This is a genomic window from Kutzneria sp. NPDC052558 (assembly GCF_044547355.1).
In the GTDB taxonomy this organism is placed as follows: Bacteria; Actinomycetota; Actinomycetes; order Mycobacteriales; family Pseudonocardiaceae; genus Kutzneria.
This window is the reverse complement of record NZ_JBIUAG010000031.1, coordinates 1-114283: the sequence shown is the minus strand read 5'-3', so window position 1 is coordinate 114283 and position 114283 is coordinate 1. Positions and strand designations below refer to the sequence as shown.

Sequence of the window (114283 nt, the reverse complement as noted above, 5' to 3'; positions counted from 1 at the left end):
TAACCGAGGAGATCCTCGTGGACCCGCAACGGAACGCAGACCCGGGGCAGCGTGCCCAAGTCGGCGTTCGCCGGGTAGCGAACCGGGCCCGTCGCATTCACGATGTCACGTGACAGCGCGTACGCCATGACCTCCGGAGAGGACCGACGCGCGAGAACGGACTGCACCCGAACGGCGTCGACCGGCTCGAACTGCTCACTGATCGCCAGCGGGCGCAGGTCGCAGTCGTCCACTTCGACCGAACGCCTCAGTTCCTCGGCGAGACCGTCGGTCAGGTGCTGCACCTCGTTCATCACCGGTCCATCTTCGGGGCACCTGGACTCACAGATCCAGCACAAACGTAGGGGTTGACCGCGCAGGGGCGACAACCCTAGCTTGTTCGCAATCAAACGACCGAGGATTCGACGGCGATGATCGTCGACAGGTCTGCGCCCTGGCGTCCTCGACGCCGCGCATCTGTTTCCGCGCAACGTGTCTCGCGGTCGCCTCCACCTCGGTAGTTGCACGACGGACAGTCAGAAGTGAGGAGTCGGGCGTGAGGACAACCCGCAGGGCAGTGCTGGGCGCATTGGCGATGGGAGCGGTGGCGGCGAGCACCACGGCGGTGGCGGGTGCGGCCCCGGCCCCGACCGACGAGCAGGCACTGCTGAACCGGCTCTACGAGCAGGCCTTGGCCGAGGGGGGCGACCTGGTCGTCTACGCCGGCGGCGACAAGCCCGGCCAGGCCGACTACCTGCGTGACGCCTTCGTGCAGCGGTTCCCGAAGATGCGAGCCAACCTCGTGGTCGACTTCAGCAAGAACCACAACGCCCGCGTCGACGACCAGCTCGAGCGGGGCCGGGTTGTCGTCGACGCGGTGCATCTGCAGACTCTCGACGACTTCCCGTACTGGAAGCGCGCGGGCGCGCTGGAGCGGTACTGCCCGGCCGGCTGGGAACAGGTCTACGACCAGCTCAAGGACCGCGACGGCTACCACACCGGCATCTGCTTGTTCACCTTCTCCAACGTCGTGGCCACCAGCCTCGGCGACCGGGCCCCGGTCGATGCGACGGATTTTCTGCGGCCGGAGTTCAAGGACCGGCTGGTCTTCACCTACCCCAACGACGACGACGCGGTCCTGTTCTACTTCAAGCAGCTCACCGACCGGTACGGCTGGGACTTCCTGCGGCGGCTGGTGGCGCAGCGGCCGAAGTTCGTGCGGGGCACCCAGGATTCGGCCGATCTTGTCGGCAGCGGAGACTACGTGGCGAGCTTCGGCACATCCGGCGGGCAGCCGGGTCTGGCGCGGCAGACCAATCCGGTGCGCAGTCCGTGGGTCGGCTGGCCGCAGACCGCGGCGATCCTGCGGCGGGCTCCGCACAAGGCCGCCGCGAAGCTGTACCTGAGCTGGCTGCTGGCCAAACAGACCCAGCAGGAGGTCATTGGCACGTGGAGCGTCCGCCGCGACGTCCCGCCGCCGGCCGGCGCCAAGGGCATTTTCGACTATCCGAACATGGACCCGTTGGCGCTGGGGACGTTCATGGCCGACCGCGCCGCGTTGGACCGCTACAAGGCGCGGCTGACCCAGTACGTGGGCGACGTGCAGGGCGTGAATCCGTCCGATCCGCAGAGCGTGCTCGGGCTGGCCCCGATCGACCAGAACGGAACCCAAGGCGCCTGACCGGCAACGAGTCCCGACGGCGCCGGGATCGCTTGGAGATCTTCCGGCGCCGCTCGGTTCATCCAGTCCACGACGCGCGCCCCCGAAAGCCGAACCTCGAACATTCTGAGGTCCTAACGCTGATACTCGTTGTTTTCAGGTGAAGTCACGTGGCTCACGATGGGCGACATGCCGACGCGGGAGGCCGCATGACGACACTGGACGCGCCGATCGCCCATTCGGCCCGCCGCGAGGATCTCCGGGCGGACTCCTGCCCGTCGACGCGGTCGCGCTGGAGGTGGAGACTGCCGACGGACTGCGCGATCTCGATGCCGAACGGGTCGTGCCGCCGACCCCACAGATCTCCAGGCGGAACGCCGCGTCTGGTTCGATCCGGCGAGCGCTCGCGCGTCGACGATCATCATGCGCCGACAGCCCGGTGACATCTGGCGGCGGTCGCGCGCGACACGGCGTCGCGGGCGCTGTCGGCAACTTACTCGACCGAGCGACGTGCGCCCGGGAGCTGAACACCGCCTCGGCGGAGAAGAGCACTTGGATCAGGTCGCCCCCGCACGCCGGGGAGGTTGTGCCCCGCGACGCGCTGCCGGAAGTCGCTGCGCACGAAACCGGGTTCGGCCCGCTGCTGGACCCGCGCCGGTCCACCGCGGCCGACGTGCACTGCTCCCCACGCCACCTGAGTATCCGTCAACAATGATTGGCTCAACCAATGTCGAATCCGGCCACCGTCGTCACCTCGATGCTCGAAGCGACCGAGCGACGAGATGTGGGACAGATCGTGTCGCACCTGGCGCCTGAGGTGGTGTACCAGAACGTGCCGCTGCCGCCGGCCCGCGGCGTCCACGCGGTGGCCAAGCAGTTCCACGCGTTCCACCGGCTCTACACGGAATGCGAGGTGCGTGTGCACAACATCGCCGTGAACGGACCGGTGGTGCTGACCGAGCGCACCGACATCATTCGGCGCGGAGCGTGGAGCGCGGAGTTCTGGGTGTGCGGCACGTTCGAGGTGCATGAGGACCGGATAACGCTGTGGCGGGACTACTACGACCAGGCCACGTACCTCGCCGCCTGCCTTCGCGGCGTCGGGCGTATGGTCGTCTCGGGACTACGCAAGGCCTTCTGACGGTGTGCCGGCCACGATGCCCGGTGGCAGCCGACGTCGCCGTGGGGCAGTGTCCTCACGGTCCGACCCCAGCCTCGACGAATGAGAAGGCAGAACTATGTGTCGCGCAACTGTGGTTCGGCGGTTGAGTGTCGCCGTGTTGGCCCTGGCGGTGATGTCGACCGGTGCGGCGCATGCGAATTCGAGCCCGCTGTCGACGGCGCCGGTCGTAGCCAGTGACGGCGGCCTGCTTCGCGGTGTGGCGACCGAGACCGGGCGGCAGTTCCTCGGCATCCCTTACGCGGCGCCGCCGATCGGCCCCCTGCGCTGGCAGCCGCCACAACCGGCCGCCCCCTGGCCAGGAGTCCGCGACGCCAGCGAACTCGGTTCGCCCTGCGCCCAACTGGCCGGGTCGCTGAACGAGCTGAGCACCGCTGAGGACTGCCTGTTCCTCAATGTGCACACCCCGCCGGCATCGACGCATGACAACCCTGTGATGGTGTGGTTTCACGGGGGCGGACTGGTGAACGGGTCAGGCGGCTTGTACAACCCGGTCGATCTGGTGCAGCACGGTGTTGTCGTGGTGACCGTCAACTATCGGCTGGGCGCGCTCGGTTTCCTGGCCCACGCGGCACTGGCGGACCGCGAAGGAGGGCCGTCCGGAAACTACGGATTGATGGACCAGCAGGCGGCCTTGCGCTGGGTGGCGCGCAACATCGCCGGATTCGGCGGAAACCCGCGCAATGTGACGATCTCCGGACAGTCCGCCGGCGGACTGAGTGTGCTGGCGCAGCTCGTTTCCCCGGCAGCGCGGGGACTCATGAGCCGCGCCGTCGCGATGAGCGGCGCCTACGCGCTCACCCAGAAGTCCTTGGCCGACGCCGAGACGGACGGCAGGGCCTTCGCCGACAAGGTGGGTTGCGCGGACCAGTCGGCGGCCTGCCTGCGCGCGCTGCCGGTCCGCGAGTTGCTCGACAACCAGGACCAGACCTACGTGCCGAACATCGACGGAAAGGTGCTCGGCCAGTCCATCGACACGGCACTGGCCGCCGGGCGGTTCGCCCGCGTGCCGGTTTTGAACGGTTCCACCGCGGACGAGTGGCGTCTGTTCGTGGCGCAGAGCGAGGCGCACGGCGATGTCGTCACCACCGACAACTACCAAGGCCTGATTGAGAAGTCGCTCAAGGTGTCGCCCGAAACCGCGGCGGCCGTCGCCGCGGAGTACCCGCCGAACGCCTACCCCAGCCCCGCTCTCGCCTTCAGCGCGATGGGCACCGACGCGACCTTCGCCTGCCCGGCGCTGACCGTGACCACCTCGACGTCGCGGTATGTGCCGACGTACGGGTACGAGTTCAACGACGAGAACGCGCCGCCGCTGGTGGTGCCACCGGTCAGCTTCCCCCAGGGCGCGGGACACGCCTACGATTTGCAGTACCTGTTCAAGTTCACGGTCAGCGCCGGCGAACTCTCCCTCGACCAGCAGCGGCTCGCCGCGACGATGGTGCGGTACTGGACCGGTTTCGCGAAGTTCGGCGCACCTCGTGGCGCGCCTTTCTGGCCGTGGTTCGACGAGATCACCCAGGAGATCCAGTCACTGATCCCGCCGCAACCGCGGCCGGAGACCGACTTCGCCGCCAAACACAGGTGCGCCTTCTGGTCCAGTTCGACCGCGACCGGAGCGGCGGCGACCGCGATCGGCTGGTAGGAGCCGACGAGCCGCCGGCTCCTACCAGCCGCCACAATCCGGCGCAGCCCGCGGGCCAGCCGGCCGCGGACCACGACGCTATTGGTGTGTATGCGAAGGACGTGGCGCCTGCGCGGCATCGGCCTTCGGTCCTGCCGGTCGCAGAACCGAGACGACACAGCCGAGCGCCACCCCGAGGACCAACACGCCGACCACACTCAGCGTGAGCGCGTCCGGATGCACCAGTGCCTGGCCACGCTCGGCCTGCCACGCGACGACCAAGGTAAGTCCGAGGTAGCCGGCCGCCGCAGTGCTCACCAATCGGGCGCGCACCGCAGGAGACCGCAGCAACGGCACCGCGGAACCGAGCAGCGACAGCACCAACGCCACAACGGGTAGGACCTGGAGGGCATGCATGCCGACAAAGTGGGGAATGCGCAAGTCGCCCCCGGCGGTGTTCCAGCCCAGGATCGGCATGGCGTTGCTGAGGCTGTCGTCGATCCCCACACTGTGCGCGCCGATGACCCCGGTGGACGTTCCGTTCTCCATCGCGTCGAGTTGACCGGGCGTCGGCACGACCATCAGGGCGCCGAGGCCGATGCCGATCAGGGAGATCACCGAGCCGAGCCGCAAGGCCGACCTCGTCGCCGCGTCGGCGATCGGCGCCCGCAGCACGAGAATGGTCAGGACCAGTGTCCCCGTCCACAGCGCCGCCGTGCAGACACCCATGATCGAGTAGACGAGCCCGTCGAACGCGCTGGTGAAGTTGAAGTGGCTCGCCCGCCCTCGGACGACCTGGGCGACGATGAGCGCGTACTCGACATACATCATCAGCACGATGACCGTGGACGTGTTCCGCGCCAGTCTCACCGGCGCGCGTAACAAGGAGAACAACCACGACCAGGTCACGCTGTAGATGGCGATCGAGATCGCGAACTTGAACGGCTTGAGCCAGATCGGCGCGCCGAGGAGCTCGCGCTGATCGAACACCAGACCCACGGCTGAGGCGGCGGCCATCACCACCATGACCGCCGCCAGTGTGAGCATCGGGCGGTTCCAGCCGGTGACGCGTGTGGACAGTGACTTCATGCTGTTCTCCTTGGCTGAAAAGAGCGAAGGGCGGTTCGAATGCGACACCGGCGCCGCCTCGGGCGACTGGTCCAACCGCGGACGACCGGCGAAGCAGGACTGCGCCCTTGCCGCGAGAACCTGATCATCAGTACGCGAGGAAAGCTCGTCAGTCGCTGCGGATCCCGCCCCATGATGTGCCGGCCCGAATCCGGCCGTCGCCACCGGGCGCGTCACGTGACCGCCGGCTGCTCGTGGCAGGCTAATCGGAAGAGTTCTTCCGTGCAATGCCGCCCGACCCCCATGGTGTCCGAAAGTGCAGGCATCTCGGGTCGGCGCGATCTGCGATCGCGTAGTTGGCGCGCTGTCACGGAAGCTGCCATCCTCTCCGTATGGACCCGTCGAGGCCGCCGTCCTACTCGCTGCGTCAGTTGCGCTACTTCGTCGCAGTGGCGGAGTCGGGCACGATCCGGGCGGCTGCGGCGCGGTTGCGTGTCGCCGAGTCCGCGGTGTCGATGTCGCTCACCGAGCTGGAGCGGGCCCTGCGAGTGCAGCTCGTGCTGCGCCAACGGGCCCGAGGCGTGCAGATCACCTCGTCAGGGCAGGCGATGCTGCGCCTGGCGAAGGCGTTGCTGCATCAGGCCCATCAGCTCGAGGCCGAGGTGTCGGGCGCGGGTGTGGTGCTGTCTGGGCCGCTCTCCATCGGGTGCTACCCCATGCTCGGGCCGACCGTGCTGCCCCGGTTGCTGTCCGGCTTCGCCGAGCTGCATCCGGGAGTCGTGGTCGATTTCCACGAGGACACCCAGGACCGTCTGTATCGCAGGCTCGCGGACGGCGAGCTCGACGTGGCGATCATGTACGACCTCGAGCTCCCGTCCACTCTGCGCCGCGCGGAGCTCGACGACCGGCTGCCCTACGTGCTGCTCGCCGCCGATCACCCGCTGGCCGCGTCGCCGCTGGACCTGCGTGAGATCGAGCACGAGCCGATGGTGCTGCTCGATGCTCCGCCCAGTGGCAACCACGCCCTCAAGCTCTGCGCCGATGCCGGTGTCCGGCCCGCGGTGCGCTATCGCACGGGGACATACGAGACCGCCCGAGCCCTGGTCGGCCGCGGTCTGGGCTGGGCACTGCTCGTCACGCTGCCGCGATCGTCGATCACGTACGAAGGGCTGCCGGTCGTGGCCACGCCGCTGCGGCGCCCACAGCCCGACCCGGTGCGAGTTGTGCTCGTCTGGTCCGATGGGTCGGGACTGGGCCGCCGGGCTCGAGAGTTCATCCGGTTCGCGACAAGCACCCTCGATTCCGAACCTCGACTATTGTGAGTTTCTTGCGCTGATACTTGTGGTTTTCAGTTGATGTCCGGTGGCTCACGATGGGCGACATGCTGACGTGGGAGGCCACATGACGACGCTGGACTCGTCGATCGCGACCAGATTTCCCGGGCGGTCGACCATTCCGAGCTGTGCTCCACTGTCGACGTGCCGGGATGTCTGAGCAGGTGACCGTGGTCTAGCCCGGCAACTGCGTGTCCCGGGGCGGTCGGACCTCCTTGAGCACCGCGCTCCGCACCTAAGTCGAGTTGTGCTCGCAATGCCGTCATGCGGCCCGCCGCAGTCGAAGCCGTCGACTGCCGCGGCGTCAGGCTCTTCCTGGGCGAGTGTTTGCCCCGCAGATTCACCATATGGAGGTTCGATGTCAGACGTCGTCATCCTGGGAGGCAGCTTCACGGGTCTCGCGGCGGCGCTGATGCTCGCCTGTGACGGCCACGAGGTGACCGTCCTCGAACGGGACTCGACGTCACTGTCCCGCACTCACGACGAGTGGAAACGTCCAACCGTCCCGCAGGTGCGCCAGGCACACAGCACGATGGCACTGGGCCGTGCGATCCTCGCGCGGCGCCTGCCGGACGTGTTGTCGGCCCTCCTGGCGAACGGCGCCTTCGGTGGGAGACCGCTCCTGCTCGGTGTGCATGCGGTCGGGGACGCTCTTGCCACAACTGATCCCACGTTCGGTGTTCGACGATGACGACCTCGCCGATCGCATCGCCACACTCGGCATCGAGCCGTCCCCGCCGCCGGCGCGCCGGGCCGACCTGCTGGCGGCGCTCGACCACGGCGCCTGAACGCGACGAGAACAGAAGGATCCTCACATGGTTGACGTCACAATTGTCGGAGCGGGGCCGGTGGGCCTGTGGGCAGCGGGCGAACTGGCGCGGCGCGGCGTCGATGTCGTGGTGCTCGAGAAACTGGACAGGCCCTCGCCCTATTCCAAGGCGCTCACCATCCATCCACGGACGCTTGAGGTGTTCGCTCAACGCGGCATGGCGCAGGAGGCGATCGACGTCGGTGTCCGGGTCCCCGACGGCCACTTCGCCAACCTCGACAACCGGATGGCCTTCGCGGTGCTCGACACGCCGTACGCGTTCACTCTGAAGTATTCCCAGGAAGACACCGAGATCCTGCTCGAACGCGCGGCGCGGGCACTGGGCGCGGACATTCGCCGCGAGCACGAGGCGATCGAGGTGACGGACAAGGGAGATGTCGTTATCACGAAGGTTCGCTCGGGAGACTCGACCTATCTTGTCGAGTCCGAATACCTCATCGGCGCCGACGGGGCGCGTAGTCTCGTGCGCGATGCGGTCGGGATCGCATTCGAAGGCACGAGGTCGACGTACTGGGGAATGCTGGGCGACGTGGTTCTCGACAGCCCGCCCGATCGGCCGGTGTTCAGCGTGTCCACCGAGCAGGGGGGCATCATGCTTTCCCCGCTCGCGCGGGGTGGCCTGACCCGGATCGTCGGCACTTCGGCAGCTCTGCCGGCCGGCAACGAGCTCACCTTCGAGCAGTTCCGGGGTGCGGTGGTGGATATCGCCGGCACAGACTTCGGGATGAGGGATCCGGTCTGGCTGTCGCGTTACGGCAACGCGGCGAAGATCGCGTCGTCCTATCGGGCCGGCCGCGTGTTCCTGGCGGGCGATGCGGCGCACATCCATCTGCCGGCCGGTGGCGTCGGCATGAACGTCGGCATCCAGGACGCGGCGAACCTCGCATGGCGGCTTGCCGACGTTGTCCATGGCCTGGCGCCGGACTCTGTTCTCGACCGCTACGCCGCCGAGCGCCGCCAGGTTGGCTTGGACCTGCTCCTTGCGACACAGGCGCAGTCCGCGCTGATGTCCACGTACACGGCCGACGGCCTTGCGCTCCGCGCCCTGATCTCGGAATTCATCGCGACCATTCCCGAATTCTCCAAGGTTCTCGCCGAGCGCCTGTCGGGCCTGTCTGTGAAGTACGCTCTGCCCGGTCATTCGCTCGCAGGATCACGCGCGCCGGATCTTCCTCTTGTCGGCGTCGTGGCCACGCTGTTCGAAGCGCTGCATGCGGCGCAGCCTGTGGTCGTTGCAGCCCCCGGGGTCGTGAATGACACCACTGCGGCCAAGCTGCGAGAGCGTGGCATATCGACGTATATACGCGCGTACCAGACACGAGCCGAGTGGGCGGACGTCACTGCGGCGTTGATCCGCCCGGACGGATATGTAGCGTGGGCCACCGAGGCCGAAGAACTCCGAGCGCGTGATGAAGTCCTTGGCGCGGCAGCGCAGCTGAGGCCAGGGATCGGGTGACACGTCCACAATGTGGGGAAATATCGCTCCGATATTCAGGTAAGACACGAAACGACGAGGCTGAACGTGCTGGAGAAACTCGAAATCCACTCGGTGCGGCGCTATGTCGGTCACCCCTACGAATGGGTGAGTGCCACCGCGGTCTTCGCGGTGGACCCCATTGCCCCGGGCAACAACCGCATCGTCGATCTCGACATGGCTCCCCGTGACGCCGACGGGCGCGTCCGGTTCGACGCTGATGTGCGTTTGCTGCGCCCCACCTCGGGTGGCAACCGACGTGCGCTGCTGGTGCCGCCCAACCGCGGCATGACCCTCGGCATCCCCTTTGACCGGCCGCTGCCCGAGACCTTCGCGTTCGACCCGGCCGTCATCCCGGCCGCGACCGACGCCTTTCTGCTCCGACGGGGCTGGACCATCGCCTGGTGCGGCTGGCAGTGGGATGTCCAGCGTGCGGCCGGAGCACTCGGCCTCACCGCACCGGTCGCCAGGGTCCGGCCTGGCTGGACACGCGTCGAATTCCGGTCCGACACCGACCAACCCGACCACGCGTTGAGCGACTCCGGACCGCTGTTCCGGCACACCGACTACCCGAGCACCGACCTCGACGACCCGGATGCCGTCCTCACCGTCCGCACCACGCCGATGGGGGCGCGGCAGATCGTTCCCCGTTCCCGATGGCGCTTCACCAGTCCGATCCGAGTCGCGGTCGACGGCGGTTTCCGAGCTTTCCACTACTACGAGTTGAAGTACCGGACGGCGTTGGCGCCGGTGGTCGGCGCCGGCTTGCTCGCGCTGCGTGACTTCGGCGCCCACCTCCGCCGGGAGCACGACCACCTGTTCGCCGGCGGAGCGTCGCAGAGCGGTCGCGTCCTGCGTCAACTCCTGTACGACGGACTCAATGTGGACGAGGCTGGGGCGCGGGTGTTCGACGGCGTGTTCAGCCAGCTCGCCAGCGCTCGACGCGGGGAGTTCAACCAGCGGCACGGACAACCGGCCCTGTCCAACCCGGTGACCGGCGCCTACGGCACGGACCTGGACACCACCGGGCTGTTGCGGCGCCAGCGCGGCATCGGCGGCGTGCCCAAGATCATGTCGGTGAACAGCGCCTGGGAGTACTGGCGCGGCGACGGGGCCCTGGTCCACCAGCACGCCCGCACCGGCGAGGACCTGCCGGAGGACCCCGACGCCCGGGTTCACCTGGTCTCCGGCACCGACCACATCGACCCCGCGCCGTTCGCCCGATTCCTGCCGCTGGCCAACCCCGCCCACAGCCTCGACCCGACGCTCGTCCACCGGGCCCTGTTCGTCCAGCTCGAACAGTGGGTCTGCGATGGCCGGACACCCGAGCCCAGCCAGGTTCCGCGCCATTTCGACGGCACGGCCACGACCCGGGACAAGGTCCTCGCCGCCTTCCCCGATGCCGCGCTGGGCTGCGTCGAGAACCTGCCGTGGACCCCGGACAACTACCCCGACGGCGCCTGGCCGCAGCGGATCGGCAAGCCACTTGTCGCTATCGTGTCCACTGTGGACGAGCACGGCAACGAGCTCGCGGGGATCCGCCTCCCCGAAGTCGCGACGGCCGCGGCCGCCTACACCGGCTGGAATCCCCGCAAGCACGTCGACGGGCTGCCCGACGTGCTCTACGAGATGGCCGGGAGCCGCCTGCCCACGTTGACGACGGTGCCGCAGCCGGACGAGGCCGCCGTACGCGCGGCGGCGCAAGCCCTGGTCGCGCGCCGATTCCTGCTACCGGAGGATGCGGACCACGCGGTCAACCGAGCGATGGATCAGCATAGAACGCACAGCGCGGGATTGCCTGACGGCGCATGACAGGCCCGCTGGCCAGGGCTCCTGCTCGCGGGCCGTCGTGAGGCCGGCCGCGGGCACATCCGTGCTGCCGAGCAGGCGCAGAACGGCTGCCTCGCGGGTCAGCAGGCCAGCCAGCCAGGTGCTGCTAGACATGGACTACCCGTTCGACATGTGCGTGACCAATCCGGTCAACCAGATCGCCGGCGTGGCGGGGCTTTCGCCAGCCGACCTCGACGCGATCCGCAGCGGGGAACGCGGCTCGCCTGCTCGGCCTCGGCTGAACCGAACTCAGCCGCCGAGACGGACGCCCGGCGCGACGTCCGCGATGATCAGGCGCGGCCCGTCCGACGCGGCGAACGCCTTCTGGAACGCCACCGCGAGCTCGTCAGGACGGCCGGTGCGGACCGCCGGGATGCCATAGCCCGCAGCCAGCTTCTCGTAGTCGAGGTAGTCCAGGTCCAGCCCCGGCACCCCACCCATGGCCAGGTACTCACCGAAACCCTTGAGGATGCCGTATTCTCCATTGGCCAGCAACAGAATCGTCAGCGGCAGCCGAAGCGAGGCGGCGGTGTAGAGCGCCTGGACACCGTACTGGGCGGAGCCGTCGCCGGTCACGGCGAGCACGTGCCGGTCCGGCCGCGCCAGCTGGACACCGACCGCACCGGGCAGACTGAAGCCCAGGCCCCCCGCTGCGCAGAAGTAGAACGATCCCGGCCGGCGGAACTTTACCCGGTCCCACATCGCCGCGCCGCCGTTCATCGACTCCGTAACGATCACGCCGTCGTCCGGGAACACCTGGCCGAGGATGTCGTACACCTGTTCTGCGGTAAGGGAATCGACCGCTGCAGGGATCTCGAGTGGGGTTCGGGGCGTTGGCATGGGCCGAGCGGCGCCCGGCGCCGCCTCGACGAGCGCACGCAGGGCCAGTGCGGGGTCGGCGACGATCGCGTCACCGATCGGGGCCCGGGCGGCTGCGTCCGGATCGTCCACAATGGCCACCAGGTCGCAGCCTTCCGGCAGGTAGCTGCCCGGCGCGTACGGATAGTACTGGAACACTGGCGCACCGGCGACCAGCACGAAGTCGTGGCCTGTCAACGCATCGGACACCCATGCGATGCCGCTGGGCAGCACGCCACGGAAGTTCGGATGGTCCGTCGGGAACCCGACCCTGGAGGCGTTCGGCGCTAGCCACACCGGTAGCTGGAGCCTTGTGGCAAGCTCCGCCGCCGCCTCGAAGCCGCCCGGGGCGGCATCCACCCCCGCACCAACCACCAGCACCGGACTGCGCGCCTCCGCCAGCCGCTTTGCCAGCAGGCGCACGGTTTCCGGCTCGGGCATCGCCCGCCCTGCCACCCGGCGGATCACCGGCTCGGCCGCTTCGGCCTCCTGCTCGAAGTCGTCCATCGGCAACGACACGAACACCGGTCCGCGCGGTGCGAGGCACGCCAGGTGGAACGCCCGGGCCAGCACGGCTGGCACGTCCTGCGCCCGTGCCGGCTCGAACGCCGCCTTCACCGCCGGCTTCGGCAACGTGGTGGCGTCCACGTTGGCCAGAAACGGTTCCAGCGACAGCATCGCCCGCACCTGCTGGCCAGCGGTGATCACCAGCGGGCTGTTCGCGGCGGCAGCGTTGATGATCGCGCCCATGGCGTTGCCGAGGCCGGCGGCGGTGTGCAAGTTGACCAGCGTGGGCTCACCGGTGGCCTGCGCATAGGCATCGGCCATGCCGACGACGGCACTCTCGTGCAGACCGAGCACGTACTCCATGTTGGACGGGAAGTCCTTGAGGAACGGCATCTCGGTCGAGCCCGGGTTACCGAACACCTTGCGCACGCCGAGCCTGCGTAGCAGCGTCCAGGTCGCGTCATGGACGGTGGGCATGGCGATCACCTTTTCCTTGGCTGTCTGGGGAATTCGATCGATTCCGACGCTATTGCCGGGCGTTGCCGGTTGACCAGGTCCCGGTGGACACGATGGCCAGCGCCGCATTGTGCATATGCACAATTCGTGACCGCTGTCACTGCTGTTGGGGCGGCCAGGAGGCGGCTAGTATCGTGCACATGCACAAGTTGTCCCTGCTCGCGGCCGAGTTGCGCGATCGGCTGGTCGGCGTGGACGCCCCCGCCGACCCGGCGCTGGTGGACCTGTGTGACCGCTTTACAGCCGACGCGATCCGCGGCATCACCGACGGCGCGGGCGAGGGGCAGGCCGAGGACGCCGCGCGAGAGATCGTCGCGGCGGGCATCAGCCCGGACACGGCACTTGCCGCCTTACGGACCCGAGTGCACGCCGTCTGGAACCTTGCCAGGGAACTGGCCCGCGAACGCGACGCGCCGACCTCTCGTGAACTGCTCGAGCGGGCTGCGGATATCTGGCTCGAACACGAGCACTGGACGTCGGCGATCGGCCGCGCCTGCCGCGAGGCCGGCTGGTGGGGTGGCCACCGCGACGCCCAGGAACGACAGGCACACGTGTCCGCGCTGCTCACCGGCGCCGGCGGTGACCAGGCGTTGCTGCGGCGTAGTGCCGAAGTGTTGGGGTTGCCCAAGAGCGGCCGGTTCTGCGTGGTGGTCATGGAATCCGGTGCCGCTGCCGATACCGAACCCACCCTGCGCGCCCGCGGCGTGGTCTCGGTGTGGCTGGTGGACGTGGCCGAGCAGGTCGGCATCGTCAGCTTGGGCGCCGCCGGCTCGGTGGGCACCGTTCGCGAGGCCATGCGATCGGCCACCGGACGCGTCGGTCTGAGTCCGGTCTACGACCAGCTCAGCCACAGCCCGCTAGCCGTGCGGCTGGCGCACGTTGCACTGACCGCGTCGCCGCCCGGTTCCCCCGGCGTGGTCGGCTACGGCGACCGTCCACTTCAGACCCTGGTGGCGAGCGCGCCGGAAACCGCGCGGGACATGGCCCGCATCGTACTGGGCGGGCTGCTTGAGTTGCCCGAGGAAAGCCGACGGCTGCTGCTGGACACGTTGGACGTGTGGTGTCGGGCGGGTGGCAACGTCAACCGGAGCGCGGAACTGCTCTACTGCCACCGCAACACCGTCCGGCACCGGCTAGCACGGATCGAGGAGCTCACCGGCCGTTCGTTGTCTGACCCGCTCGGTATCGCGGAGACCCTGATGGCCACGCATGCACACCGCCTGCACAGCTAGGGTGGCGCTTTGGCCCCCTACCAGCCGATGCCGTCACACTTGCGGACACTGCGGCTGACGACGATGCGACCGTGGGCGGCGACCAACATGGACGATTACCTGGCGCTCGCCACGGAACGGGGCACCTGCGTGCCGAGCATCGAGGACATCCGCGAGCGGATCGCGACGCGGTGGGGGATCGTGGTCGGTGATGTGCGGTGAAGTGGGGCGCGGTCCGTCGGGCGACCGCGCCCCGGAACTCACTTGGCGTAGCCCGTGACCTGGCCGATCCACTTGATGAAGTCGCCCGCGTCCTGGTTGGCGCCGTGCCCGGCGTCCCAGTGCTTCCCCGCTGGATGACCTCATCAAGGTCCTTGCAGACGTAGCGGGATGCGTGGCACGCGCCTGTCGGTCGGGTGGGGTTGACCCGATTGGACGGACAGGGTCGATATGCGGTCAGGCTGCCGCTGACTGTGGAACGGATGCGTGCGTGGCTTCGTAGGAGGCTGGGCTGAGGTAGCCAGGCTGGAATGCCGTCGGCAGGTGTGTTGTACCAGCCCTCGATGTATTCGGAGATCGCCTTGTGCGCCTGGGCTTTGGACGGCCAGGGCTGGCGGTCGAGCAGCTCGGACTTGATCGTGGCGAAAACGACTCGGCCACCGCGTTGTCCCAGCACTGCGCCCAGCGCCAGTATCGGGCCTTTCCTGGCGATGACGCCGCCCGCCTCGCACCCGCTGTCGTGAAGGGACCGATCCTCTCGTTGAACGTCAGGAAGGGCCCCATCATGACGCTCAGCGTCAGTAAGGGGCCCTTCATGACACCAAAATCGGTCAGCTGACGGTGAGGCCGTGGTAGGTGATCAGGGCCTGCGCGCCGGAGGAGGCGGAGACCACGAACAGGCCGGCGTCCTGGGTGGCGGCCTGGCCCGGCACGGTGACGGTGCCGATGGCGGTCCAGGTCTGGCCGTCCTTGGAGTAGTAGCCGGTGTAGCTGGCCCCGGCGCGGACCAGCCGCAGATGCACCGGCACGGTCGACGGAATGGACCCGTTGTCCGGGGTCACGGAGTCGATGTACGGGTTGCCGTCGCTGTTCCACTCCATCTGGATGCCGCCGGACGGCGAGACGTAGAGGATGATGCCCTCGGGCCCGGAGCCGGCGGCGGTCATGGAGTTGCGGACCATGATGCCGGCCTTGGCGTAGCCGCCGAAGCCGGTGGCGGAGGTGACGGTGGTTTCCACGGTGGCGTTGGTGCCGACGACCCCGGAGCGGTAGATGGCGGAGTAGTTGTCGTTGCTGCTCCACACGTCCTGGCCGGCGCCGTTGACGGCGAAGTCGTCGCCGACCTGGCCGTACTGCGCCGGCGCGTCGGTGGCCGAGGAGTAGGTGGAGTACGGGGCCTGGACCGGCGACACGAGCGCGGCCTGCTGGCTGGTGGTCGCGGTGCCTTGCTGGTTACGCCAGAGGTAGGAAGCCGTGGCGGTCAGGGTGTCGGTCTCGATGGGAGTGGTCGGAGTTGGCGCGGTGACGGTGAATCGAGTCGTCACGGTGCTCCCGGTGCTGACGTTGGTGAAGCGCGTCGGACCGGTGGCGGTGACCGTCCAGCCGGCGGGGGCGGACAGCTTGAGGTCGGCCTGCTTCACCGCGGTGCGGCCGTTGTTGGTGAACGTCTCCGTGACGGTGATGGGCCGGCCCGGGGCCGCGCCGTCGACGCTGCTCTCGTTCAGGGTCACGCTCGGGCCCACGTTGGAGCCGACCTTGCCGGCGGAAACCCGGTACATCACCACGCTGTGCCCGGGAACGGTGGCGTTGATCGCGCCGGCGGTCTCGGTGGTGGTGTGCGCCCACAGGTCCTTGAGCTGGTAGTCGTCGGCCTTGGGCAGGCCGGCCTCGGCGGCGGTGGCCCCGAAGGTGGCGCTGGCGCCGGTGGAGTTGAACAGCACCACGGCCCGGTCGCCGCCGGCCAGCGGCTTGGACAGCACCCACAACCCGTTGTTGCCGGCCGGTTTCCCGCCGGCCGCGACCGGAACGGCCTGTTTGGCCAACGAGTCCTGGTTGACCGCGATGACGTCGGTGTTGGTGTAGATGGCCAGATCGGCGGCGCTGAGGTGGCGCAGGTCGGCCCCGGCGATCAGCGGCGCGTTCATGGCCGCCCACAGGCTGAACTCGGCCTGGTACTCGGCGGTGGTCATGTGCCCGTTGCCGACTTCGAGCATGTCGGGGTCGTTCCACGCGCCTGGCCCGGCGTACGGGTAGAGCCACACGTTGGTCTGGAAGATCGACAGCATGCTGCCGTAGCCGTCGCTGATGTCCCCGGTGGTGCGCCACGAGTTGCCGACCTGCGGGCCCCAGGTCCACGGCTGGAATTCGCCCCACTCGCACAGGCTGTAGAGGATCGGCCGGTTGGTCGCGGCCAGGGCGTCGCGCATGGCGCTGTACCGGTCGATGTTCTGCTGGGTGCCGCTGTTGCCGGCGTTGTTGCAGTTGTCGTACTTCAGGTAGTCCACGCCCCAGCTGGCGAAGCTGGCGGCGTCCTGCTTCTCGTGCCCGAGGCTGCCGGGATAGCCGGCGCAGGTGGCGGTGCCGGCGTCCTCGTAGATGCCGAGCTTGAGCCCCTTGGCGTGCACGTAGTCGGCGACGGCCTTGATGCCGTCGGGGAACTTGACTGGGTCGGGCACCAGGTTGCCGGCGGCGTCGCGGTCGTGGGTCATCCAGCAGTCGTCGATGTTGACGTACTGGTAGCCCGCCTTGCGCATGCCGTTGGCGATCATCGCGTCGGCGGTCTGCTCGACCAGCGCGGCGCTGACGTCGCAGCCGAAGGCGTTCCAGTCGTTCCAGCCCAGCTGCGGGGTCTTGGCCAGGCCGTTGGCCAGGGCCTGGGCCGCCGGCGCGGTGATCAGCGGCAGGGTGCCGGCGACGAGCAGCGCGGCGGCCAGTCCGGCCAGGCCGCGGCGACGCCGGCCCGGTCTCGGCCGGTCGGCTGCCTCTCTGGTGTCCATCGAACGTGCCCTCCATCCAGGAGCAGGGGAAGCCCGGAGCTGTTCGGTCATGGGTGGTCGTGTTCGAACACCACTCGTAACCGAACGGAAACAAGCAGGCGACGTTCTTCTTAGCCTCCCGACCAGGCCGTTCGCAAGGGTCACTTGGGTAGCTGTTGAATATTGTTTGGTTTACCGTCGGCCCGGTGGACATGCGCATGGGCGCCGCCCGGAGGCGACGCCCATGCGGTGTCCGGCCCTCAGTCGGCCCGGCGTCGGGTCCGCCGCCAGGCCAGCGCGACGGAGACGGCGGCGATGAGCACGGCCACGGTGGCCGCGCCCAGGGCCCAGGGCGGACTGGCGGCGCTGGCCTCGGCCGCCGGCGCCACCGCGGGCGCGATGGCGGCCGGGGTGATGGCCAGTACCGGCGCCGGGTGCTCGGCATCCGCGGCAGCCGAGTCGATCCAGCGCACGACCGTGCCGTCGCTGTAGGTCTGCACCGCCTTGAACTCCAGGCGGTCGGCCTTGGGCAGCGGCCCGGCCTCGATCAGGAACTCGTCGTACTCACCGGGTTTCACGGCGGTGTCGGGACCGGTGGCCGTCCAGTCGATCTGGCTGACGGCCTCGGTGACCTTGACGCCGTCGTCGGTGACCAGCGGCGGGTCCACAGTGGACTTGGTGACCTGGTAGGTCCAGCCGGGATGCGGCCGGACCGCGACGGACGCCAGCCGGTGGTCGGCCGGGAACGCCACCTGGAGCGAGGTGGTGGCCGCCGTGTCGCTCTCCGTGGGAACCCGGAAGGCGATCTGCGCGTACCCGTCGGCCACGGCGTCGTCAGAGTGCACGGTGATGTGGGCAGCGGCCGGCGCCGCGGTGGCCAGCAACACCAGCGCCACCGCCGGCAGTGTCCACATCAGACGGAGCATGGTCCCACCTCCTAGAGGGTCGCCGGGCCGGCGCCGGATGTCGGGACAACCCGGAGGATGCCCCACATGCCAGCCTCGGTGAACGGCTGCCGGTTGTCGCCGTACAAATAGTCGCCGGTGTAGTGCTGCGGACCGCCGGCCCCGCCGACCAGCTTGACCTCCATGGTCTCGCCGGCGGTGAGCGACCGCGCCGTCAGCAGCTGGGACCGCCGGTCGGTCGTGCCGTTCCACATCCCCGGCTCCTGCGGGAACTCGTGCCCGCCGACGCCGAAGGTGGAGAACTGGTCCGACGCGCCCAGGCCGACCCGGATCACCACCGGATCGCCGGCCCGCGCGGTCAGCACGGGGGTCGCCGGATCCCCGTAGCCGGCCGAGCTGAAGGCGTTGCCGTAGTTGGCCGACTTGCCCATCCGGGTGGTCAGCGGCGCGCTGGCGTAGTTCACGTTGCTGTGCGCCAGGTCCGCGACCGGTTGGTTGCCGGCGAACACGCTGTTCACGCCGGCCCCGGCCACCACGTCCTGGTACGGCACGATGCTGCGCGCGTACTGCTGGTCCGTGGTGCCCATCGACAGCGCGAACTCCCGGAAGTTGCCGCCGGGCGACCGGATGATCGCCTGGGTGCTGGTCGCCGTCGCGGTGAGCGGGGCGTTGTTGGCGCTGTTGAACCAGGTCGATCCGGACGGCTCGACGATGAGCATGCCGTACGCGCCGTGCCGCAGCGCCGCGACGCTGCCCAGGTCCTGGAAGATCGACGTGCCGAGCTGCTTGTCCGCGTAGTAAATGTAGACGGCGGACTTTCCGGCGGCCACGGTGGTGTCGGGGTTCAGCCCGACCGCGCCGCCGCCGGACAGCTGCGGGTTGCCCAGCAGCTTGCCCAGGTCGAACCCGGCTCGTGTCCCGCCGTAGAGGGAATTGGCCGCGATCTGGTTGCGCAGGGTGATCTGCACGCAGTCACCCTGGTTGGCCCGCAGCACCAGCGGTTCGACTTTCTTCTTGCCCGCCTGGATGTCGGCCATGTCCGTGGTGAGCGAGTAGACCACCCCGTTGGTGTCGGCGGTCGGCGCGGTCGGCAGCGTCGTGCCGAACACCGACACGTCGTAGAACGTGGTCGGAGCGCCCGACGGACAGGGGCTCTTGTTCGTGGTCGCGCCGATCGACGGCGGGTTGGGACCCGGCGCCGCCTGGGTGTTGCCGGTCGCGGCCTTCAACACGGGGAATCCCTGGCCACTGGGCGGAGCAGGGCGGTCCGGCAGCGGTTTGAGACTGGCGTCGACGTGGTCACGGACCCGGAAGATGCCCCAGGCCCCGCTCTCCACGGCGAAATTCCTCGTGCTGTAGTAGAGATAGTCGCCGGGCATGCCGGCCGGTCCGCCCGCGCCGCCGTCGAGCACGTAGTCGAAGCGCTCGGAGATGCCGGTGGTGGCCGCGTCGACGAGCTCGCCGTCGCCGTTGAACCGCTCCCGGCGGAACCGCTCTCCCTGGATTCGCAGTGCCTCGTTGCGGTCGTTGACGCCGATGGTGCGCAGCACCACCGGATCGCCGACATAGGCCTGCAGCAGCGGGGTCGACGGATCGCCGTACTTCACCGAGGAGAACACGTACGGGTCGACCGTGGTCACGGTCGCCGCGGCGGTGTCGGCTCCGGTGCCGTCGTTGACGTTGCTGTAGGCGTTGCGGCAGACGGCGCCGTTGAACTCCTGCCGCTGCTGCGTGGTCGCCGGATTTTCCGGGGTGGCGCCCGGTGGTGTTCGTTCACCGAGCGGCGCCGCTCTCAGGTTGATGGAGCCCTCCTCGCACTCCTGTCCCGCGTTGCGGCTCTGTGGACCGGGAAGGTCCGGATTGGACAGTTCAGGGCGTCCTTGTCGCCCGTTGCCGAGGAACACCGTGAACTCGCGGAACGCGTTCTTCACGCCGACGCCGACCGGGTTGGTGGTGTAGATGTCGGCGATGGTGCCGCTCTGGATCACGGCGCCGGTCTTCGGGTCGTGGTAGGTGGAGCCGGCCGGCTCGATGATGTGCGCGCCGAACAGGCCGTGCGCCCACGACTTGATGCCGTTGACGTGGTCGTGCCAGAACACCGTGCCACTGTCCACATCGGAGTACCACCGGTACTGGGTGAACTCCACGCTCACCGGCTCGCCGGCCGCGTGGGCCTGGCCCAGCGGCACGTCGAAGGTCAGCCGGTTGCCGGCGATCGAGGTGATCTTGCGGATCTCGATGTCGGTGCGGCCCACCCCGACGCCGATGAAGATGCCGGGCCGCAGGTTGGTGGTGTTGGACACGGTGACACCGCTGGCGTTGGTGGCGGACGCGGCCGTGGTGGTGCGGCCCTCGTCCTGGTCGGCGTAGACCGACTGCTCGTAGTTGTAGCCGGTGATCACGCCGTCCGAGCCCTGCGGGTCGAACTGCACGAAGTGCGTGTGCATGTTCACCTTGGACTGCACGGACGGATCCAACTCGCTGGACAGGGTGATCGCCACGCAGTCGCCGACGTTGGACCGGATCACCAGCGGATCGGCCGCCTTGGTGCCGCCCAGCACGGCCGCCTTGTCCTGGTTGAGGACGTAGATCTCGCCGTTCTGGTCGGTCTCCCGCACGGTCTCCTTGATGGGAGTGCTGATCGCCGTCACATTGTACGTCCGCACCGGCGCGTTGGCCGGACACAGCCCGTCGGCCCGGTTCGAGGACACGGTGTTGCCCAGGTACGGCGTGCCCGAGTGCCCGGCCGGCGAGAACGGCGGCCGCTCACCCAGATGCGGCGCCATCAGGGGATACGCCGGCCGCCCGTTGAGCGGATTGAACAGGATTGCCTTGCGCTGCCCCGGACTCGACGACGTGTAGTCCTGCCACACGGCCGTGTCCTCGGGTTCCCCGAGATACAGCGGGGCGGCCGGGGTGCCGGCCTTCTGCCAGTCCCACACCGTCGCGTCGGTGTCGCTCAGGCGCGCGCCCTGCGGCGGGATCTCGTTCTCCACGAGGTCCTCGACGGCGATCTGGGTCGCCGGGTTGTTCAGCCCGGCCCGCGGCACCACGGTCTTGCCGCCGATGGTCAGGCCCAGCAGGAACTGCGAGGTGACCGCGGTCGGCGGGGCGGTGCGGCCGGGCAGCGGCGCCAGGTTGGACTGCCTGGTGTCGAACACCCGCCAGATGCCCCACATGCCGGCGATGTAGTGCTGCGCTATGTGGCAGTGGTAGAGGAAATCGCCCACCGCCTGCTGGCAGCCGCCGGCCCCGCACTCGTGCTCCAGGTTGTAGGTCTCGCCCGGGCCGATGCTCTGCGAGTCGAGGTTGATCGACGCGGTGTCGTTCGGCGGCGTCTTCTCCAGCCCGCCGGCGAAGTTGCTGGCCTGCGCGGTGGGGTTCTGTGGCCACCGGTCGCCGCCGCCGTGCAGGTGGTGCACGTGCAGCTGCTCGAAGCCGGCGTCGATCAGCCGCGTCTTGGTCGGCTCGCCGAGATAGGAGCGCGGCATCGGGGTGGCCGGATCCCCGTTGGTGTAGGAGGAGTACATCAGCGACTCGCTGGCCGGCAGCGTGCTGTCGTCGGCCCCCTTCTGCTGCACCAACAACTCCTGGCGGCGGAAGAACGGCTCGCTGCGGTAGTTCAGCGCCCGGCTGCCCGGCCGGTAGTCGGCCGTGTCGGTGCCGCAGTTGTCGATGCCGCCCTCGTCGAGCATCGGCAGTGGCGCGCCGAGGCCGTCCGGGTCGTCGAAGCAGTTGGTGTCGCCGCCGTCCTCGCGGGCCGGTCGGCGCAGGTTGAACATCTCGTCGCCGATCTCGTGGTACATGATCGCGAACTCGCGGAAGACGGTTCCGCTGCCCGGCTTGATGATCGCGGCGAAACTGTTGAAGGTGGCGTCGGTGGTCCGGTCCACCCCGGTGTCCGGGTCCAGCCAGGTCGAGCCGGCCGGCTCGGCCACCAGCGCGCCGAACAGGCCGTGCGCGGTGAGCTGGGTGGCGTCGCCGCCGCTGTGGAACACCTTCGCGCCCTCGCCGATCAGCGGGTCGAGGTAGAACTGGTAGGTGTGCGAGCCGCCGGGCGGCACCATCACGCTGGTCGGGTTGTTGCCGACCGCCTGCCCGCCGGCCCCGGCCGCGGCGTTGTAGGAGACGCCGGCCATGTCGATCGAGACCGACGGCACGCCGCCGGGCTGGGTCGTCACGAACGGGTCGCCGAAGCCGGGCCCGGTCTTGGGCGCGTCGGTCAGCTTGTTGGTCAACGTGATCTGCACGCACTCGCCGAGCCGGGCCCGCAGCACCAGCGGTTGGATCGGGTCCTCGTCGAGGCCGCTGGAGACCTTGGCCCCGGTGTTGGGATCCGCGCCGACCGCGGCCGCCTTCTGCAACGCCGCTTCCTGCGCGCGCACGGCCCCGAGATCGGCGGCCAGCACGTACATGAAGCCGAACGGGTCGTGGTCGCCGAACCGGTCGACCGTGATGTCGACGTTGATGGCGTAGACGGTGTAGACCCGTTTCGGCGCGGTGTCGCAGCTGCCGGCCGTTTCCTCCGCGGGCGCGGCCGCGCTGGCCGGCGCGATCGGGACGACCAGCTGCAACGCCGCCAGCGCCACGGCCGAGGCGATCGAGATGATCACCACCGGCCAGCCGCGGCTGCGGCGGACCGGCTCCAGCCGGGGTGTCTCGGTGAAGACGTGCACCGCGAGCAGCGCCGCCAGCAAGGCGATCGGCTGTGCGGCCACGGCCTCCCGGGCGGCCGTCGGAACGTCCACAATGGGCGATCCGGCCGAGCCGACCATGAGGTCGAGCGCCGGCAGCGCGAGCGCCAGCGGCAGGAACAGGGGCACGAAACACAGCGAGACCAGGGCCGCGAAGGCGACCCTGGTCCACGCGCGATCGCCGGACAGACCGAGTAGGGGAGCGGTCCGTCCGGCCAGCCACACCGCGGCCGCGGCGGCCGGCACCACGGCCATCGCGTCCAGTGCGAGGGCCGCCGGCGCGAGATCGCCGACATGTCGCCAGATGCTCACCACGATCGCGATCGTCACCGCGAGCGCGGAACGCGACCATCTCATAGGGGATTCCTTTCGCCGAACCTCCGGCCCCTCCGCCAAGATCAAGGGACCGTTCCTCTCGTTGAACGTCATGAAGGGCCCCATCGTGACGTTCAACGTCAGTAAGGGGCCCTTCATGACGTCATTGGTGCTGCATGGTCATGGCGGCGTCGGGGATGGACAGTCGGGCGGAACCCCCGTCCCGGCTCCAGTCGAGCCATGCGCCGGAACTGTCCAACTGGGAGGGTGGCAGGTCGAAGAACAGCGAGCCGCTGACCGCGGCGCCCGGGCCGAGCCGGGGCAGTTCGCCGAAGGTGCCGCCGTAGGCGGTGACCTTGGTCGCGGCCGGGCCGGCGTGCAGGGTGAACTCGTCCACCGGGTGCAGGGTCACGGTGTCCGGCCCGGTGTTCACGAGGGTGACGGCGATCGACAGCCGGTCGTCGCCCGTGGCCGGCATGCCGGGCATCATCGCCGGCGGCATCTGGTATCCGGACGCGGTGGTGGACATGTCGTGGTCCATGCCGAGCCAGCCGGCATCGCTCACGGTGGCCGCCAGCCGGCCGACCTGCCCGGTGGGCGCGGCCGGCGCGGCCCCGGTGCCGGCGGCCATCGCGCCGACGCCGACGGCCGCGGCGGCCAGCGTCGCGAGCGCCAGGAGAAGGCCGGCGATGCGGGCTTTCACGGGAAGTCTGCCAACCATCTGTGCTCCTCCGGCGACACGGAGTAGTGTCGTGCTGCGGTGAAATCTGCCAGCCCTGGTGTGTCGGGTGAAATGAGCGGATGTGACCAAGTAGTCGGTTGTCACCTGGGTAGGACGCGCGATGCGACGAGAAGTCCTGTGGTTGGCCGGGGTCCGCGCACTGTCCACACTGGGCAGTGAGGTCGCCGTGGTGGCCCTTTTGCTGCGGCTGCACGACGAGGGCGCCGGCGGGTGGGCGGTGGCCAGCCTGTTGGCGGCCGGCACGGTCCCGCTCGCGCTCGGCGCGCCGCTGGCCGGCTGGCTGGCCGACAGCGTCGACAGTCGGCGGCTGATCGCCGGAAGCGGCCTGGCGCAGACGATCGCCTGCCTGCTGATGGCCTACACCCACAACCCCGTGGCGTTGCTGGGTTTGGTCGCGTTGACGGCGTTCGGCTCGGCGGTGACCGGCCCGGCGCTGGTCACGCTGCTGGTCCGAATGGTTCCGCCGCAACGGTTCGCCGCCGCGACCAGCCTCCAGCAGGGCGCGAACATGGCAGCCGTGCTGGCCGGGCCGGCGGCGGGTGGCGTGCTCACCGGGCTGACCGGCGGCGCCACCGTCCCGTTGCTGGTCGATGCGGGGACTTTCCTTGTGCTGTCCGGATTCGGCGTGGTGATACGGGTGCGGAAGCCGGTGCGCACCGGGCCGCGTCCGCGTTGGCACGGCGGATTCGCCGTGCTGCTGAAGGACCGGCCGGTCGCGGTGATCGTCGGCCTGCTGACGGTGTTGATCCTGGTCGGCGAGGGTGTGTCGGTGGCCGAGGTCTTCCTGGTGCGGGACACCTTTGCCGCCGGCGCCGCGGCTTTCGGCGCGCTGTCGGCGGTTTTCAGTGGTGGGGCGCTGGTCGGCACGGTGTTGTCGGCCGGCTTGGCGTCGCCGGGGCGGGCGTTGCTGGTCGTCGCCTCGGGGTCGGTCGGCATGGCCGCCGGCCTGGTCGGTGTCGGCCTGGCCGGCAATCTGGCCGAGGTGTTCGTCTGCTACGCCTGCGCCGGCACGTGCGCCGGGGTGGTGAACGTGGCCGCGACGGCGTTGATCCTGTTGCGCACGCCGGAATCGGTGATCGGCCGGGTGCAGGCCGCGCTGAACGGCCTGCTGCGCACGGCCGGCGCGGGCGCGCTCGGGCTCGGCGGCCTGGCCACCGGATTGTTCCCGCCCGCCACCGTGTTCCTGTTGTCCGGCACCGCCATCGCGCTGGCCGTGATCGTCGCGCTGACGGTGCTGCCGGCCCGGTCAGACGCGCCGGGCCCACACCAGTCGGCTCCACTCCCGTGACGGCCCGGACTGGCCGCCGGCCAGCGGGGCGCTGCCCAGCGTGCGGAAACCGGCCATGCCCAACGCCAGGTCGAGCTCGCGGCGCAGGAAGTACCGCAGGCGGTGGGATTCCGTGACGCAGTCCAGCACCCGGTTGCCGCACATCAGCCACAGCTGCATGCCCAGCTCGTACACCTGCTCCTGCGGGAACAGCTTCCCGGTGGTGGCGCGCAGCAGGTGATGATCACCGTCGTCCACCACCGTCACCCCGCCCTTGGGTCCTTCACGCAGAACCACTGTGGCGTCGAGGATGTCGAAGACGAACAGCCCGCCCGGCCGGACGGCCCGGTGCACCACGGCCAGCGTGGCCAGCAGCGACTCGTTGGTGGTCTGGTAGCCCAGCACCGAGAACATCATGATCGCGGCGTCGAACGGGTGGTCCACGGTCAGGTCGAGCAGGTCGGACTGCACCACCGAGGCGCGGCTGCCGTAGCGGGCCAGCCGGGACTTGGCCTGCTCCACCATCACCGGCGACCGGTCCACGCCCAGCACCTCGTGCCCGGCGGCGGCCAGCCGCTCCAGATGCTGGCCGGTGCCGCAGCCCAGGTCCAGCACCGAGGTCGACGGCCCCTCTCGACGGAGGACCTCCTCCAGCTGCCGGACCTCGGCCGGATAGTCCTTGTGCTCGTGCCAGCGGTCGTACCAGCTCGCGTGCAGCGGCCCGAAGATGTCACCGTCCATCGTGGTCTCCTCCGTACTCGATTCGCCGGGCCCACACCAGCCGGAACCAGTCCCGTGACGAGTCCCGCCGGTCCCCGGCCTGCGGCGCCGAGCCGACCGGCTCGAATCCGGCGGCCCGCAGCAGCAGCGCCAGCTCGACCTCGCCGAACAGCCGGATCCGGTGCCGCTCGTCGGCCCGGTCGACGATCTCCTCGCCCCGCAGCAGCCACATCCGCAGCCGCAGGTCCAGCACCTGGTCGTCCAGGTCCACCGCCGTGGAGTGCCCGCACAGCAGGCGGTCCGGGCCCTCGTCGATCACGGCCAGGCCGTCCGGCGGGCACGACGAGCCGAGCACCGCGGCCGCGTCCAGCAGGTCGAACGCGAACAGGCCGCCGGGCCGCAGCTGCCGGCGGGCGGCGGCCAGCGCGGCCAGCGTGTCCACATTGGACACCTGGTAGCCGAGCAGGGAGAACATCATGATCGCGGCGTCGAACCGCCGGGGCGCGGTGAACCGGATGATGTCGGCCCGCGTCACCTCGGCCTGATCACCGTGCCGGGCCAGGCGTTTGGCCGCCTGGTCGGCCATCGCCTCCGACCGGTCCACGCCCAGCACCCGAAAGCCCTCGGCCGCCAACAGGTCCAGGTGGCGGCCGGTGCCGCAGCCGAGGTCGACGACCGACTCGACCGGCCCCTCGCGGTCGAACAGCTCCCGGAGCTGCCCGACCTCGGCCGCGTAGTCCTTGGCCGGGTGCAACAGGTCGTAGTGGTTGGCGTGCAACAGACCGAAGGTCTCCTCGTTCACGGCTGCTCCAGGAGTCGGCACAGGGCCGGCACGACCGCGGCCGGCGAGGGTTGTCCGGCCATCTCGCGCCGCAGCCGGCCGGCCGCGCCCCGATAGGCGGCGTCGGCCAGCATCTTCTCGGCCACTCCGCCGATGAGCCGGCTGGGCGCGGGATCCGCGGCCACTTCCCGGTACGGCAGGTGGACCGCGGCGCCGATGGCGGCCAGCCGGTCGGAGGTCAGGGCCGGATCCGGTTTGCTGGTCACGGTGAGCTGGGGGACGCCGAGCGCCGCCGCGGTGAGCGCGGTGCCGTCGCCGGCCTGATGCACGATCAGGTCGCAGTGGGCCAGCACCAGGTGCAGGGGCGTGGACTCCACCACCCGCACGGCCGGCGGCAGGTCGCCGAGCAGCGTCAGATGTCGAGACGTGGCCAGGAGAACGACCTCGACGTCCAGATCGACGAGGCCGGTGAGCGCGGCCAGGCACGGCATGATCGCCGCCCGGCCGAGGGCGAGCGCCGCGCCCAGCACGCTGTAGCCCCAGGACACGCACACCCGGGGCCGGGTGCGTCGCCCGAGCAGCCAGCGCGGCTGCGACCCGGAACCGTTGTAGGGAACGAATCTCTGCTCCAGGCAGATGCCGTCGACCGGCAGCCGCAGGCTCCGCGGCGACGGGTCGACGCTCAAGGTCGGCGGCAATCGCGGTGGCACGCCCAGACGTTCGAACAGGGCGGCGTACTCGGGCAGCGGCTCGCGGCTGCCGGCCCGCCGTTCCATCGGCCGCAACCCCACCCCGGTGAGGTGGCGCAGGTTGGGCAGCCCGAGCACCGCCGCCGCCAGCGGCCCGGCGAAGCTGGCCGTGTCGTGCACGATCACGTCCGGCCGCCAGGACCGGGCGAACGCGATCAGGTCGCCGGCCATCGCCTCGGCCGAGGCGGCGGAGTTGCGGCCCAGCTGGTCCAGCAGCGCCCGCTGATCGGCGTTGAGCCGGCGCGGATGCAGCGGCCAGTTGGGCGGAAACCGTTCGTGCCCATAGGTCGCGGCCGTCGTGGCCGGCGCGGTCAGCGAGTTCGGCGGGAGGTCCTCGCCGACCGCGGCCACCGGCAGTCCGGTGTGGACGGCCACCGCGGCGATCGCCGGCGCGCCGGCGAACACCACCTCATGCCCGGCCGCGCGGCACGCCCAGGCCAGCGGCACCAGGGGATACAGATGCTGCGGGGCGGCCAGCGAGGTGAACAGAAGGCGCATGACGTGGTCCTTTCCGCCGGGCGTCGATCTCCTTGAGGGCCGTGGTCACGCGGGCGATGTCGGCTTCGGTGAGCCGGCCCCAGAACGGCAGGCAGACCACCCGGTCGGCGATGTCGTGGGTGACCGGCGTCGGGCCGCCGAGGCGGAGGGTGTGCGGCCGGTAGTGGCCGGTGAAGTAGGCGCGGGCGTGGATGCCCCGAGCGTGCAGTTCCTGGCCCAGCGTGGTCGCGTCCACGGGCGCGTCGAGCGCGAGCAGGATCGGCATCGCCGCCACGTTGGGGCCGGCCTCGGCGCGCAACGGCAGGACCCGCAGCCAGTTGATCTGTCTCAGGCCCTCCTCGTACCAGCGGCGGACCCGGATGCGGCGGGTGATCTCCGCGTCCGATTCGGCCAGCACCACCTCGCCGATCGCCGCGTGCAGCTCGCTCATCCGGGCGTTGGTGCCCTGGGCCAGCGCCCCGTCCACGCCGGTGCCGAAGTTGCGCAGCCGCCGGACCCAGTTGGCCACCAGCATCCCGTTGCCCATCACCGCGCCGCCCTCGACCGAGTGGGTCAGCTTCATGGCGTGCAGGCTGAGCGTGGCGACGTCCCCATAGGACAGCAGCGGCCGGCCGTGATAGTCGATGCCCCAACAGGTCGCGCCGTCGAACACCAGCGGCACGTCGATCCGGCGGGTGATCGCCGTCAGCGCGTCGATGTCGGCCGGGCAGCCGAAGGTGTGCACGCCCAACACCGCGCAGGTGTCCGGGGTGATCGCCGCCTCCACGGCTTTCGGGTCCAGGGTCAGGTGTTTGGGCTCGACGTCCACCGCCACCGGCTTGCCCCCGGCCCGCAACACCGCCTGCCAGACGGCCGGGAAGGCCGCCGCCGGCACGATCACCTCGCCGGTCAGCCGCAGCGCGCCGCAGGCCAGTTGGATCGCGGTGGTGCCGCTGGCGCACACCGCCAGGTCGGGAATGCCCAGCCGGCCCGCCAACTGCCGTTCCAGGGCCCGGACCCGCGGCCCGTCGTTGGTGATCACGCCGCTGTCGAACACCCGGGCCACCGCCCGGCGGACCTTGTCGGCGGCCGGCATGATCGGGCGCACCAGCACGATGTCGTCGGCCATGGCCGTCACCCCAGTTTCTCGATCGTCGCGACGAGTTCGGCCGGCGGCGGCATCTCCTCGATCTCGGCCCGCAGCCGCCCGGCCGCCGCGCCGATGCCGGAGTCCGCCAGCAGCGTGGACACCGCGTCGCGGACGACGCGCTCGCACCGCGGATCGGACCGGAGATGTTGGTAGTACAGGTGAATCCCGGCCCCGACCGCGCACAGCCGACCGGGGGCGATCTCCGCGTCGGGCTTGCACGTGATGGCCAGCTGCGGAATCCCGGCGACGGCGGCGGTGAGGGTGGTGCCGTCCCCGCCCTGCTGCACGATGGCGTCGCAGTGCGGCAGCACCAGATGCAGGGGCGCGGACGGCGCGGTGCGGACCCGCGTCGGCAGCGCGCCGAGCTCGTCCAGTTGGGCCGCCGTGGTCACCACCACGATGTCCACGTCCATCGGGGCCAGCGCGTCGATCACCATTCGATACGGGTCCACCGCCGACTCGCCGAGTGCGTCCGGGGCGGTGTGGCCCCAGGTCACGCAGACCCGGGGCCGGGGCGATGGCCCGGCCAGCCAGCGCGGCACCGTGCCGGATCCGTTGTACGGCACGTAACGCATGTCCAGCACCGGTTCCGCCAGGGTCGGGAACCGCATGCTGTGCGGGGTGGGGTCGATGGTGGCGGTCGCGGCGGTGCGGGGGATGGTGTGGTGCCGGTGGAACAGGGCCGCGTACTCGGGCACGGTGTGCAGGCGCGGCTGGGTGGCGGTGCCGAAGTTGTGTTTGACGTTGGGGATGTCCAGCTTCTGGGCCGCCACCTCGCCGGCGTAGGTGATCGCGTCGTGCACGATCACGTCGGGTTTCCACTGGCGGGCAAAGGAGATCAGGCCGTCGGCCATGGCGTCGGCGGCGGTGACCAGGTAGCGCCCGAGCCGGGCCAACAGGTCTCGCTGGCCGTCGTCGAGCCGGGTCACCAAGGCCGGCCAGTCGCGCGGCCACGGCGGCTGGCCGTACACCGAGCGCACGAGGTCGGCCCGGTCCTCGGGGCTCTGCCGGGGGCCGCTGCCGATCACCACCGCCGGGAGTCCGGTGTGGACGATGATCTCCGCCGCCGACGGGGCGCTGGCCAGCCGGACCTCGTGGCCGGCGGCGCGGCAGGCCCAGGCCAGCGGCACCAGCGGGAACAGGTGGGGCCGGCCGGCCACGGCGGTGAACAGGACACGCATGGACTCCTCCGTTTCAGCCGGCCAGCGCCGCGAGCTCGGGTTCGATCGCCGCCGGCGGCGGCTGCCGCTCGATCTCCTCGCGCAGCGCGACGGCGGCGGCCAGGTAGCTCCGGTCGGACAGCAGCTCGGCCACCGCCCGCCGCACCGTCGCCGGCCCCCGCTCGTCCTGGATCTCCTGGTAGCGCAGGTGTTTGCCGATGCCGGCGGCGGCGATGCGGGCCCCGACCAGTTCCGCGTCCGGCTTGCGGGTGAGCGCCAGTTGCGGCACGCCCAGCGAGGCGGCGGTCAGCGTCGTGCCGTCACCGCCCTGGTGCACCAGGAGATCGCAGTGCGGCAGCACCAGTTGCAACGGCGTGTCCGGGGCGGTCCACACCGTCGGCGGCAGGTTACGCACGGCCTTGAGCTGCGCGGCCGTGGTGACCACGACCAGCTGTACGTCGAGGTCGGCCATCGCGTCGAGCGCCAGCCGATACGGTTCGGCCGCCGCCGCACCCAGGGCCCGGGCCGAGGTATGGCCCCAGGTCACGCAGACCCGGGGCCGCGACCGGGCCGGTCGCGGCACCGGCACCGCGCCGGATCCGTTGTAGGGCAGGTATCTCTCGCTGATCGGCGTCCGCTCGGTCGAGGGCAGGCGCATGGTTGGCGGGGTGGGGTCGATGGTGGCGGTGGGATGGGCCCGGGGAGCGGTGTGGTGGCGGTGGAAGAGGTGGTGGTACTCGGGGGTCGTGGTGTGCAGGGGCGGCTGGGTGGCGGTGCCGAAGTTGTGTTTGACGTTGGGGATGTCCAGCTTCTGGGCGGTGACCTCGCCGGCGTAGGTGATCGCGTCGTGCACGACGATGTCCGGTTTCCAGTGCCTGGCAAAGGAGAGCAGGTCGTCGAGCATGCCGTCCGCGCCCAGCGCCAGGGCCGCGCCCAGCAGCCGCAGGTACTCGCGCTTGGTGTCGTTGAGCGACTCGGGATGGATGGCCCAGTCCGACGGCCAGGCCGGCTGCGAGTGGATCAGCGGCACCAGCCGGGCCCGGACCTCCGAGAGTCGGGAATCGGTGGCCGTGGCCAGAACCACGGCCGGTAGTCCGGTCCGGACCAGTTGGTCGGCCACGGCCGCGGTGCTGGCCAGCCGCACCTCGTGGCCGGCGGCGCGGCAGGCCCAGGCCAGCGGGACCAGCGGAAACAGGTGGGGGAGCGCGCCGGTGGCGACGAACAGCACACGCATGGCCCTCACCAGCCGGCCGCTTCGCGTTCCCGGACGCGGGGCAGGATCTCCTGGCAGAAATGGGGCAGGCTCTCGATGTCCGGCCGCCCGTGGAACAGGAACTGGGTGACGCCGATGTCCCGGTAGGCCAACAGCGCGGTGGCGATCTCGTCGGGCGTGCCGACCAGGGCCAGCGACAGCGGCCCGAGGAACGGGATCGCGCCGGTCCACAGGTACGGCCGCGGCCACTGCTCGTTGTCCGCGCCCAGTCCGTAGGTGGTGGCGAAGCCGACCGATTCGGCGCTCTCCCGCCGGAACCGGTCCTGCACGGCCCGGGCCTGCTCGCCGGCCAGCTCGACCAGCGCCATGGCCGCGTCCACCGCCTCCCTCCTGGTCGGTCTGGACACCACGGAGAACAGCAGTCCGACCTCGCGACCAGCGGCGAGCACCGCGCCGATGCGCGCGGCCACCTCGTCCGGCGTGCCCCCGAGACGAAGCAGCGCGTCGCCGTGCTTGATCGCGAGGTCGGACGCCATGCCCGAACTCCCGCCGAAATACAGTTCGGGCCGCACCCGTTCCGCCGACGTGAACGGGGTGTTGATCCGGGCCCCCTCGACCCGCACGAACTCGCCGTGGAAGTCGACCGGCTCGCGGCCGCGCCACAGCGCCGTGCAGACCGTCCAGAACTCGTCGCTGTGCCGGAACCGCTCGTCGTGCGAGCGGAAGTCCCCGTAGGAGCGCAGTTCCTGCGAGGAGTAGCCGGCCACCACGTTGATGCTGATCCGGCCGCCGGTCACCACCGACACGGTGTTCACCTGCTGCACCAGGTAGGTCGGGGACTGGATGCCGGGCCGCACCGCGACCATGTACTTGACCCGCTTGGTGTGCGCGGCGAAGTGCGTGGCCAGGGTGATCGGGTCGGCCCGGTGGAAGCCGATGGGCAGCAGCAGCTGGTCGATGCCGCCCTCGTCGGCGATCCGGCACAGCTCCAGCTGGACGTCCAGGTCGGCCACGGGGTTGACGTCCTTGCGGTCGTCGCCGCCCCGGGTCGCGCTGCGCGCGCCGCTGCCGGGAATGCTCCAGTGGAAACGGATGGGCCTGCGTCGCTCACGCATCTCCGTCACCTCGATCAGGCCGGGTAGAAGTGGTCCCGGCGGAAGTGGTTGTCCGCGTAGCAGTCCACGACCAGCAACCGCTTGTTCAGGTAGGCGGCCAGGAACACCCGGTCGTCGGCGGCCAGGAGGGCGACCGCCTCGGCCGCGCCCGGGCCGGCGAACGCGACACCGTCCACTTCGGACCATTCCGGCGCCTCGACGACGATTCCACCGGCGCGCCGGCGGATCTCGACCTGCTGCGGGTGGGCGTGGTTGTCGTAGTTGCGCCAGTGGCCGAGCAGCGGCTCGACGTCGACCGGGCCGGGCGGGGCCGCCTTGTCCTGCGTGCGGGTGTGCTGCATGGCCGCCTCACCGGTGGAAGAACTCGCGGGTGAAGTAGTCGGCCCGGCCGCTGTCGTCGGTGAACACGGTGAACGTGTCCAGCACGAGAATGCCCTGCTTGGCGTAGGCGGCCAGGGTGACGGTGAGGAAGCCGAAGTCGTAGCCGGCGGTGAAGGCCATCGCCTCGCCCGCCGCCACCGACGCGCCGTAGCCGACCGCGGTCGTCTCGCCCCAGTCGATCGGCTCCGGCGAGTCGGCCCCGAAGGCCCGCACCACCAGGGTGTTCCCGCGCCGGCCCAGTTCCAGCCGCACCACACCGGGGTTGCGGCGGTCGGTGGCGTGCCAGACCCCCAGCAGCGGCGCGAGTTCCAACGCCCGCGCCGGCGGTGCGCCGGCTCGCAGGTCGGCGGCACACACGTGAGTGGAGACTTCCATGGCCCACCTTCGACAATTCGGGACGGCTCGGTGATCACGAGCGTATTGGCGGGCGGAGCAGGCCGGATATGGCGACTTCTTCCTAGTACGACCCGGCCGGGCGGAACGGTGACTGGGTCCGATGACGGCCGCGCCTGCGCCGGATGGCCGACCCGGGCGCTGTTCCCGTCGCCGGGCGGTCGCGGGCCACCTAGGTAATGGGGGAATGTTTTGTTGCTGGTCCAACCAGATCACTGCCATACTCGGCCACCGCCGCCACATGCACCGACCTATTTTCTGCGCCTTTCCTGGAGGCAAGAAATGACGCGGGTAAGGTACGCCAGTCTCGGCATGCTCGGGCTCGGTATCGGCTATTTCCTGTGGTACACCCCGTACAGCGCGCTGGCCAAGGCGCTGTCGGGCGGCCTGCTGCCGCAGACCGGCGGGCCGGTGGGCGGCCTGGTGCTGCTGCCGGCCGCGGCCATCGGCACCCTGCTCGCGATGCCGGTCACACTGACCGTGCTGCGCTGGTGGAAGCACGCGCGGCGACGCCAGGTCGGCCGGTGGTCGGTGCCAGCGCCGGGTCGGGAGACCGCGTGGTCGGCGCTGTGGATGTCGCTGATCGTCGGCTCCACCACCCTGAACTTCACCTTTCCCGGCGTCTCGATCCTGTTGATGCTGGTGCTGATGCGTATTTCCACGCTGATCATCTCGCCGGCGGTCGATCTCGTGCGCAAGCGGCGGATCATGGTCCATTCCGCGGTCGCGGTGGCGTTGAGCCTGGTGTCGGCGGTGATCGCGCTGAATGACGTGGACAACTACCGATTGAGCGCGGCCGCCCTGCTCAGCCTCGGCGCCTACGCGCTCGGCTACACCGGCCGGTTCCTGGTCATGAGCAAGCACGGGAAGGAGGGCATGCTGGACCGGGATCGCCGTTATTTCGTGGAAGAGCACATGACCACTCCGGTGTTCCTGGTGGTGCTGCTGGGCATTCCGGCGCTGATCGGGATCGGCCCGGCCGCGGAGGCCCTGCGCGCCGGATTCACCACGTTCCTGGCCAGCCCGGCCGCGCTGCCGGCGATCGGCATCGGCGTGCTCTACGAGGGCCTGTTCGTGTTCACCACGCTGATCTTCCTCGACCGCCGCGAGTACTCGTTCTGCGTGCCGGTGCACGTCTGCTCCAGCCTGCTGGCCGGTGTGGCCGCGTCCCTGATCCTGCGGGCCGTGTTCGGCGTCGCGCCGCCCAGCGGCGCGCAGCTGGTCGCGGCCGGGATCGTGGTGGTGGCGGCGCTGGTGCTGAGCTACCCGTCCATCGTGGCCCTGCACCGCGGCGGTTGGGTGCTGTCCCGGCGGGTCATGCTCTTCGTCTGTGGTGGCAACACACTTCGCTCGCCGATAGCCGCCGCGATCGCCCGCCACGAGCTGTCCACCGCCGCCCGTCGCGGGGCCTGGCGGGTGATGTGCGCCGGGGTGTCGGTGTCGACGCCGGGTTCCCCGTTGGCCCCGGCGGCGGCGGATGCGTTGGAGGGACTGGGGATTCGGCCACCGCGGCACTCGTCCCGCCCGGTCACGGCGTCGATGTGCGCGGCCAGCGAGGTCGTCTTCTGCCTCACCTCGGCCCACCGGGACGCGGTGCTCGCCCTCGCCCCGTCGATGGCCGACCGGGTCGTCTGCCTCGATCCCGACGGCGACGTGCCGGAAACCCCGGACAGCGCGCCGAGAATCCAGGAACTGGTGCGGATGCGGGTGGAGGACTGGCTGGACCGTCACCCGGTCGCGGTGTCGGCGGCGAGGGGCGCCTGACCATGCCACCGCACGTAGTCGCCGAGCGGGGCCCGGGGCGGCCGGAATCCGTTGACCGCGGCGGACTCGTCGGGATAGCCGACGGCGAGGCCGCAGACGATGAGCCGCTCCGGGCCAAGGCCCAGCACTTCCCGGACGACGTCTGGATAGCCGGCCACGCTGAACTGGGGACAGCTGCCCAGGCCCGCGGACACCAGGCCCAGCATGACGTTCTGCAGGAAGAAGCCGGCCTCCAGGAACCAGCCGGGCGGCGCGTCGGCGGCGAGGTGCAGGATCAGCTCGACCGGCGCGCCGTAGAAGCCGAGGTTGTCCCGCAGGTGCTGGCGTCGGCTGGTCAGACCCCGGGCCCGCAGCACACCGGCAATGGCGTCGGCGGCACGGGCCTTCGTGGCCGGATCATCGATGCCCCGGTTGCGGTAGTCCGGGTTGGTGGGCACGCCGCGGTCGAATTCCGCGACGAGGCGGGCGGCCAGCCGCCTTCGGGCATCGGCCGTGACGACCTCGATCCGCCACGGCTGACCGTTCCGAGTGGACGGCGCCATGGCCGCCGCCTCCAGCACATCGGCCAGCAGCTCCGTCGGCACCGGGCGGTCGAGGTAGGCCCGCTTGCACTGCCGGGCGCGGATCGGTTCCATACCAGCGAATTGTCGGTGTTGTGATGACGATGTCCAGCCCCCGAACGGTGGCGGCCGTCGACGTCTGCTCGGTGGTGGCCTGCCTGACCGGCGAACTGCCGGCGCTGCCCGACGCGGTGACGGGCATCCAGGTCCGCGCCGACCTGGTCGGCGACCTCGACCCGACCGTCCTCAGGGGACGGTCGCCGGCCGAGCTGACCTACAGCCTGCGCGGCCCGGGGCACACGGCCGAGCGGCATCAGCGGCTGCTCCAGGCCGCCCGCGAGTACGACGTGGTCGAGCTGGAGGCCGACAGGGACCTGACCTCCTGGCTGCTCAACGCGATCCCGCCGTACCGCCGGCAGATCCGCTGGCACGGCGCCATCGGCTCGATCGAGGCGCGGCTGCACGTCGTGGAGACCCCGGACGCCTTGTCCCTGCTGGGCAAGCTCGATCGGGACGACGTGACCGCCTACGCGACCGGGCCGGCCGGGACCTGGACCCGTCTGCTGGCCCCGAGACTGGGCGCGCCGGTGGTCTTCGGCCGGCTGGGCGACGCCGAGCCCGACGGCATGCCCAGCCTGTCGCAGCTGCTCGACGACTACCAGTTTCCGCAGTTGCGGCCGATCGATGCGCTGTACGGGATCATCGGCGCCGACGTCAGCCGGTCGCTTTCGCCCCGCCTGCACAACGTTGCCTACCGGGAGCTCGACTTGCCGGCGCTCTACCTGCCGATGACCACGCCACGCCTCGACTCGGTGATCGACATCCTGGCCGGCGCGACCGTGGTGTCCCCGTACAAGTCCGCCGCGGTGCGCATGGCCGACTCGGCCAGCGCCGATGCCGCCAAGGCCGACGGCGCCAACCTGCTGGTGCGCGGTCGACACGGCTGGCGGGCCTTCTGCACGGATCCGGTCGGTGTCCTGAAACCGTTACAGAGAAGGGGGATTCTGCTGGAAGGTCGGCGGGCGGCGGTGGTCGGCTGCGGGGGAGCGGGCCGGGGCGCGGCCGTCGGGCTGATGCGGGCCGGGCTGTCCCCGACCATGGTCAACCGCGGCATTCGCCGTGGGGCCAGAGCGGCCCGCCGGCTGGGCCTCGACTTCGTTCCGCTGAAACGGTTCGACGCCGGCGACTACGACCTGGTCGTGCACGCGACGCCGCTGCGCGAGGAGTCGCCGTTCTCGGTGGCCGGCATGGGACCCGGCGCGGTCGTGCTGGATCTTGCTTATGGCTCAAGGGAAACCGCGCTGATCACCGCCGGCCGCCGTCGGGGGCTGACCGTCGTCGACGGCTGGGACGTGCTGGTCGTCGAGGTCGCGCGGCAGTTCCGCCTGATGACCGGCCGCCGGATGCCTCCGGTCGACGCGGCCGCCCTGCGTGAGGAGTGACCATGACCGATCCGCTGACCCTGCTGGAGGCGCTGACCAAGCAGTTCGCGGCACGGGCCGACGACTACGACAAGGCGGCCGCGTTTCCTGGCCAGGATTTCGACGATTTGTTCGCGGCCGGTCTGCTCGCGCCGACCGTGCCGATCGAGCACGGCGGCCTCGGGCTGGGCCCGCGTTGCGGCGACACCTACACGTTGTGGGCCATGACCCGCAAGATCGCCGCCGCCGACCTGGCGCTGGCCCGGTGTTGGGAGGGACACGCGAACTCGTTGGTGCTGCTGGATGCCCTGGGCACGCCCGAGCAACGCGAGCGCTGGTTCGACGGTGTGGTCAGCCGTGGCGACAAGTGGGTGGCGTGGAGCGGCGAACCCCGGCCGCTGGGCACCCTGGTGACCAGGGCCGACGGCGGCTGGCGGGTCCGCGGCCGCAAAGGCTTTGCCACCAGCGCAACCGGGGCGGACTGGGCGATCCTGTTGGTCGATCCGGCCGGGCCCGGCGGGGCGCGGCACGCCGGCTCCGACGACACCGTGCTGATGCTGGCGTGCGATCTCTCCGATCCCACGGTCCGGGTCGACACCTCGTGGTGGGATCCCATCGGCATGCGGGCCACGGTCAGCCACGCCGTCGACTTCGACGAGACGTTCATCTCCGATGACAACCAGATCGGGCCGCCGGGGGCGTATCTGACGCAGAGCTGGCAGTCGGCGTTCCTGCCGCACTACGCCGCGAGTTTCCTCGGCGCGGCCGACGCTCTGGCCGAGTACGCCCGCAGTTCCGTGCTGCGCCAGTCCAAGGACGGCGATCCCTATGTGCAGCACCGGATCGGGTCGATCGCCGTCGCCCTGGACTCCGCCGAGCTGTGGCTGCGGCACGTCGCCGCGCTGTGGGACGAGTGGCGGGTCGACGACGCGCGCCTGGCCGGCCTGCGGGCCAGGCACGTCGTCGAGCACCTGGCGCTCGCGGTGCTGGACGACTGCGTCCGGGTCTGCGGCGCGCGCGGCCTGATCCGACCGTCCCCTGTGGAGCGAATCCTGCGGGACCTGACGTTCTACGTGCGGCATGACAACGATGACCGGCTGCTGGCCACCGTCGGCAAGGCGGTGCTCGGCCGGGAGCACGACGTGTCCTTCGGCCGACGGTGAGGGGAGACCGGCCATGCTGGGGAATCAGCCGGTGAACGTGGTGGTGCAGCACCAGAACGTGATGATCAGGGAACTGCTGGCGACCCAGCTGGCGGCCGAGCCCGGCATCACGGTGGCCGGGGCGGTCGCCTCCGGGCCCGACCTGATCCAGCTGTGCCACCTGTGCCGGCCGCATGTCGCCCTGTTCGAGGCGGACGGGCTGCGGTGGAGCAACGAACGGCTGGTGGCCCTGCTGCTGGAGCATCAACCGCAGCTGCGGCTGGTCGGCCTGCACGACTCCCTGACCGCCGCGTATGTCGTGAAGGCCTGCGCGGCCGGCGTCAGTGCGATGGTCTCGTACAGCCGAGGCCTGGACGCCCTGCTGGCGGCGATCGGGTCGGCCGACGCCGACGTGGCCGAACAGGCTTTGACCACAAGGGAATTGGAGGTGCTGTACCTGAGCCGGGCCGGGTATCCGCCGCAGCAGGTGGCCCACGAACTCGGCACCAGCGTGCGGTCGGTGCAGAGCCACAAGCGGCGGATCCTGGCTCGGGCCGGGCAATCCACGCCGGTCGAGCTGCCACGGCAGAAGGTCAGCGGCCCCGGGGTGCGGGTGATCGCCCGCGCCGCCGGGGATCCGATCGCTGAGCGTGTCCGCCGAGTCCTTCACGCCCACGGCATTCCGGTCGTCGGCGCGAACGAGCGCCGGGCCGCGGTGGTGCTGATCGACCCGGCCCCCGAGGACTGGCCGGCAATCCCGGTCGAGGTCGAGGTCCCGATCGTCGTGGCCAGCCGGCCGCTGCCCAGGCACTACGCGCTGGAGGCGCTGACCGCCGGCGTGGCGGTGGTGCCGGCCGAGGACGTGGACCGGCTGATGGTGCCGGCGGTCCGGGCCGCCGGCCGGGGTCACCTGACCGTCGACGCCGCGCACGTCCGTGGCGCGCTGCGCGGCCCCTACGGCACGAGGCGGTCGTGGTGGCGGCGGGAAATCCTGCTGACCAAACGGGAACGGGAGATCCTCGGCTCGATGGAGCGCGGCCAGTCGGCCAAGGACGCCGCCGCGCAGCTGGGGATTTCCGTGCGCACCGTGGAGAATCTGCGCAACCAGCTGTTCCGCAAGCTGGGCGTGCACACCCGGGCGGCGGCCCTGGCCGCCGCCAAGGAGCTCGGATTGCTCGGGACCTCGCCGTGATCCGGGCCCTGCTGGTGGTGTTCGCCGCCCTCGGCTGGCTGGTGCTGGCCGCGCCCGAGGCCGCCGCGCACGCGTCGTTGGTCGGCACCACGCCGGCCAACGGCCAGCATCTCGACGCCGAGCCGGCCGCGGTGATCATGCGGTTCAGCGAGCGGGTGACCCCGGTGCACGGCGGCTTCACCGTGCAGGACGACCAGGGCCGATCGGTCGGCCCGGTCGAAGCCGTGGCCGAGGACGACGCGCTGCGCCTGCCGCTCCCGCAGTTGCATGACGGCGTCTACTCGGTGACCTGGCGGGTGGTTTCCGCCGACTCCCACCCGGTGCACGGCGCGTTCGTGTTCAGTGTCGGCACCGCCCGGGCCGCCCCTGTGCTCGACGCCGGCGCCCAGGCCGGTGCGGATCCGTTGGTGGGTCTGGTGTTCTGGGCGCTGCGCTGGTTGTCGTACGCCAGCATCGCCCTGCTGGTCGGCAGCACGTTCTTTGTCGCCTACTGCTGGCCGACCGGCCGGACCGACGGCCGTTTCCTGTTGCTGCGCCGCATAGCGTGGGGGACGGCACTCGGCTCCGCCATCGGATCCCTTCTGGTGCAAGGGGCCGAGGCCGCCGGCTCCTCGCTGCTCACCATCGTCGATCCCGCCCTGCTGGTCGACACCCTCGGAACCACGTTCGGAATCCTGCTGTCTATAAGGATAATCGCCCTCCTCGTGCTGCGATTCCTGCCCGACCGCGCCATTCTCGTCGTCGGGGCGCTGCTGGCCGTCACCTGGAGCGCTACCGGCCACGACGGCGTCGGCGACGGCTGGCCGCTGGCGTTGGCGGCCGACTCCGTGCACCTGCTGGCCATGGCCACCTGGCTCGGTGGCTTGACCATTCTCGCCGGCTGTGTCCTGCTCGGCTCCGCAGCCGCCGCCGAAGTCTCCCTGGCCGCCGACCGCTTCTCCCGCGTGGCCACCATTTCCGTCGTCGCCCTGGCCGTTTCCGGTGTTGTCATGGCGCTTCGCGACGTCAACCTCACCGCCGCCCTCGACGGCTCCGGCTACGCCCAGCTGCTGCTGTTCAAACTCGCCGCCTTCGGCCTGATTCTCAGCATTGCCGCCGCTTCCCGTTCCGTGGTCCGCTCACGCCTGCTCACGCCCACGGCCCGCCCCACTCGCCGCACCACCGCCGACCGGCTTTCCACAGTCTCGCGGCTAAGGCTTTCCGTCGGCGGCGAAGCCGCCATCGCCAGTGTCGTCCTCGGCCTCACCGCCGCCCTCGTCGCCACGTCCCCCACCGCCAGCACCCCCACCCCCGCCACCGTCGCCTCCCGCTCCGGCCCCTACCTCGGCTCCGTCGCCCTACCCTCCGGCGGCGACGTCCAGGTCTGGGTCGACCCCGCCCTCACCGGCGACGACCAGATCGCCCTCAACGTCCGCGACGACCGCGGCGTCAGCCGGGACGTCCCCGAGGTCACCGCCACCATCTCCCTCCCTTCCGGCGGCGTCGGCTCCATCCCCGTGCCCCTGACCCACACCGGCCGCGGGCAGTTCGTCGCCCAACAGATCACCATCCCCGGCGCCGGCCTCTGGCGGCTGGCCATCACCGTCCGCAGCACCGATTTCGACGAGGCCACCGTCCAGACCGACGTCCAGGTGCGGTGAAACCGGGCGGCCCCTTGGCAGGAGGGGCCGCCCGGTCCGTTATCGGCTCAGTGGAAGGTCAACGAGGCGGCGCTGACGGTTTCCGTGGCGGGGCACAGGACTCCGCCGCTGGACAGGGTGGCGGTGAAGGGGCCGCCGGTGTAGGACCGGCCGGTGCCCTGGCGGGTGTAGGTCACGTTGGTGACTTTGTACGAGCAGGTGATGCCGAGCACCGTGCCGTTCACGTCGACCTCCGGCGCCGACACCGTGCCGGCGGTGTCGGCGAAGGTGAGCGAGGGGTCGTTGGTCAGGCTGGCCGTGATGCTGCCGCTACAGGTGGGGTGGACGGTGGTGTGGTCGATGGTCAGGGCGGCCGGCGGGGCGTCGCTGGTCGTGGCGTTGGTCCACGAGCAGCTCGAGTCGCCCACGGTGATGTTGCCGTCGACCTGGCCGGTGGCGGCGTAGGCAGGGGCGGCCAGAAGCACGCAGCCGGCGACGGCGGCGATGCCGGCCAGCAAGCGAGGCAGGGTCATGTGGTCCTCCTACTGCGTTGCGCGTCTGCGGCGGTTCATCCGCAGCCGGGGACCCGCTAAGCAGGGATGGAGCACAGGGTTAGGCCTCGACCGTGGAACATGAAGAGGATTCACGAACTAGATGGTGGCACGCCCGGGCCGAGTCGCATATGGATCGTCAAGAGTTAACGGCCGGGACCGGTCCCTGGCCCCCTGTGCTGCACTGCGTTTCATGATCCGAACAGTCGGCGTCCTGCTGGCGGCCGTGATCCTGCTCGCCGCCTGCGGCACATCGCCTTCCGGCGACAGCAAGCACGTCCTCGAACTGAAGGTGACCGGCTCGGCCGTCGTCGACCTCACCTTCACAGTGGACGGGAAGACCAGCGACGAGAAGGCCGTCACGCTACCGTGGCACAAGACGGTCGAAGTTCCCTACGGCGGCGGACACCACGAGTTCTCACTGGACATGAAGCACAAAGGCGGCGATCTCGTCGCGACGGCCACAGTGGACGGAAAGCTGCTGACGCAGACCGCCGGCTCGGGCTCGCCCGGCAGCGACAACACCGAGAACCTGGGCGGCAGCTTCGCGGACTAGGCCGGCGCGATCCGGTAGCCCTCGCCCCGCACGGTGTGGATCATCTCCGGCTGCCGCAGCTTGCGCCGCAGGCCGGTGATGAGCTGGTGGAACGCGTTCTCGTCGGGCGGATCGTCCCAGCAGCGCGCGATCAGCGCCCCCCTCGGGACACCACCGCCCCCACGTGGGACAGCAGCTCGTTCATCCGCGATGAGCCCCGGCCGGCGACCTTTCCCCGAGGCGCCACGTAATCGCACCGTCACGCTGGTGATCACTCCGAGGGGGAGCCTGACTCGTGTAGCATGTCCCGCGTAGTGCCTAGGGTTCCGTCGCCGTCGTGGCGGGTCTGGTCCGAGCGGCACCATCAGCCACGAAGGGGCGTGGCTGTTCAGCTGACGGGACAAAAGCCTGGAGGCCTTCCCGGTTTCGCGTGCGCGGAACCCGGGGGAAGGCTGTGCTGTGAACGGGTTCGCGCTCGGGCTGGTCCTCGCCGCGGCGGTGGTGCACGCGATCTGGAACCTCGCCGCCAAGCGGGTCGGCGACGGCGGCCCGGCGTTCGTGTTCCTCTACTACACGGTGTCGGCCCTGGTCTTCGGCCCGATAGCGGTGGTTCTGGCCTTCTTTGAGAGTCCACAATGGACTTGGCTGCTGGCCGCGGTGGTCACCGCGGTCCTGCACATCGCCTACGGCACTGTGCTGCAACGGGGTTACGCCATCGGCGACATGTCCGTGGTGTACCCGCTGGCCCGCGGCACCGGGCCGCTGCTGTCGGTGCTGGTCGCCGTCCTGTTCCTGGACGAGCATCCCGGCTGGCTGGGCCTGGTCGGCGCGCTGCTGGTGGTGGTCGGCGTGCTGGTCATCGGCACCGGAAAGGCCACCCCCGCCGGCGTTTTCTACGGCGTGCTCACCGGTGCCATGATCGCCGCGTACACCTTGTGGGACGCCCACTCCGTCACCGCTCTGGCCGTGCCGCCCCTGGTCTACTTCGGCCTCGGCTCCATCGGCGAATCCCTGCTCCTGCTGCCGACCGCCTTACGCGCCAAGGCTTCCGTCGCCGCCCTGTGGCGGGCCCACCGCCGTGAGGTCCTCGCCGTCGGCCTGCTCTCGCCGCTGGCCTACCTGCTCGTCCTCTACGCCCTGCAGATCGCCCCGGTCAGCCTGGTCGCCCCGGCCCGCGAGATCAGCATCGTCGTCGGCGGAGTCGTCGCGTGGCGGCTGCTCGGCGAGGCGCAGGCCGTCCGCCGCCTCCTGGGCTCCCTGGTGGTCCTGGCCGGCATCGCCGCCATCGCCGTCGCGTAGGCTCGGCCGGTGACTTCTGTGCTCGAGGAGATCGCCCGGCAACTGTGTGACCTCGCCGGCGAGTGGTCCGTCGCCGGTGATCAGGTGCGCGGCCCCGGCGACACCGCCGTCGTCCTCGGGCCCGAACACCTGGAGATCGGCTTCGCGATCAACGCCTCGACCGTCATCTGGGACCGGGTCGTCGGCATCGACGACGTGGCGCGGGCCGTCACCGTGTGGACGCAGACGACCGCGGCCGCGGTCATCGAGATGTTCACGCAGCAACAACAGTTCGCCGCCCAGTTCGGCCCCGACGACGCTGACGGCCTGCCCGGCTATCACGTCATCCTCGCCCCCGTGCTCGCCTTCGGGGAGGATGACCCGTCGTCCTTGCAGCACTGGGCTGTAGGGTCCCTGCTGCCCGCCACGGTGGCCGAAACCCTGACGCCGCACCTGGATCCGGCCGGCGTCAACAGCGTCACGCTCTTCTTCGGCGGCCGCCCCGGCGCGGAGATCGTCGACGCCCGCGTCAACGGCGCCGCCAACGCGGACCTCCGCGCCGCCCTGCTGGCCATGGACTGGCCGCGCCAACCCGCCTTCGCTCGGGTGTTCCTGCTCGTGCACAAGGCCTGACTAGCGGTTCTCGCGGGCCTCCTGCGCGCCCCTGACCGCCAGCCGGTCCGCCCGCTCGTTCTCCGGGTGGCCCGCGTGGCCCTTCACCCAGTGCCATTCGACCTGGTGCGGGGCCATCGCCTCGTCCAGCCGCTGCCACAGGTCCGCGTTCTTCACCGGCTCCCGGTTGCTCGTCCGCCAGCCGTTGGTCTTCCACCGCGGCATCCAGCTCAGCACGCCGTTGCGGACGTACGTGCTGTCCGTGTACACCAGCACCTTCGACGGCCGCTTCAGCGTCTCCAGCGCCTGGATCGGGGCCATCAGCTCCATCCGGTTGTTCGTCGTCTGCGCCGACTCCCCGCCGTAGAGCTCCCGCTCGTGCCGGCCGTACCTCAACACCGCGCCCCAGCCGCCCGGTCCCGGGTTCCCGCTGCACGCCCCGTCGGTGAAGATCTCCACCGCTTTGTCGTCCACCACGCCCGTGACCTTACGATGCCCGGCGTGAAATGGAGTCGCGCCGTCCACCATGTCGAGGAACTCGCCCGCCGGTGCGACACCCCCTCGCCCGTGCCGATGCTGCCCGTCACCGGCCTCTGGGTGTTCGGCGACCTCCTCGGCGAGCCCCGGGACCTCGACTGGGCGCACGTCGCCGTCATCGTCGACCTCCCCGTCGACGATGTGCCTTGGCTCGACATCCCTCGCGGCGGGCAGCACTGGGCCCAGGCCGTGCGCCTACGTGAGCCCCTCTCCTGCCTCTGGCGCTCCGCCGCCGGTCCCGTGTGGAATCACCGCATCGTTCGCCCCGCCCTCGTCTGGGACTCCACCGACGGCGTCCGCGAATCCACCCTCTCCGCCCTCCGCGACGGCCTCGGCCACTCCGTCCGCCTCGACGCCCCCACCCCCTCCGCCCTCCAGACCCAACTCGACGCCGAGCTCGCCGTCAGCCTCCGCTCGCTGCGCCGCCAACACCGCTCCTACGACGACCAACGCTGGCGCCCCGGCAAGCTCACCCCCCACGCCGACTCCCTCTGGCGCGCCACCGACGGCTACCTCGACCTCCTGGACGCCGTCAACGCTCCTCAGTGATCCCCAGCTCCGCGCGAAATGTCTCGCGCAGCTCTCCGACGGCGGCCGACAGCCGCCGCGACGCCTCATCGAACCCGCCGAGCGACTTCCTGGTCGCCGCGGACGTGGCCAGCAGGGCATCCACCGTCTCCGTGGCGGCGGCCCGTATCCGCTCGGTGCCGATCAGCTTGATCTCCGCCAGCTGCTCGCTCATCCGGGTCGTCGACTCGTGCAGCCCGCTCCGTGTCTGATCGCTCGGCCGCCCGTCCTTCCTCGTCTCCTGCCACGTGTCGACGGTCAGTTCCCGCCACACGCTCAACGTCACCAGGAACTCGACGGCGATCCTCAGCCGCTTCTCCCGCCAGGCCAACCGATCCTGACGGGCGTCCCGCTGCTGCTCCCGACGCCACCGCGTCTCCTCGCCGCGCCGCTCCCGCCACCCGTTGACCAGTTGCCCGGCCACGACCCCCGCAACGCCGATCAGTCCGACCACAATGGGCACCCAGACCGAGACCTGTCCCGTCAGCATCCCGGCCCCTCGACAGCCGCACAGCGGGACTCGGCGCTCTGCTGAACCGCCGCGTCGAGCCCCGCGCCAACCGAGTCGGTGACGGTCGCCCCGCCGGCTGCCGCGGACAGTCCCGCCACCACCGCCGCCGTCACGACCACACCGGCCGCCTTCGACTTCGGCGCCCCCTTGTCCGAGCCGCCGCCCGCCCCGCCGATTCGTCGCTTCGCCATGCCCCCGCCTTCCGTCGCCCGCCGTCACCACGTCACTGTCGGACGGTTGCGTGGCAAGGCAGTGACCAGGCGACAAGGACTCAAGCGCCACCGCGAGCTCTCCTTCACGCCGGGTTTCCCGACCCACTCGCGGGGCCTGCTTTTCACCCCCGACACCTGTCTCGACGACAAGTCCGCGCCGCAGAACGAGAACATCGAGTTCGTCACCATCGACATCGACCAGGACGGCTTCTTCAAGAAGTTCCTGTTCACCCATTTCTTCACCGTCTACATCGCCTACTACCTCGGCCGGCTCGCCGACGCCGCCGGCCGCGACCTCATCTCCATCGCCGCCAGCGACCCGTGGTGGGGCCAGCGCTCGATCGAGCTGTTCCCCCAATGCGCCGACATCCCCTCTGTCCCGGTCGCCTGAGTGCCATTCAGTCCCGCAAATTCGGGACATGCGATGAGTCGCTGCGCTGATCGGGTGATTAAGGCTTGCACCTGCGGCCGTTCGCCGGAAGGTTGGCGCGGTGACTGCGAATCCACTGCTGTGGCAGGGCGGCGATCCCGATGCCGCCTATCTGGACAAGGTGCTGCGGCACGGGCCGGTCGAGGTCTACTTCGACGAGGGGGTGTCGTTCCGCACGATCTGGACGCTGTGGCTGCGGGCCTCCCTGTGCGCATTGCCGTTCACGGCACTGGGTTTCATCCTGATGCTGGTGTCCCTGTTCAGCGCGGCCACCTCGCGCTACGGCTCCCAGTCCGGCTCGTCCGCGACGACCGCGATCGGCGTGGTCCTGCTCATGCTGGGGCCGCTCGCGTGGCTGATCGTCTTCATGATGTCGCGGGTGGCCGAGCCGCTGGGGGAGTGGCGGGTCGTGCTGGCCGACCGAAGCGGCGCCGCCGACAACGTGTACAGCGCCATCCAGGGCAAGATGCTGGAACGGCAACTGCCGATCGCGTCGATGCAGAGTCGGCGCACCGCAACGGGATTCGGCGCGGTGCAGAACCGGCTGATCCTGTTCGACGGCCAGTACCGGGCGTACGTGTCGGTGTTCCCGTTCGGCACGAGCCTGTACCTGGGCTGGGTCATGTACCGGCACCGCGGCGGCGCGGAGCTGATCGGCCGGTTCCTCGCGGACCTGCTCGCCTCGATGTCCGGCCGGCTCGACGACATCGGCCGGATGCTGCGCACCGAACGGCCCCGCGCGTTGCGGGAAGTCGTGCACGCGTTGTGCCGTGAGGGTCTCAACGTCGCCGTGCAGCAGATCGAAGTTCCTGTGGGCTACGGCTTTCCCAACGGGCTGCCGCCGGTCGAGCCGCTGCCCGGCGCGGCGGACCAGCCGGCCTACGCGCAGCCGGTCACCGGGGCGTGGCCGACGCAGCACGGCGTGCCCGAATGACACCAGCTGTGCTCGTCGGGCCGACGGCTTCCTTTGCCGCGCTGCGAATTCGCCCGGCCGAGCCGTCGTCCGACGCGCCCGAGACGGCGCCGCCGTCGGGTGGCGGCGGCCAAGTCTCGAACACCGCGTCCGGGTATGCCGACACCCTCGTGCAGGCCGGCTCGATCGGCGCCCTGACCATCAATGACCGGCCCGAGCACGCGCCCGATCCGACGCCGTGGCTGCGTGCCGTCTGGAGCCTGGGCTTCCCGCGGCAGGCCCGTGTCGAGCTGCGCTTTCTCCGATGCCCCGGGAGCCAAGGCATTCGGGCGTACCTGCTGGTCCGTGCCCCTGAACCGGCCGCGGCCGCCGACATGATCTCTCAGCTGCGGCAATACCTTCCCGGCAACCTGCTGGGCGTGCCCGTCACCGACCTCGCCTCGCTGCACGGCGTGCTCGCGCCGTTCCAACCCGATCCGTCCGGCATCGCGGAGATCGGCAAGTGCGTCACCGCTCAGCGGACCACTCGGGCCGATGCCACCACCCCGTGGCTGGCCGTCGTCACGCCTTGGCGGCGCCACGATGGCACCTCCTGGTCCCGGGTGTGGGCCGAACTGGCCGCCCAGCCCGCGTCCGCCCTGGTTTCCGTCGGTCTGCTGCCTTTTCGCGTCGGCGACAACCTCAAGCTCAACCTCCAGGCCCGCGCCGCCGAGATGGCGTACCTCGCCCAACCCGGTCCGTCTCCCACCGGCGCCGTCTTCGGCGCCGGCCGCGCCCCCGACCAGTTCGCCCTGGCCGCCGCCCCCGTCCTCGCCGAGGCCGTCAGCCGCTACGTCGACGAGGCCTTCCAGATCAGAGTCTCCATCGCCGCCGCTCGCCCCCTACCTCCCCACTTCGTCCACCAGCTCGCCCAGGCCGTCTCTCCCGGCCATCCCACCGCCGGCCTCTCCGGCCGCCCCGCCACCGTGCTGCGCCCCAGCGGCCCCGAATCCCTCACCGCCTGGCGCAACATCACCGACCTCCGCTTCGACCCGCTCCCCTCCTCCCGCGCCCTCCCCCTCGGGGCGCTCAGCCCCCTCGACCAGACCCTCACCGCCATCGCCACCCCCGACGAGGCCGCCGCCGCCTGCCAGCTGCCCCACCACGCCACACTGCCCCTGCTCAACGCCGACATGTAGCCCAAGGTGCTACACATGGCTACACTGATACCCATGAAGGTGATCACCCAGCGGGAACTCCGCAACAACTCCGCCGCCGTCATGGACGCGGTGGAGGCGGGCGAGACGTACTACGTCACCCGCAACGGCGTTCAGGTCGCGGTGCTGCGCCCCATCGCCCGCAAGCGGCGTCTGACCGCCGAGGAGCTGGTCGAGCGGCACCGGAAGCTGCCCCGTGTCGACTACGCCCAGATACGGCAGGAGGCCGACGAGCTCTTCGGCGCCGCGGACCGCCTCGGCGACGACGACCTGTGGGAGCGCCGTCGTGGCTGACCGCCCCGAGTTCGGCGTGCTGGACACCTGCACCTACATCGACCTCGCCTCGCTCGACCCGGCGACGCTGCCCGCGGTTCCGGAGATCACCGCGATCACCATGGCCGAGCTCCACCAGGGCGTCGCCATGGCCAGGACCGCGGCGGCGCGGGCCGCCCGAACGGAACTCCTGGGCGCCGCCATCGTGGAGTTCGATCCGCTGCCCTTCGACACCGACGCCGCGACCCGATACGGGACCCTGGTCGCCCTCACCTTGGAGGCCAACCGCGACCCCAAACCCCGCCGACTCGACCTGATGATCGCCGCCATAGCATCCGTTCGCGATCTCCCCCTCTACACGCGCAACGAAGCCGACTTCAAGGGCTTGGAAGACATGGTCGAGGTCGTCGCGGTCTGAGGCCGGCGGCTCCCGGTGGCACGCTGGCCGGTCGACGTCGCCTGGGGGACTGGTGACAGACTGCCCGGCATGGATCTGCTGGAACGGGCCGGCGAGCTCAAGGGGATGCTGGTCGACTTCGCCCTGTCACCCCGATTCGACACCGAGTTGACCACGGTGATCTTGCAGAGCTTTCCAGGCGGGGTGGTCGGCGACGAGGCCGAGTTCACGATGCTCCTCGACCACTTCGCGTTGCAGCATCGTCTCCGGTCCGGGGGCACGGTGATCGAGGCGTTCGTGGCGGCCCAGCCCCAGTTGTCCGACGCCGAACGCGACATGCTGCTGGGCTGGCGGGACGTGGTCGAGGGCGTCTTCGAGGTCTTGGACAAGGACCAGGATGCGGTGCTGTTGTCCAACTTCGTGGACGAGCTGACCTATCGGGCCCGGTCCAACGTCGGTCGCACGGCGTTCACGGCGTTGAAGAAACACATGATCGTCGTGGGTCGATTGGTTCGAGTCGGTGACGACTGGATGGTCAGCGGCAACCCTGCCGCCTTTCCCGCCTCAGTCCGCGACCAGATGCTGGTCGCCGCGGCCGAGTTGTCGATGCGCAATCCGGCGGCCGCCTTCCGCAACCCGGAGAAGCTGGCCGAAGCCCGACGCCTCATGACCGAGCAGCACGACCTGTTCGTCGAGCTGTTCGGCGCCGATCTCATCGTCGTGCCTGGCTCCGAGGTGTCCGGCAAGGTTCGCGAGTTCTACCACCACATCGCCCAGCAGGTCCGCCCCGACGCTGAGTCGCCTGATCCCGCCTCGCTCAACCTGGACGGTGCGGGCCTGCTGGACGCCGATCGCGTCGCGATCCATTTCGTTCCCGGTGAGGGTCTGAGCTTCTACCCCGATTTTGACCTGATCGAGGACGTGTTCGCCAACCCGGCGCTGCTGTCACGCCGTCGCTACCGGGAGGTCCTCACCAGCCTGCTGCGCGACCCCGACGCCTCACCTGAACCACTTCGGCAGCTCGCGGCCCGCGATCTGAGCAAGGCGAACGCGGTGTTCGAGAAACTCCTCAAGCGCAAGCGCGGCTTCCGGTGGGACACCGAGGGCGAGGCACTCCTGCGCCAGCACAAGCCCGGCTATTTCGACGGATCGCAGCTGCCCCGAACCGTCCCGCTCTCCAAGACCCTGTCCGACGCCTTCCAGCATTCCCGGCCATGACCTTGCCTTGAGCGTCACCAAGGGTGTGTTGTGCTGGCCAGAAGCACCGTGTTCTGCCGGTTGGAGCGCCTGACCTGCATGTCGGGCCGTGTCTGTGTTCATCCGCCAAACCAGTTCACCAGCCGCGGGCGCGCCATTCGTCGAGGTGGGGCTTCTGCTCGCCCAGCGTCGAGTCGTCACGTGGCCGGGGTAGAACCACGTGTCGTCCGGCAACGCGTCGAACAGGCGCTCCGAGACGTCGTTCAGCAGCGACGTGAAGTTCTCCGGCGATGACGTCTTCCCGACGCCGCCGGGGAACAGTGAATCACGACAGCGGTGAACACGTCCAGATGCCTGTGCATGGGTTCCAAGTGCCTCGGTCATAGCGCGATGCGGCGGACTTCCTCGGTGAACTCGGGTACGTCGCAGCGTTCGAGACGGGCGAGCAGTCCGCTGAGATTCATCGGCGGATTACGAAATCGTTGGGTCTGTTTGGCGAGCGCGCTAAGCACCCTAGCTGGTGCGAGGTCCAGTTGGTCGAGCAGGAAGGCGTCGGGATGAACGCCGTCGATGTGGTGAGGCTGGAGTTGCTCGGCGGGGAAGTCGGCCAGGTTGAACGTCACGACGGCTTGTGCGCCACCTGTGATTGCTGCGGCGAGCACATGCCTGTCGTCGGGATCGGGAAGGTCCAGGCCGGCGACGATGGGTTGCCAGTCCTCCACCATCGCGTCGTCGAACGCGGCGTTCATCAGGGCCAGGGTTCGTTCGAATGCCGCAGGATCGACCTTCCGCTTGGCGACGACGTTTCTGCGGACCTCATCAAGGATCGCTTGCGACCACAGCGGTTGGAAGAGTGGTTACCTGATCTCCGTAGCCTCGTCGTCGTAGAGTCCGAGTTCCTCGGTCTGCTGGACCAACTCGTCCAGCGCTTCGCGCCGTTCTTGACGCCGCTGGTCGCGGTACGCGAGGAGGTCGTCGAGGCGGATACGGCGGTGCCGGCCGGGCTTCTCGAAAGGAATCTTGCCGTCCTCCAACAGCTTGATCAGCGTAGGCCGGCTGACGCCGAGTAGGTCGGCGGCCTCCTGCGTGGTCAGGCGCTGAGCCAGTGGCGCCACGGTGATCGCACGTCCCGCCCGCATCGCGGTGATCACCTGTGACAGCACCTCATACACCGCAGTTGGCAGGTGCACCAGGGTCCCGTCCGGTGTCACCAACGCCGCGTCTGCCTGGGTTCGGCTCAACAGCGTCGCGAGTTCGTCCAACTCGTGACGCTCAGCTGGGTCGCTCGGGGGAAGGATCGGCCGGTCAACGGTCGCGGTCATCGCTGTCTGCCCCACTGGTTGCTGGTGGACCCGTCCCAGCCACCGTCCCCGCAAAACGAAAAAATCGCAACCGAGTGTCGTGTGTGGGCGTGGGCCGTGGTTGGCGCGTTGTGCTGGCCAGCGGCACCGCGTTTCGTCGGTTAGAGCCTCTGACCTGTGTGAATACTTCGCAACTCCGTTGCTGGAGCACAACGAGACGGGGCTGCCTGCATGCTCGGGCAGCCCCGCTGAAGTACCAGCTCACCAGCCCCGCGCGCGCCATTCTTCGAGGTGCGGCTTCTGCTCGCCCAGCGTCGAGTCGTCGCCGTGGCCGGGGTAGAACCACGTGTCGCCCGGCAACGCGTCGAATAGCCGCTCCGAAACGTCGTTCAGCAGCGACGTGAAGTTCTCCGGCGATGACGTCTTCCCGACGCCGCCGGGGAATAGCGTATCACCACAGCAGTGAAGATAACTGAACGCTCAGGGCATGGCCCAGCCCATTCCTGCCGGATCCACGCCCTGTACTTGCGAGTCGTTGGAGCGGCGGTGATCTTCGAATACGCCCACTGGCAAGCAGGCCGGACACGCGGCGCCAGAGGCCAGTTGTGGTCTGGGAGTTGCTCGCCTGGACCCGGGAATGACTGGAAGATCGAGTTGCCGCCGTACTCATCGACAGCGTCCGGGTCGTCCAGGAGAACGCCGGATTCGAGGTTCTTCGGTTCGCGACCGCGAGGACGGATTGGTTGTGAACACAGGACCCGCTGACCGGGTACGGCTTAGACGATCGCACCGTCCGCGTCGCGGCGGTGGGTAGGGGTCGCCAGGAAGGCCTGATACTCGTACTCCTCGGCGTAGATCGCCACCAGCACGTCCGGCGATACCAGCCGCAGGTCTTCGCCGAGCGCGTCCACCAGCTCGTCCAGCCACGACTCGCCGTGGATACGCACCGTCAGCCACTGGTGGCCTTCGATCCCGGTTGCCACCAGGAACCGGTCGCCCATGCCGGACGCCAGAATGAAGTTCCTGATCCAGCCGCGCACGTCCGGCGCCTTCTCAGGCAGTGTGGCGTCCGGTTCCGCCGTTGTGCGCGCAATCTTGGGCAATTCCTCCAACGCCCAGGGCGGCAGCGCTTCCCGGGTAGCGAAATCGCCGGTTTCCAGCGACGGCAGGCGATCCCGCAGTCGCTCCGCCTCCTTGCGGCGCACCAGCGCCAGTCGACGCTCTCGCGGGCTCAGTGTTTCTTCGGCCATTTCGGATCGTGCCGTCCGTAGTAGTAGTGGTGCGGGCCGTCCACACGGTCGTACTTCTCACCGATGGTGATGCCGGTGTGGTCCTTCTTCGGTTGATACGCATGGAAGTGTCCATGCGGCGCGGTTGGGTCGTTGGTGTGCTCGGCAATGACGCGAGGCCCGTTCGGTGTCTGGTACTCGTAGTATCGGCCGTGCGAGCCCGGCGCTGGATCGTGGTGGTAGTTGGCTCGGCCTTTCTGTGTCGGGTCGTCGCCGACCGTCCACTGCCGCGTCGGCTGCTGGGTACGCGGGATACCGGCTCGGTCCCGGGCGGCGTTAAACGCCTCCTTGCGGTTATTGAACCAGCGGTTGTCGCCCTTGGGCAGCTCCTCCGGCTTCTTGCCGCAGTCCTTGCAGGCCGCGAGGCCGAGCGGGTCCGACCAGGTCAGCGGGTTCGGCACATACGCGCGAGGATTCGGCGACGGCATCAGGCCGAGCGGGTCAGGGCTGGCGTACGAGGCCAGCTCCGGCACGTAGTAGCGGTGATGGTTGTAGTTGAGACCGCTCTCCGTGTCGTGGTACTGCCCAGGGAAGCGAAGCGGCGTGTACGCGCGGCCGGGGCGCGGGGCGAGAGGTTCACCCCATAGCGTCTGCGCCGACTCCCAGGCGAGATTCCCTTGCACGTCAACGAGTTCGGTCGGAGTGCCGACGATGTCCGTGACGATGCCGTAGAACTGCTCGTCGACCCAGCCCTGCGGGACGCGGATGCGTTCGGTCTGGCCGACCGGGCGCTCGCCGTCCGGCGTCCAGTCCCACGTCGTGGCCTGGCCGCCGGAATGCACCTGCTCGACCAGCACCGTGTCGTCCCAGGTGAACTCGACCTGCTCCGCCACCGCGGACCCGTCGGGAGTCAGCCGCTGCTTGCTGACGCGGCGCCCCAACGCGTCGTAACGGTAGCGCCAGCGGCTGCCGTCCGGCGTGACGACCTCGACCAGCTGGTTGTCGGCATTCCAGGCGTAGTGCCAGTTCTGCGGCTTCGACGAGGGAAGTTTGCGCTGCCGCAACACCAATCGGCCCAGCCGGTCGAAGGAATGCCTGGTGGTGCCGGCCGGGACCAGACTGCCGGTCTGCTCGTAGCGGTAGTTCTCCTGCCAGCCCCGCCCGGTCACGGCCGTGACCCGACCCTGCGGGTCAAGGGAGTACTGCCGAGCGCCGCGCAGCGGATCGTCCACTGTGGTCACGAAGTCGTCGCGCCGGTACTGGAACCGGCGCGGCTGCGGCAGTCCCGCCACGGACTGGCCGACCAGCCGGTGATTACCGTCCCACGCCTGCGCCAGCAGCCGGCCGCCGTCGACGGAACGCAGCACCTCACGGCCGGCGACGTCGTAACCGAACGCCAGCACGTGCCCGGCCGCGTGCAGCGCCGCCGGCCGGCCCACTGCATCGTAGCTCCAGGCGCTTTCGGTCCCCGACGGCGTGCGCCGCTGAATCATGCGACCGAGTGCGTCGTACCGGCAGGACACTGTGTTGCCGTTGCTGGTCTCCGCGACGATCCGACCGAGCGCGTCCCGCTTGAAGCGGACGTCCGCGTCTGCGTTGACGGCCCGCGAGAGTCGGCCGACCTCGTCGTACTCGAACCGCACGACTGTGCCGTCCGACGACCGCCGCTCCACCAAATTGCCCAGCCTGTCGTGGCGGAACTCGGTGGTCTGCCCCATGGCATCGACCTTCGACACCAACTGGCCGGCGGCGTCGTAGCCGTAGCCGGTCTCGCGTCCGTCGAAGTCGGTTTCCCTGATCAGTCGGCCTGCGGGGTCATAGTCGTAGCGCCAGATCCGGCCCTGCTGGTTCACCACGGCGGTCAGCCGTAGTTCGCTGTCGTAGCGGTACTCCACGCGGGTGCCGTCGACCTCGGTGATCGCGCTCGGCAGGTCGAAGTGCGTGCTCTCGACAAGGATCGACCGGCCGAGCACATCGACTTCGTCGATCTGGTTGCCCTCGCCGTCGTATCCCCAGCGCTCCGTCGCGCCGTCCGCCGTCGTACGCCACAACAGCTTGCCCTCGATTGACCAGCCGTAGCGGGTCACGTCCCCGAGCGGGTTGGTGATCGCGCTGATCCGGCCGAAGGCGTCCCGTTCGTATCTCACGTTGACACCGAGCGGGTCGACCATATTCGTCGGCAGGCCGGCGTCGTCGGTAGTCACGCGGTGCACGCCGCCGAGCGGGTCCGTGATCGATGACAGATGGTTGCGCGCGTCGTAGCCGTAGCGGGTGGTCGCACCCGCCGGGTCGACGACCTCCGCCAGGTTGCCGTGGTCGTCGTACCGTCGACGCCACACCGCGCCGTCCGGATCCACCAGCACGACCGGCCGGTCCCGGTCGTCGTACTCCGTGCGGTCCTGAGTGCCGTCGGGGCGGGTCACCGCGGTCAGATTGCCCCGGTCGTCATAGATGTAGCGGGTCGTGCGGCCCAACGGATCCGTGCGCGCCAGCAGCCGGTCGTAGCGGTCCCACTCCGACAGTGTCGCGTTGCCCAGCGGATCGACTTGCCTGACGATCTGGTCCAGCTCGTTGAACTCGAACGTCGTGCGGTGGCCCAGCGAGTTCGTCCACACCGAGATCCGCCGGTCGTCGTCGATCTCCAGCAGGCCGACGAGCGCGTCGCCCGAGCCCTCGGTGCGGTGGCAGCGGCCCCGGCCGTCGTAGTGGAACCGGTACCACTCGCCGTTGCGATCCTCCCAGCGGACGATTCGGCCGGCGTCGTCGTACTCGAAGACCTGTGGCCGGTGCGACGAGTTGATCACCTCGGTGAGCCGGCCGTCCTCGTCGTATCCGAAGTCCACCAGCACGGTTTCGTCGAGCTGCAGTCCGGTCACGCGCTCGTGCTCCGTCAGCACGGTCAGTCGGTAGCCGCCCGAGTGGTCGATGCCAACCAGCGTTCCGCCGTCGTCGTAACGGAAATCGATCCGCTGCCCGTACGTCGACACCACCGCGTCGATGGGCAACACATCGTCACCGTGTCCGAAGTGGAGAGTCCGGTCCAGGTCCGGTTGACTCAGCACGTAGTCGCCGTGCTCGTCGCGGTGCAGCGGCCAGCGTTCGCCCTCCACCGGCAGCACACCGTCGCCCGTCACGGGGGGATAGATCAACACGCGGCCGTCATCGGCGACGAAGCAGACACCCTCCTCGTCCACCTCCAGTCGCTGATCCACGGTGGATGCCCAGCTCGGGCCGAAGCTCTGACCGAGGCGGTAACCGCTCAGGTGACGGCGGGTCAGCACCAATGGCAGGATCGCCGGCAGCTCCACGTCGGTTTGAGGCAGGATGACCTCTCCGGTCCGCATGTTGATGGGGTCGCCGTTTGTGCACCCCGACCGTTCGCTCTGGCCCGCGCCGCGCTCGTCGCCGCCCACGGTTCGCCGGGCCGACCGGTTCCTCCGGCCCGGGCCCCGACCGCCAACCGACCTCGGTTGCTCGTTGTCCCCGCCCGGTCGTCGCCCCGCAGTCGTCCCTCTCGGGTTGTGCCGGTTGAGCAGGCTGTACGCGTGCTCGTCCGACTCCCGATACAACCGGCCGCTCTGCTTCAACCGGTCGCCCGCGGCACCAACCACCCGGCCGCCCTCGCTGAACACCTTGCCGGTGATCTCAAGGCCGCGGCCGAGCGCCTTGGACACCACCGCGCCCACACCCGACCGGTCGCCGCTGGCGTGCGACAGCAGGTTCTGCCCTGCCTGCTGGAGCCGTTCGCCGCCGCTCGAGACCTTCTCCGCGAAGTCCCCCAGCTTACCGCCGGACCTGTCCAAGTGATCCGGATCGACATGAAATCCGCTCACGTCGCCCCTGCCTTCGCCCTCCGTCGATCCTGGCATATCGCCCCCGCCGGCGCGGCCAGATCGGCATGGGGCTGACCTGCGTGCCTGGCGAGCAGTGCCCGTGTCGTCGAGCGACTCGCCGGATGCTCAAGTGTGGTCGGACTGCTGAACCGTAGTGATGGGCAATCCGATGTGTTGGCTGCCTGGGCGAAGACCGCCGTCGGAGAGCCGCTCGCGGGCACTGAATTCGTCGTGACGAAACGATACGAAGACTGATAGCGGGGTGGGGCCGCCGCATACAGTGGACGGCCCCACTCGCCTACTCACCAGCCGCGTGAACGCCATTCGGCAAGGTGTGGCTTCTGCTCGCCGAGGGTGGAGTCGTCGCCGTGGCCCGGGTAGAACCAGGTGTCGTCCGGCAGCACGTCGAACAGGCGCTCCGAAACGTCGCTGAGCAGCGACGTGAAGTTCTCCGGCGATGACGTCTTCCCGACGCCGCCGGGGAAGAGGGAGTCGCCGGTGAAGAGGTGGGGGTGGCCGGCGGGGTCGCGGTAGAGCAGGGCGATGGAGCCGGGGGTGTGGCCGCGGAGGTGGATGACCTCGAGGGTGGACTCGCCGACGGTGAGGGTGTCGCCGTGTTCGACGAGGAAGTCGGGGGGCACGGGGAGGGGCGCGGCGTCGAGGGGATGGGCGGCGGTGTTGGAGCCGTTGGCCCCGGCGACGGCGCCGAGGGCCTGCCAGTGGTCGGGGTGCTGATGGGTGGTGACGACGGTTTTGAGGCGGGGCCGCTCGGGGTCGTGGCCGAGCAGGTCGGTCAGGCGCGCGGGATCGTTGGCGGCGTCGATCAGCAGGGCGTCGCCGGTGCGGCGGCAGACCAGCAGATAGGCGTTGTTGTCCATGGGCCCGACCGACACCTTGGTGATGGTCAGGGCCTCCAGGGTGCGCCGCGCGGCCGGCCCGTTGGGCTCGACATGTCCCGTGTACTCCTCGAGAACGTCCACGGGAGCGAACTTAGCCGATCCCTCCGGGGCGGCCGAGGGTTCACACGATGAGGTGGATCTCAGAGCCAGGCGGGCAGGTCGGGGACGTCGCCGGTGACGCCGGCGGACCCACGGCCGGTCACCCAGGCGAGTGCGCCGCCGGGGGTGCCGCCGACCTCGCGCACGGGCCCGTCGCCGGTGATCTCCCAGCTGCGGGCGCCGACGGTGAGGCGGAAAGCGGGCTTGGACGGCAGCGTGCGGTAGTGGGCGAGGGCCTCGCCGATGAGGCGTTCGGCCAGCTCGGTGGGCACGTCGGCGAAGTCGACGCCCATGTCGAGGTCGATCATGTGCACCCAGAGCTCGCTGACCCGCTTCCACGGGATCTGGTGCGCCCGCACGACCCGGTTGCCGCGCATCGTCACCTCGGCCTGCCAGGCGGTGTCACCCAGACCGGTGGCGGCCGCGGCGAACCGTCCGCACGCGGCGACGACGTCCTGCTCAAGCAGCCAGAGCGACCGAGGCGCGCCCTCTTCGATGTCGATGTCCCGGTCGGCGTTGCTGGCGTACATGGGGTGCTCGACGCCGGTGCGGGCCCACGTGAGCAGGTTGACCAGACCGTCGGCGTTGCGGGCGAGATGGGTCAGCACATGCCCGCGGGTCCACCCGGGCAGGGCGCTCGCGCCCCGCGCGGCGGCGTCGTCCATCGCGGCGACGACCTGCAGAAGTCTGCCGGTGGCCTGTTCCACGGCGGCCAGGCCGGCAGCGGCCTCGCGGACCGCGTCGGACTGCTGGACCCGTTGCGGCGGCACGGTGACCCCAGTGGTTTCGGACGTGTGCGTGGCGGAGGTATTACTGACCATCAGCTCATCCCGACGTCGCGGCGTGATCAGATACCTAACCCAGCCTACGGCCAGCCACCGCTCACCGGAAGTGCCCTGGACCTGGGGATCCGGCCCCTCGACGCAAATTGTCGGACCCTCGGCATAACATGGGGGCTCGACCACACTTTCGATCTTTACCGTCCGCCCGTCCTTGCGTGAAGAGGGGAACCAGTGGCTGACCGCCTCGTCGTCCGCGGCGCCCGGGAGCACAACCTGCGCGGCGTCGACCTCGACCTGCCCCGCGACAGCATGATCGTGTTCACCGGTCTTTCCGGCTCGGGCAAGTCGAGCCTGGCATTCGACACGATCTTCGCCGAGGGCCAGCGGCGCTACGTCGAGTCGCTGTCGGCCTACGCCCGGCAGTTCCTCGGCCAGATGGACAAGCCGGACGTGGACTTCATCGAAGGCCTCTCGCCCGCGGTCTCCATCGACCAGAAGTCCACCAACCGCAACCCGCGGTCCACCGTGGGCACGATCACCGAGGTCTACGACTACCTCCGCCTGCTCTACGCCCGCGCCGGCAAGCCGCACTGCCCGGTCTGCGGCGAGGCGATCACCAAGCAGACCCCGCAGCAGATCGTGGACCAGGTGCTGGCCATGCCGGCCAACACCAAGTTCCAGGTGCTGGCCCCGATCGTGCGCGGCCGCAAGGGCGAGTTCGTCGACCTGTTCGCCAACCTCCAGTCCCAGGGCTACGCCCGCGCCCTGGTCGACGGGGCGGTGCACCTGCTCTCGGACGAGCCGCCCAAGCTCAAGAAGCAGGAGAAGCACCACATCTCGGTGGTGATCGACCGGCTCACCGTGAAGCCCGCCTCCAAGCAGCGCCTGACCGACTCGGTCGAGACGGCGCTGCGCCTGGCCGACGGCCTGGTGGTGCTGGACTTCGTCGACCTCCCCGAGGACGACCCGCAGCGCGAGCGCCGCTTCTCCGAGCGCCTGGCCTGCCCGAACGCCCACCCGCTGGCCATCGAGGACCTGGAGCCCCGCTCCTTCTCCTTCAACTCCCCGTACGGCGCCTGCCAGGTCTGCACCGGCCTGGGCACCCGCAAGGAGGTCGACCCGGAGCTGGTCGTCCCGGACGACGAGCTGTCGCTGGCCGAGGGGGCTATCGCCCCGTGGCAGGGCGGCCAGTCCGCGGACTACTTCATCCGCCTGCTGGAGTCGCTGTCCACCACGATCGGCTTCCGCATGGACACGCCGTGGCGGCAACTGCCGGCCAAGGTGCAGAAGGCCGTGCTGCACGGCATCGACGAGCAGGTGCACGTCCGCTACCGCAACCGCTACGGACGTGAGCGTTCCTACTACGCCAACTTCGAGGGCGTCATCCCGTTCCTGGAGCGCCGCCAGGAGCAGACCGAGTCGGAGTTCATGCGGGAGAAGTACGAGGGCTACATGCGGGAGGTGCCCTGCCCCGCCTGCCAGGGCACGCGCCTCAAGCCGGAGATCCTCGCCGTCACGCTGGCCCACAAGACCCAGGGCGACCGCTCCATCGCCGAGGTGTGCGCGCTCAGCGTGGCCGAGTGCGCGAAGTTCCTGGACGGCCTGACGCTGGGCAAGCGCGAGAAGATGATCGCCGGCGCGGTGCTCAAGGAGGTGCAGGCCCGCCTCCGTTTCCTACTCGACGTCGGCCTGGACTACCTGTCGCTGGACCGCGCGGCCGGCACGCTGTCCGGCGGTGAGGCGCAGCGCATCCGGCTGGCCACGCAGATCGGCTCGGGCCTGGTCGGCGTGCTCTACGTGCTGGACGAGCCGTCGATCGGCCTGCACCAGCGGGACAACCACCGGCTGATCGAGACCCTGACCCGCCTGCGGGACCTGGGCAACACGCTGATCGTGGTCGAGCACGACGAGGACACCATCCGGCACGCGGACTGGATCGTGGACATCGGCCCGGGCGCCGGCGAGCACGGCGGCCAGGTGGTGCACAGCGGCCCGTACAAGCAGCTGCTGGCCAACAAGCAGTCGATGACCGGCGCGTACCTGGCCGGCCGCAAGGAGATCGCCACCCCGGAGATCCGCCGCCCGGTGGACAAGAAGCGGCAGCTGACCGTGGTCGGGGCCCGCGAGCACAACCTGCGCGGCATCGACGTGTCGTTCCCGCTGGGCTGCCTGGTCTCGGTGACCGGCGTGTCCGGCTCCGGAAAGTCCACGCTGGTCAACGACATTCTCGCGACCGTGCTGGCCAACAAGCTCAACGGCGCCCGCCAGGTGCCGGGCCGGCACACCCGGATCAAGGGCTTGGACCAGGTGGACAAGCTGGTGCAGGTCGACCAGTCGCCGATCGGCCGCACCCCGCGCTCCAACCCGGCCACCTACACCGGCGTGTTCGACAACATCCGCAAGCTGTTCGCCTCCACCACCGAGGCCAAGGTCCGCGGCTACCAGCCGGGCCGGTTCTCGTTCAACGTCAAGGGCGGCCGCTGCGAGGCCTGCGCCGGCGACGGCACGATCAAGATCGAGATGAACTTCCTGCCGGACGTCTATGTGCCGTGCGAGGTGTGCAAGGGGGCCCGGTACAACCGGGCGACCCTGGAGGTGCACTACAAGGGCAAGACCATCGCCGAGGTGCTGGACATGCCGATCGAGGAGGCCGCCGGCTTCTTCGAGCCCATCAACGCGATCTACCGGCACCTCAAGACGCTGGTCGACGTGGGCCTGGGCTACGTGCGGCTGGGCCAGCCGGCGCCGACGCTGTCCGGCGGCGAGGCGCAGCGCGTGAAGCTGGCCAGCGAGCTGCAGAAGCGCTCCACCGGCAAGACCGTCTACATCCTGGACGAGCCGACCACCGGCCTGCACTTCGAGGACATCCGCAAGCTGTTGGGCGTCATCCAGGGCCTGGTGGACAAGGGCAACACGGTGATCGTGATCGAGCACAACTTCGACGTGATCAAGACGTCGGACTGGATCATCGACATGGGCCCGGAGGGCGGTTCCGGCGGCGGCACGGTGATCGCCGAGGGCACGCCCGAGGACATCGCCGAGGTGAAGAACAGCTACACCGCCGAATTCCTGCGCGACGTCCTGAAGAACTGACCCGATGCCAGGAAGGGGACCTTCCTCCACTCGGAGTGGAGGAAGGTCCCCTTCCCAGCGCAATCAGGGAGTTACTGGACGAGCTTGCCGACGGCGTTGGCCTCCTCGACCTGGTTGGCCAGGTAGTTCCAGGACAGGTTGATGAAGCCGCTGTCGCCCCAGCTGGTGCCCCACGAGTTCTGCACGCGGACGCCGTTGCTGTCGTAGCCGATGATGGTGATCTCGTGGCCGCCCAGGTACTGGTCGCCCGAGGTGGGGTAGTAGCTGTAGTCGGCGGCCTGCGAGCGGGTGATCCGCTCGAAGCTCTGGTACACCGGGATCGAGATGGCCACCGGCAGGCCCTTGGCGATGGCCGACTGCACGCCGGCCTTGATGCCGCTGCCGGTGCTGATCGGCGTGTAGCCGGACAGCTTCCAGTTCGCGGCGTTGGCGCGCTCGCTGCTGTCGGGCTGGGTGGTGTAGTCGAAGTTGCCCTGCCAGTAGTGGTCCATGGTGTCGACGCCCTGCGAGGTGAGGATGTCGAACGTGTCCGAGGGCGTGCTGCCCTGGTCGTTGCCGCGGGCCAGCTGGGCGTAGGTGTACATCGGGGCCTGCGGGTGGCCGCTGATGCCCTGCTCGTTCTCCAGGATGCTCATCGCCGAGTAGTCGATGGCCCACGAGACGCAGGAGCCGACCTGGCCCTGGTCGCCGGGGGTGACGGCGTACTGGGCGAGCGAGGCGCTGGTCGGCACGTTCGGGGTGGCGCGCACGGCGAGGGCCTGGTTGTGGGCGACGCGGTGCTGGGAGGGGAGCGCGCCGTAGACCCGGTGCTGTGTTGTTGAGAGCAGGGGGTGGGCCGGGGCGGCGGTGGCGATCGGGGCGGCCATCGCGCCGACGGCGCCGGCGACCGCGAGCGCGATCGCGGCGCGCGAGAGCGTGTTGCTCATGGACTGTCCTTTTCAGATCAGGTGCAGGGAGATCTGGAAAGGCAAAACTAGGTGTGAGCAACGCTCGTGAAGTAGCGACTTTAGTCTGGTCGGGTTAACTGTTAATCGTTCGGCGTTCAACGATTCCCAGCGCCGCGGCCAGCGCCGCCGCGGCGCACAGCAGAGGGACCGTCACATGTCCGTCGCCGAAAAGTACCCCGCCCTGTTGTCCGGCAAACGTCACCGATGACCAGAGAATCAATTCCGCGCCGGCCGTGACCGACACGGCGAGCAACGGTCCGAATACGACCGGTGTCGACGAGCGTGTGATCAGCGACGGAAGTGCCGACGCCGCAACGCAGGCGAGCGCCGCGAACACGACTCCCGGCAGCGAACCGCCCACAAAGGCCGAAAGCAGGCACAGCGCCGCGGCGATGAACGCCCGATACGGCAACAATGACAATGCGCAGCCGGCCAGCACCCCCACCGCCGCCAACGGCCAGTTGACGCCCATCGGCAGGCCGATGCCCAGCACCACCAGGGCCGTGGCCGCCAGCCAGGCCAGCGACCGCCAGCCCAGCAGGCTGCTCAGGATCACCGCCGCCGCGGCGAAGGCGAAGCCGACCAGGCCCAGCGTCTCCTGGGGCGAGATGCCTTGCAGGAGAAGGGGAAGCAGGGACAGGAGAGAGGCGAGGACGCCGACGGCCAGCGAACGGCGGTCCACAGTGGAGCCAGAGCCCGAACGCGGCTGAGGGCTGGGCTTGGAAAGATCACCGGCCGACGGGCGGTGAGCAGTCGTCGCGAGCAGGCCGCCCACCGCGCCGGCGGCCAGGAGCCAGTGGGCGCCGGGGAGGTAGCCGCCGAGGACGTAACCGCCGACGGCGAAGCCGGCCAGGGCGGGCAACCCGAGGTCCTGGGCTCCGGAAAGGACGGCGAGCAGGGTGACCAGGCGGGTGGCGGTGGCGACGACCACGAGCGGCAGACGGAGGTCGGCCGGGGGATCGAGGGCGGCGACGAGGAGGACGACGTCCAGGGGAGCGGCGGCCAGCAGCAGGGCGGGCCAGCGGCGGGCGAAGGCGAGGCCGGCTCCGGTGGCGCCGACCACGGCAACCAGCACGAGCAGGGCGTCCAGCCATGCGACCCCGGCGCCGAGGCGGCCGCCGGCGAAGACGACGAGCTCGCTCTGCTGGCCACCGTCGGCGGCCGCGCCGCCGACAGCCAGCACGAGGGCGGCCAGGGGGAGCAGGTTGGTCCTCGTCACGGGGTGCACCGTAGGGGGTCGGCGAAAAAACTTCCGCTGTTACCTGAACCAGTCAGGCATCGCTGCCGTGTTCTGGGGTGTCCAAGTCGACCGAAGGAGCGACACTCCCATGAACCGGACCCGCGTGATCGTGCTGGCAGCCTCCGCAGCATTCGGTCTGGCGACTGTTGCCGCCTGTGGTGGCAACGGCGCGCAGGCGCCGGCGGCGGGCGGGCAGGCCCAGCAGACCAACCAGCCGACCGACCCGAACCAGGTGAAGCTGACGGCGACCACGGTCGGCCAGCTGGGCCAGGTGGTCACCGACGCGGCCGGCATGACGCTGTACCGGTTCGACGCCGACACGGCCAACCCGCCGGCCTCCAACTGCTACGACCAGTGCGCGCAGACCTGGCCGCCGGAGCTGGCCACCTCGAGCACGGCCACGCTGGACGGCATCGACCAGTCCGCGGTGGGCGTGATCCTGCGCAAGGACGGCACCAAGCAGATCACCATCAACGGCTGGGCTGTCTACCGCTACGCCAAGGACACCGCCCCCGGCGACGCCAAGGGCCAGGGCCTGATGCAGAAGTGGTACGCCGTGACGCCGCAGGGCAAGAAGGCGGCCGGCGCGCCCACCAGCGGCACCGGCGCCGGCGCCACCTCCGGCAGCTCCAAGCCGGCCGCGCCGACCACGACCTCCGAAACCGCCGGCGGCTACGGCTACTGAGTGCTGACCGATCCCCCGCGCCCCCACGTCCGAAAGTGCAATGAGATGCAGCTGCTCGCAGTCTCGTCGACGCCCCGGTGGTTCACCGGCCCGACCCGAACTGTCGCCGCCGCGGTCGATCTGGTACCCAGTACCGCGAATCGACCGCAGCAACGTGGAGGTACTCGGGTGGGGATCGCAGAACGCTGGTCGCGTAGGGGAGGGAGGCAAGCCGGCGACGAGGCGCTGATCCGATCCCTGTACGAGGAACACGGACGGAGTCTGCTCGCCTACGCGACGCGACTGACCGGGGACCGGGCGGCGGCCGAGGACGTCGTGCAGGAGACCCTGGTGCGGGCGTGGAAGCACGCCGACGACATGGTCAACCAGAAGGGCTCGGTGCGGGGCTGGCTGCTGACGGTGGCCCGCAACATCATCACCGACCGGGCGCGGGCCCGCGCGGTCCGGCCGACGGAGGTCGCGGAGACGCCGACCACGCCGCCGATCCAGCGCGACCACGCCCAGACCGTGGTCGACTCGATGGCGGTGCTCTCGGCCCTGAACACCCTTTCGGCGGAGCACCGGGACGTGCTGGTCGAGATCTACTACCGTGGTAAGTCGGTGACCGAGGCGGCCTCGACGTTGGGCCTGCCGCCGGGCACCGTGAAGTCCAGATCCCACTACGCGTTGAAAGCACTGCGCACGGCGATGGCCGAGCAGCCGGCGGAGGTGACCCGATGACCGCTCCCGAGCACGACAAGGCGCTTGTCGGCGCGTACGTCCTCGGCGTGCTCTCCCCCGAGGAGACCGCCAGCACCGAGGCGCACCTGGAGAGCTGCCCGGAGTGCCGCCGCGAGCTGGAGGACCTCCGGCTGCTGCACGAGGAGCTGGGCGAGGTCCCGCCGGAGGCGTTCCTCGACGGCCCGCCGGAGGGCGGGGACCTGCTGTTGCAGCGCACGCTGCGTGAGGTGCGGGGCATCTCGTCCCGCCAGCGCATGTGGGGCGGCTCGCTGGCCGCGGCCGGCCTGGTCGCCGTGGTGGCGCTGAGCATCGGGGCCGGGGTCGTCATCGGCAACCAGAGCTCAGCGGGCAACGGCGGCTCCGTGGCCGCGCCGACCGCGACGCCGCTGCCCTCGGGCACCAAGCACTCGGCCAACGTGGACCCGGTCACCGGTGCGCACCTGGCCGCCACGGTCATCCCGGCCAACGGCTGGATCAAGGTCCAGGTCCAGGCCAGCGACATCGCCCCGGGCCAGCGCTGCAAGCTCTTCGTCACGTCCAAGTCGGGCGTGCAGGAGCAGTTCGGTGGCTGGCTGGTCGGCGCCAACGCCACGCCGGGCAAGACCATCACCCTGGACGGCACCGCGCTGATGTCGATCAACGACGTGGCCTCGGTCTCGGTGGTCAACGACCAGGGCCAGACCCTCGTCAACGCCCCGGTCTGAATCCACGCTCAAACCCCAGGAAAGACCCCCCAACCCCTTGGAAGGGGGCTTTCCTACACTCGGAGTGGAGGAAAGCCCCCTTCCAAGCTTTCAGGGGGTGGATTCGAGCTGGGTGCGGATGACTTTGCCGGTGGCGGTGCGGGGGAGGCGGGGGACGATCACCACGTCGCGGGGGACCTTGTGGCGGGCCAGGCTGACCCGGACGAACTCGCGCAGCTCGGCCGGGTTGAGGGTGGCGCCGGGCTGGGCGACGACGTAGGCCCGCAGTCGCTGCCCGAACTGGTGGTCGGGCACGCCGACGACGGCGGCGTCGCGGACCTGGTAGTGGGTCATGAGCAGGTGTTCGACCTCGCCGGGGAACACGTTCTCGCCGCCGGAGATGATCATGTCGTCCTCGCGGCCGTCGATGAACAGGCGGCCGTCGGCGTCGAAGTGGCCGAGGTCGCCGGTGTCGACCAGGCCGTCGACCTCGTCGCGCACGGCCCGGCCGGTGGCCCGCAGGGAGCTGCCGACGAGGATGCGGCCGACCTGGTCGGGCCCGCTGATCTCGTGGTCGTCGACGTCGTAGAGGCGCACGGTGCAGTTGTGCGGGCTGCGCCCGACGGTGCCGGGGGCAGCCCGGAGATCGGACGGGGTGGCGACGGTGGCCACGGCGACCTCGGTGGTGCCGTAGAAGTTGTAGAGCACGTCGCCGAGCCGGTCCATGGTCTGGGTGGCCAGTCCGGGGGCCAGGGCGGAGCCGGAGCAGAACAGGACCCGCAGCTGCTCCAGGTCGTAGCCGGACAGCTCACGCTCGCCGAGCTCCATGATCCGCTGGAGCATGGTCGGCACGACCACGAGCGTGCTGCACCGGTAGCGGTCGACGGCGGCCATGGTCTGCCGGGCGTCGAACCGCCGCCGCACCACCATCGTCGACCCGAGCCCCAGCGCCAGCACCACGTGCAGGAAGCCGATGCCGTGGAAGACGGGGGCGGCGATGAACGTGGCTTCCCCGGAACGCAGGGGAATCCGGTCCAGGAAGTCGGCGGCGGCCAGCCCGGAGCGGATCTTGCGCGGGGCCGCCTTGGGCGCGCCGGTGGTGCCGCTGGTCAGCAGGACCACTTTGGACACCTCGGGTGGGCGCCGTAATCGTGCCTTGGGGGCGTCGGCCACGAGCTCGTCGAGCGTGGGCACGCCGGCCCCGGGCTCGTCGCGCCAGGCCACGAACCGCCGCACCGAGGGGTCCAGTTCGGTGACCACGCCGCTGAACTCCTGGTCGTGCACCAGCACGTCGGCGTGTTCGCGGCGGATCAGCCGGGCCAGCTGCGGCGGGGCCAGGCCGGTGCCGAGCAGGATGGCGGTGGCGCCCAGTTTTCCGCAGGCCAGCAGGGTCTCGATCGGCCCGCGATGGTCCCGGCACAGCACAGCGACCACGCTGTCCGGCCCGATCTCCTTGGCCCGCAACGACTTCGCCAGCGCGCTGGACCGCTGATCCAGTTCCGCGAAGGTGAGCTCGCCCCGGTCGTCGACCAGGCCGGTGGCGTCCGGCCGCCGTCGCGCGGCCAGCTTGGCCGCCCCCACCACCGCTCCCCAGTGCCGCACGTCGGCCAGCGCCCGCCGGCTGCGCAGCGCGTGGGCAGGCGTGATCATGCCGGCCCTGGCCAGCACCCTGACGTCGTGCAGCCCGCTCATATAGGACAGTTAACGCGGCGGCAGCCCTGACGGTTCAGCGCTGCCGCCGTGACCACGTCAGACGAACACGCTCAGCAGCGCCGCCATGGCGAAGCCGACCAGCGACAACACCGTCTCCAGCACCGTCCAGCTGGCCAGGGTCTCCTTGACCGGGATGCCGAAGTACCGGGACACGATCCAGAACCCGCCGTCGTTGACGTGCGAGGCGATGATCGAGCCGGCGGCGATGGACATGGCGATCAGGGCGGTGTGCGGCTGCGAGTAGTGCAGGTCCGGCAGCAGCGGCGCGATGATGCCGCCGGTGGTCACGATGGCCACCGTGGCCGAGCCCTGGGCCAGCCGCAGGCCGCAGCTGATCACGTAGACCAGCACGATCACCGGCAGCCCGGCCGCCCGCAGCGAGCCGGACAGGGCGGTGCCGATGCCGGTCGCGGCCAGCACCGCGCCGAAGAAGCCGCCGGCCCCGACCACCAGCAGGATCATCGCCACCGGCCGCAGCGAGGCGGCCGAGAGCTGGCCGGCCTGCTCCTTGCTCATGCCGCGCCGGTAGCCGAGCAGCCAGAACGCCAGCAGCACGGCGATGGTCAGCGCGATGCCGGGCGTGCCGAGGAAGGCGAACACGTCCAGCGCCAGCGAGTCCTTGGGCAGCAGGATGCTGCCGAAGGTGCCGCACAGGATGAGCACCAGCGGAATGCCGATGATGGCGCCGACCAGGCCCAGCGACGGGGGCTTGCGCTCGTTCGAACCGCTGTCCTGCGCCGCCTTCTGCGCGGCGGCCAGCATCTCCTCCGGCACCGGCAGGTTGATCCGCTTGCCGATCCACGTGGAGTACAGGATGCCGCCGACGAACCAGGCCGGGAGGCCGCAGGCCAGGCCCATCAGGATCATCCAGCCCAGGTCGATGTGCAGCAGGCCGGCGATGGCCACCGGGCCGGGGTGCGGCGGCAGGAAGGCGTGCGTGATGGACAGGCCGGCCAGCAGCGGCAGGGCGTACAGCACGATCGACTTGCCGCCGCGCTTGGCCGCCACGTAGACCAGCGGCGCGAGCACGAAGATGCCGATGTCGAAGAACACCGGGATGCCGAAGATCAGGCCGGACAGGCCCATCGCCAGCGGGGCCCGCTTCTCGCCGAACGCCTTGAGCAGCCCGGCGGTGAGCACCTGGGCGCCGCCGGAGGCCTCCAGGATCGAGCCGAGCAGCGTGCCGAGGCCGATGATCAGCGAGATGTGCCCGAGGATGCCGCCGAATCCGGTCTCCAGCAGGGATTTGGAGCTGGACTGGGCGGAGCCGACGATGGCCGAGACCGGCAGCCCGGCCCCCAGCGCCACCAGCAGGCCGGCCACGGTGAGCGCGATGAACGGCTCGGTCTTGAACCGGATGATCAACAACAGCAGCACGGCGATGCCGACGGCGGCGAGCAGCAGCAGCCCGCCGGTCGAATGTTGCAGCCAGTTCACTTGGATCCTCTCCGCAGGGAGCCCCCGGGCACGGCGCCGGTGGGCCGGTCGTCGTCGATCACCGGCACCCCGTTGACCAGCACGTACGGCAGCCCGGTGGCACGCTGCCGGGGCTGCTCGAAGGTGGCCGTGTCGGCGATCGACAGGGGATCGAACAGCACGAGGTCGGCGGCGAGCCCTTCGCGCACCAGGCCCCGGTCGGTCAATCCCAGGCGGCGCGCCGGACGTCCGGTCAGGTGCGCCACGCACTCCTCCAACCCCAGTACCCCCAGCTCACGCACGTACCGGCCGAGGTAGCGGGGGAAGGTGCCCCATGCCCTCGGATGCGGGCGGTCGCCGACCAGCAGGCCGTCGCTGCCGCCGGTGTGCGTGCGGTGCCGCATGATCGCGCGCACGTTGTCCTCGTGGCCCACGTGCATCAGGCACGAGGTGCCCAGCCGCTCGTCGACCAGCACGTCGAAGTACAGCTGCGCCGGCGCGACCCCTTGGGCCGCCGCCGATTCCGCCACCGAGCGGCCGACCAGGTGGCCGTTGTGCGCGCCCCGCACGCCGTTGATCTCGATGGCCCGCCAGTCGATCGGCACGCCGTGGTTGCCGTCCGAGCCGGTTTCCTCCATCTCGGCCCGGATCCGCTCCCGGGTGTCCACATCGGACAATCGTGCCACGGCCGCGTCCGGCCCGCCCGCGCTCACCCAGCTCGGCAGCAGCGCCGACAGGTAGGTCGCGCCCGGCAGGTACGGGTAGCTGTCCAGGGTGACGTCCGCGCCGGCTTCGATGGCCTGGTCCAGCAGCGTCAGCAGCTCGCCGGCCCGGCCCTCGTTGACCGGGAAGTTCATGGTGGCGTGAGCCAGGTGCAGCGGGCAGCCGGAGCGCTGCGACACGTCCACCATCTCGGCGTACGCCTCCAGCGCGCCGGCCCCGTAGCTGCGGTGGTGCGGGCTGTAGTAGCCGCCGCGCGCGCCGACGACCCGGCACAGCTGCACGAGTTCCCCGGTGTCGGCGTACATCCCGGGCGTGTAGGTCAATCCCGACGACAGGCCGAACGCGCCCTCGGTCAACGAGGTGTCCACAGTGGACTTCATGGCGTCCATTTCGGACTCTGTCGCCGGCCGGTCGTCCCAGCCGACGTGCAGCATCCGCACGGTGCCCTGTGGGACCAGGTAGGCCGCGTTCACGGCGATGCCCCGGTCCAGCCGGTCCAGGTACTCGCCGACCGAGCGCCAGTCCCAGTCGAAGCCGGGCGGGTCGTCGTTCCAGCCGGCCAGCTGCTTGCGCAGGGTGGCCAGCACCTCGTCGTCCACCGGCGCGTAGGACAGCCCGTCCTGGCCGAGCACCTCGCAGGTGACGCCCTGCGACACCTTGGCCAGGTGATCGGGACTGGCCAGCACCTGGAGGTCGGAGTGCGAGTGCATGTCGATGAAACCCGGACACAGCACCAGACCGTGGGCGTCGATCACCCGGCCGCCGGTGACCCGCGGGCCGATCTCGGCGATCCGCCCCTCGGCCACGCCGACGTCGGCGATCCGGCCCGGGGCGCCGGTCCCGTCGACGACCGTCGCCCCACGGAACACGATGTCCATCAGAAGAACGTCCTGATCAGGTCGACCACCCGGGTGCCGTTGACCAGCGGCAGCAATTGCCACTTGTCGAACACCGTGCACGGATGCGAGAGCCCGCACCGGACCCACTCGCCGACCTCGACCTGCTGCGCACCCAGCCGCAGATAGGCGTGCTGGTCGTTGAGGTCGCTGACCGAGGCCCCGGTCAAGTCCTCTGTGGACCCGTCGAGGTGGCGAACCTGTTGCGGCTCCGGCAGTTCCTGGTCGTACGAGACGTCGCGTCGGCCCATGGTGAGCAGGGCCAGCCCCGGCTCCGGGTGCGAGGTGACCTGCGACCACGCGTGCATGGCCGGCCGGAACGGCTCGCCGCCGGGCAGCCGGTGCTTGCGGGAGAAGGGGGACATGCGCCGGTACAGGCCGTCGTCGTGGATCAGGTACGAGCCGCTGCGCAGCACGCCCAGCACCGGCAGCCCGTCCGGCCACGGCTGGGTCAGCCCCTCGGCGACCTGGTCGAAGTAGGCGCTGCCGCCGGCGGTGGCGATCACCTGCTCCACACCGTCGAAATGGCCGCCCGCAGCCAACTTGGCGATCAGCTCACGCAGCCGCGACATGTACGTGTCGATCTTGGCCAGCTCGTCGTCCTCGGTGCCGTGGGCCAGCGCGCCCTCGTAGCCGCCGGCCCCGACCAGCCGCAGCACCGGGCTCTTGCGCACCGCCTCGGCGATCTCGACGGCGTCCGCCAGCGACCGCACGCCGGTGCGGCCGGACGGCCCGCCCAGCTCCAGGATCACGTCGACCGGGTGCGTCAGCGCCTCGGTCATCCGGGCCACGCCCTCGACCGAATCCACCCAGCAGGTGAACTCGAACGTGGGATCCGTGGCCAGCTCGTTGGCCAGCCAGCGCAGCGCGAACGGGTCCACCAGCTCGTTGGCCATCAGGATCCGGGACACGCCGAACGCCCGGTACACCCGCAGCTGGCTGACGTTGGCCGTGGTCAGGCCCCACGCGCCGGCGTCGAACTGGCGCTGGAACAGCTGCGGGGCCATGGTCGTCTTGCCGTGCGGGGCCAGCGCCAGACCGACCGAGGCGCACCAGTCGGCCATCACGCGGATGTTGTGGTCCATGGCCGGTTCGTCCAGCACCACCAGCGGGCCGACGAAGCCGCCATCGAACAGGTCGAGGCCGGTCTTGGCCAGCTCGCCGACGGTCGTGCCGTGGGTCCAGGACGGCATGCCCTTGAACCGCCAGTCGACCTGGTCCGCCCGCAGCGCGGCCACCGCGTCGGCATTGATCGAGCTCACTGCCCACCCCGTTCCACCTGTTGCAAAATATGCAACGGTAGTTGCGCAATGTGATTCGTTGGTGTGTAGCATTCCCGACAGCCGCCGTCAACGAACCTGCGACCCTCGGAGGGGGTGCCGATGGAGCGCCAAGAGGTCGTCTGCCTCGGTGAGTCCATGGCGTTGTTCGTGCCGGCGCAACCGGGGCCGGTGCACGAGGCGCGGGCGTGGACGCTCAGCGTCGGCGGCGCGGAGTCCAATGTGGCCAGTCACCTCGCCCGGGCCGGCTTCCACGCCCGCTGGGTCAGCGCCCTCGGCGACGACTCGCTGGGCCGGGCCGTCCGCGACCGCATCGCCGGCGTCGGCGTCGACGTGACCGATGTGCGGACCGACCCGGTGCGGCCGACCGGCCTGTACGTCAAGGAGGCCAGCGCCGACGGCAGCCCCGTGCGCTACTACCGGCGCGGTTCCGCGGCCTCCGGCATGGGGCCCGAGCTGCTGGCCACCGTGGGCGCGGGCAAGACCGCCCTGGTGCACATCAGCGGGATCACCGCCGCCCTCTCGTCGAGCTGCCTCGACCTGCTCTGGGCCGTGCTGGCGCTGCCGCTGCGGGTGTCGTTCGACGTCAACTGGCGGCCGGCGCTGTGGACCGAGCTGGACAAGGGCGTGCTGCGGGAGCTGGCCGACCGGGCCGACATCGTGTTCGTCGGCGACGACGAGGCCGAGGCGGTCTGGGGCGTCTCCGCGGTCGAGGACATCCGTTCCCTGCTGCCGAATCCGGCCGAGATCGTGGTCAAGCACGGGGCCCGCGGGGCCACCTTGCTCACCGATTCCGAGCCCGTCTTCGAGTCCGCGCTGAAGGTCGACGTGGTCGAGCCGGTCGGCGCCGGCGACGCCTTCGCCGCCGGCTTCCTGGCCGCCGACCTCAACGGCGAGTCCGTGCGGCGGCGGCTGCGCCGCGGGCACCTCACCGCCGCCGGCGTGCTGCTCACCGCCGAGGACCTGGGGGAACCGCTGCCCGAGGACGTCGTGGCCAAGCTGCTCGACGCCGACGACGCCACCTGGTCCGGGGCCTACGTGACCGCCGGGGGAGTGATTTTGCCGTGAGCACTGCGTCCCTGGCCGCAGGCGCTCCGAGCGCCACCGAGGAGGGCCTGTGAGTCAGAGCCTGGACCGTGGGCTCACCTTGCTGCGGGCCATGGCCGACGGCCGCAAGACGCTCGACGAGCTCGCGGCCGTGATCGACGTGCACAAGTCGACCGTGCTGCGGCTGCTGCGAACCCTGGAGGAGCACCGGTTCGTGCAACGCGAGGGCGTGCGGCACTACCGCCTCGGCACGGCGCTGTTCGACCTGGCCAACCGGGCTCTGGACGACCTCGACGTGCGGCGGGCCGCCGAGTCCGCGCTGCGGGACCTCAACCTGGAGACCGGCCATACCGTGCACCTCGCCAGCTACGAGGACGGCGAGGTCGTCTACATCGACAAGTACGACAGCACCCACCCCGTGCGCATGTACTCGCGCATCGGGCGGCGGGCCCCGCTGCACTGCACCGCCGTGGCCAAGGTGCTGCTGGCCGAGCGGCCCGAGGCCCCGGAGATCGCCGCCGGCATGGAGTACCCGCGGCTGACCGCCAACACCATCACCACCCCCGCCGACTACCTGGCCGAGCTGGCCCTGGTGCGCCAGCGGGGCTACGCCGTGGACAACTCCGAGCACGAGGACTTCATCCACTGCGTCGCCGCGCCCGTGCGGGGCCAGCGGGGTCAGGTCATCGCCGCGGTGTCGCTGTCCGTGCCCAAGGTTTTCCTCGACTACGACGGGCTGATCGCCCTCGTGCCGCGGTTGCTGGCGACCGCGGCTGCCGCCTCGACCGAGTGCGGCTGGACTGGAGACGAAAGGATGGCCGGTGGCCAAGGTTGAGATCAGGACGTCCGAGGCGCCCACCCCGGTGGCCGCGTTTTCCCAGGGGGTCCGCAAGGGCAACCTGCTTCAGGTCGCCGGGCAGGTCGCCTTCGACGCTTCCGGCGCGATCGTCGCCGACACCGTCGCCGAGCAGACCCGCCAGGCCCTGCGCAACGTCAACGCCGTGCTGGCCGCCGCCGGCGCCAGCCTCGACGACGTCATCATGCTGCGCGTCTACCTCACCGACACCGCGCACTTCGGCGAGATGAACGAGGCCTACGGCGAGTTCGTGAAGGAGCCCTTCCCGGCCCGCACCACCGTCTACGTCGGCCTGCCCGCCGGCCTCCTGGTGGAGATCGACGCCCTCGCCGTCGTCGACTGAGGTCAGTCCAGCATGACGGTGACTCCGCCGTCGCGGAGCAGTTCCACCCAATCGATTCGTCGATAGCGCGTCGGTTCGACTGGCAGGTGGCGGCCCGCCACCTGCCAGTCGTGCCACACCAGCGTGAACGGCGTCCGAGCGCCCCAGTGCCCGCGGCAGCAGTCGATGACCGCGTCCGCGTTCCACCCGAAGTAGCCGCCGGGGCCGTTGACCGCCTCACCGAGGGCGCAGAAGAAGCCGGGCGTGTCGGTCACGTGGCGGCCGTCCAGGTGATAGGTGCGGCCGGGCTCGTGATCGTCTCCGGGTTGCCGCATGAACAGCGCCGCCCGCATCCATTCGTTCCGCTTCGCCGTGTCCAGCGGGGTCCACAGGTTCCTCGTGTCCGGGCCGCCGGCCACCCACATGTCCCAGATGGGCTTCGCCGACAGCGGCGCGGGATGGTGCATGCCGCCCTTGACCGTGACATCGAGCAGGTCATCGCCCAGCAGTGACGGCCGCACGTCGGTGACGTCTAGGTCGAACATCCACTGGCCGGGCCGCAACTCGATCCGGCCGAACGTCTTCTTCCGTGCGCGGAGCGTGCCGGCCAGCGGCCCTATCGGCCGGAGGCCGAGCATCCGCACCGGCTGTTCGGGCCGGGCCGGGTCGATGAACATCCCGTCGACCTCGAGGCAGGTCCCCCAAAGCTCGCCCTCGACGGAGCCGCCCGTCGGATAGTTTCCCCACAGTTGCCACACGGCAGATCCCCCCATCTCGATCTCGGGCACAGCTAGGTGAGATCGAGCGGGTGGGCCCTGGCGTTACGCGATGCCCAGGAGGTCCACTCCGGTCACGGGCAGGGTCTCGCTGTCGGCGGGGGAGAGCAGCATGCAGGTCACGCAGGGCATGCCGCGGGGGCGGTCCATCAGCTCGGCCTGGCCGGGGGCGATCTGCTGGCCGCAGTAGGCGTGCAGGATCTTGGGCACGGCGCCGGCCGGCGGCGCCGGGAACAGGTGGCAGCAGCGGTCGCGCTCGCCCCGGGCGAATTCCGGGCGCAGCCGGGCGACGAAGATCTCGGGCATCGCGTTCCCTCCCGTGGCGGCGGACTCGGAATGCGTCTTACCGTCTACATTGTAGGCGGAAAGCGCTTTCCGGCAACCCGATCGAGTGAACTTGGCCGGAACGTTGTGGATGAACTGCTCACGGCGCGCAGCCGTAAGGCCGGTAGTAGGTCCGTACGGTACGGGAGGGCGCGCGTGCACGAGTCGAGGGACACGGAGTCGGCGACGTTCGGCGCGTTGGCCGATCCGAGCCGGCGGGCGGTGCTGCGCCTGCTGTCCGAGCACCCGGAGCTGACGGCCTCTCAGATCGCGGCGGCCTTCCATCACATCGGCCGCACGGCGGTGTCCACCCACCTGCGCATCCTGCGCCAGGCCGGCCTGGTCCAGGAGCGCCGGCAGGGCCGGTTCCGGATGTACTCCCTGCGGACCAGTCCGGTCGAGGACGCGGTGTCCGTCCTGTCACGCTTAGTCACGACTCATCGCCATCAGTCATACCATCGGGTGGAGCAACCCATCCGGCTGACCGGGCGATGATCAACACCGGTACGCTCGCGCGACCTGGTCGGATACCCGGGGAGCGCGCATGGCCGACATCCTGTTCACCGCCGAGGTGACGGTGCCGGCCCCCCGCGACGCGGCCTACGCCGCCTTCGGCGGCGGCCGGTGGGCCGACTGGACGTTCGAGGCGAAGGTCGAGGACCTGCGCCCGGGCCGAGCGGTCCGGGTCGCCTTCCCGGTCGGCGGCGTGCCGCTGGCCGGCATCGCCCGCGTCCACCGCGTCCTGCCCGGCCAGCGCATCGTGCTGCGGCACGAGACCCCGTGGCGCGGCCGCGTGATCATCGACTTCGAGCCGGACGGGGCCGGCACCCGGGTCCGCCTGGTCACCTCGATCGAGGACGGCAGCATCGCCCCGCTGGCCCGCCTGCTCGGCGGCGACCTCGCCGACGACCCGGACGAGGACGTCATCCGGATCGGCCTGCTCACCAGCTACCACGGCAGCGCCGGCGTGTTCGGACCGGCGGTGGAGAACTGCGCCCGGCTGGCCGTCGACGAGGTCAACGCCGACGGCGGCGTGCTCGGCATGCCGCTGCGGCTGGTCGTCGGCGACGACGCCACCAGCCCGGCCACCGGCCTGAGCGAGCTCAAGCGACTGCACCTGCGCCACCACGTGGACATGGTGATCGCCGTGCACACCTCGGCCACCCTGGACGCCGTCCGCCCGTACGCGCGGCGGGTCGGGCTGCCGTACTTCTACACGCCGGTCAACGAGGGCGGGAAGCCGGCGGGCCGGCTGTTCCGCTGGGGCGAGGTGCCGGGCGACCAGCTGCGCCGAGCGGTGCCGGCGATGATGCGGGAGCACGGCGGCAGGGGCTGGTACGTGATCGGCAACGACTACGTCTGGCCACGGGCGGTCGGGGCCTGCTCCCGGGTGGTCGTCGACGACGAGCACGGCAAGGTGCTCGGCGAGCGCTACGTCCCGCTCAGCACCACCGACTTCGACGAGGTGCTGGAGTCGATCGTGGACTCCAAGGCCGAGCTGGTGGTCAACTGCCTGGTCGGCGGGGACGCCGCCGCGTTCGAACGGCAGCTGCACGCGGCCGGCCTGCGCCAGCAGGTCCGCAGCTTCGGGGCGCTGCTGGACGAGGCCACCCGCGACCACATCGGCGACCAGGCGGCCGAGGGCATGTGGTCGGTGCTCGGCTACTTCATGGACCTGCCCACCACGGAGAACCGCGATTTCCTGGCCCGCTACCGCGCCGCCTACGGGCCGTCCGCGCCGCCGGTCTCCAGCGTCACCGAGTCCGTGTACGAGGGCATCCACCTGTACGCCCGCGGCGCCCGGACGGCCGGCACCATCGAGCCGGCGTCGTTGGTCGGGGCCCTGCCGGGGGTCAGTTTCACCGGCCCGCGCGGGCCGGTGACCGTGACCTCGACCGGCCGGCTTCGACAGCCGCTCTATCTGGCCGAGGCCGTGGCCGGGGGCTTTCGGATCCGGGCCGAGCAGGGTCTTGCCGGGATCGACTGACACCAGTTTGATCACTGTCATGAGCCATTCGCGCCGGGAATGGGCGCAGCCGTTCGTCACGGCGGCGGTTGACGCCGTCCGCGCTGCTGATCTTCCGCAGGACGCCGTGGAGCCGTGGCAGCTGGGCCTGGTCGACGCCGCCTGCGCCATTCACGACGGCGCGTTGACGCCGCTGGAGCTGGTCGAGTCCTGCCTGGCCCGGATCGAGGCCACCGAGCCGACCGTGCACGCCTTCGTCTCCGTCGCCGCCGACCGGGCCCGCGAGCAGGCCGCCGCCCTGACCGGTCGGCCCTCCGCGCTGCTGCACGGCGTGCCGGTCGGCGTGAAGGACCTCATCGACGTCGCCGGCACGGTCACCGCCGCCGGCACCACCGTGTTCACCAAGCCCGCCACCACCGACGCCACGGTCGTCACCCGGGTGACCGACGCCGGCGGCATCGTGATCGGCAAGACCACTACCCACGAGATCGCCTACGGCGTTTCCACGCCCCAGACCCACAACCCGTGGGACCCCGCGAAGATGACCTCCGGCTCCTCCGGCGGTTCCGCCGCCGCCCTGGCCGCCGGGAACGTCGCCGCGGCACTCGGCACCGACACCGGCGGCTCGCTGCGGCTGCCGTCCTCGTTCTGCGGCACCACCGCCATCAAGCCCACCTTCGGCCTGGTGCCGATCGACGGCGTGCGGCCGCTGGCCTGGTCCCACGACGTCGTCGGCCCGATGGCCCGGGACGCCCGCGACGCCCTGCTTCTGCTACGCGTGCTGACCGGCCTGACCAGCGGCGACCCCCTGCACGCGCTCGGCAAGATGTGGTCCGTCCCCGGGCTGCGCGTCGGCGTGCCCACCGACTCTTTCCTCGGCCCCGCCCGGCCCGACGTGCTCGCCGCCATGGACGGCGTCGCCGACGTGCTCGCCGACCTCGGCGCGACCATCGTGCCCGTCACCCTGCCCGGGCCCGAGGTCTTCGGCGCCGTGTCCTCGGTGATGGTCTTCCGGGAGGCCGCCCAGATCTACCGCGAACACCTGGCCGGCTCGCCCTTCACCCCCGACGTCCAGGCCTTCCTGGAGCTCGGCCTCGACCTCCCGGCCGAGGACTACGTCGTCGCCCAGCGGGCCCGCCGCCGCCTGATCCAGCAGGTCACCGGCGTGCTCAACACCGTAGACGTGCTGCTGGCGCCGTCCTCGCCCATCCCCGACCTGCCCCACGGCACCGAGTCCCTTGACGACGTGCCCCTGCTGGCCGTGCTGACCGCCTTCATGTTCCCGGCCAGCCTCACCGGCCTGCCGGCCATCGCCTTCCCGTCCGGGGCCACCGAGTCCGGCCTGCCCATCGGCGCCCAGCTCATCGGCCCCGCCCACGGCGAAACCCTGCTCGCCGCCGTCGCCCACGCCTACCAGTCGGCCACCCCCTGGCACCTCCGCCGCCCACCCCTGTGAACGACCACTACCACACGATCGGAAGCTCCACTGGGCCACGCATCAGCAGCCCGCCCTTCCACGGCACGTCCTCGACCGGAACGGCCAGACGGATCTTGGGAAAGCGGGCCAGCAGCGAGCCGAGCGCCACCTGGAGCTGCATCCGGGCCGAGTGGGCGCCGAGGCAGAAGTGCGGCCCGTGCCCGAAGGTGAGATGCGGGTTGGGGTCGCGACCCACGTCCAACTCGGCGGCGTTGCGGAAGACCCGGTCGTCCAGGTTGGTCTGCGCGCCGGCGATGAACACCGCCTCCCCGGCCCGGACAGTGCCGCTGGGCAGCTGCACGTCCGCTGTGGCCACACGGGTCCGGCCGACGCCGCCACCGAGCGGGACGAACCGCAGTAGCTCCTCGACGGCGGACGGCACCAGGCCGGGATCGTTGAGCAGGCGGCGCAGCTGGTCCGGGTGGGTCAGCAGGGTGTAGACGAAGTTGGCCAGCTGGTTGGCCGTGGTTTCGTAACCGGCGATCAGCAGCGTCACGCCGAAGGTTATGAGCTCTTCCTCCGTGAGCCGGTCCTCGTTGTCGCGGGCAGCGACCAGGTCGGCCAGCAGGTCGTCATGACGGCCGTTCCGCCGGCACGCGACCAGCTCGGCGATGTACCCGCGGATCTCCGCCACCGCCCGGTCCAACTCCTCGGCGCTGTAGGCGGTGCTGGAGACCAGGACGGTCGACCAGTGCTGGAAGTGGGCCCGGTCGGACATCGGAGCCCCGAGCATCTCGCAGATCATGGTGATAGGCAGCGGCAGGGCCAGATGGCGCACCAGGTCCGCGGGCGGGCCGGCGTGCGCCATGCCGTCCAGGGCCGCGTCTACGACCTCCTGAGCCCGAGGCCGGAGCTGCTCGATCCGCCGGGCGGTGAAGGCCTTGGCCACCAGCCCGCGCAGCCGCGTGTGCTGCGGGGCGTCCATGCCGCCGATCGTCTCATCGCGGCGCGGGGTCGCGGTGACCCGCGGGGTTTTCTCGGTAACCGGGAAGTTCCGGGCGAATCGTGGATCGGAGGACACGACTTTGGCGTCCTCGTGGCGCGTGACGAGCCAGCCGTCACCGCCATAGGGAAGCGTTATCCGGGCCAGCGGCTCATCGCGCTGCAACCGCGCGAAAATGGGGTCGGAGTCCAGTCGGGGTGGCCATGACGACGGTAGGACATGCGGAATCTGTCCTTTGGCCATAGTTTCCCCCCCACGGCGACACACCCAGACTCCCGCCATGCTAGACGGCGGCCGTTCGCCTCGCAACCACGTTGTTCGGTCGATCTTGGCGTTGAATTTGCCTCTCGCGAGCCGGTCCCCGGCGTGCCTACGCTGCCGGGTGATGCGTATCATCTTTGATCGGATGGCGTCGCCGGTAGAGTGCCGGCTGCGCCGAGGCTTGTGGCAGCCGGGAGAAAGGGCTCTCATCCGTGAGTCTTGTTGACGTCCACAACGAGTGGGACCCGTTGGAAGAGGTCATCATCGGGTCCATCGAAGGTGCCCGCGCGCCGATTTCCGAGGAAAATCCGTTCACCGTAGATTTCTCGGCCGAGGACGGCACGGCGGGAAAGATCCCGCCGCCGGGTCCGTTGGCGCAGCGCGTCGTCGATGAGACGAGGGACGACCTGGAGGCGCTTTCGGCCACGCTGGTCGATCTCGGCGTGACGGTGCGGCGGCCGGAATACGTCGATTACTCTGCGGTGATCAGCACCCCGGACTGGCACACGACCGGCTTCTACGGCTACTGTCCCCGCGACGTGCTGCTGGCCATCGGGGACACCGTCATCGAGACCCCGATGGTGCAGCGGTCCCGCTTTCTTGAGCCGTACGCCTACAAGGACCTGCTGCTGGAGTACTTCGACTCCGGCGCGCGGTGGCTGTCCGCCCCGAAACCGCGACTGGCAGATGCGATGTTCGACTGGACCGCCGAACCGGGAAAGCGGTTGGGCGAGTACGAGCCGGTGTTCGATGCCGCCAACGTCCTGCGTTTCGGCACCGACATCCTGTACCTGGTCTCCGACAGCGGGAACCAGCGTGGCGCGCAGTGGCTCCAGATGGTGCTCGGCGACCGGTACACCGTGCATGCCGCGCACGACCTGTACGCCTCCACGCACGTCGACTCCACCGTCGCGCCGCTGCGTCCCGGGTTGGTGCTGCTGAACCCGGCGCGGGTCAAGGAGGACAACCTGCCGGAGTTCCTTCGCGGCTGGGACAAGGTCTGGTGCCCGGAGCCGGTCGACACCGGCTACGTCGGCGACTTCGCTTACTGCTCCCCGTGGATCGGGATGAACCTGCTGGTCGTCCGGCCAGGGGTGGCCATTGTCGACGACCGGCAGGTCGACCTGATCGGGGCGCTGGAGCGGCGAGGGGTGGAGGTTCTGTCCCAGCGGCTCACCCATTCGCGGACTCTGGGCGGCTCCTTCCACTGCGCCTCGCTTGACGTGCGCCGGACCGGCACGCTCGAGACCTATCGGTAGGAGCGTCGAAGGGGGCTTTGATGTCGATAGGCGAGTCGCTGAGGATTCCTTCGGTCTGCGGCTATCGCGTGGTCCGTTCGTATCCGCATGATCCCGAGGCATTCACTCAGGGGCTGATCCGCCACAACGGGTTCTTCTACGAGAGCGTCGGTGAGTACGGTCGGTCCGAGCTGCGTAAGGTGGAGCCGGCGAGCGGGCGGGTGCTGGCCAGACGCCGGTTGGACGACTCACTGTGGGCAGAGGGTATAGCGCTGGTCGGCGCCGACCGGATAGTCCAGTTGACCTGGCGTCAGCACCGGGGTTTCGTGTGCCGTCGGAACGACCTCTCGGTGGTCTCGGAGTTTGAGTACGACACCGAGGGATGGGGTCTGGCGTCCGACGGAAACCGGCTGATCATGAGTGACGGAACCGACCAGCTCTACTGGCTCGATCCCGACGCTCTCGTTCAGCGGCCGCTGGTCCGGGTCACCAGCGCCGGCGTTCCCGTGCGTGATGTGAACGAGCTCCAGATGATCGGCGACGATCTCTACGCGAACATCCTCGACACCGACCGCATCGCCCGGATCGATCTCGCCACTGGTGCCGTCATCGCCTGGATGGACCTGTCAGGTCTCGACCCTTACGCCGGCGGGAACCGGCCGGGTGGTGCCGTGCTGAACGGTGTCGCTTATGACCGCAATGAGGGGAAGATCTTTGTCGCGGGGAAGCTCTGGCCGGAGATCCATGAGGTTGAGTTCGTTTGCGGATCGCCTTGACCTGATTGTTTTTCTCTTGCTAGGGTCGCGACCGTCCGGTGTTTGTCGGACGTAGGGGTGGTGCTAATTGTTCGAGGGGAGGGGAACGTGAAGAAGGCAATCAAGCGGCTGATCGGCCTCAATGAGAAGGCTGCGCTGACGCCGGTGTTCGACGCTAAGAAGGCGGAGAAGACCACGCACTCGCAGTACTTCGTGAAGTAGTCCGCGGATATTTCCGCGTAGTGTTGCCGGACGTGTGCCGTCCGGGCCGGCCGGGGGAGGGCCGCATTGATCGGTGTTTCGCGGATGCTCCCCCGTCCGGCGCTGATCCGGGGGGACCGCTGTGACCGTCCATGTCTACGTCGGGCCGACGCTGTCGAGCGCCGAGATCGGCTCGCTCATGCCCGGTGCCCGGGTGCACGACCCCGTGCGGCACGGCGACCTGCTCCGCGAGGACTTTCGCCCGGGCGACCGGGTCCTGATCGTCGACGGCTACTACCACCACACGGGATCCGTGCGGCACAAGGAGATCCTGCATCTCATCGACGGCGGGGTGCTGGTCGCGGGCTGTGCCAGCATGGGCGCGCTGCGGGCGGCCGAGCTGGCCGCGTTCGGCATGGTCGGGCTGGGCGAGGTTTTCGACCTGTACCACCGCGGGGTCATCACCGGGGACGACGAGGTCGCCGTCGCGCACACCGAGGGGCCGCAGTTCCGCCGACTGAGCGAGCCGCTGGTGAACATCCGCCACGTGCTGCGGATGCTGGCCGACGACGGCGTGATCACTGCCGCCGACGCCGGCGCCCTGCTCGATGTCGCCCGTGCGCTGCCGTACACGTCGCGGTCGTGGCCGGCGATCGACGATCTGGTGCGCCGCAAGGAGCCCGCGCTGGTCGCGGGCCTGGGCACGGTGCGGGACCACGTGGGCCGGGATCCGCAGCGGTGGGACCGGAAAGCTCAGGACACGCGCATGGCCCTGGCCTGGCTGTCCGAACCGGCCGACCCGGTCGACACCGCCGGCTGGCCGGAAGGCTGGCGAACCCGGCACCTCCACGAGTGGATCACGCAGTTTCGGGGCACGGTCGTCGACGATGTCGAGGTCGACGGACTTGCCGTCGTCCGCTACCGGCAGCTCTACGATTCCGCCTTCCCGGCCCGGTGGCGGGCCCATGTCCTGGCGCGGATCGGCACTGTGGACAGCGGTGAGCTGGCCACGTGGCTGACGGACGAGGAAATCCACGCGCTGCCACCGGGAGAACTCCAGGCGCGAGCGCTCGTGCGCTCGTGCCGCCCGCCGCGAGGACTGGCGGACCTAGCGGAGGCCGCTGCTAGCGGGCAACCCGACGACGAAGCGACTGTGCGGGCGGTGGCCGAGGCGGTCGCCACGAACGAGGTCGTGGCCGAGGAATCGCCGGAGTGGCGGATATCGAGCCTGCGCGAGGACGTCCTGCACACCCACCTGGCCGGCTTGTGGGACGTGGCGCCCGCCGATGCCCGCGCGTTCGCGGCGGCCGCACGGGACCGCGGCTTCTCCTCGACCGTCGAGGCGGTTGAGGCCCTGCGCCCCTTCTTCCTACGGGACCACCTGGCGTTGGGGGAGCCGGCGAGCGAGTCGGAGGCGGCGATATGAGTGGGGCCAAGGTCCACATCGACGGCACGCACCGTGTCCGTCCCCCGGAACAGACCTGGGACCTGGTCCGGCCGCTGCTGCCGCGGTTCGGCGTCACCCGCGTGGCCGACGTGACCGGGCTCGACGTGCTGGGTGTCCCGGTGGCCATGGCCGTCCGGCCGCTGGCCACGACCCTCAGTGTGTCGCAGGGCAAGGGAGCGACCCAGCTGTTGGCCACGGTGTCCGCGGCGATGGAGGCGATCGAGCTGTGGCACGCCGAGATCGCGCCGACCACGCTCGCCGCCCGAGCCACGCCGTCGGCCGACCTGGACCTGCCTTATTCGGTGCGGTCACTGGACCAGCACCTGGGCAGCTTGTTCACACCGAGAACCCGAACCGACTGGGTGCTCGGCTCAGGCCTGCGCACCGGACGACCGACGCCACTGCCCCTCGAGTCCGTGCACCTGATCGAGCAGGGCTGGCGTCCGCTGGGGCTGCGGGTCAGCACCAACGGCCTGGCCTCCGGCAACTCGGCGGCTGAGGCTGCCCTGCACGCACTCTACGAGTTGATCGAGCGGGACGCGCTCGGCGATGAGCCGGTCGAGAACCGGGGTACGGCGGTCGACCCGGCCACGGTCGACGACCCGCTGTGCGCGGAGCTGATCGGACGCGTCCTCGACGCAGGGGCATTCCTGGAGATCCGCGAGCTGGCCGCGGCGGCCGGAGTGCCGTGTTTCGCCTGCCGGGTGTGGTCAGCCGACTTTCCCGTCGCGGCGACGGGTTCCGGAGCCCATTCGGCGCCCGGCGTCGCGTTGAGCCGTGCCGTCACCGAGGCTGCGCAGAGCCGGCTCACCGCGATCACCGGCAGCCGCGACGACCTGGCCCCGGTCTACGCCGGCATGCGCGAGGACGTCCCCACGTCGCCGCGGCCGCCGGCCGAGCCGGCTCCATGGTCGGGCCGCCGTGCCCCCGGAATGCCGGAGTTCGACCGGATCGACGACGAGCTGGCGTGGCTGGCCGAGGTCGTCACGCGGCGTACCGGGGCGGAACCGATCGTGGTCGACCTGAGCAGCCGACCGGAATTCGCCGTGGTCAGGGTGGTGGCGCCGGGCCTGACCTTTCTCGACGGCGCCGACCGGGAGGAGCATCGCCATGCCATCCGCTGACCTGCTCGTCACGGTGGCCGAGTACGCGGTCACCGCGCTGCTGCTGATCCGCATGACGGTGGTCGGATTCCTACAGCCGCCGGGGCGCACCTTCAGCTGGCCGATGTTCACCCGCGGCTGCGAGATCGACATCGCCTTCGAGGTCGAGACCGACCATGGCCGGGAGCAGGTGGACCTGTTCGGCCTCCTGCCGGCCCACCACCCGGCCATCAGCACCGAGGACCTCCAGATCGTCGTCGACTACCTGGCCCAGACCAAGGGATCGGTCACTGGCCAGGGCATCGTGCTGCACGCCGCCGGGAAGGACATCGTGAAGGTCGAGGCCGGTCGTGTGGTTGTTTGACGCGGCACTGAACGGCTTTCACACGGCGACCCCCGAGTGGCGGCTGCAGCTGTTCCGGGTGTTGCTCGGTGCGGCCTGCCTGCTCAAGTTCACGGTCGCCCTGACGCACGGCGGCCTGTCCCGGCTGAACCCCGGTACTCTCGGACGCCACGAGCTCGTCGTCAAGTACGGCGCTCGCGACGGCGAATGGCTGGCCCGGGTCTACCAGCCGGTGCTGTTCCTCCGGCTCCTGGCCGGCGTGGCGCTGCTACTGGGTCTGTGGCCCAAGCTGGCGGTGTGCGTGGTGGTGCTGGGGCTGCTGCACGAGCGAACCTACGCGCCCCGGTTCAACAGCATCTACCTCATGTTGCTCGCCCTGTGCCTGCTGCCGGCCGGGGCGCTGGGCACGATGTTCGACTTCTCCACCCGGACCAGTTCGGCCAACACCTGGGCCCAGTTCCTCATCGTCGTGATCACCATTGACCTCTACTGGAACAGCGCCTGGCAGAAGATCCGGTCGCGGCAGTTCACCAGCGGCCTGTTGCTGGCCCAGTTCGTTCATTTCATCGGCCGGGTTGAGCATCGCCTGACCCACCGGGAGTTCTTCTACCCACCGGTGATGCGGCGGCTGCTCGGCGGTCTGGACGACGCCGCCGTGCGGCGCTGGAGGGTGATGTCGCTGGCGGTGATCGGGCTGGAGGTCGTGCTGCCGTTCGGGCTGCTGATCCCGGCGACCCATCTGGCCGCGCTGGTCGTCGGCATCGCCATGCATCTGTCCTTCTCGTTCCTGATGCCCCGTCAGCTCATGGGGTTCTCGGTCGCGACCGTGTCGAGCTATGTGCTTTTCCTGATCTGAGATGGAGGAACCGTGATGCTGCTGTCGTCGGTGGAGACGACCTTCGTGGAAGACCAGGCCTCGGAGTTCCTCGCCCGGATGCTGCGGCGGCTCGGCAGTGACTCGCTGGCCGCGCTCAAGCCGGTGACCAGCGAACCAGCGGCCGAGCTGACCGTGATCCCGGTGGCCGACCCCCTTGCCCTGTCCAGCGCGGAGCGCGACGCGCTGACCGCGTCCTTCCGTTCCCGGCACGGTGTCGCGGCGTTCGCACTGACCGCGCCGCCGCCGCTCGGGTCGCTGCCGCACCCCTTGCTCGCGCTGGCCGACCAGCTCAGCGACCGGCTGGGGCTGGGTTTCCCACTGACCCACCCGGCTGAGTCGGCGCCGTTCGTGCTGGAGACCTTCGGCCGGTCCGACGGCACGACGAAGATCTTCGACGTCGGCGGCATGTCGCACGAGGCCCTGACCCCCAGGCCGCTGCCACCGCACTTCGACGGCACCGGCAACGCCTGCGGCGTCGTCGCGTTCGGTCTCTACATCGACGGCGCCCCCGGCCAGGCCCCGGTCAACTACTTCCAGAACATCGCGGTGCTGGCTCTCGACCTGGCCGCCGCCGACGAGGAAGCGTTCCTCAGCCTGTTCCTGCCCGACGCCATCACTGTGCTCTGGCAGGACCTGCGGATCAGCCGACCGATCCTGTTCCTCGACCCCGACGGCCAGCCGCAGGCCTGGTTCCGCGCCCCGGACGCCGAGATCAGCGTCGCCGTCCGGCCGGGCTGCCCGCCGCTGGAGCGGGCCCGAGCCTTCATCGACGAGCACACGCGGCCTTGTGCCCACGGCTCGTCCTACATCCGCCTGGACCAAGTGGGCGGCGGCTGTCTCGTGGACAACACTGCCACCATCCACGGCCGCACCGGGTACGCGGACGCCAGTGACGACGGGGCGCGGCGGATCCTGTCCCGCAAGTGGTGGGTGCGGTCCGCGACCGACCAGAACTACCGAATCTGCCCGGGAACTCGGATCGACGAACGGTTCGGCCGGCTCTATCCGGAGCTGTTCGGTCCGGAGTCGCTGGCCGACGGTTGGGTGTACGACGCCGAGGCCGGCCGCAACGTCCGGCGGGGTTCATGAGCGCCCCGCCGCCGGCGCGGCCGGGCGGCATGCGGGCGTTCGGGATCGTGTGGTCGGGGCAGGTGGTCAGCCGGCTGGGCACCGCGGTGGCGCAGTTCGCGTTCGTGGTGAACATCTGGCGGTCCGGGGGCTCGGCCACCGATGTCGTGCTGCTGTCGCTGTTGACCTTCCTGCCCAGGATGCTCCTCAGCCCGCTGGCCGGCGCGCTGGTCGACCGCTGGGATCGGCGGGTCGTGCTGCAGATGGCCGACCTCGGCGGCGTCGTGGCCATCGGCGGCCTTACCCTGGCCCAGGTCGCCGGGCAGCTCTCGACCTGGCATGTCTACCTGGCCATGGTGGTCCTCGGCGCGGCTGAGGCGTTCCAGTTCCCGGCGCTGGCCGCCGCCATCCCCCAGCTGGTGCCGCAGCACCGTGTGCAGACCGCCAACGGGCTGGTCTCCGCGGCACGCAGCGTCGGCGACATCGGCGGGCCGGCGCTGGGGGCGCTGCTCGTCGTCACCGTCGGCCTCGACGCCATTCTGACCGCCGATCTGCTCAGCTACCTGTTCGCGATCGCCACGGTCTGGCTGGTCCGCATCCCGAGGCGGGCCGAGTCGACGGAGCTCCGGACACCCCTCGCAGTGGACGCCCTCACCGGCCTGCGTCACATTCTCTCGGTGCCGGGGCTGCGGGCCCTGGTGGCGCTGTTCTTCGTGGTCAGCTTCGCCGCGGTGTTCGGCTTCTCGGTCACCCAACCGATGATCCTGGCCCGCAGCGGCGACAGCGCGATGACGCTGGCCGCCGCCGACGCGGCTATAGGCTTCGGCACCCTCCTCGGCGGCGCTCTGCTCTGGGTCTGGCGCGGTCCCCGGCGCCGGATCATGGCCATGCTGGTCGGCATCGCGGTCACGAGCGTTTCCGCGCACATGACCATGGCGGTCGTTCGCGGCGCGCCGGCATGGTTCGCGGCGTCCCTGGTGGGAGCCGCCTTCGTGCCCTTCATCAACGGCGCCCTCGCGTCGACCGTCCAGGGCAAGACCCCCGCCGCCCTGCACGGCCGGGTGTTCGGGGCCGTCTTCTTCCTCTCGCAGCTCGCGGCGCTGTTGGCGATGATCCTGTCCGGCCCATTGGCCGATCACGTCTTCGAACCGCAGGCCAGGACCGGGACCGGTGTGGCAGGGGTGCTGCGGCCGATCGTCGGTGACGGGCCCGGCAGCGGCATGGCCGCGATGCTGTTCCTGGCCGGGCTGTGCGGACTGCTCGCGGCGGTCGTGGGGTTCCTCCACCGCGACCTGCGCGACATCGACCGCGTCGGGTCCGCCCCGGACGACCCGAAGCCGTTGACCGTGCAGAAAGGCCGCGCATGAGTGAGAACGAGGTCTGCCCGCTGCGGTTCCCGCCGCCGCGCGAGTCGGTGTTCGGGCCGCTCTCAGCGGCCGACGAGCTGCGGCGGCGACCGGTGACCCGGGTTGAGCTGCCGACCGGTCAGCCGGCCTGGCTGATCAGCAGCCACGAGCAGGCGAAGGCAGTGCTGGCCGACCCTCGGGTGAGCTGCGACCCGACCCGACCCGGCGCACCCCGGATGATCGCCGACGCGAACGCGCCGCGGCACATGCCCGGCTTCTTCATCGACCACGACCCGCCGGAGCACACCCGGCTGCGGCGACTGGTGATCCCGGAGCTCAGTGTGCGGCGTGTCGAAGCGATGCGGCCGGTCATCCAGCGGATCGTCGACGACGCCGTCGATGGCCTGCTGCGCACAGGACCGCCGGCCAACCTGGTCCATGACTTCGCCTTCCCGGTGCCCTGCGCGGTGATGGGGGAATTGCTCGGTGTGCCCCCGGCCGACTTCCCGTATTTCCGTGAACGCACCGCGGCGCTGGTCGACACGCACAGCGGGAGCGAGCGCCGCCGGATCGCGTTCGCTGAGATCCACGCCTACTTCGACCGGCTCGCCGGCGACTTCCGGAAGCACCCCGCCGACAATCTGCTGAGCCGGCTCGCCGCGGCCGAACGTGCCGTCGGCATCGGCCACGACGAGGTGGTCGGTATGGCGGTGCTGCTGCTCATCGCTGGTTTCGAGACGACCGCCAGCATGATCGCGCTCGGCGCCGCGGCCCTGTTGGGCTTCCCGGAGCAGCGCGCCGCCGTCTGCGCCGCCGCCGGCTCATTCCCGGAGGCGAGCGAGGAGATGCTTCGGTTCTTCTCCAACGCCAACCTCGAGTTGGGCGGCCGCACCGCGCTGGCCGACCTCGACATCGCCGGCGAAACCATCCGGGCAGGCGACGCGATCGTTGTCAACGCCTGGCTGGCCAACCACGACCCCGCCGCGTACGAGCGGCCGGAGGCCTTCGACGTGCGGCGGGGCGACCGGCGTCACCTCGCCTTCGGGCACGGGGCGCACCAGTGCGTCGGCCAGAATCTGGCCCGCGTCGAGATGGAGATCGCCCTGCGTGCGCTGTTCACCCGGTTGCCCCGCGTGCGGCTCGGCGTGCCCGTGGCGGAGCTGCGGGCAAACACCTCCGCGGCTATGTTTGGCCTCGACTCCCTGCCTGTCGCCTGGTGAGGCTGGATTCTGAGGGGGACTCATGTCCGGTGGGCGGTCCTTCGGCGTCGACGCGCCCCGCTACGACCGGGCCCGTCCCGGTTATCCCGGTGCGCTCGTGGACGAGCTCGTCGGGGCCCGCCCGCTGCGGGTCGTCGACGTCGGATGCGGCACCGGCATCGCGTCGCGACTGTTCCAGGCCCGGGGCTGCGAGGTCACCGGCGTGGAGCCCGACGAGCGCATGGCCGCCTTCGCGCGCGACCACGGGATCGACGTGGAGACGACGACGTTCGAGCGCTGGCCGACACCGCAACGTCGGTTCGACCTGCTCGTCTGCGCTCAGGCCTGGCACTGGGTCGATCCGGTCGAGGGACCGCGGAAGGCAGCCAACGCCCTCGTGCCCGGCGGCCGGATCGGCCTGATCTGGAACTTCGCCGAGCAGCCGGCCGAACTCAACGCGGCGCTCCGGGCCAGCTACCGAGAACTGGCTCCGGAACTGATGGACGAGCTCAAGCAGCCGGAGTACCCCGTCCCGGTCCTCTCCGAAGCCGCGTGGGGGCTCGATCACACCGGACTGTTCACGCCGAGCGTCACGCTGTCCTGGGACTGGACCCGCGACTACACCACAGCGGAGTGGCTCGACCTCGTCCAGACGATCAGCGGCTATCGCAAGCTTCCCTCCGATCGCCTGGACGGGCTGCTCTCGGCCGTTGCCCGCGACATCGACGCCCTCGGCGGTGCCTTTCCCCTGCGGTTCCGCACCTGTTTGGTCACCGCCACCCGAACCAGCCGGATGCTGTGAAGGGCCCTTCCGATGTCCGGTGTCGGGAAGGGCCCCTTCGCCATGGTCAGTAGACGGGGCCGGTGTACTTTTCGCCGGGGCCCTGGCCGGGGTCGTCGGGGACGGCGGAGCCCTCGCGGAACGCCCGCTGCACGGCCTGGAGGCCGTCGCGCAGGGGGCCGGCGTGCGGGCCGAGGTACTCGGCGGAGGCGGTGATCAGGCCGGCCAGCGCGGTGATCAGCCGGCGGGCCTCGTCCAGGTCGCGGTGGGGGCTGGACTCGGGCTCGGTGTCGGCCAGGCCGAGGCGTTCGGCGGCGGCCGAGAGCAGCATCACCGCGGCCCGGCTGATGATCTCCACACTGGGCACGGCGGCCAGCTCACGCAGCTGCGGGGCGTCGATTTCGGGCAGTTCCGTCACGTCTGCTACCCTTACACGTGCGACCAGCCCCCGTATGTGCGGGGGCGGCAAGTGGAGCCCCGCTCCCACCCGAGCCGCCAGCAGGCAGCCGGGTCCGGTCCTCCGGCCCTGAGACGGGTCGGAGCAGCCCGACTCAGGTCGGGCGATCGGAAGGAAGCGGGCCCCGCATGTCACGGACATGTGGGGCCGTTGCCGTTTCTGGCGCACCCAGGCAACTGAAGGACGTGCATGACAGCTCCCTCTAGTCGAGACCGTGGAGGCCCCACCTCCGCACCCGAGGCCCGTATCAACGACCGCATTCGGGTGCCCGAGGTCCGGCTCGTCGGGCCCAATGGTGAACAGGTGGGCATCGTCCGCATCGAGGACGCCCTCCGGCTCGCCGTGGAAGCGGATCTGGACCTCGTTGAGGTCGCCCCGCAGGCCCGCCCGCCGGTCTGCAAGCTCATGGACTACGGCAAGTACAAGTACGAGAGCGCGCAGAAGGCCCGCGAGTCGCGGCGCAACCAGCAGCTCACGGTGATCAAGGAGCAGAAGCTCCGGCCGAAGATCGACCCGCACGACTACGAGACGAAGAAGAACCACGTGGTTCGCTTCCTCGAGCACGGGCACAAGGTCAAGGTCACCATCATGTTCCGCGGCCGCGAGCAGTCCCGGCCGGAGCTCGGCTTCCGGCTGTTGCAGCGGCTGGCCGAGGACGTGAACGAGCTGGGCTTCGTGGAGTCCAGCGCCAAGCAGGACGGCCGCAACATGATCATGGTGTTGGCGCCGCACAAGAGCAGCAAGACCCGGCCGATCAAGGCCACCGCCCCGGAGACCGGCTCCGAGCAGGAGTGATACCCGGGAACCCCCGAGGTACGACGACGCACCGCCGCCCAAGCCGGGCGGCGGTACGACAACGAGGACGACAATGCCCAAGAACAAGACGCACAGCGGCATCTCCAAGCGCGTGAAGGTGACCGGCAAGGGCAAGCTCCTGCGGGAGGGCACCGGCAAGCGCCACCTGCTGGAGAAGAAGTCCAGCAAGCTGACCCGCCGCTACGCCGGCGACAAGCAGGTCGCCAAGCCCGACGTCGCGCGTATGAAGAAGATGCTCGGTATCTGACGCGAGCTGCTGTCCCCTACGAAGACCCGGGGTGCCCCGAACACCCCCATGAGATTGACAGGATGAACCAGTGGCACGCGTCAAGCGGGCGGTCAACGCCCAGAAGAAGCGCCGCACGACCCTGGAGCTCGCCAGCGGCTACCGCGGCCAGCGCTCCCGGCTGTACCGCAAGGCCAAGGAGCAGGTGCTCCACTCGCTCAACTACGCCTACCGGGACCGTCGTGCCCGCAAGGGCGACTTCCGGCAGCTGTGGATCACGCGTATCAACGCGGCCGCGCGCCAGAACGGCATGACCTACAACCGCTTCATCCAGGGCCTCAAGGTCGCGGGTGTCGAGGTGGACCGCAAGATCCTGGCCGAGCTGGCCGTCAACGACGCCGACGCGTTCACCGCGCTGGTCGAGCTGGCCCGCAAGAACGTGCCGGCCCAGACCCCGGTGAGCCAGGGCTGAGCAAGGTCTCGTCGGCGCGATCCGGGGCCGGGGTGTTCACCGAACGCACGCCCCGGGTCGCCGCCGCCCGCCAGCTGACCCGGCGGGCCGGACGCGACAAGGACGGTCGCTTCCTGGCCGAGGGCGCGCAGGCCGTGCGTGAGGCGCTGGCCTGGGCCCGCGTCGGTCACGGCCGGGTGCACGAGGTGTTCGTCACGGCCATCGCCGCGCAGCGCAACGCCGAACTGCTCGACCAGGCCGACGAACAGCGCGTGCCGGTGAGCGAAGTCACCGACAAGGCGGCCGACGGCCTGTCCGAGACGGTGTCGCCGCAGGGCATCATCGCCGTCTGCGACCTGGTCGACCAATCGGTCCAGGACGCCTTGAAGGGAGCGCCGCTCCTGGTGGCGGTGCTGGTCGGGGTGGCCGATCCGGGCAACGCCGGCACGGTGCTGCGGGTGGCCGACGCCGCCGGCGCGGACGCCGTGCTGCTGGCCGGGGCCACCGTCGACCCGCACAACGGCAAGTGCGTGCGGGCCTCCACCGGCAGCCTGTTCCACCTCCCGGTCGCCCGCTCGCGGGACACCGAGGCGGTGCTGGCCGCCTGCCGCGACGCCGGGCTGCGCCTGGTCGCCGCCGACGGCTACGCGGAGCGGGACCTGGACCAGGCCGAACGGGCCGGCGAGCTGACCGGGCCGACGGCCTGGGTGTTCGGCAGCGAGGCCCACGGCCTGCCGGCCGACCTGCTGGAGCGGACCGACAGCGCGCTGCGGGTGCCCATCCACGGTCAGGCGGAAAGCCTTAACCTCGCCACCGCCGCGGCCGTCTGTCTCTACACCTCGGCCCGGGTGCAGCGCTCCGCGTGAAATCGTTTCAGTCCGACCCCGTAGGATCGGTCTGTTCACCACCCGCATGAAGCCAGCCCCAGGAGTTGTCAGGCGACCATGTCCGGAGTCAACGATCCTTTCGACCCCAAGCAGGTCGCGGCACTCGCGCCGGAGACGCTGAAGGCCGCGGTCGAACAGGCGCACGAGGCGTTCGCCGAAGCCGCCGACCTCGACCAGCTGGCCGCGGTGCGGCCCGCGCACCTCGGCGACCGGTCGCCGCTGCTCACCGCGCGCCGGGAGATCGGCGCGCTGCCGCCGGCCGCCCGGTCGGAGGCCGGCAAGCGGGTGAACGAGGCGCAGGCCGAGATCAAGGCCGCCTTCGACGAGCGCAAGTCGGCGCTGGAGGCCGAGCGCAACCGCCAGGTGCTGCTGACCGAGACGGTCGACGTGACGCTGCCGTGGGACCGGATCGCGCCCGGGGCCCGGCACCCGCTGACCACGTTGGCCGAGCGCATCGGCGACGTGTTCGTCGGCATGGGCTACGAGGTCGCCGAGGGGCCCGAGGTCGAGACCGAGTGGTTCAACTTCGACGCGCTCAACACGAGCAAGGACCACCCGGCCCGCACCATGCAGGACACCTTCTACATCGCGCCGGAGAACTCCGGCCTGGTGCTGCGCACCCAGACCTCGCCGGTGCAGATCCGCACCCTGCTCAACCGGCCGCTGCCGGTCTACATCGTGTGCCCCGGCCGCACCTACCGGACCGACGAGCTGGACTCGACCCACACCCCGGTCTTCCACCAGGTCGAGGGCCTGGTCGTGGACAAGGGCATCACCATGGCCCACCTCAAGGGCACGCTGGACGCGTTCGCCCGGGCCATGTTCGGCGCCGACTCCAAGACCCGGCTGCGACCCTCCTTCTTCCCGTTCACCGAGCCCTCGGCCGAGGTGGACGTGTGGTTCCCGCAGAAGAAGGGCGGCGCGGGCTGGGTCGAGTGGGGCGGCTGCGGCATGGTCAACCCCAACGTGCTGCGGGCCACCGGCGTGGACCCCGAGGTGTACTCGGGCTTCGCGTTCGGCATGGGCCTGGAGCGCACGCTGCAGTTCCGCAACGGCATCCCCGACATGCGTGACATGGTCGAGGGCGATGTCCGCTTCACCTCGCCCTTCGGAACGGAGTTCTGAGTCCCGTGCGCATTCCTGTCAGCTGGCTCGCCGAGCACCTGCCGCTGCCCGAGGAGACCACGCCCGAGGACGTGGCCGAGGCGCTGATCCGGATCGGCCACGAGGTCGAGGCCGTGGAGCGGCTCGACCCCGTGGACGGCCCGCTGGTGGTCGGCCTGGTGGTGGAGATCGAGGAGCTCACCGAGTTCAAGAAGCCGATCCGGTACTGCCAGGTCGAGGTGGACGAGGACCGCATCCAGGGCATCGTCTGCGGCGCCCGCAACTTCGTCGAGGGCGACCTGGTCGTGGTGGCCCTGCCCGGCGCGGTGCTGCCCGGCGGCTTCGAGATCGGCGCGCGCAAGACCTACGGCAAGACCAGCGAGGGCATGATCTGCTCGGTCAAGGAGCTGGGCCTTGGCGACGACCACACCGGCATCCTGGTGCTGCCGCCCGGCACCGCCAGCCCCGGTGACGACGCCAAGCCGATCCTCGGCCTCGACGACGCCGTGCTGGAGCTGTCGATCACGCCCGACCGCGGCTACGCGCTGTCGGTCCGCGGCCTCGGCCGGGACCTGGCCTGCGCCTTCGACCTGCCCTTCGGCGACCCGGCCGGCGCCGACGTGCGCGCCACCGACAACGAGGTGTGGCCGGTCGACGTGCAGGACGAGGAGGGCTGCCGTCGCTTCGTGGCCCGCCGGGTGACCGGCGTGGACACCAAGGCCCCGACCCCGTTCTGGATGCGCCGCCGGCTGATGCTGGCCGGCATCCGCTCCATCTCGCTGCCGGTCGACGTCACCAACTACGTGATGCTGGAGACCGGCCAGCCGCTGCACGCCTTCGACGCCGCCAAGCTCCAGGGCACGCTGGTGGTGCGGCGCGCCCAGGAGGGCGAGAAGCTGCGCACCCTCGACGACATCGAGCGCACCCTGTCCACCGACGACCTGGTCATCTGCGACGACAGCGGCCCGGTGTCGCTGGCCGGCGTGATGGGCGGCGCGTCCACCGAGGTCGGCGAGACCAGCACCGACATCCTGCTGGAGGCGGCCAACTGGGAGCCGGCCTCGATCGCCCGCACCGCCCGCCGGCACAAGCTGCCCAGCGAGGCCTCGCGCCGGTTCGAGCGCTCGGTCGACCCGGTGGTGGCCGCGGCCGCCCTGGACCGCGCGGCCAAGCTGCTCGACGAGTTCGGCGAGGGCAGCATCCGCCCCGGCCGCACCGACGTCGGCAACCCGATCCTGCCGTCCCCGGTGTCCATGCCGATCGACATGCCCGACCGGGTGGCCGGCGTGCGCTACGCCCGCGGCGTCACCGCGCGGCGGCTCGGCCAGATCGGCTGCGGCGTCGAGGTCACCACCAGCGACGACGGCCGCACGTTTGTCATCGCCACCCCGCCGCCGTGGCGGCCCGACCTCATCCAGCCGGCCGACCTGGTGGAGGAGGTGCTGCGGCTGGAGGGGTACCACACCATCCCGTCCGAGCTGCCGCCCGCGCCGCCGCAGCGGGGCCTGACCGAGGCGCAGCGCCGCCGCCGGGCCGCGTCCCGGGCGCTGGCCGAGGCCGGCTACGCCGAGGTGCTGCCGTTCCCGTTCGTGGCCACCACCGTCTGGGACGACTTCGGCCTGGACGCCGACGACGTGCGGCGCACCACCGTGAAGGTGCTCAACCCGCTGGAGGCCGACCACCCCGAGCTGGCCACCACGCTGCTGCCCAACATGCTGGACATGTTGCGCCGCAACGTTTCCCGTGGCCAGCGGGACCTGGCGCTGTTCCACATCGGACAGGTCGTGCTGCCCAAGGCCCAGCCCACCCCGGTGCCGGAGGTCGGCGTCGCCGGCCGTCCCACCGACGAGGAGCTGGGTCAGCTGGAGGCGTCGCTGCCCAACCAGCCGCTGCACGCCGCCGTCGTGCTGGCCGGCCACCGGGAGCAGGCCGGCTGGTGGGGCAAGGGCCGGGAGGCCTCGTGGGCCGACGCCGTCGAGGCCGCGCGGACCATCGCGCACGCCTGGGGCGTCGAGCTCACCGTCGTCGCCTCCGACCTCGCGCCGTGGCACCCCGGCCGCTGCGCCGAGCTGCGGGTCGGCGGCTGGCCCGTCGGCCACGCCGGCGAGCTGCACCCGGCCGTCGTGGAGAAGCTGGGGCTGCCCAAGCGGACCTGCGCCATGGAGATCGACCTGGACGCCCTGCCGCTGGCCGACCGCCGGCCGGTGCCGGTGGTCTCGCCCTACCCGCCGGTGCTGCTGGACGTGGCCCTGGTCGTCGACGCCGCCGTGCCGGTGGCCGACGTCGCCTCGGCCCTGCGCTCCGGCGGCGGCGAGCTGCTGGAGGACATCCGGCTGTTCGACGTCTACACCGGCGAGCAGCTCGGCGAGGGCAAGCGCTCCCTGGCCTACGCCCTGCGCTTCCGGGCCCCCGACCGCACCCTCACCGTCGAGGAGGCCACCGCCGCCCGCGACGCCGCGGTCGCCGCCGCCGGCTCCAACCACGGCGCCACCCTCCGCGCCTGACCCCCCGGTTTTCGCGCCGTCAGAAGTGTAGGAAGGGGGCTTTCCTCCACTCCAAGTGGAGGAAAGCCCCCTTCCTACACTCGCTGCCGTGTTGTGGCGGGGCCGTTCCTGGCGTGGGGTGCAAGGAAGGCGCCGTGAGGGGCGTCAGGGGAAGAGGACTCCGGGGTTGAGGATGCCGGTGGGGTCGAAGGCGTGCTTGATGCGGCGCATGAGGGCGATGCGGGCGGGGTCGGCCAGCTCGGTGAAGTAGCCGGTCTTGGCCCGGCCCAGGCCGTGCTCGCCGGAGATCTGGCCGCCGAGCTCGACGGCGTACGCGAGGATCTCGGTGAACAGCTTCTTGCGGATCGCCGGGTCGGGGCAGCGGATGGCCAGGTGGACGTTGCCGTCGCCGGCGTGGCCGCAGCCCAGGGCGTCGCCGCCGGCGGCCCGGGCCAGTTCCTGGGCGGCGGCGATGAACCGGGGCATCTCGGTCCGCGGCACCACGGCGTCGATGGTGTCGTCGCAGCCGACGGCCTTGACCACCCAGAACGCTTTCTCCCGGGCCTCGATCAGTCGCCGGGCCGCGCCGCCGTCCAGCACGTAGACCTCGGTCGCGCCGAGCCCCGAGAGCAGTTCGCCGGTGGTCTCGACGTCCTCGGCCAGCCGCCGGTCGTCGCGGCTCTCCAGCGCCACCACCAGGTACGCGTCGCAGGCGGCGCGGATCTCGGCCGGCACGCCGAGGTCGAGGCCCTCCCGGTCGACAATGGCGGCCATGGTCGCGGCGTCGATGTACTCCAGGATGTGCGGCCCGACGCCGCTGGCGACGATCTCCGGCACGGCCGCCATCACCTGGCCGAAGTCGCCGAACGGGGCGAGCACGGTGGCGCCGTGCGGCAGCCGCGGCCGTAGCTTGACGATCACCTCGGTGACCAGGGCCAGCGTGCCCTCGGAGCCGATGATCAGCTGGGTCAGGTCGTAGCCGCTGGACGACTTGGCCACCTTGCCGCCGGTGCGGATGACCTCCCCGGTCGGCAGCGCCGCCTCAAGGCCGAGCACGTTGTCGCGGGTCACGCCGTACTTGACCGCCCGCATGCCGCCGGCGTTGGTGGCGACGTTGCCGCCGAGGCTGCCGCTGAGCTCGCCGGGCCGGACCGGGTAGGTCAGCCCGTGCTCGGCGGCGCGGGCGTCCAGCTCGGCCACCGTCACTCCCGGCTGCACGACGGCGACGTGGTTGCCGGTGTCGATCTCCAGCACGGCGTTCATCCGCTCGAACGACACCACCAGCCCACCGGCCACCGGCCGGGCCGCGCCGGAGATCCCGGTGCCCGATCCCCGTGCGGTCACCGGCACCCCGTGCTCGGCCGCCGTCGTCAGCAGCTCCGCGACTTCCTTGGCGCTGCCCGGTTTCGCGACGTACGCCGGGAGCTGCGGCCGGCCGGTCAGGTCCTCGTCGCGGCCGTAGTCCTCGGGGATCTCCGCGCCGGCCAGGAAGTTCCCGTCCCCGACGATGCTCGCCAGCCGGGTCCTCACGTCGTCCATCGACCGCCTCTTCGCCAGTGTGGGAAAGCCGCGTTCCTCCACTCCGAGTGCAGGAACGGGGCTTTCATACACTCGACCGGTCCTCGGTGGCGACCCGCTCGGCGGCGCTTCGCTCAACGCAGAACTCGTTGCCCCCGGGGTCGGCCAGCTGCACCCAGCCCTTCCTGTCCAGGGTGCGCTTGTCCAGCACCAGCGTCGCGCCGAGGCCGATCAGCCGCTGCACCTCCTCGTCACGGGCCGGTCCGGCTGGAGGTCGAAGTGCAGTCGGTTCTTGGCCGCCTTGCCCTCCTCCAGTTGTCATAGACCGGCCGGGGCAATTGGGAAGCGATCTTGGATGAGTGAACCTGGCAGGCATGCAAGCTGAAGTTGTCGCAGCCACGCCGGGTGGTGCGCAAGAATGGCGGCACCTATTCCGTCGGTGATGCGCACCGGGGCAATGCAACGGGGCGCCGATACCTGCTGACCGGCGGACTTGCCGAGTGCGGAGTGTGCGAAGCCCCTTCCTTGACGCCCAACGCCTGCAGCTCCGTTATGAGCTCCTGCTTCAGGACTCGAGCGGCAACTTCTTCGTCGGCAACGACAGCTGCCCTGGGTCGCGGTCGGCGGTGGCCGGGTCGAGTGTGGCGTGACTGCGCAGGTCACCCAGCACCGCTGCTGCGATCTCCCGTTGGCGGGCGTCAGCGCTGGCGAGGCCGGCCGGGCAGTACGAGGCTTTGTCACCCGAATAGCCGATTGTGTTATGTAGATCCTTTTAGTCTCATTGGGTGGTTATTTCGGTCAAATCAAGCATTGTTTAGCAACAAGGCTTGGGGGGATTTAATTGAGGTTATTACTTGGTAAGTTGGCCTTCTGGCGTCGTTCGGTAATGATTGTCGCGTGCGCGGCTGCTATCGGCATCGGACTGGTGGGCATGCCGCAGACAGCGCGTGCCGCGGATGCGAGTGTTGTCGCGGCGGCGCCGGCTGGTAGTGAAGTTCGTCCTCATATCGATGTCCGGCCATGTCGAACCGAAGCTACGCCCCAGATAGTGCTGGTCCTCGGTTCTGGTGGTGCAATCTGTTATGGGGGCTACGTCGGATCGATTCCGGTTAACAGCCTCTATGCGACACATGTCGTTGCGGGTGGTTACTGGGGTTCTGCTACCTGCTCCAGTGGTGGTCAGCAATTCTTCAAGCCCGGCGATATTTATAGCCTTAATTGTGTGGTTGTTTCAATGAAGATCACTTGCCCTAATTGGGCCTGTCTCTCTGGCTTCAACGCGAGTACCGCGGAAGTGCTCGGTGCGCAGGAACGCTATCGCGATCGCTGAACTGTCGGTGCGTCCGGCCGGTCTGCTCGATCTGGGTCTTTGTGTCACTGTGGTCCTGGTTTGTCCAGACGAGCAGCCCGCGCCGGAGGCACCGTTTCACAACCGCTTCGCGCTACGTCGGTAGCAGGAGAAAGTCAAAGTCGGTTTGTGCTGGTCACGGCAGCCATGATGGGCAGGATTCTGGTTCGGTCTGCGGCGATGCGTTGCAAGGTGTGGATGATCTGGGTGATCCCGGCCAGCCGTAACAGGCCCAGTGCGAGGTTGCGCAGGATGGCCATGACCTGGGCGCCCGCCCCAGCAGACGCACCGACGACCCGATCAAACTCCGTCCCCTTGCGGCCTGCCACCGGCAGCGCGTCGTCCATAGGGTCGACGTCGTCCTCGACGTCCTGCTCGTAGCCGGTGACGGCGGCCCAGAACGCGGCCAGCGCCACCCCGTGACGCAGGCGAAATCCCGGGCCCGGTGTTGCCTTGTAACCCCATGGAGGGGTACACATGGGGTTAGCAACGGGAACCGGGACGGGGAGACATCGTGATGCCCAAGATCAACGTGTATCTGTCCGACGAGCTGGCCGACGCGGTGCGGGAGTCCGGGGTGCCGGTCTCGGCCATCTGCCAGCGGGCCCTGGAGACGTCGGTGAAGCGGGTGACCGCCATCCGCGCGGCCGCCATCGGCGACCTGGACGGCGATCCGATCGGCAAGCTGCCGCACTTCACCGAACGCGCCCGTGTCACCGTGAAGCTGGCGATCGAGCAGGCCCGGGCCGACGGCGCGCCGCTGGTGGGCACCGAGCACCTGCTGTACGGCATCGTGCGCGAGGGCCAGAACATGGCGCTGCGAGTGCTGGAGGCGACGGAGATCGACCCGAAGCGGCTGCTGGCCGAGCTGCCCGAACCGAACGCGGGCGATCACCCGGCCGACCGGTTCAGCGGCCCGCTGGCCAACGCCTTCGAGCTGGCCGTCACCGAGGCGATCACCTTGGGGCACAACTACATCGGCTGCGAGCACCTGCTGCTGGGCCTGGTCGCGGAGCAGGACGGCGCCGGTGGCCAGACCCTGCGCGCGGCCGGCGCGGAGCTGCGGTCGCTGCGCGGCGCGGTGGCGGCGGCGCTGGCCGGCTTCGTGCACCAACGTGAACAGAGCAGCAAGGCGGGGGACCCTGCGGCAGCCGTCGCAGCGCTGGTCGGCAAGCAGCTCAAGCCCTTGCTGGACCGGCTGGAAAGGCTGGAACGGCACGTGGGCCTGGAGTGAGAATGGTCCTGGTCGTGGTGATCGCGACGCTGATCGTGTGGGGGATCGTGTGACCAATCGGGTGTTGTTGATCGCCACCGGCGACGTGATCGCGCAACGGCCGGCGTTGGCCCAGGTGGCCAGCGGCAAGGACCTGCTGGCGCACCTGGGGCCGGTCGCCGCCGAGGTGGTCGTCGAGGACCTGCTGGCCGAGCCCAGCTGGGACACCTCGGTGTCGACCATGCTGGCCATCGCCCGCCGCGCCCACGCCGCCCTCACCGAGGACGGCTTTGACGGCGTCGTCGTCACGCACGGCGTTGACAACCTGGAGGAGACGGCCTTCCTGACCGATCTGCTGGTCGGGCCGGCCGCCGCTCTCGGCGGCATCGTGTTCACCGGGGCCACCCGGCACCTCGACGACCTGTCCAGCGACGGCCCCCGCAACCTGGCCTCGGCGCTGTCGGTCGCGGCCGACCCGGCGGTGCGGGGCGCGGGCGTGCTGGTGTGCTTCGACGACGAGCTGCACGCCGCCCGCTGGGCCCGGCTGGCCGATCCGACCCGACCGGCCGCCTTCACCTCCGCGCCGTTCCCGCGCCTGGGTGCGGTCAGCGAAATGAAGGCGGCCTTGGTCGCGGCCCCGCCGCCGCTGCACCCGCGCCCGCACGGCGAGCCGGAGACCGACGTCGCCGTGATCAGGACGTACTCCGGGATGCCGGCCGCGGTCCTGAACGCCGCGGTCGACGCCGGAGCCCGCGGCATCGTGTTCGAGGGCTCGGGCGCGGGCAACGTGCCGGTGGAGCTGTTCGCCCCGATCATGGAGCTGACCCACTGGGAGATCCCGGCGGTCGTGGTGCCGCGGGTGCCGGTGCTCGGGGCCGGCCCGTACGGCGCGAAGCTGGCCGAGAAGGCCGGCGCGATCCTGGCCCCGGGCATGACCGCCGGGCACGCCCGGGTGGCGCTGATGGTGGCGCTGGGCGGCGGCGGGGTGCGCGCGGCCCGCGCGATGTTTCAGACGTGACCGAAACGTTTCGAAAGCCACCCTCCGTGCATGCCCGCGGTGCCACAATCGGCCCCTGGTCACGCTCTGACGGGGGTGGGGGTACGTGCCAAGGGGTGAGAGGCCGCTCGACGACGGGGACGGCCCGCTGCTGAGATTCGCCGCTGACCTGCGCAGACTCCGCGAACTGGCCGGCAGTCCGGTCTATCGGGAGCTGAGCCGCCGGGCCCACTACTCGACCGCCGTGCTGTCCGAGGCGGCCGGCGGGCGCAAGCTGCCGAGCCTGGCCGTGACCCTCGCGTACGTCACGGCGTGTGACGGCGACGCCGGCCTGTGGGAGCGGCGGTGGCGGGAGGTCGCGGCCGAGCTGACCCCGGTCGAGCCGCTCCGGCCGACCCGATCCCCGTATCTGGGCGCGGCCGCGTTCGACGTCGGCGACGCCGAACGGTTCTTCGGCCGTGACGCCCTGGTCGACGAGTTGGTGGCCGTGGTGGGGGAGCACCGCCTCGTGCTGGTGCACGGCGCGTCCGGCACCGGCAAGTCCTCACTGCTGCGGGCCGGCCTGGCTGCTCGCGACCGTCGGCGGGCCGTGGTCTTCACTCCGGGGCCGCATCCGATCGAGGAGTGCGCGGTCCGGCTGGCCGTCGTCGCCGGCTGGTCCGCGCCACGGCTGCGGGACGAACTCGTCACCGATCCCGTCAACCTGCACCTGCGGATCCGGCAGGCCGCCGCCGATGAGGAGCTGCTGCTGGTCGTCGACCAGTTCGAGGAGGTTTTCACCACCTGCGTTGACGAGGCCGAGCGGGCCGCCTTCATCACCGCCCTCGCGCACGCCGCCGGCGCCGAGACCAGCCGCTGCCGCATCGTGCTCGGCGTGCGGGCCGATTTCCTCGACCGCTGCGGCGCGAGCCTGCCGGACGCCCGCTCGTTCCCAGTGCGCCCGATGACCACCGACGAGCTGCGCGAGGCTGCCACCAGGCCCGCCTTGGCTGCGGGGCTGACACTGGAGACCGCCCTCGTGGCGCGGGTGATCGCCGACGCCAGCTCCGGCTGCGGCGTCCTGCCGCTCGTCTCGCAGGCCTTGCGGGAGACCTGGTGCCGGCGGCAGGGCATGACCCTCACCCTCGCCGCCTACGACGAGGCCGGCGGCATCCGGCACGCCATCGCCCGCACCGCCGAGTCCGTCTTCCTGGCCTTCGCTCCGCCGGAACGGGACCTCGCCCGCCAGCTCTTCCTGCGGCTCACCGCCTTCGGCGACGGCGCCGAGGACACCAAGCGACGGGTCGGCCGCTGCGAGCTCGACGACACCCCGCAGACCGCCGCCGTGCTCGCTGAACTGGTGCGTTCACGTCTGGTCGTCGTCGGGCGGCACGACCTCGAGCTCACCCACGAGGCCCTGCTGGTCACCTGGCCGCGGCTGCGGGAGTGGCTGTCCGAGGACCGCGACGGCCTGCGCACCCACCGCCAGCTCACCGAGGCCGCGGCCGCCTGGCTGGCCCTCGACCGCGACCCCGACTCCCTGTACCGGGGCCTGCGGCTGCTCATCGCCGAGGACTGGGTCAACCGGGCCAAGCCGGTGCTGTCGGTCAGGGAGCGTATGTTCTTCACCTCCAGCCTGTACTCCGAACACAACCGGCAGCGCCTCGACCGCCAGCGCACCCGTCGCCTACGCCAGCTCGTCGCCCTGCTGGTCGTGCTGCTGATGGTCACGGTCATCGTCGGCGTCCAGGCGTTTCTCACCAGCCGGCAGCAGTTCCAGGAGCAGGCCGTGCAGAACGCGGTCGGCCAGCTGTCGACGGTCGCCCGCACCAACCCGTACCTCGCCGGTCAAGTGGCCCTGGCCGCCCACAACCTCGCCCCAGATTCGCCGCGGGCGGCCGGCCGGCTCCTCCAGTTCGCGACCGAGCGGTACGGCTTGCCCAACTCGACCCGGGCCGTCGCGGTCGACGCGAACGTCGACCTGATCGCGGCCGGCGCCACGGACGGCGACATCGAGCTGACCGACCTGAAGCACCACGGGGCTGTGAGCCTCCCCGGGGCCGGCGTCGCGGTGGACTCGCTCGCGATCTCCGCCGACAGCCGGCTGGTCGCCGCCTCCTACGTCGACGGCACCCTCCAGGTGTGGGACGTGTCCGACCCGTTCCATGCGGTGAACACCTGGTCCAGCCGCGGGAACCGGGTCCTGGTCAGCTTCAGCCGGACCGGACGGACGCTGGCCGCCGGCGGGCATCCCGACGACGGGGACCGCCGGCTCGCGCCGGACGCCTCCGACACCACCCTGTTGGACGCCACCAACCCGAAGGATCCGCGGCCCGTCGGCACCCTGCGGCAGACCCTGGGGCCGGTGCAGTTCTCGGCCGACGGGCGGACCCTCGCCGCCGTGTCGAGCCGTGACGACGTCCACCAGCCGCAGGTGTGGCGGCAGGCCGGCGGCCACTGGGCCCCGCTGCCCGCTGCCGCGCCCGGCCAGGACGGCGACTATGTCGCCGAGTCGGTCAGCGCCGACGGCTCGCTGGTCGCCGCCGTGACCAGCGACCTGAGCAAGCCGCGGGCCACGTTGTGGGCGGTGCGGGCCGACAAGCTGACCATGGCCGGCCCGGTGTCGACCACGCCACTGCCGATCCCGATCGCCTTCGACCCGTCCACCGGCCGGGCCGCCGTCGTCAACGCCGACGGCACGGTGGTCGTCTGGAAGCTGGGCCCGTCCGGCGGCGTCTCCGAGCTGCTCGAGCTGGACGCCACCGCGCAGCAGCATCTCCGATCGGTCTCCTTCGCCTCGGACGGCCGGCTCGTGGTGGCCGCCGACGACTCGGTCACGGTCTGGACCACCGACACCGACCGGGCCGCGCAGGCCGTGTGCCAGATGCCCCGCACCGGCCTGATCACCCAGAACCAGTGGGACTCCTACTTCACCGGAATGGACGTGCCGATGCCGTGCGATAACTGAGGGGTGCCGTCCGGTCCCACCGGTGAGACGCCGGCAACACTGTTGAGTAAATACCCACCGTCATGCATACTCATTCGCATGACGGTACGGGTGGCTGTCGCGGGCGCGAGCGGGTACGCGGGTGGTGAGCTGCTGCGGCTGCTCCTGAGCCACCCCGAGGTGGAGATCGGCGCACTGACCGCCGGCGGCAACGCGGGCACGCCGCTGAGCCAGCACCAGCCGCACCTGGTGCCGCTGGCCGACCGCGTCCTCGCCGACACCACCGCCGCCGAGCTGGCCGGCCACGACGTGGTCTTCCTGGCCCTGCCGCACGGCAAATCGGCCGAGCTCGCGGCCCAGCTGGGAGAGGACGTGCTGGTCATCGACTGCGGCGCGGACCACCGGCTGACCGACGCGGCCGACTGGCAGCGCTGGTACGGCGGCGAGCACGCCGGCTCCTGGCCGTACGGCATGCCCGAGCTGCCCGGCGCGCGCGAGAACCTGCGCAATGCCAAGCGGGTCGCGGTCCCGGGCTGCTTCCCGACCGCCGCCTCCATCGCGCTGGCCCCGGCCTTCGCCGCCGACATCGTCGAGCCGGACGTCGTGGTGGTCGCGGCCACCGGCACCTCCGGCGCGGGCAAGTCGCTCAAGCCCAACCTGCTCGGCTCCGAGGTGATGGGCGCGGCCAGCGCCTACGGCGTCGGCGGCAAGCACCGGCACACCCCGGAGATCGTCCAGAACCTCAGCAGGATCGCCGGCGCCAAGGTGTCGGTCTCGTTCACGCCGGTGCTGGTGCCGATGCCCCGCGGCATCCTGGCCACCTGCACGGCTCCCCTCAAGTCCACTGTGGACGTGCGTGCGGTGTACGAGAAGGCCTACGCCGACGAGCCCTTCCTGCACCTGCTGCCCGAGGGCGTGTGGCCGACCACGGCCGCCACCCTGGGCGCGAACTCCCTGCACGTGCAGGTGACCGCCGACCTGGACACCAACCGGCTGGTCGTGGTCGCGGCGGTCGACAACCTGACCAAGGGCACGGCGGGCGCCGCCGTGCAGTCCATGAACCTGGCTCTCGGGCTGCCCGAGACCACCGGCCTTTCCACCGTGGGAGTAGCCCCGTGACCACCTCGCAACTCGCCGTCACCCGCACCTCGGGCGTCACCACGGCGGCCGGGTTCCGCGCCGCCGGTGTGGCCGCGGGCATCAAGGTCTCCGGCGCGCCGGACCTGACGCTGGTGGTCAACGAGGGCCCGTCCGACGCGGCGGCCGCGGTGTTCACCACCAACAAGGTCAAGGCCGCGCCGGTGTTGTGGTCGCAGCAGGCGGTCAGCGACAACCGGCTGCGCGCGGTGGTCCTCAACTCGGGCGGCGCAAACGCTTGCACCGGCCCGGAAGGCTTCCAGGACACGCACCGGACCGCCGAGCACGTGGCCGAGGTGCTGGGCGTCAGCGCGGTCGACGTGGCCGTCTGCTCGACCGGCCTGATCGGCGAGCGGCTGCCGATGGACGCCCTGTTGTCCGGAGTGGACAAAGCCGCGCAAGCGCTTGCCGCCACGGCAGAAGCCGGCCTGGACGCGGCCACGGCCGTGATGACCACGGACACCCACCCCAAGCAGTCGGCCCTGACCCACCCGGCCGGCTTCTCGATCGGCGGCTTCGTCAAGGGCGCCGGCATGCTCGCCCCCAACCTGGCCACCATGCTGTCGGTCATCACCACCGACGCCGTGATCGAACCGGCCCGGCTGGACGCGATCCTCAAGGCCACCACCAAGGTCACCTACGACCGGCTCGACGTGGACGGCGGCACCTCCACCAACGACACCGTGCTGGTGCTGGCCTCCGGCGCCTCCGGCGTGGCACCGTCCGAAGAGGACTTCGCCGAGGCGTTGCGGGCCGTCTGCCACGACCTCGTGCGGCAGCTCCAGGGCGACGCCGAGGGCGTGACCAAGGAGGTCGCCATCACCGTGCAGGGCGCGGCCTCCGAGCGGGACGCCGAGACCGTGGCCCGCGCGATCGCCCGGGACAGCCTGGTCAAGACCGCCTTCTTCGGCTCAGACCCGAACTGGGGCCGCATCCTGATGGCCCTGGGCAACGCCCCCGCGCACATCGAGGCCGACAAGATCGACGTGATCCTCAACGGCGTGACCGTCTGCCAAGGCGGCACCCGCGCCGCCGACCGCGAGGGCGCGGACCTGTCCGGTCGCGACATCGAGGTGCTGATCGACTTGCACGTCGGCGACGCCGCCGCGACCGTGCTGACCACGGACCTGTCCCACGGCTACGTCGAAGAGAACAGCGCGTACTCGTCATGACCGATGTGAGCAAGGCGGAAGCGGCCGGCAAGGCCGAGGTGCTGATCGAGGCGCTGCCGTGGCTGCAGCGCTTCCACGGCAAGATCGTGGTGGTCAAGTACGGTGGCAACGCCATGATCGACGAGGACCTCAAGCGGGCCTTCGCCCAGGACATGGTGTTCCTGCGGCTGGCCGGCATCCACCCGGTGGTGGTGCACGGCGGCGGGCCGCAGATCAGCGCCATGCTCACGCGGCTGGGCATCGAGGGCGAGTTCGTCGGCGGCCTGCGTGTCACCTCGCCCGAGACCATGGACGTGGTGCGCATGGTGCTGGTCGGCCAGGTCGGGCGGGAGCTCGTCGGCCTGATCAACGCGCACGGCCCGTACGCGGTCGGCATCTCCGGCGAGGACGCGCAGCTGTTCACCGCCGAGCGCCGGGCGGCCATTGTGGACGGTGAGCCGGTGGACATCGGCCTGGTCGGCGACGTCGTCACCGTCGACCCGGCCTCGGTGCTGGACCTGATCCGGGCCGGCCGCATCCCGGTCGTGTCCACGGTCGCGCCCGATGCCGACGGTGTGGTGCACAACGTCAACGCCGACACCGCCGCCTCCGCTTTAGCCGTCGCGCTGGGAGCGGAGAAGCTGGTGGTGCTGACCGACGTCGAGGGCCTCTACACCGACTGGCCGGACCGTTCCTCTTTAGTCGACCAGATCGGCGCGGACGAGCTGGAGAAGCTGCTGCCCGGACTCACCAGCGGCATGGTGCCGAAGATGGAGGCGTGCCTTCGAGCAGTGCGCGGGGGAGTGCCCGCGGCGCACGTGATCGACGGCAGGCTTGCGCATTCGGTGCTGCTTGAAGTGTTCACCAGCAAGGGTGTCGGAACCATGGTGTTGCCAGAACAGGAGGAGCTGTGACCATCAAGTCCAATGAGGACAGCCGGAGCCGTTGGCAGTCGGCGTTGATGGACAACTACGGCACCCCCCAGCTGGCCCTGGTCCGAGGTGAGGGCGCCCATGTGTGGGACGCCGACGGCAACCGCTACCTCGACCTCTACACCGGTATCGCCGTGAACGCCCTCGGCCACGCCCATCCGGCCGTGGTGCGGGCCGTCACCGAGCAGGTCGGCCGGCTGGGCCACACGTCCAACATGTTCGTCAACGAGCCGGCGCTGGAGCTGGCCGAGGAGCTGGTGAACCTGGTCGGGCAGCCGGCCAAGGTCGTGTTCACCAACTCCGGGGCCGAGGCCAACGAGGCCGCGTTCAAGCTGGCCCGGCTCACCGGCCGCAGCAAGGTCGTCGCCTTCGAGGGCGCGTTCCACGGCCGCACCATGGGCGCGCTGGCGCTGACCGGGCAGCCGGCCAAGCGGATCCCGTTCGAGCCCATGACTCCCGACGTGGTGCACATCCCGTTCGGCGACGTGGCCGCGCTCGAGTCTGTTGTGGACGGTGACACCGCCGCTGTGTTCATCGAGCCGATCCTGGGCGAGGGCGGCGTGCTTCCCGCGCCCGACGGCTTCCTCCAGGCCGCCCGGGAGATCACCTCGAAGGCCGGGGCGCTGCTCGTGCTGGACGAGGTGCAGACCGGCATGGGCCGCTGCGGCAGCTGGTTCCTGTTCCAGCAGAGCGGCATCGTGCCCGACGTGATCACCTTGGCCAAGGGGCTCGGCGGCGGTCTGCCGCTGGGCGCGTGCATCGGCATCGGGGCCGCCGCCGAGCTGTTCAAGCCCGGGCACCACGGCACCACCTTCGGCGGCAACCCCGTCTCGTGCGCCGCCGGCCTCGCCGTCGTGCGCACCATCGCCGCCGACGGCCTGTGCGAACACGCCGCCGCGCTGGGCAAGGACATCGCCGCCCGCGTCGAGCAGCTGCACCACCCGCTGGTGTCCGGCGTTCGCGGCGCCGGGCTGCTGCTGGCCATCGGCCTGGCCAAGCCCGTCTCCGCCGGCGTCGCCAAGGCCGCCCAGGCCGCCGGTTATCTCGTCAACAACGTCCAGCCGGACTCGATCCGGCTCGCCCCGCCGCTCGTGCTGGCCGAGGCCGACGCCCACGCTTTTGTCGCCGCACTGCCCGCCTTCTTCGACAGCTCGGAGTCCTGAACCATGCCCCGGCACTTCCTCCGCGACGACGACCTCAGCCCGGCCGAGCAGCTCGAAGTGCTCGACCTGGCCGACAAGCTCAAGGCCGAGCCCCTCGCGCACAAGCCGCTGGCCGGTAAGTCCGTGGCCGCCATCTTCGAGAAGAACTCCACCCGCACCCGCCTGTCCTTCGATGTGGGCATCGCCCAGCTCGGCGGCCACCCCATCATGATCGACGGCCGCTCCATGCAGCTCGGGCGGGAGGAGACCATCGAGGACACCTCCCGGGTGCTGTCCCGCTACGTCGACGCCGTCGTGTGGCGGACCTTCGCCCAGAAGCGCATGGACGCCATGGCGTCGGTGTCGCGGATCCCCGTGATCAACGCCCTCACCGACGAGTTCCACCCGTGCCAGGTCCTCGCCGACCTCCAGACCATCCGCGAGCGCCACGGCAAGCTCGCCGGCCTGACCCTCACCTACCTCGGCGACGGCGCCAACAACATGGCCCACTCCCTGCTGCTCGGCGGTGTCACCGCCGGCATGCACGTTCGGGTCGCTTCCCCCGCCGACTTCGAGCCCGCCGCCTTCGTCCTCCGCGACGCCCTCGGGCTGGCCGCCACCACCGGCGGCTCCGTCGCCACCTTCACCGACGCCCACGCCGCCGTCGACGGCTCCGACGTCCTCGTCACCGACACCTGGACCTCCATGGGCCAGGAGAACGACGGCCTCGACCGCGTCGGCCCCTTCCGTTCGTTGCAGGTCAACGCCGACCTCCTCGGCCGCGCCGCCCCCGGCGCCATCGTCCTGCACTGCCTCCCCGCCCACCGCGGCTGGGAGATCACCGACGATGTCCTCGACGGCCCCGCCAGCGCCGTCTGGGACGAGGCCGAGAACCGCCTCCACGCCCAGAAGGCCCTCCTCGCCTGGCTCATCCAGCACTGACCTCACGTACCACCGAGGCCCTTGGAAGGGGGCTTTCCTCCACTCCGAGTGGAGGAAAGCCCCCTTCCAAGCGTCCGGAGCCGGCGCTGCTGCGCTCGCCCCGGAAGCTGCTGGAGACACTGTGCGACAAGCTTGAGTAATTACGCAGACTCGTGCATACTCATGCGTATGACTTCGCCGACCACCCGTGCCGCCCGCCAAGGCCGGATCGTCGAGCTGGTGTCGCAGCGGGCCGTGCGCAGCCAGTCGGAGCTGGCCAAGCTGCTGGCGTCGGAGGGCATCGAGACCACGCAGGCGACGCTGTCCCGGGATCTGGACGAGCTGGGCGCGGTGAAGCTGCGCGGCGCGGACGGCGGGGCGCCGGTGTACGTGATCCCCGAGGACGGCAGCCCGGTCCGCGGCGTCGAAGGCGGCCTGTCCCGCCTGACCCGCCTGCTGGGGGAGCTGCTGGTCTCGGCCGACTCGTCCGGCAACCTGGCGGTGCTGCGCACCCCGCCTGGCGCGGCGCACTTCCTGGCCAGCGCCCTGGATCGGGCGGCGCTGCACGACGTGGTGGGCACGATCGCCGGCGACGACACGATCTTCGTGGTGGCCCGCGAACCCCTGACCGGCACGCAGCTGGCCGAGCGGTTCACCGGCCTGGCGGCGGGCCATGAATGACGCCGACTTCTGCCGGCGGGCGGTCCAGGCCAACGCGCTGGTCCCGTCGGCCAACCCGATCTGGTCCCCGGCAACGGCTTTTGTCGGCTGCGACGCCGACCAGGTCGTGATCACGTTCGACGAAGGCGTGCCGGTGGCGATCGACGGCGAGACGGTGACGATGCTGCAAGCCGTGCAGGAGCTGAACTGGCGTGTCGGCGGCACCGGCCAGCCCGGCGCGAGCACGCTGATCGCCGCCCACCAGCGGCTGGAGGACGGCACGGTCGAGCCCGACCTGCTGCGCTTCAAACGGCGGGTGGAGCGCCGCTGGGCCAAGCTCGTCGGCAACGGCGGCTGGTCCTCGCCGCTGCGCACCGCGCTGGACGCCTTCATCGCCACGTCGCAGGAGCGCGTCAGCGGCGAGGTGCGGCTGGACCTTCGCGACCGGTTGACCCCGGCCGCCTGACAGCACAACGGATTCGAGGAGAAGGCAGTGAGCAAGCTCTGGGGCGGCCGGTTCGCCAGCGGTCCGGCCGACGCGATGGCGGCGCTGAGCCTGTCGACCCATTTCGACTGGCAGCTCGCCCCGTACGACATCGCCGGATCGCGGGCCCACGCCCGCGCCCTGCACCGCGCCGGCCTGCTCACCGAGGACGAGCTGACCCGCATGATCGCGGCGCTCGACGTGCTGGAGGCCGACGTCGCCTCCGGCGAGTTCACGCCGGTCGTCGCCGACGAGGACGTGCACACGGCCCTGGAGCGCGGCCTGATGGACCGCGCCGGCGCCGAGCTGGGCGGCAAGCTGCGCGCCGGCCGCTCCCGCAACGACCAGATCGCCACCCTGTTCCGGATGTGGCTGCGCGACGCCGCCCGCCGGATCGCCGCCGGCACGCTGGACGTCATCGACGCCCTGGTCAGCCAGGCCGAGCGCCACGCCGGCGCGGTCATGCCCGGCCGCACCCACCTCCAGCACGCGCAGCCGGTGCTGCTGGCCCACCACTTGCTGGCCCACGTGCAGTCGCTGCTGCGGGACCTCGACCGCCTGCGCGACTGGGACGCCCGCACCGCCGTCTCCCCGTACGGCTCGGGCGCGCTGGCTGGCTCCTCGCTGGGCCTGGACCCGGTGGCCGTGGCCACCGAGCTGGGCTTCCCGGAGTCGGTGGACAACTCCATCGACGGCACCGCCTCCCGCGACTTCGCCGCGGAGGCCGCGTTCTGCCTGGCCATGCTGGGCGTGAACCTGTCCCGGATCGCCGAAGAGGTGATCATCTGGACCACCGCCGAGTTCGGCTACGCGGTGCTCGACGACGCGTGGGCCACCGGCAGCTCGATCATGCCGCAGAAGAAGAACCCGGACGTCGCCGAGCTCACTCGCGGCAAGTCCGGCCGGCTCATCGGCAACCTGACCGGCCTGCTGGCCACCCTCAAGGCCCAGCCGCTGGCCTACAACCGGGACCTCCAGGAGGACAAGGAGCCGGTGTTCGACTCGGTGGCCCAGCTGGAGCTGCTGCTGCCGGCCATCGCCGGAATGCTCGGGACCCTCACGTTCGACACCGCCCGCATGGCTGCCCTGGCCCCGGCCGGCTTCACCCTGGCCACGGACATCGCCGAGTGGCTGGTCAAGCAGGGCGTGCCGTTCCGGGTGGCGCACGAGGCGGCCGGCGAGTGCGTGCGGCTGGCCGAGGCCCGCGGCGTCGGCCTGGACGAGCTGACCGACGCCGAGTTCGCCAAGGTGTCCGAGCACCTCACGCCCGAGGTGCGAGGCGTGCTCACGGTCGAGGGCTCGATCGCCTCCCGGGACGGCCGCGGCGGCACCGCGCCCAGCCGTGTGGCCGAGCAACTGGGCCGAGTGGGGGAACGGGTGACTGCTGCCCGTGGCTGGTCCGAGACACCGCCGCGCCCGTAGGGTTGTGACCTTGTGACCGCCACACGCCGCCTTTTCACGCCGCAGGAGCTCGCCGTCGACCCCGTTGACGCCGCGAAGCTCCTGCTCGGCAGCGTGTTGGAGGCCGACACCCCGGACGGCCCGGTCGGCGTGCGCCTGGTCGAGGTGGAGGCCTACCGCGGCGGGGACGACCCGGCGTCGCACTGCTATCGCGGCCGAACGGCCCGCAACGACGTCATGTTCGGCCCGCCCGGCTTCCTCTACGTCTACTTCGTCTACGGCATGCACTACTGCGCCAACATCGTGTGCCTGACCGACGGGGTGCCGGGGGCGGTGCTGATGCGGGCCGGTGAGGTCGTCACCGGCCTGGACATCGCCCGCAAGCTGCGGCCCAGCGCCCGCAGCGACGCCGAAATGGCCAAGGGTCCGGCCCGGCTGACCAGCACCCTGCTGCTGACCCGCGAGGACAACGGCGCCAACCTGCTCAGCCCCGACTCGCCGGTCCGGCTGCTGGCCGGCGACCCGGTGCCGGTGGAGAGCATCCACGCCGGCCCGCGTGTGGGTGTGGCCACCGCGATGGACCGGCCGTGGCGGTTCTGGATCGACTCGCCGGCGGTCAGCGCGTACCGCAGGGCCAAGAGGCGCTGACAACTGCTTTGCCCTGGTACGGGATGATGGGCCCCGTGAGTGAGCACATCCTCGACGAGCTGTCCTGGCGCGGTCTGACCGCGCAGTCCACCGATCTCGACGCGCTGCGGCGAGACCTGTCGGCGGGCCCGCTCACCCTGTACTGCGGCTTCGACCCGACCGCGCCCAGCCTGCACGCCGGCAACCTGATCCCGCTGCTGGGCCTGCACCGGTTCCAGCGCGCCGGACATCGCCCGATCGTGTTGGCCGGCGGCGCCACCGGCATGATCGGCGACCCCCGTGAGCAGGGCGAACGCGTGCTGAACACGCTGGACACGGTAGCCGAGTGGGCGGTGCGCATCCGGGGCCAGCTGGAGCGCTTCGTCGACTTCGACGACTCGCCGACCGGCGCGCTCGTGGTCAACAACCTGGACTGGACCGGCCCGACCACGGTGCTGGAGTTCCTGCGCGACGTGGGCAAGCACTTCTCGATCAACTCCATGCTGTCGCGGGAGACGGTCAAGAAGCGTCTGGAGAGCGACGGCATGTCGTTCACCGAGTTCAGCTACCTGCTGCTGCAGTCCAACGACTACCTGGAGCTGTTCCGGCGGCACGGTTGCACGCTCCAGGTCGGCGGCTCCGACCAGTGGAGCAACATCGTCGGCGGCGTGGACCTGATCCGGCGCGCGGAGCAGAAGTCCGTGCACGCCTTCACGATGCCGCTGGTCACCGACGCCGAGGGCCGCAAGTTCGGCAAGTCGACGGGCGGCGGCAGCGTGTGGCTGGACCCGACCATGACCTCGCCGTACGCGTGGTTCCAGTACTTCCTCAACGTCAGCGACGAGACCGCCCTGAACTACCTGCGGATCTTCACCTTCCTCGACCGCGAGGAGCTGGCCGTCATCGAGCAGGAGACGGCCGAGAAGCCGCACCTGCGGACCGCGCAGCGCCGGCTGGCCGAGCTGCTGACCACGCTCGTGCACGGGGAGAAGGAGACCCAGCAGGTCACCGCGGCCAGCCAGGCCCTGTTCGGGCGCGGGGACCTGCGGGAGCTGGAGCTGTCCACGCTGACCGCGGCGATGGCCGAGGTGCCGACCGGGCAGGTGCGCCTTGCCGACGCCCCCACCATCGTCGACCTGCTGGTTTCCGCCGGCCTGGCCGACAGCCGGGGGGCGGCGCGGCGGACGGTGAAGGAGGGCGGCGCCTACGTGAACAACACGAAGGTGGCCGACGAGGAGTGGCAGCCGGCACGGGAGGACCTGCTGCACGGGCGATGGCTTGTGCTGCGGCGTGGCAAGCGCCACACTGCTGGGGTCGAGGTCCTCGACTAGCGTGGACGTCGGCCGGGCGGAAGGCCGCTGAGCTGGGACTTCCGCTCTGCCGATGCGGTTGCGGGCGCGATTTGACTTCTCGTTCCGCAGCGCGTAACTTTCTCCAAGTCAGCGCAACACGGACTCGCCCCGGACCGCCAGGGACTCCCCGGCAGGGACGGTGAGGACGAGCCTGACAGACCGGGACC

General features: G+C 70.4%; 105 protein-coding genes and 3 pseudogenes (1 of these 108 cut by a window edge). 65 read left to right on the top strand and 43 right to left on the bottom strand.

Translation table 11 applies throughout. The features are described from left to right. On the bottom strand, nucleotides 1–293 hold the start of the coding sequence (locus tag ACIG5F_RS38935) for a PucR family transcriptional regulator (RefSeq protein WP_396525072.1). It extends 874 nt beyond the left edge of the window; the window shows 293 of its 1167 coding nt (coding positions 1–293); the start codon lies at nucleotides 291–293; the stop codon falls past the left edge of the window. A 242-nt stretch (nucleotides 294–535) separates the two neighbouring features. Here ACIG5F_RS38935 and ACIG5F_RS38930 point away from each other — a divergent pair, with 242 nt between their 5' ends. From ACIG5F_RS38930 to ACIG5F_RS38920, 3 genes are all read left to right on the top strand, one after another. Further along, on the top strand, nucleotides 536–1660 hold the full coding sequence (locus tag ACIG5F_RS38930) for an ABC transporter substrate-binding protein (RefSeq protein WP_396525071.1): 1125 nt from the start codon (nucleotides 536–538) through the stop codon (nucleotides 1658–1660). 706 nt (nucleotides 1661–2366) lie between these two features. After that, nucleotides 2367–2780, top strand: a complete 414-nt coding sequence (locus tag ACIG5F_RS38925) for a limonene-1,2-epoxide hydrolase family protein (RefSeq protein WP_396525070.1) — start codon at nucleotides 2367–2369, stop codon at nucleotides 2778–2780. A 124-nt stretch (nucleotides 2781–2904) separates the two neighbouring features. Next, complete coding sequence (locus tag ACIG5F_RS38920; RefSeq protein ID WP_396525069.1) at nucleotides 2905–4464, top strand: carboxylesterase/lipase family protein; 1560 nt, start codon at nucleotides 2905–2907, stop codon at nucleotides 4462–4464. Between the two features lie 78 nt (nucleotides 4465–4542). On the opposite strand, the gene ACIG5F_RS38915 is transcribed toward ACIG5F_RS38920, so the two are convergent. Beyond that, a complete protein-coding gene (locus tag ACIG5F_RS38915) occupies nucleotides 4543–5748 on the bottom strand; it encodes a hypothetical protein (protein ID WP_396525068.1) in 1206 nt (401 codons plus the stop codon). Between the two features lie 155 nt (nucleotides 5749–5903). On the opposite strand from ACIG5F_RS38915, the gene ACIG5F_RS38910 reads away from it, so the two are divergent. The 4 genes from ACIG5F_RS38910 to ACIG5F_RS38895 all read left to right on the top strand — a co-directional run bounded on the left by ACIG5F_RS38910 (nucleotide 5904) and on the right by ACIG5F_RS38895 (nucleotide 10960). Then, nucleotides 5904–6833, top strand: a complete 930-nt coding sequence (locus ACIG5F_RS38910) for a LysR substrate-binding domain-containing protein (RefSeq protein WP_396525067.1) — start codon at nucleotides 5904–5906, stop codon at nucleotides 6831–6833. A gap of 370 nt (nucleotides 6834–7203) precedes the next feature. Further along, the gene (locus ACIG5F_RS38905) at nucleotides 7204–7536 is read left to right on the top strand and encodes an FAD-dependent oxidoreductase (RefSeq protein WP_396525066.1); all 333 of its coding nucleotides are present in this window, start codon (nucleotides 7204–7206) and stop codon (nucleotides 7534–7536) included. 124 nt (nucleotides 7537–7660) lie between these two features. After that, nucleotides 7661–9130: an FAD-dependent oxidoreductase gene (locus tag ACIG5F_RS38900; RefSeq protein ID WP_396525065.1), complete on the top strand. Its 1470-nt coding sequence runs from the start codon at nucleotides 7661–7663 to the stop codon at nucleotides 9128–9130. Nucleotides 9131–9196: 66 nt separating this feature from the next. Further along, complete coding sequence (locus ACIG5F_RS38895) at nucleotides 9197–10960, top strand: alpha/beta hydrolase domain-containing protein (RefSeq protein ID WP_396525064.1); 1764 nt, start codon at nucleotides 9197–9199, stop codon at nucleotides 10958–10960. Between the two features lie 267 nt (nucleotides 10961–11227). On the opposite strand, the gene mdlC is transcribed toward ACIG5F_RS38895, so the two are convergent. Next, entirely contained in the window at nucleotides 11228–12820 is a 1593-nt protein-coding gene (gene mdlC / locus ACIG5F_RS38890) for a benzoylformate decarboxylase (RefSeq protein WP_396525063.1), read from the bottom strand. 179 nt (nucleotides 12821–12999) lie between these two features. Here mdlC and ACIG5F_RS38885 point away from each other — a divergent pair, with 179 nt between their 5' ends. Together ACIG5F_RS38885 and ACIG5F_RS38880 are read left to right on the top strand one after the other, a co-directional pair. Beyond that, a complete protein-coding gene (locus ACIG5F_RS38885; RefSeq protein WP_396525061.1) occupies nucleotides 13000–14091 on the top strand; it encodes a PucR family transcriptional regulator in 1092 nt (363 codons plus the stop codon). 63 nt (nucleotides 14092–14154) lie between these two features. Beyond that, nucleotides 14155–14292 (top strand): hypothetical protein, encoded by a 138-nt coding sequence (locus tag ACIG5F_RS38880; RefSeq protein ID WP_396525060.1) that lies wholly within the window; start codon nucleotides 14155–14157, stop codon nucleotides 14290–14292. 608 nt (nucleotides 14293–14900) lie between these two features. On the opposite strand, the gene ACIG5F_RS38875 is transcribed toward ACIG5F_RS38880, so the two are convergent. The 4 genes from ACIG5F_RS38875 to ACIG5F_RS38860 all read right to left on the bottom strand — a co-directional run bounded on the left by ACIG5F_RS38875 (nucleotide 14901) and on the right by ACIG5F_RS38860 (nucleotide 23680). Further along, the gene (locus ACIG5F_RS38875; RefSeq protein ID WP_396525059.1) at nucleotides 14901–17066 is read right to left on the bottom strand and encodes an NEW3 domain-containing protein; all 2166 of its coding nucleotides are present in this window, start codon (nucleotides 17064–17066) and stop codon (nucleotides 14901–14903) included. A gap of 239 nt (nucleotides 17067–17305) precedes the next feature. Continuing rightward, nucleotides 17306–17971, bottom strand: coding sequence for a YcnI family protein (locus ACIG5F_RS38870; RefSeq protein WP_396525058.1), 666 nt, complete (start codon nucleotides 17969–17971; stop codon nucleotides 17306–17308). A gap of 11 nt (nucleotides 17972–17982) precedes the next feature. Beyond that, nucleotides 17983–23001, bottom strand: coding sequence for a hypothetical protein (locus ACIG5F_RS38865; protein WP_396525057.1), 5019 nt, complete (start codon nucleotides 22999–23001; stop codon nucleotides 17983–17985). A gap of 121 nt (nucleotides 23002–23122) precedes the next feature. Further along, the gene (locus tag ACIG5F_RS38860; protein WP_396525056.1) at nucleotides 23123–23680 is read right to left on the bottom strand and encodes a hypothetical protein; all 558 of its coding nucleotides are present in this window, start codon (nucleotides 23678–23680) and stop codon (nucleotides 23123–23125) included. A gap of 121 nt (nucleotides 23681–23801) precedes the next feature. Between ACIG5F_RS38860 and ACIG5F_RS38855 the strand changes: the two genes are divergently transcribed. Further along, nucleotides 23802–24989: an MFS transporter gene (locus ACIG5F_RS38855; RefSeq protein ID WP_396525055.1), complete on the top strand. Its 1188-nt coding sequence runs from the start codon at nucleotides 23802–23804 to the stop codon at nucleotides 24987–24989. On the opposite strand, the gene ACIG5F_RS38850 is transcribed toward ACIG5F_RS38855, so the two are convergent. From ACIG5F_RS38850 to ACIG5F_RS38810, 9 genes are read right to left on the bottom strand one after another with little or no spacing between them, the layout of a single operon-like run. Continuing rightward, on the bottom strand, nucleotides 24948–25709 hold the full coding sequence (locus ACIG5F_RS38850; RefSeq protein WP_396525054.1) for a class I SAM-dependent DNA methyltransferase: 762 nt from the start codon (nucleotides 25707–25709) through the stop codon (nucleotides 24948–24950). The genes ACIG5F_RS38855 and ACIG5F_RS38850 overlap by 42 nt on opposite strands. After that, nucleotides 25699–26490, bottom strand: coding sequence for a class I SAM-dependent methyltransferase (locus tag ACIG5F_RS38845; RefSeq protein WP_396525053.1), 792 nt, complete (start codon nucleotides 26488–26490; stop codon nucleotides 25699–25701). Before ACIG5F_RS38845 ends, ACIG5F_RS38850 begins: the two co-directional genes overlap by 11 nt. After that, on the bottom strand, nucleotides 26487–27716 hold the full coding sequence (locus ACIG5F_RS38840) for a nucleotide disphospho-sugar-binding domain-containing protein (RefSeq protein ID WP_396525051.1): 1230 nt from the start codon (nucleotides 27714–27716) through the stop codon (nucleotides 26487–26489). The genes ACIG5F_RS38845 and ACIG5F_RS38840 overlap by 4 nt, the downstream gene beginning before the upstream one ends. Then, nucleotides 27628–28824, bottom strand: a complete 1197-nt coding sequence (locus ACIG5F_RS38835; protein WP_396525049.1) for a DegT/DnrJ/EryC1/StrS family aminotransferase — start codon at nucleotides 28822–28824, stop codon at nucleotides 27628–27630. The genes ACIG5F_RS38840 and ACIG5F_RS38835 overlap by 89 nt, the downstream gene beginning before the upstream one ends. A 5-nt stretch (nucleotides 28825–28829) precedes the next feature. Next, nucleotides 28830–30026: a nucleotide disphospho-sugar-binding domain-containing protein gene (locus ACIG5F_RS38830; protein ID WP_396525047.1), complete on the bottom strand. Its 1197-nt coding sequence runs from the start codon at nucleotides 30024–30026 to the stop codon at nucleotides 28830–28832. Nucleotides 30027–30039: 13 nt separating this feature from the next. Further along, nucleotides 30040–31239 (bottom strand): nucleotide disphospho-sugar-binding domain-containing protein, encoded by a 1200-nt coding sequence (locus ACIG5F_RS38825; protein WP_396525046.1) that lies wholly within the window; start codon nucleotides 31237–31239, stop codon nucleotides 30040–30042. A gap of 5 nt (nucleotides 31240–31244) precedes the next feature. Continuing rightward, on the bottom strand, nucleotides 31245–32333 hold the full coding sequence (locus ACIG5F_RS38820) for an LLM class flavin-dependent oxidoreductase (RefSeq protein ID WP_396525044.1): 1089 nt from the start codon (nucleotides 32331–32333) through the stop codon (nucleotides 31245–31247). A gap of 14 nt (nucleotides 32334–32347) precedes the next feature. Beyond that, nucleotides 32348–32674 carry a hypothetical protein gene (locus ACIG5F_RS38815; RefSeq protein ID WP_396525042.1) on the bottom strand — a complete coding sequence of 109 codons (327 nt, stop codon included), beginning with the start codon at nucleotides 32672–32674 and terminating at the stop codon, nucleotides 32348–32350. Between the two features lie 7 nt (nucleotides 32675–32681). After that, the gene (locus ACIG5F_RS38810) at nucleotides 32682–33089 is read right to left on the bottom strand and encodes a hypothetical protein (RefSeq protein WP_396525041.1); all 408 of its coding nucleotides are present in this window, start codon (nucleotides 33087–33089) and stop codon (nucleotides 32682–32684) included. A 300-nt stretch (nucleotides 33090–33389) separates the two neighbouring features. Here ACIG5F_RS38810 and ACIG5F_RS38805 point away from each other — a divergent pair, with 300 nt between their 5' ends. Beyond that, nucleotides 33390–34871, top strand: coding sequence for a hypothetical protein (locus tag ACIG5F_RS38805; RefSeq protein WP_396525040.1), 1482 nt, complete (start codon nucleotides 33390–33392; stop codon nucleotides 34869–34871). On the opposite strand, the gene ACIG5F_RS38800 is transcribed toward ACIG5F_RS38805, so the two are convergent. Then, nucleotides 34835–35506 carry a nitroreductase gene (locus ACIG5F_RS38800; protein ID WP_396525038.1) on the bottom strand — a complete coding sequence of 224 codons (672 nt, stop codon included), beginning with the start codon at nucleotides 35504–35506 and terminating at the stop codon, nucleotides 34835–34837. The genes ACIG5F_RS38805 and ACIG5F_RS38800 overlap by 37 nt on opposite strands. 23 nt (nucleotides 35507–35529) lie before the next feature. Between ACIG5F_RS38800 and ACIG5F_RS38795 the strand changes: the two genes are divergently transcribed. The 4 genes from ACIG5F_RS38795 to ACIG5F_RS38780 are packed head-to-tail and all read left to right on the top strand — an operon-like array spanning nucleotide 35530 to nucleotide 40826. Continuing rightward, complete coding sequence (locus ACIG5F_RS38795; RefSeq protein ID WP_396525036.1) at nucleotides 35530–36873, top strand: hypothetical protein; 1344 nt, start codon at nucleotides 35530–35532, stop codon at nucleotides 36871–36873. A gap of 2 nt (nucleotides 36874–36875) precedes the next feature. Then, complete coding sequence (locus ACIG5F_RS38790; RefSeq protein WP_396525035.1) at nucleotides 36876–38015, top strand: acyl-CoA dehydrogenase family protein; 1140 nt, start codon at nucleotides 36876–36878, stop codon at nucleotides 38013–38015. Between the two features lie 13 nt (nucleotides 38016–38028). Continuing rightward, on the top strand, nucleotides 38029–39186 hold the full coding sequence (locus tag ACIG5F_RS38785) for a LuxR C-terminal-related transcriptional regulator (protein ID WP_396525034.1): 1158 nt from the start codon (nucleotides 38029–38031) through the stop codon (nucleotides 39184–39186). Further along, entirely contained in the window at nucleotides 39183–40826 is a 1644-nt protein-coding gene (locus ACIG5F_RS38780) for a copper resistance protein CopC (RefSeq protein ID WP_396525033.1), read from the top strand. Before ACIG5F_RS38785 ends, ACIG5F_RS38780 begins: the two co-directional genes overlap by 4 nt. A 47-nt stretch (nucleotides 40827–40873) precedes the next feature. Here the strand turns inward: ACIG5F_RS38780 and ACIG5F_RS38775 are convergent, their stop codons facing one another. Next, nucleotides 40874–41338 (bottom strand): hypothetical protein, encoded by a 465-nt coding sequence (locus ACIG5F_RS38775; protein ID WP_396525032.1) that lies wholly within the window; start codon nucleotides 41336–41338, stop codon nucleotides 40874–40876. A gap of 211 nt (nucleotides 41339–41549) precedes the next feature. On the opposite strand from ACIG5F_RS38775, the gene ACIG5F_RS38770 reads away from it, so the two are divergent. Further along, a complete protein-coding gene (locus ACIG5F_RS38770) occupies nucleotides 41550–41912 on the top strand; it encodes a hypothetical protein (protein ID WP_396525031.1) in 363 nt (120 codons plus the stop codon). On the opposite strand, the gene ACIG5F_RS38765 is transcribed toward ACIG5F_RS38770, so the two are convergent. Next, a complete protein-coding gene (locus ACIG5F_RS38765; protein WP_396525030.1) occupies nucleotides 41909–42166 on the bottom strand; it encodes a winged helix-turn-helix domain-containing protein in 258 nt (85 codons plus the stop codon). The genes ACIG5F_RS38770 and ACIG5F_RS38765 overlap by 4 nt on opposite strands. Before the next feature lie 184 nt (nucleotides 42167–42350). Here ACIG5F_RS38765 and ACIG5F_RS38760 point away from each other — a divergent pair, with 184 nt between their 5' ends. Together ACIG5F_RS38760 and ACIG5F_RS38755 are read left to right on the top strand one after the other, a co-directional pair. Next, complete coding sequence (locus tag ACIG5F_RS38760; RefSeq protein ID WP_396525029.1) at nucleotides 42351–43190, top strand: EamA family transporter; 840 nt, start codon at nucleotides 42351–42353, stop codon at nucleotides 43188–43190. A 9-nt stretch (nucleotides 43191–43199) separates the two neighbouring features. Continuing rightward, the gene (locus ACIG5F_RS38755; protein ID WP_396525028.1) at nucleotides 43200–43802 is read left to right on the top strand and encodes a DUF6348 family protein; all 603 of its coding nucleotides are present in this window, start codon (nucleotides 43200–43202) and stop codon (nucleotides 43800–43802) included. Here the strand turns inward: ACIG5F_RS38755 and rnhA are convergent, their stop codons facing one another. Next, entirely contained in the window at nucleotides 43803–44258 is a 456-nt protein-coding gene (gene rnhA / locus ACIG5F_RS38750; protein ID WP_396525027.1) for a ribonuclease HI, read from the bottom strand. Between the two features lie 24 nt (nucleotides 44259–44282). On the opposite strand from rnhA, the gene ACIG5F_RS38745 reads away from it, so the two are divergent. After that, on the top strand, nucleotides 44283–44867 hold the full coding sequence (locus tag ACIG5F_RS38745; RefSeq protein ID WP_396525026.1) for a hypothetical protein: 585 nt from the start codon (nucleotides 44283–44285) through the stop codon (nucleotides 44865–44867). Here the strand turns inward: ACIG5F_RS38745 and ACIG5F_RS38740 are convergent. Continuing rightward, a complete protein-coding gene (locus ACIG5F_RS38740; protein WP_396525025.1) occupies nucleotides 44851–45375 on the bottom strand; it encodes a hypothetical protein in 525 nt (174 codons plus the stop codon). The two genes, ACIG5F_RS38745 and ACIG5F_RS38740, sit on opposite strands and share 17 nt — an antisense overlap. Then, the gene (locus ACIG5F_RS38735; RefSeq protein ID WP_396525024.1) at nucleotides 45369–45587 is read right to left on the bottom strand and encodes a hypothetical protein; all 219 of its coding nucleotides are present in this window, start codon (nucleotides 45585–45587) and stop codon (nucleotides 45369–45371) included. Before ACIG5F_RS38735 ends, ACIG5F_RS38740 begins: the two co-directional genes overlap by 7 nt. Nucleotides 45588–45633: 46 nt before the next feature. Between ACIG5F_RS38735 and ACIG5F_RS38730 the strand changes: the two genes are divergently transcribed. From ACIG5F_RS38730 to ACIG5F_RS38705, 6 genes are all read left to right on the top strand, one after another. Then, nucleotides 45634–45999 (top strand): hypothetical protein, encoded by a 366-nt coding sequence (locus ACIG5F_RS38730; RefSeq protein ID WP_396525023.1) that lies wholly within the window; start codon nucleotides 45634–45636, stop codon nucleotides 45997–45999. Between the two features lie 100 nt (nucleotides 46000–46099). Continuing rightward, nucleotides 46100–46972: a hypothetical protein gene (locus ACIG5F_RS38725; protein WP_396525022.1), complete on the top strand. Its 873-nt coding sequence runs from the start codon at nucleotides 46100–46102 to the stop codon at nucleotides 46970–46972. After that, nucleotides 46969–48129: a hypothetical protein gene (locus ACIG5F_RS38720; protein ID WP_396525021.1), complete on the top strand. Its 1161-nt coding sequence runs from the start codon at nucleotides 46969–46971 to the stop codon at nucleotides 48127–48129. The genes ACIG5F_RS38725 and ACIG5F_RS38720 overlap by 4 nt, the downstream gene beginning before the upstream one ends. 33 nt (nucleotides 48130–48162) lie before the next feature. Further along, complete coding sequence (locus ACIG5F_RS38715) at nucleotides 48163–48441, top strand: type II toxin-antitoxin system Phd/YefM family antitoxin (RefSeq protein ID WP_396525020.1); 279 nt, start codon at nucleotides 48163–48165, stop codon at nucleotides 48439–48441. Then, nucleotides 48434–48838 (top strand): type II toxin-antitoxin system VapC family toxin, encoded by a 405-nt coding sequence (locus ACIG5F_RS38710; RefSeq protein ID WP_396525019.1) that lies wholly within the window; start codon nucleotides 48434–48436, stop codon nucleotides 48836–48838. Before ACIG5F_RS38715 ends, ACIG5F_RS38710 begins: the two co-directional genes overlap by 8 nt. A gap of 69 nt (nucleotides 48839–48907) precedes the next feature. Continuing rightward, nucleotides 48908–50035: a hypothetical protein gene (locus ACIG5F_RS38705; RefSeq protein WP_396525018.1), complete on the top strand. Its 1128-nt coding sequence runs from the start codon at nucleotides 48908–48910 to the stop codon at nucleotides 50033–50035. Between the two features lie 115 nt (nucleotides 50036–50150). Here ACIG5F_RS38705 and ACIG5F_RS38700 read toward each other — a convergent pair. From ACIG5F_RS38700 to ACIG5F_RS38665, 8 genes and pseudogenes are all read right to left on the bottom strand, one after another. Beyond that, nucleotides 50151–50341: pseudogene (locus ACIG5F_RS38700) on the bottom strand (MBL fold metallo-hydrolase); the annotation flags it as partial. Nucleotides 50342–50394: 53 nt separating this feature from the next. Next, nucleotides 50395–50856, bottom strand: a complete 462-nt coding sequence (locus ACIG5F_RS38695) for a PIN domain-containing protein (RefSeq protein ID WP_396525082.1) — start codon at nucleotides 50854–50856, stop codon at nucleotides 50395–50397. 15 nt (nucleotides 50857–50871) lie between these two features. Next, nucleotides 50872–51336: a helix-turn-helix domain-containing protein gene (locus ACIG5F_RS38690; protein WP_396525017.1), complete on the bottom strand. Its 465-nt coding sequence runs from the start codon at nucleotides 51334–51336 to the stop codon at nucleotides 50872–50874. Nucleotides 51337–51576: 240 nt separating this feature from the next. Then, nucleotides 51577–51771: pseudogene (locus ACIG5F_RS38685) on the bottom strand (MBL fold metallo-hydrolase); the annotation flags it as partial. 320 nt (nucleotides 51772–52091) lie between these two features. Further along, a complete protein-coding gene (locus tag ACIG5F_RS38680) occupies nucleotides 52092–52520 on the bottom strand; it encodes a hypothetical protein (protein WP_396525016.1) in 429 nt (142 codons plus the stop codon). A 26-nt stretch (nucleotides 52521–52546) separates the two neighbouring features. After that, the gene (locus ACIG5F_RS38675) at nucleotides 52547–56377 is read right to left on the bottom strand and encodes a DUF6531 domain-containing protein (protein ID WP_396525015.1); all 3831 of its coding nucleotides are present in this window, start codon (nucleotides 56375–56377) and stop codon (nucleotides 52547–52549) included. Nucleotides 56378–56679: 302 nt separating this feature from the next. Then, nucleotides 56680–57357, bottom strand: coding sequence for an MBL fold metallo-hydrolase (locus ACIG5F_RS38670; protein ID WP_396525014.1), 678 nt, complete (start codon nucleotides 57355–57357; stop codon nucleotides 56680–56682). Nucleotides 57358–57416: 59 nt separating this feature from the next. Further along, on the bottom strand, nucleotides 57417–58196 hold the full coding sequence (locus tag ACIG5F_RS38665) for a maleylpyruvate isomerase family mycothiol-dependent enzyme (protein WP_396525013.1): 780 nt from the start codon (nucleotides 58194–58196) through the stop codon (nucleotides 57417–57419). 192 nt (nucleotides 58197–58388) lie between these two features. Here ACIG5F_RS38665 and uvrA point away from each other — a divergent pair, with 192 nt between their 5' ends. Next, nucleotides 58389–61250: an excinuclease ABC subunit UvrA gene (gene uvrA / locus ACIG5F_RS38660; protein ID WP_396525012.1), complete on the top strand. Its 2862-nt coding sequence runs from the start codon at nucleotides 58389–58391 to the stop codon at nucleotides 61248–61250. A gap of 71 nt (nucleotides 61251–61321) precedes the next feature. On the opposite strand, the gene ACIG5F_RS38655 is transcribed toward uvrA, so the two are convergent. Next, nucleotides 61322–62176: a C1 family peptidase gene (locus ACIG5F_RS38655; RefSeq protein ID WP_396525011.1), complete on the bottom strand. Its 855-nt coding sequence runs from the start codon at nucleotides 62174–62176 to the stop codon at nucleotides 61322–61324. 94 nt (nucleotides 62177–62270) lie between these two features. Further along, complete coding sequence (locus ACIG5F_RS38650; RefSeq protein ID WP_396525009.1) at nucleotides 62271–63416, bottom strand: hypothetical protein; 1146 nt, start codon at nucleotides 63414–63416, stop codon at nucleotides 62271–62273. Between the two features lie 109 nt (nucleotides 63417–63525). Here ACIG5F_RS38650 and ACIG5F_RS38645 point away from each other — a divergent pair, with 109 nt between their 5' ends. The 3 genes from ACIG5F_RS38645 to ACIG5F_RS38635 all read left to right on the top strand — a co-directional run bounded on the left by ACIG5F_RS38645 (nucleotide 63526) and on the right by ACIG5F_RS38635 (nucleotide 65546). Beyond that, a complete protein-coding gene (locus tag ACIG5F_RS38645; RefSeq protein ID WP_396525007.1) occupies nucleotides 63526–64122 on the top strand; it encodes a hypothetical protein in 597 nt (198 codons plus the stop codon). 174 nt (nucleotides 64123–64296) lie between these two features. Then, nucleotides 64297–64842, top strand: a complete 546-nt coding sequence (locus ACIG5F_RS38640) for a sigma-70 family RNA polymerase sigma factor (protein WP_396525081.1) — start codon at nucleotides 64297–64299, stop codon at nucleotides 64840–64842. After that, entirely contained in the window at nucleotides 64839–65546 is a 708-nt protein-coding gene (locus ACIG5F_RS38635) for an anti-sigma factor family protein (protein ID WP_396525006.1), read from the top strand. The genes ACIG5F_RS38640 and ACIG5F_RS38635 overlap by 4 nt, the downstream gene beginning before the upstream one ends. Nucleotides 65547–65636: 90 nt before the next feature. Here ACIG5F_RS38635 and ACIG5F_RS38630 read toward each other — a convergent pair whose 3' ends face one another. From ACIG5F_RS38630 to ACIG5F_RS38615, 4 genes are read right to left on the bottom strand one after another with little or no spacing between them, the layout of a single operon-like run. Next, nucleotides 65637–67217 carry an AMP-binding protein gene (locus ACIG5F_RS38630; RefSeq protein ID WP_396525005.1) on the bottom strand — a complete coding sequence of 527 codons (1581 nt, stop codon included), beginning with the start codon at nucleotides 67215–67217 and terminating at the stop codon, nucleotides 65637–65639. A 57-nt stretch (nucleotides 67218–67274) separates the two neighbouring features. After that, nucleotides 67275–68675, bottom strand: coding sequence for a GntP family permease (locus ACIG5F_RS38625; RefSeq protein WP_396525004.1), 1401 nt, complete (start codon nucleotides 68673–68675; stop codon nucleotides 67275–67277). Next, nucleotides 68672–70255: an amidohydrolase family protein gene (locus tag ACIG5F_RS38620; protein ID WP_396525003.1), complete on the bottom strand. Its 1584-nt coding sequence runs from the start codon at nucleotides 70253–70255 to the stop codon at nucleotides 68672–68674. The genes ACIG5F_RS38625 and ACIG5F_RS38620 overlap by 4 nt, the downstream gene beginning before the upstream one ends. Next, entirely contained in the window at nucleotides 70255–71526 is a 1272-nt protein-coding gene (locus ACIG5F_RS38615) for an amino acid deaminase (protein ID WP_396525080.1), read from the bottom strand. Before ACIG5F_RS38615 ends, ACIG5F_RS38620 begins: the two co-directional genes overlap by 1 nt. A 129-nt stretch (nucleotides 71527–71655) precedes the next feature. Between ACIG5F_RS38615 and ACIG5F_RS38610 the strand changes: the two genes are divergently transcribed. From ACIG5F_RS38610 to ACIG5F_RS38600, 3 genes are read left to right on the top strand one after another with little or no spacing between them, the layout of a single operon-like run. Then, nucleotides 71656–72621 (top strand): sugar kinase, encoded by a 966-nt coding sequence (locus ACIG5F_RS38610; protein WP_396525002.1) that lies wholly within the window; start codon nucleotides 71656–71658, stop codon nucleotides 72619–72621. A gap of 49 nt (nucleotides 72622–72670) precedes the next feature. Then, a complete protein-coding gene (locus tag ACIG5F_RS38605) occupies nucleotides 72671–73435 on the top strand; it encodes an IclR family transcriptional regulator (protein ID WP_396525001.1) in 765 nt (254 codons plus the stop codon). Beyond that, nucleotides 73422–73799 carry a RidA family protein gene (locus ACIG5F_RS38600; RefSeq protein WP_396525000.1) on the top strand — a complete coding sequence of 126 codons (378 nt, stop codon included), beginning with the start codon at nucleotides 73422–73424 and terminating at the stop codon, nucleotides 73797–73799. Before ACIG5F_RS38605 ends, ACIG5F_RS38600 begins: the two co-directional genes overlap by 14 nt. A gap of 2 nt (nucleotides 73800–73801) precedes the next feature. Here ACIG5F_RS38600 and ACIG5F_RS38595 read toward each other — a convergent pair whose 3' ends face one another. Together ACIG5F_RS38595 and ACIG5F_RS38590 are read right to left on the bottom strand one after the other, a co-directional pair. Then, a complete protein-coding gene (locus tag ACIG5F_RS38595; protein ID WP_396524999.1) occupies nucleotides 73802–74455 on the bottom strand; it encodes a barstar family protein in 654 nt (217 codons plus the stop codon). 144 nt (nucleotides 74456–74599) lie between these two features. Next, nucleotides 74600–74860, bottom strand: coding sequence for a hypothetical protein (locus ACIG5F_RS38590; RefSeq protein WP_396524997.1), 261 nt, complete (start codon nucleotides 74858–74860; stop codon nucleotides 74600–74602). A 174-nt stretch (nucleotides 74861–75034) separates the two neighbouring features. Here ACIG5F_RS38590 and ACIG5F_RS38585 point away from each other — a divergent pair, with 174 nt between their 5' ends. The 3 genes from ACIG5F_RS38585 to ACIG5F_RS38575 are packed head-to-tail and all read left to right on the top strand — an operon-like array spanning nucleotide 75035 to nucleotide 78300. Next, nucleotides 75035–75373 (top strand): ArsR/SmtB family transcription factor, encoded by a 339-nt coding sequence (locus tag ACIG5F_RS38585; protein WP_396524996.1) that lies wholly within the window; start codon nucleotides 75035–75037, stop codon nucleotides 75371–75373. A gap of 49 nt (nucleotides 75374–75422) precedes the next feature. Further along, entirely contained in the window at nucleotides 75423–76865 is a 1443-nt protein-coding gene (locus ACIG5F_RS38580) for an ABC transporter substrate-binding protein (protein WP_396524995.1), read from the top strand. A 19-nt stretch (nucleotides 76866–76884) separates the two neighbouring features. Next, nucleotides 76885–78300, top strand: a complete 1416-nt coding sequence (locus ACIG5F_RS38575; protein ID WP_396524994.1) for an amidase — start codon at nucleotides 76885–76887, stop codon at nucleotides 78298–78300. Between the two features lie 7 nt (nucleotides 78301–78307). Here ACIG5F_RS38575 and ACIG5F_RS38570 read toward each other — a convergent pair whose 3' ends face one another. Further along, on the bottom strand, nucleotides 78308–79429 hold the full coding sequence (locus tag ACIG5F_RS38570) for a cytochrome P450 (RefSeq protein WP_396524993.1): 1122 nt from the start codon (nucleotides 79427–79429) through the stop codon (nucleotides 78308–78310). Between the two features lie 308 nt (nucleotides 79430–79737). Between ACIG5F_RS38570 and ACIG5F_RS38565 the strand changes: the two genes are divergently transcribed. From ACIG5F_RS38565 to ACIG5F_RS38520, 10 genes are all read left to right on the top strand, one after another. Continuing rightward, a complete protein-coding gene (locus ACIG5F_RS38565; protein ID WP_396524992.1) occupies nucleotides 79738–80784 on the top strand; it encodes an inosamine-phosphate amidinotransferase 1 in 1047 nt (348 codons plus the stop codon). Nucleotides 80785–80804: 20 nt separating this feature from the next. Then, nucleotides 80805–81539 carry a glutaminyl-peptide cyclotransferase gene (locus tag ACIG5F_RS38560; protein ID WP_396524991.1) on the top strand — a complete coding sequence of 245 codons (735 nt, stop codon included), beginning with the start codon at nucleotides 80805–80807 and terminating at the stop codon, nucleotides 81537–81539. Between the two features lie 322 nt (nucleotides 81540–81861). Further along, entirely contained in the window at nucleotides 81862–83145 is a 1284-nt protein-coding gene (locus ACIG5F_RS38555) for a TfuA-like protein (protein WP_396524990.1), read from the top strand. Beyond that, nucleotides 83142–84290, top strand: coding sequence for a YcaO-like family protein (locus ACIG5F_RS38550; protein WP_396524989.1), 1149 nt, complete (start codon nucleotides 83142–83144; stop codon nucleotides 84288–84290). Before ACIG5F_RS38555 ends, ACIG5F_RS38550 begins: the two co-directional genes overlap by 4 nt. Beyond that, nucleotides 84277–84633, top strand: coding sequence for a hypothetical protein (locus ACIG5F_RS38545; RefSeq protein WP_396524988.1), 357 nt, complete (start codon nucleotides 84277–84279; stop codon nucleotides 84631–84633). The genes ACIG5F_RS38550 and ACIG5F_RS38545 overlap by 14 nt, the downstream gene beginning before the upstream one ends. Continuing rightward, on the top strand, nucleotides 84620–85468 hold the full coding sequence (locus ACIG5F_RS38540; RefSeq protein WP_396524987.1) for a hypothetical protein: 849 nt from the start codon (nucleotides 84620–84622) through the stop codon (nucleotides 85466–85468). Before ACIG5F_RS38545 ends, ACIG5F_RS38540 begins: the two co-directional genes overlap by 14 nt. 12 nt (nucleotides 85469–85480) lie before the next feature. Then, nucleotides 85481–86578 (top strand): hypothetical protein, encoded by a 1098-nt coding sequence (locus ACIG5F_RS38535; protein WP_396524985.1) that lies wholly within the window; start codon nucleotides 85481–85483, stop codon nucleotides 86576–86578. Then, on the top strand, nucleotides 86575–87924 hold the full coding sequence (locus ACIG5F_RS38530) for an MFS transporter (protein ID WP_396524983.1): 1350 nt from the start codon (nucleotides 86575–86577) through the stop codon (nucleotides 87922–87924). The genes ACIG5F_RS38535 and ACIG5F_RS38530 overlap by 4 nt, the downstream gene beginning before the upstream one ends. Then, a complete protein-coding gene (locus ACIG5F_RS38525; RefSeq protein ID WP_396524982.1) occupies nucleotides 87921–89123 on the top strand; it encodes a cytochrome P450 in 1203 nt (400 codons plus the stop codon). The genes ACIG5F_RS38530 and ACIG5F_RS38525 overlap by 4 nt, the downstream gene beginning before the upstream one ends. Before the next feature lie 22 nt (nucleotides 89124–89145). Next, nucleotides 89146–89904, top strand: a complete 759-nt coding sequence (locus ACIG5F_RS38520) for a class I SAM-dependent methyltransferase (RefSeq protein ID WP_396524981.1) — start codon at nucleotides 89146–89148, stop codon at nucleotides 89902–89904. Nucleotides 89905–89950: 46 nt separating this feature from the next. Here ACIG5F_RS38520 and ACIG5F_RS38515 read toward each other — a convergent pair whose 3' ends face one another. Then, complete coding sequence (locus ACIG5F_RS38515) at nucleotides 89951–90214, bottom strand: DUF1844 domain-containing protein (RefSeq protein ID WP_396525079.1); 264 nt, start codon at nucleotides 90212–90214, stop codon at nucleotides 89951–89953. Between the two features lie 315 nt (nucleotides 90215–90529). On the opposite strand from ACIG5F_RS38515, the gene infC reads away from it, so the two are divergent. From infC to pheT, 6 genes are all read left to right on the top strand, one after another. Then, entirely contained in the window at nucleotides 90530–91135 is a 606-nt protein-coding gene (gene infC / locus ACIG5F_RS38510) for a translation initiation factor IF-3 (RefSeq protein ID WP_211766691.1), read from the top strand. A gap of 73 nt (nucleotides 91136–91208) precedes the next feature. Continuing rightward, the gene (gene rpmI / locus ACIG5F_RS38505; RefSeq protein WP_396524980.1) at nucleotides 91209–91403 is read left to right on the top strand and encodes a 50S ribosomal protein L35; all 195 of its coding nucleotides are present in this window, start codon (nucleotides 91209–91211) and stop codon (nucleotides 91401–91403) included. Between the two features lie 70 nt (nucleotides 91404–91473). Beyond that, nucleotides 91474–91854, top strand: a complete 381-nt coding sequence (gene rplT / locus ACIG5F_RS38500) for a 50S ribosomal protein L20 (protein ID WP_396524979.1) — start codon at nucleotides 91474–91476, stop codon at nucleotides 91852–91854. 32 nt (nucleotides 91855–91886) lie between these two features. Next, entirely contained in the window at nucleotides 91887–92699 is an 813-nt protein-coding gene (locus ACIG5F_RS38495) for a TrmH family RNA methyltransferase (protein WP_396524978.1), read from the top strand. 78 nt (nucleotides 92700–92777) lie between these two features. Beyond that, complete coding sequence (pheS, locus tag ACIG5F_RS38490; protein ID WP_396524977.1) at nucleotides 92778–93845, top strand: phenylalanine--tRNA ligase subunit alpha; 1068 nt, start codon at nucleotides 92778–92780, stop codon at nucleotides 93843–93845. A gap of 5 nt (nucleotides 93846–93850) precedes the next feature. Further along, nucleotides 93851–96328 carry a phenylalanine--tRNA ligase subunit beta gene (gene pheT, locus ACIG5F_RS38485; RefSeq protein WP_396524975.1) on the top strand — a complete coding sequence of 826 codons (2478 nt, stop codon included), beginning with the start codon at nucleotides 93851–93853 and terminating at the stop codon, nucleotides 96326–96328. Nucleotides 96329–96472: 144 nt separating this feature from the next. Here the strand turns inward: pheT and ACIG5F_RS38480 are convergent, their stop codons facing one another. Beyond that, the gene (locus ACIG5F_RS38480) at nucleotides 96473–97846 is read right to left on the bottom strand and encodes an FAD-binding oxidoreductase (protein WP_396524974.1); all 1374 of its coding nucleotides are present in this window, start codon (nucleotides 97844–97846) and stop codon (nucleotides 96473–96475) included. 64 nt (nucleotides 97847–97910) lie between these two features. Further along, nucleotides 97911–98128 (bottom strand): annotated as a pseudogene (locus ACIG5F_RS38475) (VOC family protein); the annotation flags it as partial. 559 nt (nucleotides 98129–98687) lie between these two features. On the opposite strand from ACIG5F_RS38475, the gene ACIG5F_RS38470 reads away from it, so the two are divergent. Continuing rightward, complete coding sequence (locus ACIG5F_RS38470; RefSeq protein WP_396524973.1) at nucleotides 98688–99155, top strand: hypothetical protein; 468 nt, start codon at nucleotides 98688–98690, stop codon at nucleotides 99153–99155. A gap of 134 nt (nucleotides 99156–99289) precedes the next feature. Here the strand turns inward: ACIG5F_RS38470 and ACIG5F_RS38465 are convergent, their stop codons facing one another. Then, entirely contained in the window at nucleotides 99290–99589 is a 300-nt protein-coding gene (locus ACIG5F_RS38465; protein WP_396524972.1) for a hypothetical protein, read from the bottom strand. A gap of 101 nt (nucleotides 99590–99690) precedes the next feature. On the opposite strand from ACIG5F_RS38465, the gene ACIG5F_RS38460 reads away from it, so the two are divergent. From ACIG5F_RS38460 to tyrS, 13 genes are all read left to right on the top strand, one after another. Continuing rightward, nucleotides 99691–100407: a Clp protease N-terminal domain-containing protein gene (locus ACIG5F_RS38460; protein ID WP_396524971.1), complete on the top strand. Its 717-nt coding sequence runs from the start codon at nucleotides 99691–99693 to the stop codon at nucleotides 100405–100407. 37 nt (nucleotides 100408–100444) lie between these two features. After that, nucleotides 100445–101404 (top strand): asparaginase, encoded by a 960-nt coding sequence (locus ACIG5F_RS38455; protein WP_396524970.1) that lies wholly within the window; start codon nucleotides 100445–100447, stop codon nucleotides 101402–101404. 85 nt (nucleotides 101405–101489) lie between these two features. Continuing rightward, a complete protein-coding gene (locus ACIG5F_RS38450) occupies nucleotides 101490–104330 on the top strand; it encodes an AAA family ATPase (protein ID WP_396524969.1) in 2841 nt (946 codons plus the stop codon). A 78-nt stretch (nucleotides 104331–104408) separates the two neighbouring features. Then, nucleotides 104409–105428, top strand: coding sequence for an N-acetyl-gamma-glutamyl-phosphate reductase (argC, locus tag ACIG5F_RS38445; protein ID WP_396524967.1), 1020 nt, complete (start codon nucleotides 104409–104411; stop codon nucleotides 105426–105428). Continuing rightward, nucleotides 105425–106618: a bifunctional glutamate N-acetyltransferase/amino-acid acetyltransferase ArgJ gene (gene argJ / locus ACIG5F_RS38440; protein WP_396524965.1), complete on the top strand. Its 1194-nt coding sequence runs from the start codon at nucleotides 105425–105427 to the stop codon at nucleotides 106616–106618. The genes argC and argJ overlap by 4 nt, the downstream gene beginning before the upstream one ends. Continuing rightward, the gene (argB, locus tag ACIG5F_RS38435; protein ID WP_396524964.1) at nucleotides 106615–107511 is read left to right on the top strand and encodes an acetylglutamate kinase; all 897 of its coding nucleotides are present in this window, start codon (nucleotides 106615–106617) and stop codon (nucleotides 107509–107511) included. The genes argJ and argB overlap by 4 nt, the downstream gene beginning before the upstream one ends. Further along, entirely contained in the window at nucleotides 107508–108692 is a 1185-nt protein-coding gene (locus ACIG5F_RS38430) for an acetylornithine transaminase (protein ID WP_396524963.1), read from the top strand. The genes argB and ACIG5F_RS38430 overlap by 4 nt, the downstream gene beginning before the upstream one ends. Nucleotides 108693–108695: 3 nt before the next feature. Continuing rightward, nucleotides 108696–109613 carry an ornithine carbamoyltransferase gene (gene argF / locus ACIG5F_RS38425; protein ID WP_396524962.1) on the top strand — a complete coding sequence of 306 codons (918 nt, stop codon included), beginning with the start codon at nucleotides 108696–108698 and terminating at the stop codon, nucleotides 109611–109613. Between the two features lie 168 nt (nucleotides 109614–109781). Further along, nucleotides 109782–110273 (top strand): arginine repressor, encoded by a 492-nt coding sequence (locus ACIG5F_RS38420; protein WP_211766711.1) that lies wholly within the window; start codon nucleotides 109782–109784, stop codon nucleotides 110271–110273. Next, a complete protein-coding gene (locus ACIG5F_RS38415; RefSeq protein ID WP_396524961.1) occupies nucleotides 110266–110718 on the top strand; it encodes a hypothetical protein in 453 nt (150 codons plus the stop codon). The genes ACIG5F_RS38420 and ACIG5F_RS38415 overlap by 8 nt, the downstream gene beginning before the upstream one ends. A gap of 27 nt (nucleotides 110719–110745) precedes the next feature. Beyond that, on the top strand, nucleotides 110746–112158 hold the full coding sequence (gene argH, locus ACIG5F_RS38410; protein ID WP_396524960.1) for an argininosuccinate lyase: 1413 nt from the start codon (nucleotides 110746–110748) through the stop codon (nucleotides 112156–112158). A 12-nt stretch (nucleotides 112159–112170) separates the two neighbouring features. Then, on the top strand, nucleotides 112171–112785 hold the full coding sequence (locus ACIG5F_RS38405) for a DNA-3-methyladenine glycosylase (protein WP_396524959.1): 615 nt from the start codon (nucleotides 112171–112173) through the stop codon (nucleotides 112783–112785). Nucleotides 112786–112820: 35 nt separating this feature from the next. Further along, nucleotides 112821–114095: a tyrosine--tRNA ligase gene (gene tyrS / locus ACIG5F_RS38400; protein WP_396524957.1), complete on the top strand. Its 1275-nt coding sequence runs from the start codon at nucleotides 112821–112823 to the stop codon at nucleotides 114093–114095. Nucleotides 114096–114283: the final 188 nt, after the last annotated feature.

Bases quoted from the DNA above. Each gene is read 5' to 3' on its own strand.
- pheS (WP_396524977.1), top strand. From the start codon at position 92,778: ATGTCCGGAGTCAACGATCCTTTCGACCCCAAGCAGGTCGCGGCACTC.
- ACIG5F_RS38560 (WP_396524991.1), top strand. From the start codon at position 80,805: ATGTCGATAGGCGAGTCGCTGAGGATTCCTTCGGTCTGCGGCTATCGC.
- ACIG5F_RS38665 (WP_396525013.1), bottom strand. From the start codon at position 58,196: ATGGTCAGTAATACCTCCGCCACGCACACGTCCGAAACCACTGGGGTC.
- ACIG5F_RS38800 (WP_396525038.1), bottom strand. From the start codon at position 35,506: ATGGAACCGATCCGCGCCCGGCAGTGCAAGCGGGCCTACCTCGACCGC.
- ACIG5F_RS38795 (WP_396525036.1), top strand. From the start codon at position 35,530: ATGACGATGTCCAGCCCCCGAACGGTGGCGGCCGTCGACGTCTGCTCG.
- ACIG5F_RS38735 (WP_396525024.1), bottom strand. From the start codon at position 45,587: ATGGCGAAGCGACGAATCGGCGGGGCGGGCGGCGGCTCGGACAAGGGG.
- ACIG5F_RS38720 (WP_396525021.1), top strand. From the start codon at position 46,969: ATGACACCAGCTGTGCTCGTCGGGCCGACGGCTTCCTTTGCCGCGCTG.
- ACIG5F_RS38835 (WP_396525049.1), bottom strand. From the start codon at position 28,824: ATGGCCGACGACATCGTGCTGGTGCGCCCGATCATGCCGGCCGCCGAC.
- ACIG5F_RS38855 (WP_396525055.1), top strand. From the start codon at position 23,802: ATGCGACGAGAAGTCCTGTGGTTGGCCGGGGTCCGCGCACTGTCCACA.
- infC (WP_211766691.1), top strand. From the start codon at position 90,530: ATGACAGCTCCCTCTAGTCGAGACCGTGGAGGCCCCACCTCCGCACCC.
- argB (WP_396524964.1), top strand. From the start codon at position 106,615: ATGACCGATGTGAGCAAGGCGGAAGCGGCCGGCAAGGCCGAGGTGCTG.
- ACIG5F_RS38715 (WP_396525020.1), top strand. From the start codon at position 48,163: ATGAAGGTGATCACCCAGCGGGAACTCCGCAACAACTCCGCCGCCGTC.
- ACIG5F_RS38590 (WP_396524997.1), bottom strand. From the start codon at position 74,860: ATGCCCGAGATCTTCGTCGCCCGGCTGCGCCCGGAATTCGCCCGGGGC.
- argF (WP_396524962.1), top strand. From the start codon at position 108,696: ATGCCCCGGCACTTCCTCCGCGACGACGACCTCAGCCCGGCCGAGCAG.
- ACIG5F_RS38830 (WP_396525047.1), bottom strand. From the start codon at position 30,026: ATGCGTGTCCTGTTCACCGCCGTGGCCGGCCGGCCCCACCTGTTCCCG.
- ACIG5F_RS38870 (WP_396525058.1), bottom strand. From the start codon at position 17,971: ATGCTCCGTCTGATGTGGACACTGCCGGCGGTGGCGCTGGTGTTGCTG.
- ACIG5F_RS38880 (WP_396525060.1), top strand. From the start codon at position 14,155: ATGCGACCGTGGGCGGCGACCAACATGGACGATTACCTGGCGCTCGCC.
- ACIG5F_RS38690 (WP_396525017.1), bottom strand. From the start codon at position 51,336: ATGACCGCGACCGTTGACCGGCCGATCCTTCCCCCGAGCGACCCAGCT.
- ACIG5F_RS38575 (WP_396524994.1), top strand. From the start codon at position 76,885: ATGAGCCATTCGCGCCGGGAATGGGCGCAGCCGTTCGTCACGGCGGCG.
- ACIG5F_RS38420 (WP_211766711.1), top strand. From the start codon at position 109,782: ATGACTTCGCCGACCACCCGTGCCGCCCGCCAAGGCCGGATCGTCGAG.
- ACIG5F_RS38770 (WP_396525031.1), top strand. From the start codon at position 41,550: ATGATCCGAACAGTCGGCGTCCTGCTGGCGGCCGTGATCCTGCTCGCC.
- ACIG5F_RS38620 (WP_396525003.1), bottom strand. From the start codon at position 70,255: ATGGACATCGTGTTCCGTGGGGCGACGGTCGTCGACGGGACCGGCGCC.
- ACIG5F_RS38925 (WP_396525070.1), top strand. From the start codon at position 2,367: ATGTCGAATCCGGCCACCGTCGTCACCTCGATGCTCGAAGCGACCGAG.
- ACIG5F_RS38595 (WP_396524999.1), bottom strand. From the start codon at position 74,455: ATGTTCATCGACCCGGCCCGGCCCGAACAGCCGGTGCGGATGCTCGGC.
- ACIG5F_RS38825 (WP_396525046.1), bottom strand. From the start codon at position 31,239: ATGCGTGTGCTGTTCGTCGCCACCGGCGCGCTCCCCCACCTGTTTCCG.
- ACIG5F_RS38840 (WP_396525051.1), bottom strand. From the start codon at position 27,716: ATGCGCCTTCTGTTCACCTCGCTGGCCGCCCCGCAGCATCTGTATCCC.
- ACIG5F_RS38875 (WP_396525059.1), bottom strand. From the start codon at position 17,066: ATGGACACCAGAGAGGCAGCCGACCGGCCGAGACCGGGCCGGCGTCGC.
- ACIG5F_RS38630 (WP_396525005.1), bottom strand. From the start codon at position 67,217: ATGAGCGGGCTGCACGACGTCAGGGTGCTGGCCAGGGCCGGCATGATC.
- ACIG5F_RS38545 (WP_396524988.1), top strand. From the start codon at position 84,277: ATGCCATCCGCTGACCTGCTCGTCACGGTGGCCGAGTACGCGGTCACC.
- ACIG5F_RS38785 (WP_396525034.1), top strand. From the start codon at position 38,029: ATGCTGGGGAATCAGCCGGTGAACGTGGTGGTGCAGCACCAGAACGTG.
- ACIG5F_RS38740 (WP_396525025.1), bottom strand. From the start codon at position 45,375: ATGCTGACGGGACAGGTCTCGGTCTGGGTGCCCATTGTGGTCGGACTG.
- ACIG5F_RS38775 (WP_396525032.1), bottom strand. From the start codon at position 41,338: ATGACCCTGCCTCGCTTGCTGGCCGGCATCGCCGCCGTCGCCGGCTGC.
- ACIG5F_RS38865 (WP_396525057.1), bottom strand. From the start codon at position 23,001: ATGAGATGGTCGCGTTCCGCGCTCGCGGTGACGATCGCGATCGTGGTG.
- ACIG5F_RS38850 (WP_396525054.1), bottom strand. From the start codon at position 25,709: ATGGACGGTGACATCTTCGGGCCGCTGCACGCGAGCTGGTACGACCGC.
- ACIG5F_RS38820 (WP_396525044.1), bottom strand. From the start codon at position 32,333: ATGCGTGAGCGACGCAGGCCCATCCGTTTCCACTGGAGCATTCCCGGC.
- ACIG5F_RS38900 (WP_396525065.1), top strand. From the start codon at position 7,661: ATGGTTGACGTCACAATTGTCGGAGCGGGGCCGGTGGGCCTGTGGGCA.
- ACIG5F_RS38645 (WP_396525007.1), top strand. From the start codon at position 63,526: ATGAACCGGACCCGCGTGATCGTGCTGGCAGCCTCCGCAGCATTCGGT.
- ACIG5F_RS38885 (WP_396525061.1), top strand. From the start codon at position 13,000: ATGCACAAGTTGTCCCTGCTCGCGGCCGAGTTGCGCGATCGGCTGGTC.
- mdlC (WP_396525063.1), bottom strand. From the start codon at position 12,820: ATGCCCACCGTCCATGACGCGACCTGGACGCTGCTACGCAGGCTCGGC.
- rpmI (WP_396524980.1), top strand. From the start codon at position 91,209: ATGCCCAAGAACAAGACGCACAGCGGCATCTCCAAGCGCGTGAAGGTG.
- ACIG5F_RS38415 (WP_396524961.1), top strand. From the start codon at position 110,266: ATGAATGACGCCGACTTCTGCCGGCGGGCGGTCCAGGCCAACGCGCTG.
- ACIG5F_RS38550 (WP_396524989.1), top strand. From the start codon at position 83,142: ATGAGTGGGGCCAAGGTCCACATCGACGGCACGCACCGTGTCCGTCCC.
- ACIG5F_RS38810 (WP_396525041.1), bottom strand. From the start codon at position 33,089: ATGGAAGTCTCCACTCACGTGTGTGCCGCCGACCTGCGAGCCGGCGCA.
- ACIG5F_RS38815 (WP_396525042.1), bottom strand. From the start codon at position 32,674: ATGCAGCACACCCGCACGCAGGACAAGGCGGCCCCGCCCGGCCCGGTC.
- ACIG5F_RS38635 (WP_396525006.1), top strand. From the start codon at position 64,839: ATGACCGCTCCCGAGCACGACAAGGCGCTTGTCGGCGCGTACGTCCTC.
- ACIG5F_RS38860 (WP_396525056.1), bottom strand. From the start codon at position 23,680: ATGGTTGGCAGACTTCCCGTGAAAGCCCGCATCGCCGGCCTTCTCCTG.
- ACIG5F_RS38515 (WP_396525079.1), bottom strand. From the start codon at position 90,214: ATGCTGCTCTCGGCCGCCGCCGAACGCCTCGGCCTGGCCGACACCGAG.
- ACIG5F_RS38480 (WP_396524974.1), bottom strand. From the start codon at position 97,846: ATGGACGACGTGAGGACCCGGCTGGCGAGCATCGTCGGGGACGGGAAC.
- ACIG5F_RS38655 (WP_396525011.1), bottom strand. From the start codon at position 62,176: ATGAGCAACACGCTCTCGCGCGCCGCGATCGCGCTCGCGGTCGCCGGC.
- ACIG5F_RS38530 (WP_396524983.1), top strand. From the start codon at position 86,575: ATGAGCGCCCCGCCGCCGGCGCGGCCGGGCGGCATGCGGGCGTTCGGG.
- ACIG5F_RS38910 (WP_396525067.1), top strand. From the start codon at position 5,904: ATGGACCCGTCGAGGCCGCCGTCCTACTCGCTGCGTCAGTTGCGCTAC.
- ACIG5F_RS38460 (WP_396524971.1), top strand. From the start codon at position 99,691: ATGCCCAAGATCAACGTGTATCTGTCCGACGAGCTGGCCGACGCGGTG.
- ACIG5F_RS38580 (WP_396524995.1), top strand. From the start codon at position 75,423: ATGGCCGACATCCTGTTCACCGCCGAGGTGACGGTGCCGGCCCCCCGC.
- ACIG5F_RS38790 (WP_396525035.1), top strand. From the start codon at position 36,876: ATGACCGATCCGCTGACCCTGCTGGAGGCGCTGACCAAGCAGTTCGCG.
- ACIG5F_RS38805 (WP_396525040.1), top strand. From the start codon at position 33,390: ATGACGCGGGTAAGGTACGCCAGTCTCGGCATGCTCGGGCTCGGTATC.
- ACIG5F_RS38905 (WP_396525066.1), top strand. From the start codon at position 7,204: ATGTCAGACGTCGTCATCCTGGGAGGCAGCTTCACGGGTCTCGCGGCG.
- ACIG5F_RS38525 (WP_396524982.1), top strand. From the start codon at position 87,921: ATGAGTGAGAACGAGGTCTGCCCGCTGCGGTTCCCGCCGCCGCGCGAG.
- ACIG5F_RS38610 (WP_396525002.1), top strand. From the start codon at position 71,656: ATGGAGCGCCAAGAGGTCGTCTGCCTCGGTGAGTCCATGGCGTTGTTC.
- argC (WP_396524967.1), top strand. From the start codon at position 104,409: ATGACGGTACGGGTGGCTGTCGCGGGCGCGAGCGGGTACGCGGGTGGT.
- ACIG5F_RS38705 (WP_396525018.1), top strand. From the start codon at position 48,908: ATGGATCTGCTGGAACGGGCCGGCGAGCTCAAGGGGATGCTGGTCGAC.
- ACIG5F_RS38520 (WP_396524981.1), top strand. From the start codon at position 89,146: ATGTCCGGTGGGCGGTCCTTCGGCGTCGACGCGCCCCGCTACGACCGG.